The sequence below is a fragment of the Blautia sp. OF09-25XD genome, assembly GCF_003482095.1.
Classification (GTDB): Bacteria; Bacillota; Clostridia; order Lachnospirales; family Lachnospiraceae; genus Fusicatenibacter; species Fusicatenibacter saccharivorans.
Genome location: NZ_QUMG01000003.1, coordinates 173,015 through 270,130, shown reverse-complemented (window position 1 = coordinate 270,130; position 97,116 = coordinate 173,015). Strand labels below are relative to the sequence as shown.

The following is a 97,116-nucleotide window of genomic DNA, read 5'->3' as shown; positions in this document are numbered from 1 at the left end:
CCATGCAGCTCTGTGCGCTTATGCGGTATTAGCAGCCGTTTCCAGCTGTTATCCCCCGGTATGGGGCAGGTCACCCACGCGTTACTCACCCGTCCGCCGCTCAGTCAATTAAGAATCAATCCGAAGAAATCAACTTAACTGCTTCGCTCGACTTGCATGTGTTAAGCACGCCGCCAGCGTTCATCCTGAGCCAGGATCAAACTCTCTGATAAAATGTTTGTTCCAAGTTCAAAATCAACATACTAGCTAATTTATCCCTTTTACTGTTTTAAGGATCTTTCGATCGTTTTGAATTACTTATTCAGAACTTTCGAGGATGTGTTTCATTGTTTAATTATCAAGGATCTTTGCTGTTCTCTCGATCAGCAACTCGTTTATTTTATCAAACTCATTTGCATTTGTCAAGAACTTTTTTCAACTTTTTTCAAAGTCGAGCGGAGAAGGAGGGATTTGAACCCTCGCGCCGCTATTAACGACCTACTCCCTTTCCAGGGGAGCCCCTTCAGCCAGCTTGGGTACTTCTCCATAGTTTGCCTGATTCATAATCAGATATTCAATTAACTGAATTTTGAGCGGAGAGGGTGGGATTCGAACCCACGCGCCCTTTCGGACAAACGGTTTTCAAGACCGCCTCGTTATGACCGCTTCGATACCTCTCCGTGTGTGAATTCAAATCTCGGTAACTCCCGAAATCATCTCAGTTTTTGGCTTGTCAGCTTTGCGTTTTTTATCTCTCTCGCTCAGCGACATTCGTTATTATATCAGCAGTGTTTCAGAATGTCAACCACTTTTTTGAATTTTTTTACATTTTTTTCAATTTCTTTTTCGTTTTCGCTGTTTTTCCCCGTTTTGCAATTCACACATTTGTTTTTATCTATTTATAATTTGCTTTCTGTATTTTGCTTTTTTCTATTTTTCTGCCAGAAAGCTCTCTGCAACGAGCAGATCCTCCGGTGTTGTGATTTTTATATTTTCATAGCCGCCTTTTACCATCACTGATGCGATTCCCATCTCCTGCTCCACAACCATGGCATCGTCGGTGATTCCTTCTGTGGAATGCTGCATCAGTTTTTCGAATGCCGGAAACAGAAGCTCTGCTGCAAAGGCCTGCGGGGTCTGTGCCTGCCATACGAGATCCCTTCGCGGGCTTTCCCTTATTTTTCCGTTTTCATCGGTAAGCTTGATGGTATCCTTGACCGGCATGCCAAGGACACAGGCTTTTTCTTCTTTTACACATGCGCAGAGACGTTCCAGCATTTCCTGGTTTAAAAACGGGCGGGCGCCATCGTGAATCAGAACGTAATCGGTCTTCTGCTCCTGTTCGCTTTCCAGGCTTTTCAGCGTCTGCAATGCTTTCCAGACAGATTCATACCGTTCCCTTCCGCCTGCGCATACGGAAACAGTTTTCTTAATTCCATATTTTTCGATAATCTCTTTATGACAGTATTCTATTTTATCCGCACCTGTCACAAGAATGATCTGGTCAATCTCCGGCGAATGTTCAAAAACCTCCAGCGCGTAAACCACGACTGGTTTTCCTCCGATTTCCAGAAACTGTTTTGCTACGCTTCCGCCCATCCGGGTTCCCTTTCCGGCTGCCAGGACAACCGCAGTGTATTTTTCTTTCTTCTCGTTCATCTTTTCCTCCGTTTTCTACAAATACAAAAACTCCGCAGCAGATCTCTCTTCTCCGTTCTGCTGCGGAAGTTTCTTTTTCTTATCGTTCTCCAAGCTTCAGGTTCGGTACGGCATTCAGGTCCCAGCCGTGGCGGGTTCCCTTCTGATACTCGTAGTAAGCTGCCACACCGATCATGGCCGCATTGTCGGTACAGAAGATCGGGGACGGACGGTAAAAGCGGATGCCCTCTTTTTCACATGCTGCTTCCATCGCCGCGCGGAGTGCCCCGTTCGATGCAACGCCGCCGGCGATCGCCAGACGGTCCATATGGTAATCTTTGGCCGCACGGATGGCATTATCCACCAGAACGTCCACAACGGCCTGCTGGAAGGACGCAGCGATGTCTGCTTCGACAATTGGTTCGCCTGTCATCCGGCATTTGTTCAGATGGTTTAAAACGGCAGATTTTACGCCGCTGAAGCTGAAGTCATACGGCGCATCCTCCATGTGGGCACGCGGGAAGTCGATGGCGTGCGGGTTTCCTTCTTTTGCCAGCTTGTCGATCTTCGGTCCGCCCGGATAGCCGAGTCCGATGGCACGGGCTACCTTGTCGAAGGCTTCTCCGGCTGCGTCGTCTCTCGTTCTTCCGAGGATTTCGAAAGAACCGTAATCTTTTACAATGACAAGATGGGTATGGCCTCCGGAGATGATTTCACACAGGAATGGCGGCTCCAGATCCGGGTGTTCGATATAGTTCGCCGAGACGTGGCCTTCAATATGGTGAACGCCGACCAGCGGTTTCTTTTTTGCATAGGCGATCGCTTTTGCCTCTGCCACGCCGACGAGAAGTGCGCCGACAAGGCCAGGGCCGTACGTAACACCGATCGCATCGATATCATCCAGAGTGACATCGGCTTCTTTTAAGGCCGCTTCTACAACCTGGTTGATTTTTTCGATATGTTTTCTGGATGCAATTTCCGGCACAACGCCGCCATACAGGGTATGGATGGCGATCTGGGATGAAATAATGTTAGACAGCACACATCTTCCGTTTTTCACGACGGAGGCTGCGGTTTCATCGCAGGAGCTCTCAATTGCAAGAATCAGGGTATCTTTTTCACTCATTTTTCGTTTCCTCTTCAAATAACAGTTCTACTGATCTTCCGTCTTTTCCAAGCTCTGCGGCCGGGAAAATCTTCTGTACCTCATCCATGTACCGCTGCGGGCCGACGAGCGACGGGGAAAAGTGGGTCAGCCACATTTCGGCAGCCTCGGCATCTTTTGCCAGTTTTGCCGCCTCGTAGAAGGTCATATGCTTAAATTCTTTTGCTTTTGCCTGTTTTTCCGGCTCGCCGTACATTCCCTCGCAGATGAAAAGGTCGGAGCCTTTCGCATGTTCGGAGATCGACGGAATCGGGCGGGTATCGGTGCAGTAGGTCACCTTCAGTCCCTTTCTGGCAGGGCCGAGGACCATGTCCGGCGTATACGTCTTTCCATCCAGGGTGACAGTCTCGCCTTTCTGCAGCGGATTCCAGCATTTAATCGGAATTTCCTGTGCTTTAGCGCGCTCCACATCGAATTTTCCCTTGCGGGAGATCTCCAGTGAATAGCCGTAGCAGGTGATATTGTGCTGCACGCGGAAGGCTGTGATTTTGTAGCCGTTCATCTCGATCACTTCCTCCGGCGCTGTCACCTCGTGAAATACAATCGGGAACGGCAGCTCCGGGCAGATGACACGCAGTGAATTGACGACGCGCTCCAGGCCTTTTGGGCCGATCATGGTCAGCGGTTCTCTCCGGTCAGTGTTTCCCATCGTCAGGAGAAGTCCTGGAAGGCCGCTGATGTGGTCTGCGTGGTAATGGGTGAAGCAGATGGCATCAATCGGCTTAAAGGTCCAGCCTTTTTCCTTGATGGCAACCTGGGTTCCCTCGCCGCAGTCGATCAGAAGGCTGCTTCCGTTGTATCGGGTCATCAGGCGGTCAGGCGTCTGCCTGGCAGAGGCATCATACCGCCTGTTCCCAGTAAACATACATCTAACACGTTTTTCCTCCATATTCTATCCGGTTTTTTTGAAAGCCGGTCAGGTATTTTACGTTGAAAAAGCGTGTCCAAAACGGTTTGTTTCAGACACGCTCTCATCTTAACACAGTTTTTTCAAACACGCAATGACGCGGGTTTTATTTATTTGCTGTCATGACAGCTTCCTTCATCATGCGGACATACGTATAGATGTGCTGCTCCGCATGAGTGCCGTACTTCGCAATCATTTTGACGATAGCGCTTCCGACGATGACACCGTCCGCAATTTTTGCAATGTTGACCGCCTGATCTGTCGTGTTGATGCCGAAGCCTACGGCTACCGGAATATCGGTTACTTTGCGGATTGCGGCGATCATGGAATCGAGGTCTGTCTTGATCTCGCTTCTGACACCGGTAACGCCCAGAGACGATACGAGGTAGATAAAACCTTCGGCGTCTGCGGCAATTTTCTGGATGCGCTGCTCAGACGTCGGCGCAATCAGGGAAATGACATCTACCTGATGGCTGCGCGCAATATCGTTTAATTCGCCTTTTTCCTCATACGGCATATCCGGGATGATGATGCCATTGATGCCGACTTCCTCGCATTTTGTAAAGAACGGCTCGTATCCGTAATGGAACACCGGGTTTAAGTAGGTCATAAACACCAGCGGAATGTCTGTTTTTTTGCGCACGGAGGCTACCATATCGAAAATTTTATCGGTGGTGGTTCCGGCTTTTAAGGAACGGAGGTCTGCCTCCTGGATGACAACGCCCTCGGCGATCGGATCGGAAAACGGGATGCCGATCTCGATCAGGTCTGCGCCTGCTTTTTCGAGCTCCAGAATATAATTCTCTGTTTTTTCAATGTTCGGGTCTCCGGCTGTCAGAAACGGAATGAATGCTTTGCCGTTTGAAAATGCTTCTGTTACTTTACTCATGAAGGTCCCTCCCTCTGTATCTTGCAATGGCTGCTACGTCTTTGTCTCCGCGTCCGGACAGGCAGATGATGATGGAGTCTTCCGGATCAAATTCTTTTGCGATCTTCATCGCATGGGCTACTGCATGGGCACTCTCGATCGCACAGATGATACCCTCGGTTCTTGCGAGGTATTCAAAAGCTTCTACTGCCTCATCGTCCGTTACCGGAACGTATTCGGCGCGGCCGATGTCATGCAGATATGCATGCTCCGGTCCAATGCCCGGGTAGTCAAGGCCTGCGGAAATCGAGTAAACCGGTGCGATCTGACCGTATTTATCCTGGCAGAAGTAGGATTTCATACCGTGGAAGACGCCGAGTGTTCCGGTTGCAATGGTTGCTGCAGTCTCTGCGGTGTTGACGCCGCGTCCTGCTGCCTCGCATCCAATCAGGCGGACATTTTTGTCATTGATAAAGTTATAGAACATACCCATCGCATTGCTTCCGCCGCCGACGCATGCCATGACGGCTTTCGGGAGTTTTCCTTCTTTTTCGAGGATCTGCTCTCTTGCCTCTTTGCTGATGACAGCCTGGAAATCGCGGACGATGGTCGGGAACGGATGCGGGCCCATAACGGAACCGAGAACGTAGTGGGTGTCATCGACACGTGATACCCACTCGCGCATCGCCTCATTGACGGCATCTTTTAAGGTCATAGTTCCGGTAGTAACGGCATTTACTTTTGCACCGAGAAGCTCCATCCGGTATACATTGAGGGCCTGACGGTCGGTGTCTTCTTTTCCCATGAAGATCTCACACTCAAGTCCCATCAGCGCTGCTGCCGTTGCGGTTGCCACACCGTGCTGGCCGGCTCCGGTCTCTGCGATGACACGGGTTTTTCCCATTCTTTTTGCGAGGAGGCACTGTCCGAGCACGTTGTTGATTTTGTGGGCTCCGGTGTGGTTCAGATCCTCTCGTTTGAGGTAAATTTTTGCTCCGCCGAGATCCTTTGTCATTTTCTCTGCGTAGTAGAGAAGGGACGGGCGGCCCGCGTAATTTTTCAGCAGGTCATCGAGTTCCTGGCAGAACTCCGGATCGTTTTTATAATAATTGTACTGTTTTTCCAGATTGATAATTTCATTCATCAGAGTTTCCGGTATGTACTGGCCTCCGTGAATACCAAATCTTCCGTCAGACATGTCTTATCCTCCTTATGCATTCTGTGATTTTTTTCGGGTCCTTTACGCCGTCTGTCTCGACACCGCTGCTGATGTCGACGGCGAAGGGATGTGTCTGTAAAATCGCCTGTTCCACATTTTCGGCGTTCAGGCCTCCCGCAAGGAAATACGGGCGGTCCATGTTTCTGATCAGTGACCAGTCGAACGATTCGCCGGTACCGCCTTTTCCGTGGTCGAGAAGGATGTAATCGGCGCTGCTTTTTTTCGCCTTTTCGACGTCCTCCCTGGTTTTGATGGAAAATGCCTTGATCAGTTCCCCGCCGGTGCGGAACCGGAGCGAATGGATATATTCTTCACTCTCATTTCCGTGGAGCTGTGCCAGATCGATGACGCCCTCTTCGAGGTATCCTGCGACAATCGCCGGAAGCTCGTTCACAAAGACGCCGACCGCCTGGATTTCGGGATCCAGATAGCACCGCAGCGTCACGGCATGTTCTTTTGTAATCTGTCTGCGGCTTTTTGCAAAGACAAAGCCGACATATTCGGGCTTCAGCTCATTCACCGCATCGATGTCTTCCAGCCGTGTGAGCCCGCAGATTTTGATTCTGGTCTGTTCTTCCATAACGTTTGACTCCCCGTGCGCTCTGTTTTGTTTCGCGCACTTACGTTACCACTTTAACACATTGAAGAGAGTTTTTCAAGCTCTGCTTTTTTGTTGCTGCTCCGCATCAGCGTTTCGCCGATCAGAACGGCATCGGTTTTATTCTGATACAGTCTTCCGACATCCTCCGGCGTTTTGATGCCGCTCTCGGATACGAAAACAATGTTTTCCGGGACAAGCTCCCGCAGCCGCTCACTGTTGTGGATATCGACCGTGAAATCTTTTAAGTTGCGGTTGTTGACGCCGATGATCCTTGCTCCGGCGCGCATGGCCTGTGCAACCTCCGTCTCATTGTGGGCTTCCACAAGAGCGGAAAGGCCGAGGGAATGCGCTGTTTCCAGATATTCTTTTAAGGTTTCCTCCGGCAGCAGCGCACAGATCAGAAGGACAGCGGTGGCTCCGAGCACCTTTGCCTCGTAGATCATATAGGGATCCACGGTAAAATCTTTCCGCAGAACCGGGATGGATACGGTTTCTGCAATTTTTTTTAAGTAACGCTTGTCGCCTTTGAAGTATTCCGGCTCGGTCAGGCAGGAAATGGCGGAGGCACCGGCCGTTTCATATTCCTTTGCGATCTCCAGATAGGGGAAATCTTCTGCGATGATGCCCTTCGATGGGGAAGCTTTTTTTACCTCGCAGATAAAGGACATGCCCGGCTTTTTCAGCGCCTGTTCAAATGGGAATCCGGTGTCCGGGTTCATCGCCGTTGCTTTTTCTTTCATTTCTGCAAGAGAACACTTCTCTTTTTCTGCAGCGACACGTTTTCTTGTGGCTTCTGCAATCGTTTCCAGTATCATATGTTTATTCCTCTTCTGCCAATTTGTTGGTGAGTGACACAAACTCTTCGAGTTTTTTCTGTGCTTTTCCGCTGTCGATCAGCTCCTCTGCCAGTTTTACAGCATCCTGCATCGGGATTTCTTTTGCTGCATGAAGGGCTGCGGCGGCATTCAGGACAACAGCGTCTCTTGCCGGGCCTTTCTTTCCTGCAAGAATTTCTTTCGTAATTTCAGCATTCTCCTGCGGAGTTCCGCCGACCAGCTCTTCTTTGGTGCAGCGGGTCATGCCGAACTCTTCCGGTGTGATGACGTATTCCTCAAACGTTCCGTCCTTGATCTCGCAGACGCTTGTCGGTGCGCTTAAGGAAATTTCATCGAGGCAGTCCTGGCCGTAGACAACCATGCCGCGTTTGACACCAAGATTGAAGAGAACTTCTGCCATCGGGCGGACAAGTGCTTCCTCGTAGACACCCATCACCTGCATCGTGGCTGCTGCCGGGTTGGTCAGCGGTCCGAGGATGTTGAAAATGGTCCGGATGCCGAGCATCTTGCGGACCGGTGCCACGTATTTCATGGACATGTGGTATTTCTGTGCGAACAGGAAACAGATTCCAAGTTTTTCCAGAACTTCTTTGTTTTTCTCCGGCTCCAGGTCGATTTTGACGCCGAGCGCTTCGAGACAGTCGGCTGCGCCGGATTTGCTCGATGCGGCGCGGTTTCCGTGTTTTGCAACTGCGACGCCGCCTGCAGAGATCACAAGGGATGCTGTTGTGGAGATGTTGAAGGAATTGGATTTATCTCCGCCGGTTCCGACGATTTCCAAAACATCCTTGTCATGTTCCATGTGAACACCGTGCTTTCTCATGCCGTTGGCACATGCGGTGATCTCTTCGATTGTCTCGCCTTTCATCGTCATGGCAGTTAAAAATGCGCTGATCTGGATCGGATCGGCTTTTCCTCCCATGATTTCATCCATGGCGCCCTCTGCCATCTCGTAGGTTAAGTTCTCTTTATTTACCAGTTTTACAATCGCTTCCCGAATCATATTCTGTTCCTCTCTTTCTTTGCTGTCCTGTGATCTATCTTGTAATTTTTAAGAAGTTTTCTACCATCTGTCTGCCCTGCGGGGTCAGAATGGATTCCGGATGAAACTGGACTCCGTAGATCTTTTTCTCACTGTCCTCGACTGCCATGACCTCGCCGTCTGCAGTTCTTGCCGTTACCTTTAAGGTTTCCGGCAGTGTCGCTTCATCAGCTGCGAGGGAATGGTATCTTGCAACCGAAACGGTTTCCGGCAGCCCCTGGAATAATTCCGAGGTAAGATCCAGCGTTGTCTCGGACTGTTTGCCGTGCATCAGCTGTTTCGCATAGGTGACGGTCGCGCCGTACGCGGCACAGATTGCCTGATGGCCGAGGCAGACACCGAGGATCGGGATCTCGCCGCCTAATTTTTCTACAATCTCCATGCATCGGCCTGCCTGCTCCGGACGGCCCGGTCCGGGAGATAAAATGATGGATGCCGGTGCCAGTGCGCAGATTTCGTCGATCGTCATCTCATCGTTCCGGATGACCTTCATGTCCGGATTGATCGAACCGGCGAGCTGATACAGGTTATAGGAAAAACTGTCATAATTATCTACCAGCAGTATCATAAGTTGCTTCCTCCTTCTGCCTCTGCAAGTGCGATCATCACGGCCTTTGCTTTGTTGATGCATTCCTGATGCTCTTTTTCCGGTACGCTGTCGGCTACAATGCCGGCACCGGAGCGGACGAACACTTTTCCGTTTTTCTTAAACGCAAGCCGGATTGCAATGCAGGTGTCCATATTTCCGGTGAAATCCAGATAGCCGATCGCACCGCCGTAAATGCCGCGCTTGTTGTTTTCCAGCTCGTTGATGATCTGGCAGGCACGGAGCTTTGGTGCACCGGAGAGGGTTCCGGCCGGGAGAACGGAATCGATGGCATCGACTGCGGTCTTGTCTTTCCGAAGCTGTCCTTTTACAGTGGAACCGATGTGCATGACGTGGGAGTAACACTCGATTGACATGTATTTTTCTACTTCCACGGTTCCGAAATCACAGATCTTTCCGAGATCGTTTCTTCCCAGATCGACCAGCATATTGTGCTCGGCACGCTCTTTTTCATCGGCGAGGAGTTCTTTTTCCAGCCGCTGGTCTTCTTCATAGCTCTTTCCTCTCGGCCGCGTTCCGGCAAGCGGGAAGGTCCGGACCTCTCCGTCCTCGACTTTTACAAGAGTTTCCGGGGATGCACCGGCGATCTCGACATCATCACTCGAGAAGTAGAACATGTACGGCGACGGGTTCGTCGTGCGGAGGACGCGGTACGTATCGAGGAGGCTTCCCTCAAAATCAGCTTCGAGCCGGTTGGAGAGAACGAGCTGGAAGAGGTCTCCCTCGTGGATATAATGTTTGACCTGCTCGACTTTCTCACAGTACGCTTTCTCATCGAAGAGCGGGCGGAACTCGGATTTCAGGTGGCCGGCTTTCGTCTCGGCCGGTTTTCCGAAGCGGATCAGCTCTTCCATTTTTTCGAGTTCCTGTACGGCTTTTTCGTAATTTTCTTCGAGATTTTCGGTTTCGATATTAATCATCAGTACGATTTTCTGACGGTAATTATCATAGGCGATGACCTTATCGAACAGCATCAGGTCGACATCTTTGAAATGTTCTTGATCTTCTGCGTCCAGCTTTAAGGTCGGCTCGCTGTACTTGATGTAATCGTAAGAGAAGTATCCGACGAGGCCGCCGGTGAAGGTCGGCAGTGTCGCGATCTTCGGACTTTTATTTTTCTCAATCAGGGTTTTGATGACGGCTCCCGGATGGGCTGTCTTTGCGGTCAGCCGGATCTGTCCGGTCGGAAGCTGTTCTTTGCGGCTTTCCGGAATATCTTCTACTTTTTTCATCTCTGCCGCATCGGCGGTGATTGTCAGGTTTCCGTTGACACAGGTGAGTTCCAGCGACGGATCGTAGCCGAGAAAGGTGTATCTTCCCCACTGTTTTTTATCCTCCACGCTTTCGAGCATGTAGCAGTGGCTGCTGACGCCCTGCAGGACTTTCAGTGTTTCTACTGGTGTACGGATATCCGAATAAATTTCTCTGCTTACCGGGATTTTCCGAAAAGCTCCCGATGCGGCTGCTTTTGAAATTTCTTCTAACGTCATCTGTTTCATCTTGTTATCTCCTCTCCTTGTGTCTGCAAAGGCTGTCATCAACACTGGTCCTCAGAACCAATTTCTGATATACAAAAAACCGCCCCCGGCAAAGAATCACTTTGTTCTTTGCCAAGGGCGGGTATATTTTTATACTCGTGGTGCCACCTTGTTTTGCGATTGCTCACACGCTCTGCAGAATACGATCATATTCCTGGCAACTAACGTATGCCTGCACGTTACAGAATACTCAGACGGTTTCCCGCTTTTCCCTGTACCCTCCGTGGTCCATTTGCTGATCCGCTTTCTGTCCGGCTTCCACCTGCCCGGGCTCTCTGTGAGTGCGCTTCCAACGTTATCTCCACTTCATCGGTTTCGAAGTATTTATTTTTTTCTTATGGGCCGTATTATAGTCCCATTCTTTTTTGCTGTCAAGTAATTTTTTTGTTCCTTTTGTTCAAAGTCCGGTATTTTTATGATATTCCCGTGTCCACGCCGCAAGAGCTTCGTCCAGATCGCGCGGGAGCTCGACCTGCATTGCCTCGGTGATCTGGCGGTCCATCTCCCGTTTCGTCTCGGCATCCACTTTCCGCTCGGTGCACATCTGCTCATAGGCGTCCTGTCCTTTGCTCATGTAGACCGCAAACAGCCAGCTCTTTAATGATGCTTTCGTGTGCAGCTCTTCATTTGCTTTCTGAAAGCACATAAGTGCTTCATTCATCTGGAACAGACTTGCGTAGGCACAGCCCATGTTGTTGTAAATACTTCCGGTGAACTGGCTTCCCATGTTGGTTTCGTTTTCCTCGGTATCTTTCAGCGTTTCCTGGTAAACCTGGATCGCATTGATATATTTTTCGTGGTCGACAAGGTAATCTCCCTTGATTTTTTTCCGCACAATCTCCGGCTGCTCCTCGAACCGTTTCAGGCGCTCATTCATCTCACGGAACTGATCGTGGGAAAGATAATTGATCTCCTTGAAGATCGGCAGGATAAACTCACCGATGTTCTTTTTCTCCTCCAGAAGGACGTAGAGACGCTGGTACAGTCTTCTTAAGTGGAGTTCTTCTTTCATCCACACCAGCAGCTGCTCGTTAATGATGGTCTCGTCCAGCAGATAGATGTTGTGGTACAGATAATAGCACAGTTCCTCGATGGAATATATATTTGTGCTGATGTTGGAAATATAATACGGATTTTTCGCCCGTTTGACCTGACATAAAATATAACCGCTCATCGTTTACACCTCCCCCATCGTCTCGTGCCAGATTTTGTGACTTGCCGGGAACATATCGCCAAAACCTAAATCCTCTGCGGTGATCTGACACGTAACCGGAGAATCATACTCCAGACGCAGACGGATCCGTGTTGTCTTCGGCGGCCGTTTGGGCAGCCCGTCCAGCTTCATGGTATAGCGGTTTCGTTTTCCGCTTTCCATGGAACTTACAACAAATTCCAGCTCCTCCGTTCCGTCGAGGATCAGCTCACATTCTTTTTCTGCTTCATACCAGTTCACACCGGCTGCAATCAGCGCATAGTATGCCGGAGAACCATTAATCGTCATCTCCATGCCGATGTTGTAGCGCACGAGGTCATTTCCGAGGAAGAGATAGCCCTTTAAGCGGCGCTCCTCCACTTTTTCGCGCGCGGAAAAGCAGGCACCCTGTGCAAACAGGTTCGTTCCGCCGAAGATTCTTCTCTGGTTTTTCTTTAACTGACGCAGAGAGTTGTCGGCCCAGGCAAGGTCGAACTCCTCGCTCACCAGAAATACGCTGGAATAAATTTCATTCCCCATCGCTTCTCCCATCAGATGGCAGAAATCGCGGTCGCGCTCCATCGGCTCGATCGAAAGTGCGGCTTTTGGCCCCCGTTTTACGGTCACAGTTGCCGGCTTCGTTTTACGGCTGATGGAAAGTTCAGAAAACGATGCTTCCTCATCTTTCAGGAAAAACAGACCGACTTTACGGCTCCAGAGCTCCGGCTTCTGGTTCAGCACATGGCAGTAAAAGCTCTCGTCATGCTCCTGCAGGTAGGCTCTGCCGCGCGGCAGTCCGATTATCTTGTATGCTTCACGCACATTTTCCACAAATGGACGGGTCAGATGGCCCGTGGTGATCATCATCACCTGGATCTGCTGGTCCGGGCGCTCGATGCCGATCATCTTCAATGCTTCGCGAAGGAACGTGCCAAGGACTTCTCCCGGCGTATAATCCCGGTTTTCGATCTGGCAGATGCGGGATCCCATGCAGATCTCGTACAGATTGTCCAGCCAGATGCCGTTTTCCGCGTGAGCAGATTTTTCTGCATCCGGTCCTGTTTTCCACGTTTCCTCATTCCGTTTTTTGGCAATGGCGGTCGGAAATTCCACCGCCTCTTCTCCTTCTTTTACCGGGATGGAACGGCCGTATGGGTTCCCCTGTCATAGCAGCAGAACTGGGAATATTTCTCTCCAAAATCAAATCCTAAAATTAAATTTTTCTGTTCCATGTCGTATCCTCCTGCTGCTTCTTTTCATCCACAAGTGCAAAACAGTTCCGAACCAGAGCCTCCTGCTGCAGATACTTTTGGAATGCTTCTTCTGCTTTTTCCGAATCTCCTGCCGCGCGCGCTGCTTTCATCTGATTCAGAAGCTGGTACCGCGTCTTTCCTGCTTTTGGTTCGCCGGTCATGGAGACGGTTTTCACCTCTGTTTTTCCCTCACCCTGACGGTTCGTAAAGGTCAGGTAATACTCCATTTTCTCGCCGTAGAACAGCAGAAACTCTTTCACAAAAATGCCCTGATACATATTGCGCATCGGTTCGCTCTTCCATGTTTCTTCGGCGTTTGTCCGGTAATGAATCGTCACCTTTGCCTCCGCTCTCTGGCGCTCCTCGATGAACATGCGGTCGCCGATCTGGAAGCCTTCGGTCAGGTGCTCCGGCAGATCCTTGTAGAAGGCAAAGCGGAGTCCCTGTTTTGTAAACGCCAGAAGCAGGGTATGCGCCTCTTTTTCTTCCTCCTCAGAAAGCTGCGGCTTCGTGGAAAGATGTTTCAGCATCGCAAAACGGCAGATCTCGTCCAGCTCCCAGCCCTGTTTCCAGGCGCGGTCCAAGTAGTCAAACATCTGATCCGAAAGCGGTTTTCCGTCCATAAAATAGCCGATCGCAAGATACGTCAGGTATGCCAGAATGACATGCTCTTTTCCGCTCTGGCGGATGTAGCTCTCCAGCATTTCCTGCTCCCACTTCGGGTGGCTGCGCACAAAGACGGACCAGGTCAGAATGCGCTCCTCCAGCTTGTCGCTCTCCATCTGAAAGCCGCGGATTTTATCCCATAAACTGCACATATCCTCAATAGAACCGGTGAAATAATCTCTCAGATAGCACAATACAATTTCATCGTAAATGCCCTGTTTTACCACGTAGGATGCCAGATAGAGAAGCTCCTCGTCCTCTGTAAACTCTTTTTCCAGAATCATCGCATGCGCCAGACGGAAGAGACACGACACCGGGATCTTTTCGTAGCCGTACCGATCCGTCAGGGCAAAGGCGCGGCTGTAACAGCCGTAGCGTACCAGAAGCTCGATCGTAGAAATACGGTCCACCTTTGCGTAAGCGCTGTCCTCCAGCTCTGCAACAGCTGCCTCGGTCTCACGCTCATCCGGATGGGCAAGATAGTATTCCAGCAGTTTCTGACGCACTGTTTTCCGGTAAGCACTGGAAAATGCGCTCGTGCGCGCTGTCTGCTGATACCAGGCAAGATTTTCTGCGGTAAGCTGCATCTCCTCTTCCTGCTCCCCGCACAGGTGCAGCAGCAGACCCGGATTTTCAATGGCAAAACCGCCGCAGGCACGGGCAAGCTCTTCATCCGTAAACAATGGCTCTACGCGGCAGGTTTCTGTCACCGCATATCTTCTGCGCTGCTCATCTTCGAGAAGAATCCGCGCTTTTTTGCCGTACAGACGGATATAAGCACCCTGTTCCGTCATCGGATAAGACGTTTCGCCCGCCATCGCCGGATGGCAGACGATCACACGCGTGATTTTCGGATTTTCACACGTTACATGATGGGTAAACAGCACATTTGCGATCGCTTTTGCGCTGTCGGGATCTTCCGGTTTTTTCAGAAAAGTCCGGTACAGTGCGGCGTATTCGCGGTTCATGCGGCCTTTCTGGATCTGTCTTGCCGTGAAAACCTCCATCGCCGGGCGGTAGCTCTGGAATGTATGGCGGTCTTTTTCGCGGTTTTTGATCACGTTGGCGTAGATCAGCGCTTTCTTCTGGCCTGCCAGTGTGTTGCTGTAGGAGAAATACATCCGGATGACCTGCGGAAGGACCTCGTCGAACGACGCATCCATCGTTTCGATATAGTACTCGTACAGGCGCGTGATGCGGATGTTCCGCTCCACGGCTTTTGCATACCACGGGAAATATTCCTTCCGCACCGGGCGGCCCTTCATCACCAGTTTGCAGATGGCTTCGAGCACTTCATCGGATGGAAAACGCTCATAGCCCGCAGTCAGAATCTGATAGACATTCTCATCGAACGTTTTCATCGTCTCTGTAAGATAAGCGGCCCGTTTTAACAGTTCCCCGCTTAAAATGCCTTCTTTCTGCGCAAATTTCAGCACCTGAACGGTGAACGGCGAAATCCGGCGGAGCTGTCCCTCCTGGCGGAGATAGAGCTGTGCCGCATCCAGATACAGAAGCGGGCTCTTGCACCCGCACTCATAGCAAAGTTCCATCGCGTAGAGCTGACGGGTCAGCGACTGCTGCCAGGAATCGTCGGCATCAATGGCAAGCTTTAACAGAAAATAGCTTGCACTCTCCTGCCGCATCAGTGTTCCAAGGCGTGATACCAGCTCGGTATGGCCCACTTCCATTTTCAGCTTCCATGCCAGATACAGGTACGCTCCTTTTTTCTCCGCGGTGTCCAGCAGTTCCTGATGCTCTTTTACGTAAGAAAGCGTTTCTCTTGCTTTTCCGGTTTCCTCATGGCTCTCGTACAGCCATGCTTTTCCCAGCGTCACCCACGCCATGTCTCCGCCGGCTTTTTCGAACTGCTCGATGGCCTCCCAGGTGTCCTGATACCAGGTACGGTAGTCGCGTTTATGGACTGCCAGATCGAGATAGCCGCGCGCGATGGCAGTTATCTGACGGTCGCGCTCCGTATTTTTCCTGCTGGTCACATGCTTTTCGCTGTTTGTCACTTCCAGTTCAAAGCGAAGCTCCTGTTTTCCCTGACGCACCGTAATTCTGCCGTAATGGCGGCCGTTCCCGATTTTCTCCTGATGGATAATGTATTCCACACCGTAGACGCTTCCGATGAAATCTTCTGAAGTGACGACTTTCTTTTCCACTTCCAGAAAGTCTCCCTGCACCTCGATTTCCATGCGGACGTAGCCCAGGTATTTTTATACAGATACAGTGTTTCCTTGCGCGGCTGGTCCACGGTAAGCACAGTTTTCTCCGGCTGTTCCGCCGAAAGCATCACCGGCTCTTTCTGACCGAGGGCAACCAGAAATTCCTCCAGATGCTGAAATGTCACCGGCTTGTGGGACAGTCCCTGATAAAGTGCCATCTGCTCCGGTGCCTCTTTCTGAAGAAGACGTGCAAACTCTTTTTTTACAAAGAAGCGGTACGCTGCGCCGAAATCATGGCTTGCCAGATGCACAAAATCTGCCAGGGAATGAATCTCCTGCCCGGAAATGTTCATTGTCTTTCCCGCAATCGAGACGTGTACCCGCACGCAGCGTTCCTCCAGATTGCTGCTGACGGTGATGTTTCCACAGATTTCATCGCCTGCTTTTAATCCGCTGGTATCCACGCCGTACTCAATCGTACTCGCCGTTCCCTGGAACTGATTTTTCGCCAGAACGATTCTCTGATGATCTGTGGTCACAATTCCTTTTACTCTTCTCCCGTCTTCCGCTCCGATATTCAGCTCTCCGCGGAAATTCTGCCCCTCGTCCAGCGTCAGGGCCACCTCCGTCTCGGACAGCAGCAGATGGGGAACCTCATATTCAAATCTGCCGTTCAGCAGTTGTTCCAATCTTCTTCTCAATGTTTTTCACCTTATTTTATCTAAATCGTTTTCGTTCTTTTCCACAACGTCTGATTATACCCCAAGACGCACGGGATTGCAACGGAAAGGGGACGCTCCTTTTAATAGTCGAACAGCGAAAACTGGTTGCTTTCGGGCAGATCTCCGAAGACACCGAGGTCCGCCATAAAGTCGATAATCGTCTTGCTGACCTTGGTGCGGTCGCGGAAATCATCTTTCGAGAGGAATTTTCCGTTTCGTGCCGCAAGGACAACGGCGTCGGCCGCCTTGTCGCCCAGACCCTCGATCGAGTCGAGCGCCGGCATCAGATGTTTGTCATCGTAGACCTGGAAGCGGTGCGCCTGTGCCTTATAGAGGTCCACCGGCACGAAATCGAAGCCGCGGGCGTACATTTCCTGGACAATCTTCATATCCTTGACGGTTGCCTGCTCCTTCTGAGTCAGCGTGTCTTTCCGTTTTTCGTAATCTTTCATATAATATTCCAGCCGGTCGCGTCCCATGCACATGAGCTCGTAGGAAAATGCGGACGCACGAATGGAGAAGTACGCCGCATAGTACGCCAGCGGATAGAAAATTTTATAGTAAGCGATGCGGTACGCCATCATGACGTACGCCGCCGCGTGGGCTTTCGGGAACATGTACTTGATCTTTTTACATGACCAGATGTACCAGTCCGGCACGTCATGTGCCTTCATCTCCTCTTCCCACTCCGGTTTTAAGCCCTTTCCTTTTCGCACACTCTCCATGATCGTAAAGGAAAGCTCACTTTCGAGTCCCTTGTCGATCAGGTAGATCATGATATCGTCCCGGGTACAGATGGCGGTGGAAATCGTCGCCTTGCCCTCCTCGATCAATGTCTGCGCATTGCCGAGCCATACGTCGGTTCCGTGCGACAGACCAGAGATACGGATCAGGTCGGAGAACGACTGCGGCTTCGTGTCCAGAAGCATCTGGATAACGAAATCGGTACCGAACTCCGGCACGCCAAGACATCCAAGCGGGCAGCCGCCGATGTCCTCCGGCTTGATGCCGAGCGCCTCGGTGCTCTTGAACAGCGACATGACCTCCGGGTTATCGAGCGGAATCGTCTGCGCATCAAGGTGCGTGATATCCTCGAGCATACGGATCATGGTCGGATCATCGTGTCCGAGAATGTCGAGCTTTAAGAGGTTGGCATCAATGGAGTGGTAATCGAAATGGGTCGTAATGATGTCGGTTGTCATATCGTTCGCCGGATGCTGCACCGGGGTGAAGGAGTTGATATCCTCACCGAACGGCAGAACGATGATACCGCCCGGGTGCTGGCCGGTGGTACGGCGGATGCCGGTGCATCCTTCCACGATACGGTCGATCTCGCAGTTCCGTTTGTGCTGGCCGCGCTCTTCGTAATAGTTCTTCACGTAACCGAACGCTGTTTTATCCGCCAGCGTACCGATGGTTCCCGCACGGAACGTCTGACCGGCGCCGAAAATAACCTCTGTGTATTTGTGCGCCTTACTCTGGTAATCACCGGAGAAGTTCAGGTCGATATCCGGCTCTTTATTTCCCTTGAATCCAAGGAACGTCTCGAACGGGATATCAAATCCCGCTTTTTTCAGCGGCTTGCCGCAGTTCGGGCAGACGGCGTCCGGCATATCGCATCCGGCGCGGCCGACGTACTCTTTGACGCGCGGCGAATCGAACTCGCTGTAATGACACGACTCGCAGTAGTAATGCGGGCTCAACGGGTTTACCTCCGTGATTCCCGCCATCGTCGCAACGAACGAGGAACCGACGGAACCACGCGATCCTACAAGGTATCCGTCCTCGTTCGACTTCCACACCAGTTTCTGTGCGATGATGTACATAACGGCGTATCCGTTGGAAATAATGGAGTTCAGCTCTCGCTCGAGGCGCGCGGAAACGATCTCCGGCAGCTCCTCGCCGTAGATTTCATGCGCGCGGTCGTAGCAGATTCTACGCAGTGTCTTGTCGGAATCTTCGATGACCGGCGGGAATTTTCCGGCACGGATCGGGGAGATTTTCTCGACAAGGTCGGAGATTTTGCGCGGATTGGTGATGACGACCTCCTCCGCTTTCTCACTTCCGAGATATGAAAACTCTTCAAGCATCTCCTCGGTGGTGCGCAGGAACAGCGGTGCCTGCTCATCCGCGTCATCAAAACCTTTTCCGGTCATGATGATGCGGCGGTAGATCTCGTCCTGCGGATCCATGAAGTGGACGTCGCACGTTGCCACAACAGGCTTATGGAACTGCTCGCCGAGTTTAACAATGCGCCTGTTGATCTCCTTTAAATCCTCCTCGCTCTCTACGGCAGAAACGTCCTCTTTTTTGATCATGAACGCGTTGTTGCCGATCGGCTGGATTTCCAGATAATCGTAGAAGTCCACGAGACGCGCAATCGCCGCATCCGGTTCACCGCGCAGGATTGCCTGGTAAAGTTCGCCCGCCTCGCAGGCAGATCCGATCATCAGACCGTCCTGGTATTTCAGGTAGACGCTCTTTGGCAGCTTCGGCCGGCGGTTGTAGTATTTCAGGTGGGATTCCGACACGAGGCGGTACAGATTGACACGTCCCGTCTCGTTCTTTGCCAGAATGATCGCATGGTACGATGGAAGCTTGCGCACAGCCTCCTCCGATACTTTTCCCTGCGCATTCAGGTCATCCAGAGTCAGAATATTGCGCTCCTCCAGCATTTTTACGAATTTCACGAAAATTTCCGCCGTACAGCCGGCATCGTCCACCGCACGGTGATGGTTTTCCAACGATACGCCGACCGCCTTCGCAACGGTATCCAGCTTGAAACGGTTCAGGCCCGGCAGCAGGAAACGCGCCATGGCGACGGTGTCCGCCGTTGTAAATTCCCGCTCGATCCCCTGCAGGACGCAGTTGTGCTCGATAAAGCTCATATCAAACGAAGCATTGTGGGCAACCATAACGGCTCCCTCACTGAACTCCAGGAATTTCGGCAGCACCGTTTCGATGTCCGGCGCGTCAAGAACCATGTTGTCGTTGATGCCGGTCAGGTTCTCAATCCGGAACGGGATCGGGACTTTCGGGTTAACGAAAGTGGAAAACTTATCGACAATTGCTCCGTTTTCCACACGGACGGCGCCGATCTCGATGATTTTGTTGACAACCGGGGAAAATCCCGTCGTCTCGATATCAAACACAACGTAGCTTCCGTGGATGTCCTGTCCTTTGCTGTTGACAACGATATCTTTCAAGTCGTCGACGAGATAAGCCTCCATGCCGTAGATGACCTTGAACGGAGCCGAAACTTTTTTCAGCTCATCTTTTGTCGCATCCGGGTGCTCTGCCTGGTATTTTTTCCGGTAAGCGCCGTCGATCGCCTCGATTGCATGGTTTGCCTCCGGGAAGGACTGCACCACGCCGTGGTCAGTGATCGCGATCGCCGGATGGCCCCACTCGTAGGCACGCTGTACCAGACGGGCAGCATCGGTGACACCGTCCATATCGCTCATCTTTGTATGACAGTGCAGCTCCACACGCTTCACCGGACTCGTATCCTGACGGCCGGTACGGAAATCGGTGATCTTCTTGATGCCCCAGACAGACATAACCGTCAGATCGTGGTCAAATGCATCAACCGTCGTTTTTCCTTTTACTTTAATGAACGCGCCTTTTTTGATCGCATCCTTTAATTCCGGCACTTCCGCGTTCTGGACGAAAATCTTGACGCCGATGGTATCCGTAAAGTCGGTGATCGTGAACATGAAAATCGTACGCTCATTCCGGATCTCGCGCATATCCACACTCTGGACTCTTCCTCGGATGACAACATCACCGATCTCATCGCCGATTTTCAGAATCTCCACGCTCTCATCCTCGAAATCTCTTCCGTACAGCACATCCGGATTGGAGGATTTGCGCGGCTGATTGTCCGCATTCCGGCTGAAACTGCCCTTGCCTTTCTTGAAGGAACCGCGTCCGCCGCCGGAAAAACCTTTTCCCCTTCCGCCGTCTGCTGCTTTTTCTTTTTTCGCCTCGCCGCCCTTGGCTGCTGCGGCTGCTTTTGGCTGTTCGCCTGCTGCTTCCGCCTGCTCTTCCATCCGGTTCTGCTCTTTTTCGCCGAGCATCTCACCGTAATGGGTATGCGCCAGAACGTGGCGCACTTCCTCCCGGATGCGGAGCTCGGAATTTCTCATGGCGCGGCTCTCGCCCTCCGGCTTTCTCATCTCGGTTTCCACGATCAGGTCGAAGCCGCACCGCTCACAGAAGATTTTCTCGAGAATGTGGACCAGCTCCTCCTCGCGCTCCTTTGCCACAACGGAATCCACGAGCACCAGGTGCATTTTGTTCGTCTCCGGGAAGGTAATCTCGGCAGTCGAAAACAGATGATTCAGAAAGACACTGTGGTTTTTCAGCTCGAGCAGGATACTCGGACGGTACACCTCCAGAAAGTTTTCCGGCGTATACTGGCGCGACAGATAGAACCGCTCAATAATCTTCACGCGCAGCGGCACGTTGGAAAAGAGCTGCTCCTCGATCTGGCGCTCCAGCTGATAAATATATTTTTTGTGAATCCACTGATGGCTGACCACATAGATCCGCAGCAGATCTTTTTTCTTATTGATCGATACCCGCGAAACCTCCACGGTATCGAGAAGCTCTGCCATGCCCCCTTCGATTCTCAAATCCGGAAATACTTCCTGAAACTGTTTTTCCATTCCTATTCCTGCTTTCTTTTTTACTTGCCCCAGTGATCCAGCTCGTCCTTTAAGACGGACAGCAGCTCGCTCTCCGGTACTTTTTTCACGATTTCACCTTTTTTAATTAAAATGCCGACGCCTTTTCCGCCTGCAACACCAAGATCCGCCTCTTTTGCCTCGCCCGGTCCGTTGACCACGCAGCCCATGACGGCAACCTTGATATCAAGATCGTAGCCCTGCACCAGTGTTTCCACCTGGTTTGCCAGTCCGATCAGGTCAATCTGGGTTCGTCCGCAGGTCGGACACGATACGACCTCAATGCCGCCTTTTCGAAGTCCCAGGGTCTTTAAGATCCGTTTTGCGGATTTGATTTCCTCGAGCGGATCGCCGGTCAGGGAAACACGGATCGTATCTCCGATGCCCTGATATAAAATAATACCGAGCCCCACTGCCGATTTGATGTTGCCGGAATACAGCGTTCCTGCCTCCGTAATGCCGACATGAAGCGGATGATCCGTCTGGTTCGTGATCAGCTCATGCGCTTTTGCACACATCATCACATCAGACGATTTGATACTGATGACGAGATTGTCATAGCCCATCTCCTCAATGATCCGCACTTTGTCGAGCGCGCTCTCCACCAGGCCCTCTGCCGTTACGCCGTTGTATTTTTCCACCAGCTCTTTTTCGAGTGAACCGCTGTTGACGCCGACGCGGATCGGAATCTGGCGTTCTTTTGCTGCATCTACAACCGCCTGGATCCGGTCGCGGCTGCCGATGTTGCCCGGGTTGATGCGGATTTTATCGGCTCCGTTTTCGATCGCGGCGATCGCCAATCGATAGTCAAAATGAATATCTGCTACAAGCGGAATCGAGATCTGCTTTTTGATCTCGGACAGCGCCTTGGCTGCCTCCATGGTCGGGACGGCGCATCGGATAATGTCACATCCGGCTTCCGTGAGCGCCTGGATCTGCTTTACGGTTGCCTCCACATCTTCTGTTTTGGTATTCGTCATAGACTGGATCAGAATCGGATTTCCGCCTCCGATGACCCGGTCGCCGATTTTCACAACTCGTGTATTTGCTCTGCTCATTGTCTTTCCTCCATTTATTTTCTCCGTGATGGCATAAAAATCTTATTTTATTATAAGACAATTTTTTCTCCGGCACAACCGTCTTTTCTCTTGCAATTTTTTCCCAAATTTTCTATAATGCTAGGAGTGATTTTTTTTATTCAACTGGAAAGGACGACATACAAACGATGAAAAAGATGATCCTCGTAACCTCGCCGCCGGCGTGCGGAAAGACATACATTTCAAAACAGCTCGCCAAGGAGCTGAAACACGTTGTTTATCTCGACAAGGATACGGTCATTCCGCTGTCGAACCGCGTTTTCAAAGCGGGCGGACAGGAAATCAACCGCAGTTCTGATTTCTTCGAGGAGAATATCCGCGATTATGAATATGAAGTAACGGTCAATTTCGGACTGGAAGCACTCGAGTATGACGATATTGTGCTGATCAACGCACCATTCACACGCGAAGTGCATGATGAGAAGTTCCTGAAAGACTTCTCCAAAAAGCTCGCTGACCATGGGGCAAAGCTTGTTGTGATCTGGGTTGTCACAAAACCGGAGATCTGCCACCAGCGCATGATCGACCGCAACTCCGTGCGCGATACGTGGAAGCTGGAGCACTGGGATGAATATGTGAAAACGATCGACTACTCCATCCCGGAAGCACTGAAGAAAATGAGCAGCTGCCTCGATCTGATGCTGTTCTACAATTCTTCGGATGAAGAATATCAGAAATCCATGGAGATGGTTATCTCCCGTCTCGAAGACGAATAACGACTAAACGAAAAAAGAGAATTTTGCCGGACCTCATTTTTACAGTCTGCAAAATTCTCTTTTTATTTATAGAAACTATTTTCACATCCGATACAAAAGATAATCCGCCGCTGCCGCCCACAGCACCCAGGAAACGCAGAGAACTGCGAACACACTCTTATATCCGAGCACGGCAAAGTGGACGCGCCATTTTTCCTTCTGCGTGAATTTCTCCGGGTTTTTGCCTTTTACCATCAGCATTCCGGCGATCACGAACATGCCGAGGGCCGCGATCAGCAGCAGGCCGTCTTTCGCCGCCTCAAGGGCAGCGCGGAACGTGAATCCCCCAAAGAGGAATCCTCCCAGCAGCAGCACAGCTGCCGCAGCGCCGCCGGAGAGCAGGCCGATTGTAAATGCTTTGCCGAGATCACGGCAGATGTTCTTTATCTTTTCCATGTTTTATAATTCCTTATTTTCTTCTAACGCATCGCAGAAATGACATGCCACAAAGTGATTGTTGCCCACGTCTTTTAATTCCGGCATCTGCTGTCGGCAGATGTCTTTTGCGTACTTGCATCTTCCCTGGAATTTGCAGCCCGGCTTCGTGTTGATCGGGCTCGGCACCTCGCCTTCGAGGCGGATTTTTTTGCGGTCGCGCTCTGCCTCTACTTTCGGGTCCGGAATCGGAATCGCGGAGAGCAGTGCCTGTGTGTACGGGTGGCGCGGGTTGGCGTACAGCTCCTCGGATGTCGTCAGCTCGACGAGAGTTCCCAGATACAGAACCGCCACACGGTCGGAAATATGTTTGACCATCGACAGATCATGCGCAACGAAAAGATAGGTCAGACCCATCTTCTTCTGTAAGTCCACAAGCAGGTTGACGATCTGCGCCTGAATCGAAACGTCGAGTGCGGAGATCGGCTCATCAAGAACGATGAACTCCGGCTGCACGGCAAGCGCACGCGCGATACCGATTCGCTGGCGCTGTCCGCCGGAAAACTCGTGCACGAAACGGTTCGCATGCTCGCGGTTCAGTCCGACCAGCTCCAGATATTTGTAGATCATCTCCTGGCGCTCTTTCTTATTCTTTGCCAGATGGTGAATGTCGATGCCCTCGCCGATGATGTCGGCAACGGTCATACGTGGGTCGAGCGATCCATACGGATCCTGGAAGACCATCTGTACCTGTTTTTTGAAGGCAAACCGCTCTTTTCCGTTTAACGCATGGACATCGGTTCCCTTGTAGAGCACCTGTCCGTCTGTCTTGTCATACAGGCCGATGCACGTACGGCCGCACGTTGTCTTTCCGCATCCGGATTCGCCAACCATTCCAAGTGTCTCACCTTTGTAGATATCGAAGGAGACATCATCCACGGCCTTTAAGGTCGCATGGTTTCCGACCTGAAAATATTTTTTCAGATGGGAAACGGAAAAAAGCACTTCTTTTTCGTTATTTTCCATTACAGTTCTCCTCCTTCCAGATTTGGCATTTCTACTTTTGGTGCCATCGGGTGATGGAGCCAGCAGGCAGCCTTATGCTCGCCGCCGAATTCCGTTGCCTCCGGCATCTCTTCCTTACAGATCGGCATACAGTAGCTGCACCGCGTGCAGAACGGACATCCGACCGGCGGGTTTAAAAGATCCGGCGGAGTTCCCGGAATTGTCGCGAGTTCCTGCTTGTTCTTCAGATCCAGACGCGGTACGGAACGGATCAGCGCCCAGGTATACGGGTGACGCGGACGATAGAAAATATCCTCACACGTTCCGCTTTCCACGATAATACCGGAATACATGACAGCAATCTTCTGTGCGATATTCGCCACAACACCAAGATCATGTGTGATCATGATAACGGACGTCTGGTTTTTCTTCTGCAGATTCTTGATAATATCGAGAATCTGTCCCTGAATTGTCACATCGAGCGCGGTCGTCGGCTCGTCACAGATCAGAATTTTCGGATCACAGGCAAATGCAATCGCGATCATAACACGCTGACGCATACCGCCGGAAAATTCGTGCGGATACTGTCTGACACGTTTTTCCGGCTCCGGGATGCCGACCATGCGCAGCATCTCGACAGCCTCCTTTGCCGCTTCCTGTTTTGTCATGTTTTTGTGGCCCATCAGATTTTCCATAATCTGTTTTCCGACACGCATCGTCGGATTTAAGGAAGCCAGCGCATCCTGGAAAATGATTGCACACTCGCCGCCTTTGTAATGCTGCCACTGTTTTTTGTTGTATTTCAGAATATTCTCTCCATTGTAGAGAATTTCACTGTTCTCTTTAATCTCACCCTGCGGGGCCTTGATGATGCCCATGATGGATTTCGCCGTTACAGATTTTCCGCAGCCGGATTCGCCCACAATTGCGAGCGCCTGACCTTTCTCGAGAGAAAACTGTACACCGCGGACTGCCTTTACTTCACCGGCATAGGTGTGATAAGAGACTCTTAAGTTTTTTACTTCCAGAATCGGATTGTTTTGTTCGTTCATATCGTTATCTCCCACTTATTACTGGCGAAGTCTCGGATCCAGGGCATCGCGCAGGCCGTCTCCCAGAAGGTTGAATGCCATAACGATGATACAGAGCACGAGACATGGGAACAGAAGCTGTGACGGATAGAAATCCATGTTCTGCTGTCCCATCGAAATCAGGACACCAAGGCTGATCGATGGTGCCTTGAGGCCGATGCCGAGGAAGCTAAGACCTGCCTCCGTAAAAATAAACATCGGGATTGCCGTCGCCGTATCCAGAATCAGGATACCCAGCATATTCGGTACATAGTGTTTTAAGATGATGCGGAGCGGTTTTGCACCGAGCACCTCCGCCGCGTAAACGTATTCCGTCTCACGGAGCTGTTTGATCATACCGCGCACCTGACGTGCCGTGCTACACCATGCGGTGACACTAAGCGCGACCAGAAGTGCAAACAGGTTATTTCCAAGAATCATCATGATCAGAATCGTAAGAAGCAGAGACGGAATCGAGTTGATAACCTCGATGATCCGCATCAGAACCTCATCGACCCAGCCGCCGAAATGTGCCATCAGCGCGCCATATACCGTTCCAATGATGAGTTTGATTGCCGTTGCAACGATCGCGATGATCAGTGATGCCCGCGCGCCGACCCAGACTCTTGAGAAGAGGTCACGTCCCAGGTTGTCGGTTCCAAACCAGTATTTTGACGATACGCCCTGGTTTTTCTCGGCGATATTCATGGATACATAATCATATCCTTTGATATGCGGTCCGATGATGACCATGACAAGCAGAATGCCGAGCACAACAAGAGATCCCATTGCGATCGGATTTTTGCGGAGCCGTCTCCAGGCGTCCTGCCAGTAGGAAATGGTCGGGCGGTCAATCCGGTTCGCATCTTCCTCGGTGTATCCTATTACTTTAAATTTTTCCGGTGTTAATGCTGCCATAATATCCTCCTTATCTGCTCTTTCCTGTCAGACTGATTCTCGGGTCAACGACCACGTACAGCAGGTCCGTGATAAAGAGAACACCGATGTAAAGTGCTGCGATAATAACCGTCTCTCCCATGATAATGGAAAGATCCTGGTTATTGACCGCCGTCACATAATACTGTCCGATTCCCGGGATGGAAAAGATGCTCTCGATGAAGAAGGAGCCTGTGATACACATGGCAACCGACATCGGAAGCTGTGTGATAACCGGGATAAACGAGTTCCGAAGGATATGGCGGCGGATAATCTGTCCGCGGCTTAAGCCCTTCGATTCAGCAGTCAGCACGTAATCCTGATTGATCACATCGAGCATCGAGGTTTTCAGCAGACGCGCATACGTTGCGATATAAGAAAAGCATCCTGTCAGGGTCGGAAGAATCGTGTATTCCCATCCTCCGAACCACAGATCCTTTCCCGCAGGCCAGCCGATCGTCGGCAGAACCTTCAGGTTACCTGCGAAAATTTTCTGAAGCATCAGACCAAAGATCAGGTTCGGAATGGAAATCAAGAGGACCGACAGGGCGATCACCATATAGTCCCAGAAGCTTCCCCTCCTCATTGCCGCAAGAATTCCAAGCAGCAGACCGATCGTGATACCGACCAGCACCTGCTGGATACCAAGGCGGGCGGATACCGGAAGACGGTCATGAATCAGCTTCTGTACCGTCTGTCCCGCATAGACAACAGATTCCCCGAACTCTCCCTTGCAGATTCCCTTCATTGTGATCACATAGCGCTCCATCATTGGCTTGTCGAGGCCGTAGCGCTTATAGAGGTTTTCCTTTACGGTCGGCGAGAGCTTGCTCGCACGCTCCGTCAGCGGATCTCCCGGAACCGCTTCCAGAAGGAAAAACGTGGCCGTTGCAATCAGAAACAGTGTGATCAGCATTTCTGCAAAACGGCGCAGTAAATATTTTGGCATAAAAATCCTCTCCCTGTCCGGTCTTTTTCGACCGGAATTTTATTATGATAGCGAAAGAAGAGCCTATTGTTTCATAAGCCCTTCTTCCCTCATTTCTTCTGTTTTGCTGCTTTTTTATTTCTGTACAGATGCTCTGTAAAGCTCCTGGCTTGCGCCGAAGGAGGATGTGTAGAAATCTTTTACCCAGTTCTGATAATAGTAATGTTTATCAGAGTAGTACAGCGGTGCAACACCACAATCCTGTGCAACCAGCAGATCTTCCAGCTTCTGGTAAATCTCAAGGCGTTTTGCGTTGTCGTTCTCTCCGGTCAGAGAATCGATCAGGCTGTCGTACTCGCTGTTGCTATAGAGGCCGTAGGAATCATAAACGCCTGTCTTCATGACGTTCAGGAAATCCAGCGGATCGTTGTAATCGCTGAACCATCCGCCTACAAAGATATCGTAGTTCTTGTTATCGCGCTCGTTTGCAAACATCTGGTAATCGCCAACGGTATTCAGCTCTACCTTTACGCCCAGATTCTGGGAAATGGACTGCTGCAGGTACTCTCTCTCGAGCTGATTCTCGGTAGCAGAACCCTGGGACAGCAGTGTAATGGTGATGTCTTCCGGTTTGTCGGTGATACCAAGCTCATCAAGGCCTTTCTGGAACAGTGCTTTTAACTTGTCTGCATCGCCTGCATACTGCTCATATTCCTCTTTCATCGTCTCCGACGCCTGCTTGCGGTAGGAAGTTCCGTCGAGCGTGATCGCCGGGGAAACGAAGCCGTAAGCTGCGGTGTATCTTCCGTAAACAGCTGATACCATCTCCTCACGGTTGATGGAGTAGGAAATTGCCTTGCGGATGTTTACGTTTTTCATCAGACCGGATTTTCCGCCCTCAGACTGCTCGTAGCACAGAACCATAGTTCCCGGGTACTCGGTGGTCATGGTCTGCATATTGCCTGCTTCTACTTCTTTGTCATATTTTGCAATGTAATCGCCTGCTGCATCGAAAACGTCCAGCTGTCCGTTATCGAACATGGTTGCTGCTGTTGCGTTCTCTGCTACACAGTACCAGTTTACCTGATTCAGTTTTACGTTGTCCTTATCCCAGTACTGGTCATTTTTCACCCATGTCATGGAGTTATCTTCTACCAGGTTGGTCATGGCAAACGGTCCGTTGTAGACACATTTTGTCCAGTCTTTTCCCCACTGGTCTCCGGCTGCCTCTGCGACATCCTGACGGGTCGGGTAAAGCGGAGTTGCTACCAGCTTGGACTGGAAGGTCGGATCCGCTACCTTTAAGGTAACCTCGAAGGTGTAATCGTCAACTGCTTTGATTCCGATCTCATCGGCAGAACCCTGTCCGTTATAATACTCCTCTGCTCCTACTACGTTGAACAGGTAGAAAGAATAGGAATAGCCGTATTCCGGATTTAACAGACGTTTCCAGCCGTACTCATAATCTGCTGCGGTAACCGGCTGTCCGTCGGACCATTTGGCATCCTTTCTCAGATGGAAAGTGTAAACCAGTCCGTCATCGGATACGTCCATGGATTCTGCACCGGCATACTCGAAACGGTCTCCGTTTCATCTGCCACGTCACGCATCAGTCCTTCGTAACACTCTCCCATCATCCAGCGCCATCCCATATCCTGCACATCGAAATTGTTTCCAAAGGCTACTGCACGAAGATTGATCTGTCCGTCCACTTCGCCTGCAGTCTCCGGTGCTGCTGAATCCGTTGCTGCTGAATCTGCTGCTCCAGTACTGGTTGATGCCGCCGTGGCATTGTCAGCAGTTGCTACCTGTGTCTCTCCGCTGCTTCCGCATCCGGCCAGAAGACCGGCTGCCATGCATCCTGCCAGAAGCAGAGAAACGACTTTGTTTCTTTTTCTCATTGATGTTCCTCCTTTTTTCCGCAGACCTTCCCCGGCAGATCCGGCTGTGTCTGCACACGGGCCATTGTATTTCATATAATTATCCTGAATTTTTTCTCTTGTTCGGACAATAACACAAAATAATACCTTGTTTTTTCACTTTTTCCATGCGATTTTAGCCCAACTTTTATCAGAATATCGGGAAATATCTGTTTTGTCAATCCTTTTCCCGTAAATTTTGCGTTTTCTGTTTTTTGTGTCACGGTTACGCAAAAAAGAAAGAGACCTCCGTTACACACAGCAGTCTCTTTTCCTTTTTCCCTTGCTTTTCTCTTTTATTCCGCTTTTGCATCCATCTGCCGCAGGCTGTGGATCAGCTCCTCACAGATCTCCAGCTCGCTCTTTCCGTCCGTCTCGATGATAATATCGGCTGCGGCCTCATATTTCTCACGGCGCTTGCTCATCAGATCTGCAATAAACGGAACGGTTTTGTTGTTCTCAATCAGCGGTCTGTCGTGGCTGTCTTTGACACGGTCTAAAATCGTCTCCGGCTTTGCAGTCAGAAGAACAACGCGGCCGTTCTTTTTCATCTCTACAACGTTGCACTCACGCATCGGAGTTCCGCCGCCGCACGAAATGACAACGTTTGTTCTCGACTGCATTTCAATCAGAAGATTCGTCTCGCAGTCACGGAAATACTGTTCGCCGTAAGTCTCAAAAATATCGGAGATGCTCATACCGGCACGCTCTGCGATGATCTGATCCATCTCGATGATATCCATGGCAAACACGGTTTTGAGATAATCGGAAATGGTGCTCTTTCCGGCTCCCATGAAGCCAATCAGTACAATATTATAATTGAACAGCTTTCTTGCCTGAATCTTTTTACTGTTTCTTGTGATGCTCTCGAAAACATCCGCCACTTCGTTTTTATGGCGTTTTTCCTGCATCCGGCGTTCCAGCCATTCCTTCTGTTTTGCTTCCTGCTCCGGCTGGAGAATCGGCACGTTATTTGCTTCTTTATATACCATAATGTCCTCGACAATACGGTTTCTCATCAGCAGCGCATCCAGAATAATCTCATCGCACTGTCCGAGGCTCTCTCGTAATACTTCCAACTGATTCATGTTTTATCCTTTCCAGACTTGTGTGTACTTGTTCGCACAGCCCTCTTCCGGTATTTTTGTCGTATTTTTTGACATTTTCTGTTATTATAGCAGTTGTCCTCCGGAATCACAACAAAAATTTGCACAAAGGTGCGAAAAGCCCATGGAATCTTTTCAGAAATCCATGGGTTTTGGTATATTTTTATTTAAGATCGTCTTTCGAATCCGCATGATACCTGTTCTCCCAGGCATCTTCTGTGGATAACTTCTCCTCAGAGTTCAGAAAACTCAGCTCTGCCCCCCCCCCGATTTCAGATTCTTTTTCAGCTTTTCAATCTGAATCGAAGTCTGTTTTTCTTCGGATATGGTGTTCAGCTCCTCGCAGATGGCATCTTTGATATCGAGCAGACACTCGAGCATCAGCGGGCTGAAGGTACCGCACTCGCCGTTCAGGATCATCTCGATGGCTTTCTCGTGCGTGTATGCCGATTTGTAGACACGCTCGCTTGTCAGCGCATCGTAAACATCGGCAATCGATACAACCTGGGCTGCAATCGGGATCTCCTCACCTTTTAAGCCGTCCGGGTAACCCTTTCCGTCGTACCGCTCATGATGCCAGCGACAGATCTGGTACGCAATCTGTACCAGCTTCTCGTCCTGATACAGTTCCAGGCTCTTCAGCATGGACGCTCCGATCAGGGTATGTTTCTTCATCTCCTCGAACTCTTCTTTCGTCAGCCTTCCCGGCTTATTTAAAATGTTTTCGTCAATGCCCATCTTTCCGATATCGTGCAGCGCGGATGCCGTTGTGATCATCAGCTGATCGGACCAGCTTAAGTGGTAGCGGTCTGTCTTCTGTACCAGACGCTCGAGGAGCATACTGGTCAGAACGTTGATGTGGTGGACATGAAGTCCGCTCTCGCCATTCCGGAATTCCATGATATGGCTCAGGATACTGATCATCATCTGATTGTTTTTCTCTTTTTCGTAAATCTGCTCGGTGACGAGCGTCACGAGACGGCGCTGTTTTGCATATAATTTGATCGTGTTGAAGACACGCTGGTAAACAACTTTTGCATCAAACGGACGACTGATATAATCGGATACGCCCTGCTCATACGCACGGCGCACAAATGCGGTGGAATCCTCGCTCGATATCATGATGACCGGAACCTCTTCGATCCAGTGGTTGCGGTTCATGTAGTCAAGCACTCCGAAACCGTCCATGCCCGGCATGACGATATCCAGAAGGATCAGCGCAAGGCCTGTTCCGTATTCTTCCAGCAGACGCAGGCACTCTTCGCCGGTGGAAGCCTCGATGATATCGTATTCATCCTGCAGAATCTCCGAGAGGATGATACGGTTCATCTCGGAATCATCCACGATCAGGATGCGCTGTTTTTCTCTGCGGTTTTCCTGACGGACAACATCGTCCTGACAACCCAGGATCTGGTCTTTCTCGGTGACAACCATGTTTTTCCGTTGTTTTGCAAGATACATCAGCTGGTCGGCACGCATCGCAGCTTCGCCGATCGTCTCATCTCTTGTCAGAACACCTCCTACGCTGACGGAAAGACGCATCTTCGAGTAGCCCGGCACCTGTGCCTCATGGATCTGTGACTGAATCTGTTTTAATTTCTGTACAAAGTTTTCCTCATCCATCTCCGGCAGAACCAGCAGAAATTCGTCTCCTCCTAAGCGGATCAGACGGTCGGTACGTCGGGTGCAGCGGTTGACGGTCTTTACAATGGTGTCAAGCGCCATATCTCCGGCATTGTGGCCGTATGTATCGTTGTATAATTTGAAATCATCGAGATCGATCATGGCTACGCCGCAGCAAAAGCTGGCGTCCCGGATCTGGTCTTCGAAGTAGCGGCGGTTGAATACTCCGGTCAGCGCGTCACGATACAGCTCTTCGCTGTAGCTGTTCAGCTTGCTTACCAGATTCTGGCGTCCTTCGGAGTCCATCAGTGTTTCATCGTCGAGACGGTTGATCATCTCGATCACGCATGGTTCTCCTTCGATCTCCACGTATCTTGCAATGACCTGATACACATTCGACGCAATGCATTCCAGTTTTGATTTCTGCGATTTCTCCCGCAGGGCTTTTTCGGAAATACAGTTAAGGCACGGCATCGCTTTGTTCCATACTGCGTAGCATTCACACAGCTTGCCATTCTCTTCATCGATAATAAAATCTCCGATCTCATCCGGACGGAGAACCCGCACATACATGAAAATATTCTTCAGATGTTCCACCAGACGTTCTGCCTGTTTCTGTGTCATCTGAACATCCTTAGAAGGCTCTTTCTTATTTATTTTTTCACATTCCGGCAATTCGGTCTGATTCATCTGTTTCCCTCTCTTCTCCCCGGTACACACAAAACTTCATTACCCCTTTGTGTGCTTCCGCGTTTTGCTACATTTTCCCATTTTAATTACAGTTATACATAATAGTGTAACGATTGTTTCCCGTTTCGTCAAGAAAAAAGTGTACAAAAACCGTCCTGTAATGGAAATTTATTCAAAAAAACCGACCGTTTTTACGCGGTCGGTTTTTTCTTCTTATCATAGAAGACACGGCTGTATAACTGCGGATAGATGTTGCTGCAGGAGAGCGCCGGTCCTTCAATATAGCGGTAATGATCGAAATCGTAAACACCGTAATCCGGCTCGGAGTTATCCAGCCAGAAAGCATTGATGCCGTAATCGTAGTAGTTCTTCTTGCATACGTCCCAGACATATTTTCTTGTCTCCGGATTGAACACGTCGATCTCAACGCAGTCACCCTGGAAATCGTATGTCTGCTTTTTCGCGCAGACTGTCCCTGTATGTTTTTCATTTTATTAGATTTTTTGTCTGTTTCTTGAAGTTTTTATCCGATTTCTAACACTATTTTGATCTTTTTACCAAATTTGCGGAATGGGCTTTATTTTTAACTGCACAAATTCCATTTCTTATGATAGAATATTTACGAAAAAATAAAGTATCTGATTCACTATACTTTGATTCACAATAAAATGAGGGAGTAATCCATGATTCAAACGAAAGATTCGAACTTAACCTTCCGCCCGCTGACCATCGACGACGCAGAGCAGTACAATGCACTTCTGCGCTACGCCTTTCAGGTTACAGAGCAGGAGCTTTCCGAAAGCGGATGGAAAGACGATGAAATCAAGCAGTCCAAATTCCCGGTTCTCGTCCGTGCCGATGTGCTCGGCTGTTTCTGCGAGGAGGATCTGGTATCACAGTTTGCGGTTTATCCGCTGGACATGAATATCTACGGTGTCCGCTATCCCGTCGGTTTTGTCACCAGCGTCTGCACCTACCCGGAATACACCGGCCAGGGCATCATGAAAAAGCTGATGATCCGGAGTCTCACGCGCATGCGGGAAAACCACCGTTCCTTTGCGCTTCTCTATCCCTACTCTATTCCGCTCTACCGGAATCTCGGATGGGAAATCATTTCCAATAAGATGACGTACACCATCAAGGACACGCAGGTGCCGCGGAAACTCAAAGCCCCTGGCTATGTGCGCCGCGTGGCATGGGATGACAAGGATTTCAAGGAACTACATACCAAATTTGCTTCGAAGACGCACGGCTGCCTCTACCGCAACAATCTGGCGTGGGAAGAATATTTCCGCTGGGATGAGGATGATACCGTCGTTGCGATCTACTATTCCGCTGATGATGTGCCGTACGGCTACATGGTCTATCTGATCAGCTCCGATATCATGCATATCAAAGAGATGATCTATCTGAACCGCGAAGCGCAGCTGGGACTCTGGGAGTATATTCATGCGCACGATTCCATGATCGATGAGGTCAAAGGAAATAACTACTACAGTGAACCCATCGCGTTCGAGCTTGAGGACAGCGATATCAAAGAAACGATTCGCCCGTACTCGATGGGGCGTATCATCGATGTCGTGCAGTTTATGGAACATTACGCCTGCGACCCCGACGAGCCGGATGTGTGTATCCGTTTTGAGATCGAGGATGAGCTGCTTCCGTGGAACAATGACAGCTTCACATTCTTCTTTGAAAAAGGACACTGTGTGCCGACCGACCGCGAGCCGGACCATGTGATGAAAATGACGATCGCATCGCTCACGACACTGCTGCTCGGCTACAAGACGGCTTCCAAGCTGTATGAGATGGCGCGCATCGAAACGACGCCGCAGACTGTGGAATGCCTGGATGACCTGCTCTTCCACCATATTCCATATGTTTCGGACTATATTTAATTTATTTTACGCATTGCAAAAGAGGGACTCCCGTGAAAGGAATCCCTCTTTTTCTATGTAACATTTTTTAGTTTTCTTCCAGTTTGATTTTCTCCTGCAGCACAACGCAGCCTGCCATATCGCCGATGACGTTGACGCATGTGGCACCCATGTCACACAGTGTGTTGATGCTGATGTAAACGCCCATGACGCCGGCCGGAAGACCTGCCATCGTGGCGAGTGCTGCGAATGATGCGATCGCGCCGCCCGGGATACCCGGTGTTCCGACAGAAAGCAGGACGTTGGCAAGCAGAATGATCACCATCATCGAAATGCTGACGTTGATGCCGCAGGCATTTGCGAAGAACATGATCATAAACGACATCAGGATCGATACCGCATCCATATTGACGGTGGCACCGAGCGGGATTGCGATACTGCTGATCTGGTTCGAAACGCCGAGTTCTTTCTCGACACAGCGCTTGCTGATTGGGATCGTCGCGGAACTGGAACATGTTCCGAATGCATTCAGGGCTGCCGGCATGATCGCCTTAAAGAACTTGACCGGACTCGTCTTTCCGATGAGTTTTACAGCGCCGCCGTAGACGACGATCGCAAATCCATAGAATGCCACATACAGAATGATGAGCTGGGTTGCCAAGGAAACGATGGTTTTGGTTCCGTTTGCCTCGACAACCGGCACGATCGTACAGAAGACACCGATCGGGGTGAAGTACATAACGGTGCTGATGACTTTTAAACAGACCTCATTCAGGGAGTCGATCACGTTTAAGAGCGGCTGTCCCTTCTCTCCGACCGCAATCAGCGTAAAGCCGACAACGACAGCGAACACGAGTACCTGGAGCATGTTGCCCTCCGCAAACGCCTTCACCGGGTTGGACGGGATCAGGTTTTTGATCGTGTCGAGGATGCTGGTCATCTCGGTCGCCTGGATATCGGAAGTTGCCATCTCAAAATGGACTCCCTTTCCGAGGCGGATCAGTCTTGGAATGATAATGCCGACTGCACTTGCAATCGCGGTGGTGCACAGGAAGAAAATCATCGAGTAGCCGGTGATCTTACCTGTCGTTTTTGCATTTCCGATGCTGCAGATACCCATGACAATTGAGCAGAATACCATCGGGAAAATCATCATATTCAAGGCGTTCATGTAGATGCCGCCGATGACGCCGGTTACGGTCAGAATCGGCGTAAAGCGGTCCGCCAGAAGAAGTCCGGTTAAGATACCGAGAATCAGTCCGGTAAAGATCGCACCTGTAATATGCTTCTGATACCATGCATAAAACTTTTTCATATGTTCTCTCTTCTCTCCTTTTTCACAGAGTAAGAGGCAGGTGTCCCTGTATCTTCTACCTGCCTCTTCGCATACAGCCATCTTATCACACAACCGCGGATAATTCCACTTAAAAATGGATTTATCCGCGGTTTTTCTGGCTTTTGGTCTTTTTTTCTTTTTTATACGGCTGCTGCCCGGCTGTGGACTTTCTTCCGCACAATCAGATAGCAGATCACCTGCATGATAATCGTGATGATCCACGATCCCGGATACGAAATGAACAGCACATACAGCGAGCGGTGCTGCGGGAAAATGCCGAAGATCCACACGATTCGCGTTCCGACCGTTCCGATGACGGACAGAATCATCGGCACCGCCGAGCATCCCATACCGCGCAGGCTCCCGGGAAGAGGTCCATGATGCCGCAGAGGAAATACGGAACCGTCGTGATCGACAGAATTTCCATACCGCAGCGGATAACCTCCGGGTCCCCGGTGTAAATCTGCAGGATTTCCGTACCGAACAGATACGCGCCGCCACCCATCACCAGTGCCATGCCGCTGGAGAGAATCAGGCAGTCGATCAGCACCTTATCCATTCGTTTGTATTTTCCGACACCGTAGTTCTGGCTTGTGAAGCTCATGCACGCCTGGGTGACGGAGTTGACTGAGGTGTATAAAAATCCCAGCACATTGTTGGCCGCCGTGTAGCCTGCCATTGCAATCGAACCGAAGGAATTGACGGATGACTGCAGCAGCACGTTCGAGAAGTTGATGACGGTACTCTGAATACCCGCCGGGATGCCGACCTGGAAAATCGGGATGATGTAATCCTTTTTCAGGCACAGCTTCGAAAACCGGAGCTGATAACTTCCCTCGCTCTTATAGAGGCACCGCAGAACCAGCACGCAGGAGATCGCCTGCGAAACCACCGTTGCAATCGCCACACCTGCCACGTCGAGACTGAACACGATCACGAGGAACATATTCAGACCAGCGTTGATCACACCCGATACAATCAGGAAATACAGCGGCCGCTTCGTGTCGCCGACGGCACGCAGAATCGCCGCACCGTAGTTGTACAGCATGAAAAACGGCATTCCCATAAAGTAAATTCTCATATACAATGCCGACTGATCAATGACATCCGCCGGTGTATCCATCAGCTCCAGCGCGCCTTTTGCAAAAAATACGCCCACAAACGCCATCACAACGCCGCTGATCAGCGCCAGCATGATCGATGTATGTACCGTTTCCGACATCTCCCGGTCGCGCCCCGCTGCATAATACCGCGCCGCAAGCACATTCGCACCGAGCGAGATTCCCATAAACAGGTTGATGAACACGTTGATGAGTGCCGTTGTCGATCCGACAGCCGCAAGCGCCTGGCTTCCGCTGAACCGTCCGACGACGATGATATCCACCGCGTTGAACATCAGCTGCAGAATGCCGGACACCATCAGCGGCAGCGAAAAGGAAATCAGCTTGTCCATAATCGTGCCGTTGCACATGTCGATTTCATATTTGTTCTTTTTCAAAAATACTCCTCCTTCTTTTGTAGCAGATATGCAGTCTTACACCGCAGACATATACAGAAATGATACCACTTTTTTCCGGTTCTGCACAGAGACTTTCCATAATTTATTGACTTCTGTAAAGTCCACAGGTAAAATAAATACAATTACAGTTTTTCTGTATATAAATCAAGGACAGGAGAGAACCTATGAAAAAAATATGGATTACAGGTGCCGAAGGCCACATCGGTACTGCCCTTCTGGAACTGCTGGAGGGTGTGGAATATCAGCTTCTTCCAACGGATATTCACGAGGTTGATATTACCAAAATCGATGAAGTCACACAGTTCGTTTATGTCAACCGTCCCGACGTTATCATCAACTGCGCCGGTATGACCGACGTTGCCGAGTGTGAAAAAAACATCGACGAAGCCTATCGTGTCAATGCCATCGGTGTGCGCAACGTAGCGCTTGCCGCCAATGATATCGACGCAAAGGTTATTCAGATCTCAACGGATGACGTCTTCGACAAGGAATCCCGCATCCCGTACAACGAGTTTGATACCGTACATCCGCGTACGATCTACGGAAAATCAAAAGAGGCCGGAGAGAAAATCCTGACACAGCTTTTGAACCGCTTTGTCATCATCCGAAGCTCCTGGATTTACGGGATCGGCCGCGATTTTGTGGACGAAGTACTCCGTAATGCGGCAAAGGGCGGCACGATGGAGGTTCCAAACAACCAGTATGCGGCTCCGACCAGTGCTTTTGAGCTTGCGCGCGTGATCTGCCACTTTATCGACAACGAGGAGTATGGTCTGTACCACGTTGTCTGCCCCGGAAGCTGCAGCCGCTATGAGTTTGCAAGAACCATCCTCGAGTATACCGGAAAAACCGGTGACCTTGATCTCTACCCGGTTGTCGCACGCGATGATGTCCGCCCGACCTATTCTGTTCTGGACAACATGATGCTCCGCCTGACCGGTATTCCTGAGCCGCCCGACTGGAAAACGGCACTGAAAGAATATCTCGAAGAAACCGGAGGAATCGAATAATGGTCCGAAACAGAAAAGAAACAACGGAAAAGTCAAAAAAGAAGCCCGGGCTTTCCACCCAGATTTTTATTGCCCTGCTGGCCGGTGCGCTGCTCGGCGTGGTGATTCACTATTGGATCCCGTCCAGCTATATCAAGGACACCGTCATCGTAGAAGGTGTGCTGTATGTCATCGGACAGGGCTTTATCCGCCTGATGCAGATGCTTGTCGTACCGCTTGTCTTCTGCTCCCTCGTCTGCGGAAGTATGTCCATCGGAGACAGCAAAACCCTCGGAAAGGTCGGCGTAAAAACGATCGGCTTTTACCTTGTTACCACAGCACTTGCCGTCTGCATCGCACTTGGAACCGCCTTGCTCATTCACCCGGGGCTCGGACTTAACATGAGTGCGGTTCAGAAAGCCGACCTGTCCTCGACAGCAGCAGATTCCAGCGTCAGCCTGGTGGATACACTGCTCAACATCATCCCGAAGAACCCGATTGGTTCCATGGCAAACGGCGATATGCTTCCCATCATCGTATTCGCCCTGTTTGTCGGCGTAATGCTGGCAAAGCTCGGAAACCGCGCTTCGGTCGTTTCCAACTTTATCAGCCAGTTTAACGATGTCATGATGGAAATGACCATGACGGTCATGAAGGTGGCTCCGGTCGGCGTTTTCTGTCTGATTGCACGTACCTTTGCAACGGTCGGCTTTTCTGCGTTCGCACCGATGCTGAAATACATGGGAAATGTAACACTGGCGCTGGCACTGCAGTGCTTCGTCATTTATCAGGTTCTTCTGTTCGTATTCACACGGCTGAATCCGATTAAATTCGTGAAAAAATTCCTTCCGGTTATGGGATTTGCATTTTCCACCGCAACCTCCAACGCGACAATCCCGATGTCGATTGATACACTGAACAAAAAGATGGGTGTCTCGAAGCAGATTTCTTCGTTCACCATTCCGCTCGGCGCAACCATCAACATGGATGGTACCTCCATTATGCAGGGTGTCGCTGTCATCTTCATCGCAGAGGCGTACGGTATTCATCTGACCCCGGCAAACCTCGCAACGGTTGTTGTTACCGCAACACTGGCTTCCATCGGTACCGCCGGTATCCCAAGTGTCGGCCTTGTTACCCTGGCTATGGTACTGAATTCCGTCGGACTGCCAACGGAGGGTATCGCTCTTATCATGGGTATCGACCGTATTCTCGATATGCTGCGTACCGCCGTCAACATCACAGGCGATGCTGTCTGCACAACGATTGTCAGCCATCAGGAAAAGGCGCTCAACCGCGAAGTATTCAATCGCGATTAACTGCAATAAACTGCTTGCGAAAAGCCTTTTTCAGACACGCTCTAAGGCTAAGAAAACGCGTTCCCGTTTTCGGAAACCCCTGTGGTTTCCGGCGGGAACGCGTTTTTCTTATCTTATTTTTCTGTTACAGTTCAAATGCCTGGCGGATGCTGTCGTAATGCAGGAATTTACCTTCTGCGGCGTACCCTTTGATTTCGTCCAATGTAGCAAAACGGTAGCCGTCTGTTTCTTCCTCCTGAAGATGAAGATCTTCGTCTTTGATATCCATCACGAAGCGATAAACATCGACAAAGTAATTGTCTCCCTCATCCGGGTTGATGCGCCGGTAGGTAAAGAGATAACCGCCGTCAGCCTTGCTCACATCGAGTCCGGTTTCCTCTCTGACCTCACGGCGCACGGCCTCCCAGGAGCTCTCTCCTGCCTGTGCCGCGCCGCCGGAAACCTCCCACCAGCCCGGTGCCCAGGCTTTCGTCATGACACGTTTTGTGATAAGAAAGGTCCCATCCGGTCTTGCGATTACGCCGAGTACGGTCAGGTGAAACTCGCCCGGCTTCATATGCCAGTCATTCCGTCTCATCGTACGGCCGGTCGGCTGTTTATTTTCATCATAGATATCCCAGAGTTCCATATCGTGTTTTCTCCTGTCGAACTTCTTCCGAGCCCCATCGCGATTTTTCTTCCCTGTCGCATGGTTCTGAATCATTACAGATACTGTTTAATCTCTTCCATTACATTTTCCAGCGGAATTTGTGTTTTCAGAGTCTTATCGCGGGATGCAACCTCGACAACGCCCTGTTTCATGTTTTTCGGGCTTACGATGATGCGCAGCGGAATGCCGAGCAGGTCGGCATCGGCAAACATTACGCCGGCTCTGACGCTTCTGTCGTCGTAGATCACTTCGATGCCTGCGTTCTGCAGATCCTCGTACAACTTGTCCGCATATGCTCTGACTTCCTCGTCATCGACGCGGACTGCACAGAGGTGTACCTGCCACGGAGCGATAGCTTTCGGCCAGATCGGGCCGTACTCATCGTGATGTGCCTCGCAGACCGATGCTGCCAGACGGCCGACACCGATACCGTAGCATCCCATGATCGGGGTCTTGCTCTCGCCATTTGCATCGACATAGGTCATATTCATGGATTTTGTATATTTGGTTCCAAGCTGGAAGATATTTCCGACCTCGATACCTCTGGAGATCTTCACGGTCTTTTTGCCGCATTTCGGGCAGATGCCGCCCTCCTGGATTTTTGCAAAATCGTGATACTCGGCATTCGGAACGTCGCGCTCCATGTCGAGTCCTTTGTAATGATGCTCTGCCTCGTTGGCTCCGCAGGAAAGGTTGTTTCTTCCCTCGAGGGATTTATCATAGAGAACAACGGCATCTCCGTTCACCTTCAGGTTCACCGGTCCGATATAGCCTGCGTTCAGTCCGCATTCTTCGGTGATCACGGCTGCGTGAACCTGCTCGCCGAGGAAGTTGACCAGCTTCGTCTCGTTGACTTCGAGATCGCCGCGGATGAAAAGGACAACGTATTTATCATCGACATTCTGCTGATAAACAACGGCTTTGCAGGAGTTCTTTGTCTCGTCTCCGAAGAAATTGCAGACGTCTTCAATGGTGTGGACGTTCGGTGTATAAACCTTTTCGAGTGCAGCGGATTCTGCGTCTCTTGCGATGTCGGAAATATTCTCAGCTGCCTCCATGTTGGCTCTGTAATCGCAGGAATCACACAGAACGATGGAATCCTCTCCGACCGGAGTCAGAAGCATGAACTCATGGGAGATGTTGCCGCCCATCATACCGGAATCGGATTTGACAGATACCACCTCCGGCACGCCGACACGCTCGAAGATACGCTCGTATGCTGCGTGGCATTTCTCGTAATACTGCTCCAGATCTTCCTGGCTGGTATGGAAGGAGTAAGCATCCTTCATCGTAAACTCACGCACACGGATCAGGCCGGCTCTCGGACGGGCCTCATCACGGAATTTTGTCTGGATCTGATAGATCATAAACGGATATTTGGTGTAGCTCTGTGCATACTCGCGAACGAGATGTACGGCTGCCTCCTCGTGGGTCATGCCGAGTACCATTTTGGCATTGTTGCGGTCGGTGAAACGCAGCAGCTCATCGCCGATGCTATCGTAACGGCCGGACTCATCCCACAGAGAAGCCGGCATGACAACCGGGAACTGCACTTCCTGGCCGTCGATTTTGTCCATCTCCTCGCGCAGGATCTGCTCGATTTTGCGCACAATGCGGCGCAGCGGCAGATAGGAAGAATAGATTCCGTTTGCCATATATTTGATGTATCCGCCTTTTACCATAATAGCATGGCTGTCGATGACACAGTCAGCAGGTCTTTCTTTGAAGCGCTCTCCTACTAATTTTTCAAGTTTCATTTTCTGATTTCCTCCTTGTTTTTTTGGTTTTCAACATCTGAAATCTTCCAGACGCGAGAACATTCCAGCCTGTCCGATTTTAAGCTTTTAGTCAACATTTTACGCATCTAACTCATCACTGAAGTAACGAGTTAGATGCTTCGTTTTCAAACAGAAAAAAGCCCTAAACCGCAAGCTGCAGTTTAGGGCGAATTTTTTATCCGCGGTACCACCTAAATTCAGGAAAACTCCTGCACTCTGACACAAAGCATTTGTACCCCACGATTTTTGTATTTTGTAATACGCGTGATCTCTGCTCTCTGTACCTTCTCTGTAACGGGAGATCCCGGTGCAGCCTACGAAATAAATTTTCCCTGATGGATTTTCTTCTCTTCGGTGCACAGCTCCAAGACCGGTTCACGATAGATTCTGCAAAAAGCTTTCACCTGCCGCTTTCTCTCTGAATGCGCTCTGTCGCTACTGTTTCTTTTCGTCGCTTTTTCACTGCACTGATTGTAGCAGAAACCGGAAAAGAATGCAAGCCCGTTCCTTCTGCTTTTTCTGCATAAACGCCCGCCCAGGTTACAGGCCTTCCCGATACATTCTGCTGATTGCCGCCTGGGCTTCCTCAGACTGTTTTTTCTCAATCCATGCTTTGCGGTCACTCAGGATAGCCAGCATCTCATCGACAACGTCCTCGGCGCGCGGGCTTGTGACGCGGTAGAGATAGCCGAGCATCCGCGTGGCGGTAAAATCGGTGTTCATCTGGCGGTATGCAATTTCCCGGCAGAAGTCGTCCGGGTAACCGTTGTGTTTTAACGCACGGTACAATTCGTCATTTCTCGTTTCTGGCATTGCCTGTCTCCCTTTTTCCTTTAAACATTTACGTTTCCGCTGTTCAGACCTTCCGTCTTTTCCTCAAGTGGCAGCCAGTCCAGTGCCTTTTTGATCCACTCATCCCAGAAATCCCATTCATGGCCACCCTTGCTCTCATAGTAGACAATGTCCATGCCGCTCTCTTCCATCCGTTTATGGTAGAGACGGTTTACTTCCAGAAGTCCGTCCTCTGTTCCGCACGCCTGGAATACGGTCGGCACATTGACAGACGGATCTTTTTTCCGTGCTTCCTTTAACTGCTCGATAAGAACAGCCGGGTTTTTGTCACTCTTTGCTGCTTCGACCAGATTTCCGAAATAACCTTCTTCATGTGCAAAGCTGTCCGCTCTGCTCTCTTCCGGATTTTCCAGCACATGAAGTGCACCGGACAGGCAGATCACAGCCCCGAAGGTATCGTGATATTTCAGGCCATTTCTGAGTGCGCCAAAACCACCCATGGAAAGGCCTCCGATAAAGGTGTCTTCTCTTTTTCTGGACAGCGGAAACATTTTTCTTGTAATCTCAACCAGTTCTTCTCCGATAAACTGTCCGTGCATGGCACCGATGGACGGCTGATCCACATAAAACGCATTCTCGCCGGCCGGCATGACAACGGCAAGGTTTTTCTCCTCTGCCCATCTTTGGATTCTGGTTCCATGAACCCAGTCTGTCTCATTCCCAAAAATGCCATGCAGCAAATACAGCGTTTTAAACGGTTTTTCCTCGCGCTCCGGCTGCCCAAAGGTAAATTTGTCGACCGGCAGAATAACCTGCAGCGGTACGGTGCGCATTAAAGTTTTTGACATGAAGCTTACCTGAATAAATGCCATAATAAAAATCCCCCTGTGGATATATATTTTTCTTTATTTTACGCCTTATTTCTGCGTTTCGTCAACGTGGAGTTTTGCGTTCCTCCGGTTCCGGCTTGCACCCCGAAGCAATTCACGATATAATCATGTTTATAGCAATCCCAGAAAATAATGCAAAAAATTCAGCACTGCAGAACGTGAATTACTGCGTCACGGATTTTCGTCGTACCCCGGTACGCCTTCAAATCCGTTCCTTGTAATTCGCGCCCTGCAGCACTGCCTTTTTTGCGTTATTTTCTGGTCTTGCTATAGTTTGAATTTTTTCTGTGACAAGATAAGGAGATTTTCTATTATGATAAAGTTGATTGCAACCGATGTCGATGGAACGCTCGTCAAAGACGGCACACTTCTGATCGACCCGGAATATATGACTGTTGTTTCCAGGCTTGTCGACCAGGGCATCCATTTTGTTGTCTGTTCCGGCCGCCAGTTTTCCAGTGAACAGAAGCTTTTCGCTCCGATCAAGGACCGCCTGCTCTACATCTCCGATGGCGGAACTGTCGTGCGCACACCGGAAAAGATTCTGAAAACATATCCGATGGAAACGGCACTCTGGAAATCCATGTGCCGCATGGTACACGACGAACTTCCGTCCTGCGACTGCTTTGCCGCCACCCCGGACTACTGCCTCGCCGAAGATGCCGGAAGCCGCATGTTTCACTGGCTCCGCGACTCCTACGGCTTCGATGTCCGCGAAGTACCGGATCTATCGAAGGTAGAAAACGAGGACATTATCAAATTCACAATTTACCATCCAACCTCCTGTGAAGAGCTTTGCTCCCCAAATTTCATCCCGGCGTGGAATCATCAGGCAAAACTCGCTGTCGCCGGTAAGGAATGGTTGGACTGCAACGCCCGCGGCGTCAGCAAATGGACCGGTCTCTCATTTCTGATGAACTACTTTGGCCTTACCCCAGACGAAGTCTGCTGCTTCGGCGACAACCTGAACGACATCGAGATGCTTCAGAACGCTGGCGAAAGCTACGCCGTCTCCAACGCCCGAGCGGAAGTCATCGCCTCAGCAAAACACACCTGCCCGCCGTACTGGGAGAACGGGGTGCTGCAGGTTTTGAAAACGTTTTTGAAGGAAACGACAAACCCGTTTTGAATCAAAAAATCCAGGCATCCTATACGGATGCCTGGATTTTTAATTCTCTGTTTCTTTACAGTACCCCATGCGGCGCAATGCCGATCGCAAATTCGACTGCAATCGCTACCAGGACTACCAGCAGCGAAATGATGAATCCGTGCAGCATCGGCTTTGCGCCGGAGCGGCAGAGGGATTTGAAATCGGTGTTCAGGCCGATGGCCGCAAGGGCGGCCACCATCAGAAATTTGCTGATGGTTTTTAATGCGGCTGCTGTGCCTGCCGGGATAAGACCTAAGGAGGTCAGTGCTGACATGGCGAGAAAACCTAAGATAAACCATGGAAAAATGGATTTGATGCTTACCTTTACGGCGGTTCCTTCTGCTGCCTGCGCCTTCCGTTTCAGATGTACGTTGATGGCGGCGAATGCCAGAACAGCCGGAATGATGGCGAGGGTCCGTGTCAGTTTTACCATGGTTGCGAAATCACCGGCAGCCTCGCTGAATGCGTAACCGGTGGCAACGACGCTTGAGGTATCGTTGACCGCAGTTCCGGCCCAGAGGCCAAACGCGGCATCTGAAAGGCCCATCCAGTGACCGAGGATCGGGAATACGACAATCATGACCGTATCAAATAAAAACGTTGCGGAGAGGCCATAGGCAATGTCCATATCGGTTGCCTCGATGACCGGCGCGATTGCCGCGATCGCGGAACCGCCGCAGATACCCGTGCCGGCGTTGATGAGGCTGCTCGTCTTCCAGTTCAGTCCAAGTGCTTTTCCGATCAGTGCGCCGAGGCCAAAGCACGTTGCCAGGGTAAATACCATAACCGTCAGGGAAAATCTTCCGACCGTCAGCACCGTGCGGATATTCAGGCTCGCACCGAGCAGAATAATCGCAAATTTCAGGATCTTCTTCGATGTAAATTTAATTCCCGGCGCTGTCACGCTGTTCGGCTTGTAAAAGGCATTCACAATCATACCGATAAACATGGCGATGACCGATGCCCCGATAAAGTGCAGTCCGGCGCTCTCCTCCAGGCTTTCCAGGAATTTCGCCGCAGCGGCAATCACCAGCGCAATCGCCGCTCCGGGAATCAGTTTCTTTGCGTTTTTCATAATAATAACTTCCTCCAGATGTATCGTTTTTTCTTTCTCTCTCCCCAAAACATTCCGTATTTTTCATCACGTCTGATGCTGCCACTTCCCGCTTCGATAGCGAAGGACAAAGAAAATGGCACGAACAACCCAGTCCATCGTCATGGCGACCCAGACACCGAAGACGCCGAATCCCATACGCACACCGAGCACATAGCTCATGCCGATTCTGCAGATCCACATGGAAAGAATCGAGAGAATCATGCAAAATGCCACATCATTGGACGCGCGGAGTACATTCGGCAGATTGAAGGCAATTGGCCAGATTATCATACAGCAGATGCCGTGGTAAACGATGATATCTTCCGTCATGGCTGTTGCCTCCGCAGACAGACTGTAAACGTGAAGCACCGCCGGAAGTGCCGCGATGACACCGAGACAGCAGACGATCATCAGGCCATAAATGATGATGTGCAGCTTTTTCGCATAGTATTTTACCTGCTCATAGTCTCCCGCTCCCGCGCACTGTGCGCTTACGGTCAGCACTGCATTTCCGATCGCCATACCGGGCAGTGTCTGGAAGACAGCAATCGTGTTGGACACCGCATTTGCCGCGATCGACGCTGTTCCGAACTGTGTGATCATACTTAAGACCATAATTTTGCCGAGCTGGAACATACTGTTCTCGAGGCCGTTCGGAATGCCGATGCCAAGGATTTTTTTCAGCATATGGAAATCCGGTTTTACTTTCACCGGATAAGAGCACCGCACCAGATACCGCTTATTATGTACGAGAACAAATGCTGCCACAGCTGCATACATACGTGAAAGCAGCGTTGGAATCGCAACGCCGTCCACGCCGAATTTCAGCGCATAGACCAGAAGCGCATTTCCCGAAATATTGATCAGGTTCATGACGATGGATATTTTCATCGGCGTTTTCGAATCACCCTGCGCGCGGAAAATGGCCGCACAACCGTTGTAAACCGCCAGAAACGGAATGGAAGCCGCTACGATCATCAGATAAATATTGCAGTTTCTTTCTACCTCTGCCGTAATGTTTCCAAACACAACATGTAGAATAAACGGCTTTAAAAGATAGACCGCCGCCATGATCACAACTGACAGCGCCGTTGTCACCAGCAGAAGCTGGTCAGCTGCCTCACATGCTTTATGCGGCCGCTTCTTTCCGATATACTGGCCGCACACGACGGCTCCGCCGGTTGCAATCGCGGTGAACATGTTGATCAGCAGAATAAAGATCGTATCAATCAGCGACACACTCGACACCGCCGCCTCGCCGACACTGGATACCATAATTGAATCCGCCATGCCGACTGCGATGGCAAGAAGCTGTTCAATCAGAAGCGGCACAATCAGCTGTTTCAGATCCGCATTGGAGAACAGGTCACCATCCCGTTCCTTCAGATAATTCATCTTTTGTTTCCTCCATTTTCATACCTTCTCCGTTGATGAGTTTTTACGCATGTGTATTACACTTATGCTGTTTTTATCTTACCTGCATTTTTACGTAAAAGCAAGAAGAACCGGCATTATCTCTTTACCGGTTCTCCATTGATTGTCTGTACCAGACTTTGTCAAATCTTGCGTATTTTTTTACTTCTTTCATCAGCGTATCGAGGTCTTTCACAATCTGCTCGCGCTTTCCTGTCGGTCCTATGAAATATTCTCTGCCGCCCATTTCCAGCGGATTTCCTGTCGTTCTTGTGCGCACACCGAAAGTAAGTCTTCTGCTTCCTCTCCGGTAATAAATTGTATAGGTACGCGGCACATAGTTGAACAGGGAACTTTCTATTTCAGAAACCGTATAAAATTCACCACTCTCTTTCGCCGCCGCATACCGCCTGTCCTTCAGGCAGTCCATTTCGGCTACAGAAATAAAGCAGATCAGATAGTCCAGAAACGAAAACACAACCAGAATCAGCGCTTCCACGATTCGCCCCGTCTTTGTTTTATCCAAAATGTGAACATAGATATCTCCGTAAAATACCGCAAAGAAAAGAATAATACTCAAAATAATCTTAATCCACGGCCAGAGACGGGATTTAATTTTCCGGTTTACTTTAAAAACATTGATCCAGTCAAGCAACTGTTTTTCCTCCAAAGCTGTAATTATACATGTATTATACTACTCTCTTTCCCCCGTAAAAACAACAGAAATCCGATCACTTCCACTCTTCTCATGCTTTATTTTCCTTATACTTGACACCGTATGAAGTGAGGAGATCACAAAATTCGTCGGCACTGATTGGCATAGTACGGACACAACTAAATTGTGACTTATCAAATATCACAAAGCTAGTAAATGGATGATATGTTGAAAAAAACAGACCACTATCTTTTTGTTTTGATACGTTAAAGAAAAAATGATTTTTATATCTTTGTATAACGGAAAAATCCTCCCATACAATTTTTTTCTTATATCCCAAAAAGGCAAGTTCCATTCCCCACTTATGGATGTAAATACGTGTTAAAGCATCTACACTTCCCCATGACACTATCCCACAAATAAACGTTATTCCAAATATTACCCAAAGCTTTTGAGGCAAATTATATAATTCACATTGTTTTTTTGCATCTTCCCAAAATCTTGTCATAAGATACCCGATGCCTATTAATGTAGCAACTTGTGCAAACATAAAAAACTTACGATATCCTGCTCTCATATTTTCTCTTTAATTCCTTCGATCTTTATTTTCTTTCCGTGTACTGAACACCATATGAAGTGAGCAGTTCACAAAATTCGTCGGCGTTAAGCGGCATGGTATGAACAGAACGATTTCGCGAATTATCGAATATTACAAAACTGGTAAAGGGATGAAACATTGCCCAATACGGACCTGCATCTTTTTGTTTTGACATATTGAAGAAAAAATGATTATGATATCTTCGTATAACAGAAAATTCTTCCCATTCGATTTTTTTCTTATATTTCAAAAATGAGATCTGCATTCCCCATTCATAAATGTAAATACTGGTTAAAGTATTTATAATTCCAGCAGCCGTACCAAAAGTATAAATCATAAACCACAATATCATAAGTGCTTTATCTTGCATGTTATAAGAACTAATTTGACCTTTTCCCTCTTCCCAAAAATTCAGCATAAGGTATCCGCAGCCCATAAATACCAATATACTAAAATATTTATAAAATTTACGATATCCTGCCTTCATATTTGCCACCTACTAATTTAACTTTTTGAACATTTCCGCTTTTACAACATCAAAGTTGTCTGCGCAAAGGAATCTGCACAATTCCAGATCGTAATAGCGGCTGGCGGTGACATAGAGCTTGGTGTCGTCATCGTAGCAGTAAGCACGATAGCGGAATGGATTGAGCTTTCCGATATTTTCTCCGCTGGTATCGGTCAGACCGGTCTGTTTTCCCCATATTTAAAACGAGCATTACCTCTATTAGAAATATAATACTTGTTTTTAATGAATATGCATGGAACTCATCTTTTCCATTTACCCATATACTCACCACATAGTAATTAATAATAACACACAGAATCAAATCTACACCTGTACCAAATTTTCCCCATATTACTTTCATACAATTTTCTCCTCGTTATTTCTTTCGACTGTGCAATATTCGCACCACTTGTATCCATGGTATTTACCAGTTCTCCCCCTGCATCGTAAGAATAGTTTACTCCCTGCTTTCCATCGCTGTCAATCCGTCCGATGACATCGTTTTGCAAAGATGGGATTTTATACTCTTCCCCCGTAAAAACAATATGCTTTATGGCAGTTGATCCATCCCGCTCCCGACAGCAGTCTGCCCCAGCTTTTGTTTCTGATTTCTGTGATCGTATAGCTTCCCTGGTCTTTGATGACTCCCACCACCGGGTATTCTACTCCGGGACCTGTGCGGATGTTGAACGCCGGGTCTGTTACACGGTAGATGCCGGGATTGTATTCACTTTTCTCACTGCCGTCTTCTGTTTCCCGAATCAGACGCTGGAACCGCTCCCAGTCTCCCCGCTTCTGAATCTGGGACGGGCAGTTTTTGCTGCAGATGTCGTAATGCCGGTAAACTGCATCTGATGGAATCCCCGTCTCGTTCATCAGGTTTTTCACCAGCTCCACCGTATGTAAAAATGCGGTTTCGTAATCATATCCTTTCTGCACGCACATCTCAACCGCGATGCTGTTCCGGTTTCCATATCTGCCGAATAGATTTTTACTTCCATAATTTCTCCCGACATGCCAGCATCCTCTGCTGTGCGGCGCAGCCTGATAAGCGATCTCCCCGTCATCTACGTAATAATGCGCCGACATAATCTGAAAATTTCCCTGGTACTGCGCTCTTGCATGCGCGCGGGCATCGGCTCCGGCGGCAAAATTGTCTGTATTGTGTACCACAATACACTGCGGATGATTTTCCGACCATGTATTCTGGTTGCTACAATAGCTTCTGTCAACCCTCATTTACTCTGCTCCTCCTTTCTCAGCACATCAATCCTTGACCGCAGAACCTCAGGGATTTTCACACCCATCAGCCCTGCATTTTCCAAGATCGAAACCGCTTCATTTAAAATAAATCCAATGCAGACGGCATCCCGCAGGTAATTCGTCTGTGTGAGCTGATCCAGTTTTTCCGCGACCAGCACAAAGAACAGCATCATCCCTTTTCTGCAAAGCCCTTTCCATCCCGCACGGCTCTCCAACGTTCCGTTTTCAGATTTCGGACTCTTTTTAAAAACAACAGGAAGCAGAACACCTCCTGTGATCCAGTCAATTGCCATGAAGCAGACCAGCGTTTCCAGCGCAGCATCCCAGCCTCCAAACTGTGCCGCAAGGAAGCTGCCTGCTACGGCAAGGATCGTGCGATAAATTGATTTCATTGGCATTTCCTTCTTTCTTTTTCTAAATTTGCATATAAAAAGGGAAGTGGCTGGTAATTCGTGGATCTTACGGCCACTTCCACTCTTTTTGTATGTTATTTACTTTCCGTATACTTGACACCGTATGAAGTGAGGAGTTCACAAAATTCGTCGGCGCTGAGCGGTATGATTCCCCAGCCCGGTCCGCGGAACTTGTCGAATATCATGATACTGGTAAATGGGTGATAGGTACACCAGAACAAACTGTCATCTTTCTGTTTCGATATGTTGAAGAAAAAATGATCATTGTATCTTTGTATCACAGTAAAATCTTCCCATTCTATCTTTTTTTCATAGCCCCAAAAAGATAACATTATTCCCCATTCATAAATATAAATTCGTTTTAGTAGAAATGTCACAGTTCCATAAGCTGCTATGCTTAAAAAGAACATTATTCCTAGAAACACTATGATACTTGTTTTTAATGAATAGGCGTGGAACGCATCTTTTTCATTTACCCACAGGCTCACCCACCAATAACTACTAATAGCACACACAATCAGGTCTACGCCGGTACCAAATTTTCCCCATACTACTTTCATACAATCTTCTCCTCGTTATTTCTTACGCTTTGCCTTTGTACAAAACTATTTTTCTTCGCGCAAAGGCATCTTAAAACTTTTCTATCTAAGCGCTGGAAGTCCTATATTTTGCATTTTTCTGGAAATTGCAGGCTTATTACTCTGCCAGTTCTTCTTTTTCCCCCCAACTTTTTTTTGTACTAAAGTTGATGTTGCTGTTTTTCTTAAGTGTTGATCCATTTTTATTTGCCTGTTTCTTGGGTTTTCCAAACACTCCATCCAAAACACCGCTTTTGGGATAGCTCAGTAATGGAGACTGAAAAAAGTCTGTAAAAGCACCCAATGCATTCTCAATAGTTTCATTTTTTACATATGCGTTATACGTTTTAGGTTCTAACAAGGTCATTATAGCATCGTAAAATCCTGCCCCCATTGCTCTTGCCATATCTCCTGATTCCTGATACTCTAAATATCCTCCTTTCAAACCACTTACTACTACTGAAAAGATAATTCCTTGGCTATCTCCCAAAACACTACTGATTGCACTTTCTATGGCCACCTCTGCAATTCCTTCTAAGGTTACTTTCTCATTCGCCATTCCGCACTGTACCGCATATACAAATACATCTTTTAAGATATTCCATGCTACTTTTCTGGGATCGATTCCTGGGAATGCCAGCATTAAAATTCCAAAATCACCATCATCATCTACCGCATTCACCGGATTGTTGCAACAGTACACATAAAGGTTCTTTCCATTCATGCTAAACATTTTCGCTTTTACAGCATCAAAGTTGTCCGCACAAAGGAATCTGCACAATTCCGGATCATAATAACGGCTGGCGGTGACATAGAGTTTGGTATCGTCATCGTAGCAGTAAGCACGATAACGGAATGGGTTTAGTTTTCCGATATTTTCTCCGCTGATATCGGTCAGACCAGTCTGTTTTCCCCATGCATCGTAAGAATAGTTTACTACCTGTTTTCCATCGCTGTCAATCAGTCCTATGACATCATTCTGGCTGTTGTACAAGTAATAATACTCTTTTTCTCCCTTTTTCAGCATCAGCGGGGATTTATCCGCACCGTAAACAAACTGAACCAGTACATCTCCATATTTCGTTCCCATCAGTTTATTTCCGCACCAGTAGTTCTTATGGCTGACTCCGTTCAGGTCTTTCCACTGGACTCTGTGTCCTTCGCTGTCGTAATGGTAAACTGCTTTCTTTCCGTTTAAGGTCAGACTCTGCAGCAGGCTTCCTCTGTACCAGGTCAGTGTTCTTCCCTGATAAGCTGTAATGTTGCCGACCGCATCATAGGAAATGCTGCTGCCATTATAGGAAATAAGCTGATCTTTCCATCCTGAAGCACGGTAGGTAAACAGATCTGTCTTTACCGCATTGCCCAGTGTTCCCGTTGTATAGGAATACTCTTTTCTGGACGTCATATTCATTCCGGCATCGTAGGTATACGTAATACTCTTATTTTCCCATGCAGAATCCACACGGGTCAGTTCACTCAAAGCATTATACGTATATTTTACTTTCTGAACACCATTCTCGGAAATCGTAACAATATTTCCCACAGCATCATAAACAAAGGACAGTTTCTTTCCGTTATTGTTGATTTCTTTGAGAAGCAAGGTTGTAATTCCCGCTTTTCTTCCCGGCACAAAAGTGTACCTGTTCTTTCTGCAATGCAGATCGGCATGGAACTCGCAAAAAGACAGCCTGCTGCCTGATGGATTAACTCCATTCTTAAGGCAGTAGGCTGTCTTTTCCGCTATACCCGCTCCACTAATAACTGCTGCATCGGTGTGAGTGTTTCGGTTTTCAGTTCATTTAATTCCCTGATCTTATCCGTTGTCGTATAAAATTTCTTTGCGATATCCCACAGGGTATCCCCCGGCTTGACGAAGTAGCAGGTGATGCCCGGGAGGCTCTGCAGTTCTTCCGGATCTCGGTCTTTTTCTTCGACGTACTGCATTACCATCTCTTTTCTGCGGCGGAAGACGAGGGCGTTCAGGTTCAGTACGACTTTGGCTTCGATGTCGCTGCTGTCCGGCATGGTTGTGGAGAGCTGGTCAATGGAGGACTGGAGTTCGTAGCGGCAGTCCGGTCCGATTCCCGGGACTTCGATGGTGTGGCGGAAGGGTATGGCGGTTTCGGCGGCGTAGAACGGCATTTCATCGTCGCTCACGACATAGAGCGCCCTGAGTTCCACCACGCCGGTTACTTCGATGCCGTTTTCTACGATTCTTTCCTCGTCGATCTTGATTTTGCCGTCGCTGTGGCAGATCTGCAGAATTTTATTTTTCGGCACGCGCATCTGCAGTTTGTCGGTCAGGCGGCATTTGGAGGAATTGCGGATCAGAAGGCTCTCCAAAGTCTCCTCCTGCACTTTTGGAATGCATTCTCGGTGCGGATGGTAAACGTCCTGCAGAAGTGATACGGTTTCTTCCTGATACAGACAGATGTCAAGTTCGAGTACGGTCTCCGCCTGCAGGACCCGCTCCTCGCCGTCGGAATCGGGCTGGATTTCGAGTGTGGTCTGGCCGAGTGTGCTTTCGATCCGCGGGATCATCTCGGAGATGCAGCCCTGGCATTCCACTTCTGCCTGGAACGGGAGCGCCTGCTCCACCCACTGCAGCGGGTGATCCTCCTCGCCGTCGCTGTACAGACAGAAGACAAAGAGTTCTCCCTGCGCACTGACCCGCCCCTCCTCAGAGCGGAGATCGAGACCGCGCACTTCCAGATCCTGCCAGAGAATCTCGTGCAATTCCGGCTTGCCGGACGGAATCGTAAGCTCCTTTTTGACACGCAGCACATCTTTTTTCTGCACTGCAAGCTCAACCACGCGGTATTCCTGCCTTTTTACCGCGACGTCGCTCTCCCCGCGGATTTCCATCGGCACGGCAAGGTCGCACAGTTCCTCGATCCACGCGTGCAGCGTGACGATCGCGCGCACGCCCAGCTTCCGCGAGTTGATGAGATGCAGGTTCAGATCTTCCACTTCCCAGGTGATGCAGACCTTGTCGCCCCCTGTCAGACCATCGAGATGGATCGTCTCGTCGATCGGAAGCTCGCCGGAGAGCTGGCAGATCCGGCGCCGTTCGCCGTCGGAGACGTACAGCAGATGAAAGGTGAGGCCGCCGAATACACGCGCTTTTCCTTCCGAAATCTGCACATCCCCGATCGTCACCTCGCCTTTTTTCTGAATCATCCGCCCCACATCGGGCCGTGCGTCCGGCACATTGTAGTCCTCATCAAACGTAATCTGTGACACCGCTTCGCTTTTTCTGCTGATCTGATGCAGAATCTTTTTTACAAAATCCATAAGGCTCCTCCCACTCTAATCCTCAAATACGACTGAGATTCCCGCCGCCGCTTTCGTTTTCAGCACGACGTAAGGGCAGGAGGCGGCGCCTTTCTGCTCCTCCTTTGCGGCAGGTCCGACGAGTTTTGTCCGCACGAAAACGGCGTTTTCCGATTTCGATACTTCTTCGATCTGTATGGAAAAGCCTCCGCTTTTCTGCTTTCCGTAGCCGCGCAGTATGTAGAGATCGTCCCCGCTCTCGTACGCCATCTGGAACGCGGATTCTTTTTTCCTGCGCAAAATCTGATCGATTTCCGGCGGAAAATCGCCCGGCTTTACAATCGCATACGACAGTTCCTTCCGCTCGCCCTCGCTCACATCTGTGATCCGGCACGATGCCAGGAGCATCAGAATCACCGCCGCCAGAAGAACTCTTCCCCGTCTCTTTTTCTTCATCATTCCAAACGCCGCTTCCTGCTCTTTCTATCCATTGTATGACGGGCCACAGTCTTCTATGACGCAAAATCTTTTTCCGAAAAAGACGAAAGTTATTGCAACCCGCCCCATATATGACGTATACTGAAAAGTACGCAATAACTGAATATCACTATTTTTACCAAGAGGAGAAAAAGATTCATGATTCGTTTTATTCTGGTCATTCTGACCGCTTTTCTGTATCTGATTCTGTCGATCCCGGTGCTTCTTGTTCTGCTTCTGATCCGGAAGAAAAAGCCGGAGGTCTGTGACAAGGTAAGCCGTGCGCTGATCCGCTGGATTTTCCGCGTGATTCTGTTTTTCGCCGGCACGAAGATCACGGTGGAAGGACAGGAAAATATTCCGAAAGATCGTGCCGTTCTCTACATCGGCAATCACCGCAGCTATTTTGATATTCTCGTAACCTACACAACGGTTCCGGGTTCCTGCGGATTCGTAGCGAAAAAGGAGCTGGCGCGCATTCCGCTCTTAAAAAACTGGATGGATCTCATCCACTGCCTCTTCCTCGACCGCTCCGACATCAAACAGGGTCTGCAGATGATCCTTGCCGGATGTGAGGAGATCAAGAGCGGCACTTCCATCTGTATCTTCCCGGAGGGCACCCGCGGCAAAACACCAAGCGAGCTGGAGCTCGGCGAGTTCCACAACGGTTCATTCAAGATGGCAACGAAAACCGGCTGCCCGATCATTCCGCTTTCCATCTCCGGTTCCAGCGAGATTCTGGAAGCACACTTTCCGAAGATCCGCGGTACCCACGTTACCGTAACGTACGGCAAGCCGATCATTCCGGGCGAGCTTACGAAGGAAGAGAAAAAAGAGATTGGAAATTATACGAAAAACATTCTATTAGAACAATTGAAAGAAAATGCTTGAAAATGCCAGACCCCTGCGATATAATAAATATATAAAAAGAAAGCACCCACTCCAAAGTGGATGCTCTCGAGAAAAGGGTTAAATGTTCTTACGAACACCGCCTATCCCGTTTGCCGACGGGGTAGGCATTTTTATTTTCGCTTATTTCTCTTATCGAGAAAGGTAAGCAACGCAATGATGAAGCCTCCGAAGGAAATCAGTAAAGCTAAGATTCCCAGAAAAACCATAATAATTTCGTATGCTGTCATTTACGCCACCTCCCTTCCTATGTATTCATTAGCTCGGGAGGCTACCACCCTGTCATGGGTACTTTCCAGTTTAAAATTTTATCATAATTTCTGTGCTGTTTCAAGCATCTCCACAATCTTTCCATACTCCATAAAGTGCGATGCCTTTACCAGAATCTGATCCCCGTCCTGTAAGAGTTTCGGCAGTTCTGCCATCAGGCTCTCGCGGTCTGCGAAATGGCGGATTTCCAGTTTCGGGTCTGCCTCTTTTGCCGCTTTTGCAAGATGCTCGCAGAGCGGTCCCGCACAGTAGAGGGCGTCAATGCCGCAGGTTCCGGCGTGTGTGCCGACTTCGGCGTGGAGTGCTGCCTCATCGGTTCCAAGCTCGCCCATATCGCCGAGTACAGCCACTTTTCTTCCCTTCGCCTCTTTCAGAACATCGAGAGATGCCTTCATCGAAACCGGGTTTGCGTTGTAGCAGTCATCGACAACGGTGTATTTTCCTGTCTCGATGATGTGGAATCTTCCGCTCACCGACTGCAGTGTCTCGATTCCCTGTTTGATCTGCTCCAGCGTCAGCCCGTACGTGCATCCGACTGCAGTTCCGGCCAGCGCATTGTAAACCATATGGCGTCCCGGAATCGGAATCAGTGCAGAAAAGCTCCCCTGCGGGGTATGAATCCGGCAGGAAATGCCGCGGAAGCCTGGCTCTCGATCTCATCGGCATAATATTCGTTCTTTTCATCCAATCCGAAATGAACCGGCTTGATGCCGTGAACCGTTCCAACAGTAGACAGCTTATCATCGTCCCCATTGATGATAATGTGCCCGTTCTCACGCAGATGATCAAAGATCTCGGTTTTTGCCTGTAAAATACCATCTCGCGTCTTCAGATTTTCCAGATGGCACCAGCCGATATTCGTGATGACTGCAGTCTCCGGGCGCGCGATCTTCGCCAGACGGTGCATCTGGCCGAAATCGTCGATTCCCATCTCGAGAACCGCCATCTCATCCTCCTCGCGCAGGCGGAAAACAGTAAGTGACAGTCCCAGTTCATTGTTAAAGTTCGCATCCGTTTTCAGCACACGGTATTTCTGCGCCAGCACCGACGCGATCGTCTCCTTTGTACTGGTCTTTCCAACACTTCCCGTAATGCCGACAACCGGAATATTGAGCTGCTGCATATAGTATTCTGCCATTGCTTTAATGGCCTCCATGGAATCCTTCACGAGGATATACGGGCATGGCGGTGTTTCAAGTTTCTGCTCGGAAATGACAGCAAGTGCGCCCTGGGAAGCCACGTTCGGGATAAATTTATGGCCGTCCACACGCTCACCCGGAATTGCAACGAAGAGGCTTCCCTCTCCCGCTTTCCGGCTGTCCGTCACGATATCCGTGACTTCCGCTGTTTTCTTTTCTTCCGGTCCGAAGTAGATTCCGCCGCACACCTCTGTGATGTGCGCAAGTGTCATATTTTTCATGCGTTGTTACCTCTTTTTCTGAGAGAAAGCTGGATCAGCAGCTCGCAGAGTTCCGGATAGGAAATGCCGAGTACCTGTGCCTCCTGCGGCAGAAGGCTGGTCGGGGTCATGCCCGGAAGGGTGTTTGCCTCGAGGCAGTACATTCTTCCGTCCTTGCGCATCATAAAGTCGAGACGGCAGTAGTTTTCGATACCGAGAGCGGCAGCGCCGTCCTCTGCGTGCTTCTGCATTTCTTTCGTCTGCTCCTCCGTCAGTACGGCCGGGCAGGTATCAACAGTAGCTCCGGCTTTGTATTTGTTCGTGTAATCATAAAAGCCTTCGATCGGCGCGATCTCGATGATCGGATATGCTTTTCCGTCTACAACACCGACAGAGAACTCCCTTCCCTCAATATATTCCTCAACAACAACTTCCGGCTCATAGGAGAAAGCATCCTTCATGGCCTGCCAGTATTCCTCGTTCGTATGCGCGATATAAACACCGACGCTGGATCCGCCGCAGCACGGTTTTACAACAACCGGAAGCTCCAGTCCGAAGCTGGAAAGCGGCTCGCTCTCCTGGCCTTTTTTCAGGGTAACGCCGTTCGGGGTCGGCACGTTGTGTGCGCGGAAAAACTGTTTGGTGATGGATTTATCCATCGCAAGGGCACTGCTTAAATAGCCGGTTCCGGTGTACGGAATACCGAGCAGATCAAACGTTGCCTGTACCTTTCCGTCCTCTCCGTTTGCGCCGTGCAGGGCAAGGAAAACAACGTCTGCTGCCTCGCAGAGCTCCAGCACGTTTCTTCCAAAGAATCTGCGGCGGGATGCGATCATCTCATCTAATTTTTCATCAAAGCTGTGCATGTACTCTGCTGCTTTGTCTACATCATAGTTCTCTTCTGCAAATGCATCTTCCAGATTTCCGTTCACTTCGATCCCGCAGAAAATATCAACAAGAACTGCCTGATGATTTTTCTCGCGGAGTGCCTTACATACCATAGTTCCGGAAGTGATGGATACCGAACGTTCTGTGCTGGTTCCTCCAGCTAATACTACTATCTTCATCTATTTTAATCTCCTTTATCTTTATAGACCGGTCTGCTGTGTGGGCTGCGGCCCTGTTACATCGTCCAGGCTATAGTATACGATAACCGGGTCACCAATTTCAATAGCATTGAACACTTTTTCTGCTTCTGTGTATGGGGTATTCACACATCCGTGGGATCCGTTCGTCAGATAGATGTCCCCGCCGTACTCGGTACGCCAGCTCGCATCGTGGATTCCGACGTCGCCGTTAAACGGAAGCCAGAACATGACATGGCTCGGATAGAGCTTGAAATCACAGTCACTTTTTTTCGCATCCACCGCCCAGACACTGCCTGCCGGAGTGTCATAGCCCGTCGCATGATTGCCCGTTGTGACCGGTGTTTCCGTCACCAGAACGCCATCCTTGTAGCACCACATTTTCTGCTGGGAAATGCACACCTCGACGTATGTATTTCCGATATCATTTGCCGAACGGTCATTGGCCGTATAGAGGTAAACCGGGTCGAGATTTCCCTGTGTTTCGTCCTCGATCGCCTGCAGAAGTGCCTGCGTCGTCTCCTCCTTGTCGATGCACCAGCCGTAATCGCCGCCCGCATTCAGGTTAATGGTCGCGCCAAGACTCGTTTTGAAGGTATGCGCCAGCCCGAAGGTGTCCGTCTCATACGCCATATGGCGCACAAAAGCTGCCGCTTCGTCCTGCGAAATCGTGCAGGTTCCATCCTCCCCCTGTACGAGCCAGCTCTGTAAGGTCGCCCGGTCTATGGCATAGCTGTTTTCACCAATTGCATACGTGATCCGCGCCGCTGTCAGGTGGTTCAATTCCGCCATTTCCCTATTCAGTGCTTCATCATCCTGCGTAATGCCCGGTTTCCGGTAAACATCTTTCTCTTCCAGATCCACGCTCGCCGCTCCGGCATCCAGCGCCTCGATGACGGCCTGTTCTGCCTTCTCATAGTCCACCTGCGCGCCCTCTGTTTCCGGCACAATGACGTACGAGGTTCCGTCATCCGTCAGATAAGCATCCGTCGGCGCTTCCTGCTGTTCTTCCTGAAACCCTTCCATCGTCTGCAGTTTTTCCTGCACCATTTCTTTGTCATAGACAGAGTCCGCCGCCACCTGGTTTTCCTTGTCTTTCCAGTAAAACGCAGGCCAGGCAAGGGTATTCTGGGACTCCAGCAGTTTTTCCACCGCGTGGTCGTCCACATACGTGAGGCCGATCTCCGTGCCGCTTAATGTCTCTGTTTTTCCACCGCGCTCGGTAATGCTGAGTGTATAATCCACAATGTGCTTCTGAATTTCCTCTTTGACCTGCTCTGCGGTCAGCCCTGCGCAGTTCAGTCCGTTGATCGCGGTTTTCGGGAAAAAGTGGGATGCATAGTAATGCCCCACGCCCGCGTAACCGCCTGCGGCCGCAAGGAGTATGAGTCCTGCGGCAATTCCTATTACTTTCTTTTTCATGTTTTTCCTTTCTGTCCCATAGAAAATTTCTTTTTAATTTTCTGATAGAAAAAAGCCGGAACTCCCACACCAGAGTTCACAAAAACTGTGTCCCCCGGGAGAATCCGGCTTTTGTATTTTTACTTATCTGTTATTTGCTTTCCAGAATCTTATCCACGCTGACCAGTTTGACACTCAGCACGAATACCTGACCTGCGATTTCCAGCTCTTCCGGTGTCGGGAAGGACGGTGCGATACGGATATTGGAATCCTGCGGATCGTTGTGATATGGATACGTTGCGCCCGCGCCTGTCATGGTAAGACCGGCCTCTTTTGCTTTTGCAACGATCTTCTTTGCGCATCCCTCCATCGCATCGAAGGAGATGAAGTATCCGCCGTTCGGTTTTGTCCAGGAAGCGATGCCAAGGCCGCTCAGCTCCTGATCCATTACCTGCAGAATTGCCTCGAATTTCGGTCTTAAGATCTCAGCATGCTTTTCATCTGATTCATCACGCCGTCCAGGTTCTGGAAGAATTTTACATGGCGCAGCTGATTCAGTTTATCATGACCGATGATCTGGAAGTTCATGTACTCCTGTGCCTCTTTGAGGTTTGCCTCAGAAGAAATGAGAGCTGCAATTCCGGCTCCCGGATAGCTTACTTTCGAGGTGGATACGAACTCATAGACCATATCCGGATTTCCGGCTTTCTCGCACTCCTCGATGATGTTCAGCAGGTGATCCTGTCTGTCATCATACAGGTGATGGATGATATATGCATTATCCCAGAAAATACGGAAGTCTTTGGCTGCCGGTTTCAGGTTTGCAAATCTTCTGACGGTCTCATCGGAGTAGGTGTAGCCCTGCGGGTTGGAGTATTTCGGTACACACCAGATTCCCTTGATGGCGTCATCTTCTGCAACGAGTTTTTCTACCATGTCCATGTCCGGTCCTTCCGGCGTCATCGGAACATTGATCATCTCAACGCCGAAGTACTCGGTTACACCGAAGTGACGGTCATAGCCCGGTACCGGACAGAGGAATTTTACTTTGTCCAGCTTGTTCCACGGAGTGCAGCCTGCAACGCCCTTCAGGAACGAACGTGCTACGGTATCAAACATAATGGTAAGGCTGGCGTTTCCGTAAACGATGACGTTTTTCGCCGGAACCTCACAAATATCTCCGATCAGTTTTCTTGCTTCCGGAATACCGGTCAGTACACCGTAGTTCCGGCAGTCGGTTCCATCTTCTGCGAAGGTGTCTTCATTTTTCGAGAGAACGGTAAGCATTCCTTCCGTGAGATCTAACTGGGCTGCTGCAGGTTTTCCTCTGGAAATATTCAGATTAAGGCCTTTTGCTTTTACCTCTGCAAATTCCTGCTCCAGTCTGGCTTTCTCGGCAACTAATTCTTCTTTGGTCCATTCGATATACGGTTTCATGAAACGTCCTCCCTTGTACTTTCCTTACCCGTTTTTCAGGTTTCTTGCTCAACTAAAGACCATTTTACCAGATCATGAGTTTCTGTCAAGGAGAACTTGCATGTTTTATACACTTTTCAGCATTTTATCCCACTTTTTGCAGTTTTATACTTCATTTCCTGCAATTTCAGCCAAATGTTTTTCGTATGACGGACATACGTCCGCTGCCAAAAGATGTTTTAAACGTTGTCAGACTGCCATCTTCCCGATGCACCGCACGGCAGAACAAGGCCGGTCGACTTGACCGGAAGGCCGATTTCCTGTGCTTCTACGTGGCCTTTGTACTGTTTTAATTCCAGGGAAATCATGTACGTCAGGACAGCCGGTGCAAGTCCTGTCGTGTAAGAATTCACAAGGAAGAACAGCGGGTCATCGCTTAAGAGCTGCGTGCAGAGCCTGATGAACGGATGAATCGACTCCTCGATTTTCCAGATCTCGCCCTTTGGTCCTCTTCCGTAGGACGGCGGGTCCATGATGATCGCGTCGTAGTGGTTGCCTCTGCGGATCTCGCGCTCGACAAATTTGGTGCAGTCATCCACAAGCCAGCGGATCGGCTTGTCCGAAAGGCCGGACACGGCAGCGTTCTCTTTTGCCCAGTTGACCATGCCTTTGGATGCATCGACATGTGTGACGCTTGCGCCTGCTGCGGCCGCTGCGAGCGTTGCGCCTCCCGTGTAGGCGAACAGGTTCAGCACTTTAATCGGGCGGTTGGCACGGCGGATCAGATCGCCGAACCAGTCCCAGTTCGTTGCCTGCTCCGGGAAAAGGCCGGTGTGTTTGAAGCTGAACGGTTTCAGGCGGAAGGTCAGGTCTTTATAGTTGATCTCCCACTGCTCCGGCAGATGGAAAAACTCCCATTCTCCGCCGCCCTTGCTGCTTCTGTGATAATGGCCGTTTTTCTTTTTCCAGCCCGGATTTTCTTTTTTCGTGTTCCAGATGACCTGCGGGTCTGGTCTTACCAGAAGGTAATCTCCCCACCGCTCCAGTTTTTCTCCGCCGGACGTATCCAGCACTTCATAATCTTTCCATCCATCTGCTATCCACATTTTATTGGTTTCCTTTCTCTTTTATCTCAAAATTTATCGTGTTCTGAATTGTACGTTCCTATGATACCATAAAAGTATTGTTTTTCCAAAACATTTCTTATATCATAGTTCTGGGCATCCGCGCATTTGATCCGGAAATCTGCCCGTGGAAAGGATTTTTCTCATGGAAACCGTACTCTTATATCAGATCAAAGGAACGAAAACAGCTGTGCTTTTAAAGCCGGTTCTCTTAAAGCTCGGTATCCGCGTGCGCATTGTGGAACCGGAACAGTATCTCCAGTCGATCGGATTTCTTGCCGGAAATAAAGCATTTGCAGAATCCCCCGAAGCCTATGACGGCGCCGGATTTGATGAACCAATGATGGTCATGGCCGGCTTTTCCGAGCGGAAACTCGATCTTTTTCTCACCGAAATGCGCCGGAAAAAAGTGCCGCCGATCGCCCTCAAAGCCATCGTCACAACGCAGAACCAGGCGTGGAATTCGCTGCAGCTCTACAGAGAATTAAAAGAAGAACACGAAAAAATGAAATCGTACCGGAAATAACTGGTCTGGTCAAAAAATCCGGAATTGGAACTTTTTCTTCATGCCACCACTCCCTATAATAGGGTGCAATCAAGGAACGAAAGTTCCAGATACCAAAGGAGTGCGTTGTTATGAAAAATGAAAAAGTCTGGAAAATCGCAATGACAGGTGTCTTTGCAGCCCTTTCCTACGTTGTCTTCACCTTCCTGCAGTTCAAAATCTGGCTGCCAGGCGGAGATGCCACCTCAATCCATTTCGGAAACGCTGTCTGTGTGCTCGGTGCACTGATTCTCGGCGGTGTTTACGGCGGAATCGGCGGTGCGATCGGCATGACCATCGGAGATCTTCTCGATCCGGTCTATGTGGTATACGCACCAAAGACCTTCATCTTAAAATTCTGCATCGGCCTCATCGCAGGACTGATCGCACACAAAATCGGTAAAATCAACGAGCAGACCGATCAGAAACAGATCTTCAAATGGGCACTGCTTGCAGCCATCGGCGGACTTCTGTTCAATGTGATCTTCGATCCGCTCATCGGTTACTTCTACAAACTGGTTCTTCTTGGAAAACCGGCAGCAGAGGTTACCTTAAGCTGGAACGTAGCGGCAACTTCCATCAACGCCGTACTTTCCACCATCGCTTCCGTTGTCATCTACATGGCACTGCGTCCGGCTCTTCAGAAATCCGGACTGTTTAGCCAGGTAAAGGCAGCAGCGAAATAAAAAAACAAATTTCATTTACGCGATATCAAAAAAAGTCACCATGTTCTATTTCGAACCGGTGACTTTTTTCATGCATTTCTTTTTATTTTTCAGCGGTGGCTGCTTCCTCTTCTTCCTCGTGCTTCGGGGTCAGCTTCTCGTTGATGAATCCATTTTCTTTCATCTTCTCTTACTCCTCATCTTTTGTTTTTTCTCCGGCGAACCACGCTTTTTCAATCATTTCCAGTTCCCGGATATCAATACAGTTGGGAATGCTTCCTTCTCTTACCGCCTTCTGGCACTCTTTGAGATCCATCCAGCGGACTGCTTCTACTTCCGACTCCTGTAGATGCAGTTTTTCCGCCTCGACCGGCTTCGTGTAAAGATACACGGCGCTGACCTCATGATCGTGGAACGGTTTTCCGTAAAAAACACCGTGTGATACTTTTTCCAGCAGGCCAAGATCCCTCAGCTCCTCTGCCTCTGCGTGGATGCCGAGCTCCTCGCCGATTTCCCGCAGAGCCCCTTCCAAATACATATCGCCCGCCGAAAGATGGCCGGCGCTTGAAATATCGTAGCAGCCCGGATTCGAATCTTTCCAGGCACTCCTTTTCTGCAGCAGTACCTCACAGCCGCTCTTCTCATTCGCCCGTGCAATCCAGATATGTGCCGTTCCGTGACACCGTCCCTCACTGTGCGCCACGCCGCGCTCTACGATGGTTCCGGTCGGCGTGCCGTCGCCTGAGCGCTCCTCAAAAAGTTCCATCTGTTTTCCGTTCAGCACCGCTTCTGCGAGCGTGTCGCCCACATACCGCAGCTTCAGGGAGAAAAACGGCTCGTCTTCATTCAGAAGGCGGAAAAAGATTTTGTCTCCCTCCCACAGATTCAGGTGCAGGACGTCCTCTTTTTTCACCCAGGCGAGTTCGCCCTCATCACATGCAGTCGGTTCTCCCGTGAATCCGTCTGCCGTGTAGAGACACATATACTCCATGTACTCCACCGTTTTGCTGTTTTCTGCCTCTGTCACAAAGGTAACGAGACCGCGGAAACGCCAGCTCGTCAGCGTGTAGCCGGTTTCCTCTTTTACCTCACGCAGCAGGCATTCCTCCGGGCTTTCGCCAAGTTCCGCATGGCCGCCGACGCCGATCCACTTGTCCTTGTTGACATCGTTCTTTTTCACCGTGCGGTGCATCATCAGATAGCTGTCATCCTTTTCGATGTAGCACAGCGTTGTCATGCAGCCTCTGCCTCTTTCTTCTGTTTTTTCCTCCATCTTTGACTCCCTCCGTCGTGTGCCGGACTTCTTTCCGCTTCTTTTGTTTTTCAGGAAAAATGTATTTCTGCACACACCTTTTTCTCGTTTTCTATTCTACCATACTTTTTCAGAATTCCAGCAACAAATTTCTATCTTTTTGCAGATCTTTCACGAAAAATGTAACGACCATTCCGCATCTTCTTGACTCTCACACAGTACTGTGTTAAAGTGTCTGTAATTGATGTTTTGTCACCCGTAAACAACGTTTCTTATCATTTCTTACATTTGAGGTTTTCATGATGGAAAAACAGACGATAGTTGTGAAAGTCGGCACCAGCTCCCTGACACTCTCAGACGGAACCATGGATGCTGAAAAAATACGGAACATTACGACCCAGCTTGCCGCGCTGCAGACGGCAGGCCACCATGTGATTCTCGTTTCCTCCGGTGCGATCGCCGCAGGCTTTTCCCGTCTCGGCTTTAAAAAACGGCCGACGAAAATTGCCGATAAACAGGCTGCCGCTGCTGTCGGCCAGGGCCTTCTGATGGAGGAATACACGAAAAATCTGATGGCGTACCAGATTCCGTGTGCGCAGATTCTTTTGAACCGCAGTGACTTTGAGGACCGCCGCCGCTATAAAAACATCTTCGGCTCCCTCTCCGTCCTGCTCGGGCGCGGTGCGATTCCGATCATCAATGAGAACGATACGATCGCGATTGAGGAGCTGAAGGTCGGCGACAACGATACGCTCTCCGCCCAGGTGGCTGCGATGCTGCATGCATCGCTTCTGATTCTGCTGACCGATATCGACGGGCTCTACACTGCCAATCCAAAGAGTGACCCGAATGCGCGCCATATCGACGTGGTAAATGAGATCACGCCGGAGCTCACTGCTGCGGCAGGCGGTGCGGGATCGGGCAACGGAACGGGAGGCATGACAACGAAGCTCTCCGCCGCTTCGCTTGCCACAAGAGCCGGTGTGCCGGTTCTGATCTGCTCCTCGGCGGAGGAAAACAACATTGTGCGTGCGGTGAAAGGAACCGCAAAAGGAACGTACTTTACCGCCAGCGGCCACAACATGAAAACGCGTCTGCAGTGGATGGCATTCTATGCGCCGAGTGCGGGCAACCTCTACGTCGATGAGGGTGCCGCAGAAGCACTTGCTGTTCAGGCAAAGAGCCTGCTTCCCAAAGGCATCGTGGCAGTCGAAGGCGATTTTAAGAAAGGCGATGTCGTCAGCGTCTTCCGGCGCGGCAGCCATGAATATCTCGGAAAGGGCATTGTCAACTATGACCGGCCGGATCTGCAGAAAATCATGAACGAAAGCACCAGCCACACGGAAGCAATCAACCGCGATAACTGGATCGGCGCGGAATAAATGGTGCCGAATAAAGCATTCTTTTGTTTACGAAAATTCCCCTCCGTGTTATAATATTTGTATTCAGCCGGCTGCAGGTTTTTCTTTCAGCGAGGAAAGGAAGCTGCATCCGGTTTTCCATGTGCTTTTGGTTTTACTTCGAGAGCACAGCAAACACAAAGGAGGGTTTTTACCAATGAAATACGATTTTACATCTCTGATGAACCGCAGCGGCCACGATTCGATCGCTGTCGATCAGATCCCGATTCCGGGTGCGGAAGTCAAAGAGGGCTTCTCCCGCATCCCGATGTGGGTGGCCGACATGAACTTCCCGTCTCTTCCGACCATTCAGGAAGCAATTCACGCGAGAGTCAACGAACCGCATTTTGGCTACTTTAATCTGCCGGATGCATATTTTGACAGCATCATCCGCTGGCAGAAAGAGCGCAACGGTGTGGAAGATCTGCCGCGTGAGGCGATCGGCTATGAGAACGGCGTGCTCGGCTGTGTTGCTTCGGCTGCTGCCGCTTTTACATCCCCGGGCGAATCCATTCTTCTGCATTCCCCGACATACATCGGTTTTACCGGTGTTCTTGAGAACTGCGGACGCAATATCGTTCTCTCCGATCTTGTTCAGGATGAGAACGGCGTATGGCGTATGGACTACGCCGATATGGACCGCAAGTTAAAAGAACACAACATTCATTTCGCGATTTTCTGCTCTCCGCACAACCCGACAGGCCGTGTCTGGGAGCGCGAGGAAATTGAAAAGGCGATGGAAATTTACAAAGCAAATGAATGCGTTGTCATCTCCGATGAGATCTGGTCTGACCTGACACTGCCGGGCTTCAAACATATCCCAACGCAGTCCGTTTCGAAGGATGCACGCGAGCGCACCATCGCACTTTATGCACCGTCCAAGACCTTTAACCTGGCTGGCCTTGTAGGCTCCTACCACATCATCTACAACCGCATGCTGCGCGACCGTGTGGAGAAGGCTTCGTCCCTTTCTCACTACAATTCTCCGAACGTACTCTCTGTTCATGCGCTGATCGGCGCTTACCGTCCGGAGGGATACCAGTGGGTGGATGAACTGCGCGAAGTGCTGAAATCGAATGCGGATTATGCGTACAACTACATTCTCGAGCATTTCAAGGGCGTGAAGCTTTCCAAACCAGAAGGAACGTACATGCTGTACCTCGACTGCGAGGAGTGGTGCAAGGAGCATGATACCGATATGGATACACTGCTGAAAGCCGGTGTTGCTGTCGGCGTGATCTGGCAGGACGGACGGCCGTTCCACAGACCGTATGCGATCCGCCTGAATCTGGCACTGCCGCATGTGCTTGTGAAAGAGGCATTTGACCGTATGGATAAGTATGTATTCAATGCGAAATAATTGTATTTTCTAATTTTATAAGCCAAACATAATGAAAGACCGAAACGGACATTTTCCTCTGCCGTTCCGGTCTTTCGCTGTTTTGTGCATCCTGTTTTTTCAGTTGTGCTCCAGCTCCCGCTGTGCCAGCATCTCTTCCACGTTGATGCCGTACTTCTTTAAATTGACGCGGCCGTTTTCCAGCACAATGCCGTCTGCCTCCAGCATATCCGCCTGTTTCCCGGCGCCGCCGAAGACAAATTCCGCGGCCAGTTCGCCTTTGGAGTTTACCACACGGTAGCATGGAATGTGCTCCGGATCTGTGTTTTTATGTAAGGCGTTTCCCACGGCACGCGCCATCTTCGGCTCGCCTGCAAGCGCTGCTATCTGGCCGTATGTCGCCACTTTTCCGCGCGAATCTGCTTTACCGCCTCATAGATTCTTTTGGTCGGGCTGTCCGTGATGATGTCGTAGCTCTCGGCGATCATGGTACGCACAGCGTCATCGGGTACGGTTCCGTCGAGGAGAATCGTGTTCCAATGTTCTTTGTTCTGATGATATCCCGGGATAACTGACGCGAATGCATCGCGCCAGTAGTCCCGCCATTCCGGGTTTGCTTTTACATTCAGCTGAATGATTCCGTCCTTTTCATAGACCCACAGAAATGCCTTTTTGCTTCCTTTCACGCGGATGAGCTGCCAGTTGTCATCGTGGAACGGCGCTTCCTGATATGTGTCCTGGAAAGAAAGACCGTAGGCTAATGCTTCTCCTCTTGTCTTCATTGCAGACTTCCTTTCTTCCTGTCACGGGTGTTTTGATATTTTTTCCGCAAAACACCCGCTTTTTCTGTATTCGTCCTGCCGCTGCGATTCTGCTTTTTTCTGCGGCATTTTTCTTTATTATATCATTCCGCCTGCTTCTGCGCAATTTTTCACCTGCTATTTTTTCATCTTCGGCTGGAAAATCCAGCTTGCAAGATACGCGAAAATCAACGCCGCTGATGTTCCGACAGCCCCCGCCTTTAATCCGCCCTGGAACAATCCTAAAAATCCGCTTTCTTTTACGGCATCTTTTACTCCCTGAAACAAAAGATGCCCGAATCCGAGCAGCGGCACCGACGCGCCTGCCCCGGCGTATTCTGCAAATGGATCGTAGAGTCCCAGAAAGCTCAACACCGCGCCCATGCACACAAGCGTTACCATAATTCTTCCCGGCAGCATTTTCGTGCGGTCGAGCAGAATCTGGCACAGGGCACAAATGAGGCCGCCGACCCAGAAGGCATTGAAATATTCCATGAACGTTCCCATTTTACACATCCTCCTCCCGCTCGATTACAACCGCCTGTGCAATACCAGGCACGCTGCTGCCCTCCTGAAAGCTGACCTTCGACATCAGCGCACCAGTCGGTACAAACAGAATCCTCTTCCACTCTCCGTTTTCCAGCTTCGGCAGCAGATACTCCGCCAGCACCGATGCCGCACAGCCGCAGCCGCTTCCGCCCGCGCCGGTGTCCTGTTTTGCCGGATCGAAGATCAGCATGCCGCAGTCACTGTGCTGTTCCGAGATATCGTATCCTTTTTTCTTCAGCAGCTCCAGCAGAATTTCCCGCCCCACAACGCCGAGATCTCCCGTCACAATGCGGTCGTAATCGGCCGGTTCCCGGTTGAAATCGACGAGGTTCTGTGCAATCGTATCGCACGCAGCGGGGGCCATGCAGGCGCCCATGTTCTGGTTGTCTTTCAGCCCGTAATCAATGATTTTTCCCGTCGTAGCGCCCGTGATTTTCACTCTGCTCTTCGTTTTTCCAAGCACACACGCGCCGCTTCCCGTCACCGTCCAGCTCGCGGACGGCGGGCGCTGGTTTCCGTAGGCGAGCGGAAAACGGAACTCCTTCTCCGCTGTTCCAAAATGGCTCGATGTCACCGTCAGCACCCGGTCACCGTATCCTCCTGCGACTGCCATCGCGCCAAGCGAAAGCGCCTCTCCCATCGTCGAGCAGGCACCGAACAGGCCGTAGAGCGGGCAGTTCAGATCCACCAGGCCGAACGATGATGCGATTGACTGTGCCAGAAGATCGCCCGCAAAAATCATGCGGATCTGCTCCGGCCTCACATTGGCTTTCTGCATTGCCAGCTTCGCGGTGGCAAGCTGCAGTTCACTCTCGCCCTCCTCCCAGCTCTCCTGCCCGCACATCGGGTCCGAAAGCGTGTGCGAAAAGTATTCGCCCAGCGGTCCATCCTTTTCCTTTTCTCCTACAATCGCCGCGCTGCCCTCGATATAGACGGCTTTGGCAAACGAGATGCTCTGCTTTCCTGTCATCTGTCTCATCGGCAAATTCCTCCGTTTTCTTATTTTGCGTCTTACCATTTCTGACCTTCAGTATTTCCGTTTTTTCCATTCTTACGCATGATTTTCCTGTTTTAGGGAACTCTGTACGCTGTAGCACAAAAATCCTGTTTCAGAAACTTTTAGAGGAATGTTTTTCATGAGTGAAATGCTGTATCTTCAGACGGAGCGGAATATCAAAATCACCAGTCCCGTCGTGACGCTCGGCGATGTGGCGCAGCTTTCCTGTTCAGACGGCGCTGTCCTCGCCCGCAATCAGGTCCGCCGCGTGGCGCATCTTCCCGATGACGGATACGGGCGCTACGTCTGCTCCGCCTCCACCCTCGTCCGCCTCGTCACGGAGGCCGAGGAGCACGTCGATGTCACCCACATCGGCGAGCCGAATTTTATTTTAACGTACGAGGATCCGCGTCAGAAAAACACCTGGATCAGCTGGTGCAAAACGATTCTGGTCGGCATCCTTACGTTTATCGGAACTGCGTTTTCCATTATGACCTTCCACACCGACATCGGCGTCCGCGAGCTGTTTTTGGATGTTTACACCCGTTTTCTCCCGCAGATGACGCCCGGATTTTCGGTGCTGGAAATTTCATATTCCATCGGCATCGGCCTTGGCGTCGTGCTCTATTTCAACCATTTCGGACGGCGGAAATTCACGCAGGACCCGACGCCGCTCGAGGTGGAAATGCGGGTCTACGAGGATGATATCGATACGACCATTATCGAACAGAACGACCGCTCCGGTAAAGGAAAGGAGGCTTTTCATGCGAATCCTGCCAGAGATCCTGCTGATCACAGCCGGTCTTAGCCTTGGCTTTTTCATCGCGAGCGGCCTTGTCGCGCTTGTGATCGGCCTTGGCATCGTGACACGGTACGCCGGCATCACAAAGACAGCAGAGAGCCTGCGTTTTTACGAATGCTGCTGTATGGCCGGGGCGCTGTTCGGCGATCTTTTCTCGCTTGGCACCTTCTCGTTTTCCCTGCCCTCCTGGACGGCCGGTGTGTTCTGGCTTTTTGCGGGCATTTATCTGGGAAGCTGGATCATCGCGCTCGGCGAAGTCGTCAACCTGTTTTCGATCCTCTGCCGCCGGATCGGACTGACGCGCGGACTGCCGTTTGTAATTCTCTGCATGGCGGCAGGGAAAATCGCGGGCTCTCTCTATTATTTTGCAAGTGGATTTCAATAAGAACTGGAGGTAAGATGTGATGCAGAGTTTAAAAAGTGAACGGGCAAAAAAAGAATACGAACAGTTTGTCAAAGAGGTGACGCCAAAGCAGAATCTCTTCTGCAATATGGCAAAAGCCTTTATCGTCGGCGGTCTGATCTGTGTTGTGGGGCAGATTCTGCTCCATATCGGCAAAACGCAGTTCTCGCTCAGCAAAGATGACGCCGGCTCCTGGTGCTCGCTGATTCTGATCCTTAGCAGTGTGATTTTAACCGGCCTCAACATCTATCAGAAAATCGTCACCTTTGCCGGCTGCGGTGCGCTCGTCCCGATCACCGGCTTTGCCAACTCGGTTGCAGCTCCTGCGATTGAATATAAAAAAGAAGGACAGGTCTTCGGCATCGGTGCGAAAATTTTCACCATCGCCGGACCTGTCATTCTGTACGGTGTCTTTGCAAGCTGGCTGCTCGGCTTTCTCTATTGGCTGTGGACCGCTGCCGGGAACTGGTTTTAAATCAGTTCCGCAGCGCTTCCGCCTCTTCTTTTGTGCAGCCCTCGCGGCTGTAACGGGCTTTTTCATAGCCGTCGTGCAGCCGTCTCATGCTGTCGCCGGAAAGCTCGTTTCTCTCTTCCAGCTCCGCCGGGGTTTCGGCTCCGGTCGGCTGGTATTTTCCGGCTTTTTTGATCGTTTTTTTATACTTCCGGCGGATACGCATATTCGGGGAGAGATAGCCCTCTTTCTTTTCCCGCCGCCACGGCAGATTTTCCCGTTCGTCGTTTCCCTGATGCAGGAAGAGAACTTCGTCCTCCTCATCCTCTGAGAAGGCTTTTCCCGCATTTTTTACGCTCTGGTAAATCGCCCGCAGAACCGCGATTCCGACGGCAACCATCACAAGATACATGACCGCCGTAAAAAGATTCTGGATCCACTGCGGCATCGGTTTGTACTCTTTGTCCCCCAACATATCGGACAGATCGGCCTGCTCCATGCCCTGCGGCGCCTCGGCCTCCGGTGTTTCGATCGTAAGATCGCTTTCCAGCTCTTTCGGCTCATATCCTGCGATCGCTCCGCAATCGGATCCTTTCCGTAGAGCGCCGATGGGAGCACGAACAGTACCAGAAGGAGTACTGCAATTTTCAGGATCAGTTTTCCCGTCCGCTGCATCGTCTCCACCGGGAGATTGGCGATTTTCTGATGGTCACGGATGAACCCGTGCATGCCGTCGAGGTACTGGCAGAAGAAGCACAGGAATACATCTGCAAAGAAAAACCAGTAGATCAGATGCCAGTAGAACGGCATTTTCATCAGCACACCGATCACATACTGTATCATAAACCAGAGAAAATGAAGGGGCTTTGGCTCATCGAGGAGCGTCGGGATCTCCCACGCTTCCATATCCGCCAGCGGCATTGAGCCGGCCGGCAGTTCCTGCGCTGCTTTCTTTAACTGGCCTTTGCGGATTCTGACATAGCCGCGGATCAGGAAAATCACAGCGGCCATAAGACCCGTCATCACGCCGGAAAGGCTCTCCAAAAATGCAGGAGAAATACCGTTCTCAAACTTGTTTTTTCCATCGTTTGCCGCCACAGCCGCTTCAATTACCGCTGCCGCCTGCACGCTGAACAGGGAACAGAAAAATTTCGCTGCCAGATACGTCACCGCGCAGACCGCAATTCCGCCAAGCAGAAACTGCCAGAGTGCTTTCGTTTTCCGGATCAGAATCCAGCTTGCGGCGGCCGGAATCAGCATCAATAAGGATATGGCGCAGAAATACATCGCCTCCCTTCCCGTCAGCTCCAGAAAACCGGCGGCAAAGCCATAGATGCCAGCGAATAAAAGCCAGACATGAAGCCAGGTCAGCGGGATCTGTACCGGTGTCTTTTTTATTTCCATGGTTTCACCTCCCAGCCGATTGCGGTGTACGCACGGTTCTGCTCCGACGGAACTTCTTCGCCCGGCAGATACGGAATCACCCACAGCACCTGGTTCTGCGCACCGGAGAGCAGATGAAGCGCCTCACGGACCTCATCGGTTCTGTTTTTGGATACGACAACGTAGGTGTGGCCGGTGAGCTCTTTTTCCGCCTCTTTGTGCAGAAACTCCGCGCTGCCTGTGAGATTGCCCCCAAGCTGCACGCACGCCAGTTTCCGGTTCAGCTCCGCTGTTTTTCCGGCGCCCGCTGCCAGATGGATACGCAGCTTCTCGCCGGTCTCCTCATCTTTCGCATTACTCTTCACCCACAGATTCATCTTATTTTTCACCATCCGCGCCGCAAGCGAAGACGTGATGCGGATGCTTTCCTCGACCTGCGCTTCCTCACGCAGAATGTTGGCGTCCTCGATATCGAGAAGCACCGTAACTTCCACGCTCGTCGTCGCGTCAAACTGGTTGACCATCAGATCTCCCATCCGTGCCGACGATTTCCAGTTGATGCGGTTCATCGGATCTTCTTTCCGGTAATCGCGGATACCGGAAAATTCAAACGGGTCCTCGTACAGGCGATTCCGTGACAGAACCATGCCCGACACGGCACGGCAGATCATCTGAATCCGTGCAGTATCGACCTGGCGCGGGTAAACGTACATCTGTGTCTGCTGCGGGTAATCGCTGTAAAGACCCTCCCGGAAAAAAAGATCGTACGCTACGGCATGCGCACCGGTGATCTCGTAGAATCCTCGTTTTTTCGCCTGAAACGGCAGTGTTCTCGTGATCTGCTGATGAAACAGGAACGAAAAGACATCGCGTTTGTAGCTCTGGTCGGTGATGCTCGCGTTTGCTTTTGCCTCGCGGTCGAATTCCAGATTGCGGCTCATCGAAATGCCAAGCTCGAGTGCCGGAATCGGCAGCAGTTTGTCGTTTACGACGACCTCTTTTAACGTACTCTCCTCGCCCTCATAGATCGCAGAATCCTGGAAGCTGACCTGGATTTTCAGATTTTTCTGCCAGTTTTTCTGGTACAGCTTTTTCTGCAGAAACCAGGCAAGCGCCATTCCAAATAGTAATAAAAGAAGCATAGTCCGTTACCTTCCTGACCAGTTTTCGGTCGGCAGATCGATGCGGTTTAAAATTTCCTCGATCACCGATTCTGCGGCTCTTCCGTCGTCTGCGCCGATCTGCATGGTGAGACGGTGTGCGAGTACCGGAACAGCCACGGTCTTGAAGTCCTCCGGCACAACGTAGTTTCGTCCCTGCACCAGCGCGTGGCCCTGTACGGCACGTAAAAATGCGAGTGTTCCACGCGGGCTCACACCGCTTGCAATTTTGCTGTTGACTCTCGTCTCCTGTACGATGCGGACGAGATACTGTACCAGTTCCGGATGCAGGTAGACTTCTTTACACGCCTCCTGCAGGGTACGGATTTCTTCTTTTTGGCAGACAGACGACAGCTCGGCGAGCGGCTCCTCGGTCAGGAAACGGGCGATCATCTGTGTCTCTTCCGCCGGGCTTAATGCTTCCATCGAAAGTTTCATTAAAAAACGGTCCATCTGCGCCTCCGGCAGCGGGAAGGTTCCGAGCGTCTCGAGCGGGTTCTGCGTGGCGATGACGAGGAACGGCTCCTCGAGCGGCCGTGTCACACCGTCCACGGTGATCTGGCGCTCAGCCATGCACTCGAGAAGGCTGCTCTGCGTCTTCGGCGTTGCACGGTTGATCTCATCGGCAAGCAGAATGTTGCAGAAGGCAGGGCCTTTCGAGAAGACAAACTCTCCGCTTTTGGCATCAAAATAATTGAGACCGGTGACATCGGACGGCAGTAAGTCCGGTGTGAACTGGATGCGGCCGAACTCTGCCTCGACGGATTTCGCAAGGGATTTCGCCATGACCGTTTTTCCTGTCCCCGGGACATCCTCGAGCAGGATATGACCTTTGGCAACAAGGCAGGTCAGGACAAGCTCGATCGTGCGCTCGTTTCCGATCATGACCTTTGCGATATTTTCTTTTAATTGCTGCAATACATTATTTTCCATGTTTTGCTTCCTCCAATAGTAAGATTTAATAAAAAAAATCCACCCCTCGCTGCTCTGTTTTGTGAGAACAGCACGATAAATTTATTTTACAGCACATATTTTCGGAATACAAGCAGAAAAAGGACGATGCTGTACATACTTTTCACAGCATCGCCCTTTACGGTTTCTTCTATAAATTAGCTTGTCTCTTACAGTGCTTTCCGGTACAGCGCCTCGATGTCCTGCTGACAGGACGCTCTCGGGTTGACGGCGATGTTTCCGCTCTTCATCGCATCTACCGTCATCGGCACGATTTTGCTCTCGATCTCCTCTGCTGTCACTTCTTTTCCCTTTGCCGCCTGGCGGATCGCATCGGTCAGGCTGGCCGGGATTCCGATGGCTGCGGTCAGCTCGCGGATCGCGCCGACCAGCATCATCGGCTCAAATTCATCGGCGTATGCCGGGATTTCGCTGATGTAGTTGTAGATCTTCAAATATCTTCCATGGTCTGCCAGTGCATTGTACTCTGCGATGACCGGAAGCAGAACGGCATTTGCCACGCCGTGCGGCACATCGAAGAAGGCGCTCACAGGATGACTCATTGCATGGACATTTCCAAGTCTTGCGTAGGAAAATGCAATACCCGCGAACAGCGAACCGGTCAGCATCGCCTCTGCGGCTTCGAGATCGGTTCTGCGCGCCACGAAACGGCGGATATTTTTACCGATCAATTCCATCGCTTTTTCTGCCATGGCATCGGAGAACGGAGATGCGGCTGTGGAAATATAAGCCTCCTCCGCATGGATAAAAGCATCAATACCGCAGGCTGCCGCAACGGATGCCGGAGCGGAAGTTAAAAGTTCCGGATCGAGAATCGCGTACTCTGGAAGAAGTTCATAGCTGAATACGGTCAGCTTGTAATCTCTGCTGTGGTCGGTGATCACGGAAAATGCGGTCACCTCGGAGCCGGTTCCCGCAGTCGTCGGAATGGCAATCAGCGGGACAATTTTTCCCGGCACTTTGTGTGCGCCTTCGTATTCCGTGATGCTTCCGCCGTATTTTGCCGTCACACCGACGGCCTTTGCTACATCCATCGGAGAACCGCCGCCGAGTGCTACGAGAAAGTCTGCGCCGGAAGCAAGATAGCTCTCGGTTGCTTTTTCTACTGTCGTCACAGACGGATTCGCCTCAATATCTGTGAAAATATCGGCTGCGATGCCTGCCGCTTTCAGGCTGTCCGCTGCTTTGTCCACAACGCCCATTTTTTTCAGGGTAGGACCGGAAAGAATCATCGCATGGGTTCCGCCCATCTTCTTGGCACACTCCGGCAGTTTGGCAAGCGTTCCTGCTCCGACAATAATATTCTGTGGAATCGAAAATTCGAATGGATTCATCTTATTTTTCCCCTTTCTTTCAGAAAGCGTGCCGAAAATTTTTCTTTCCGACACGCTTTGTTTTATCCTATCTCAGCTTCAGCCAGCCATTTTGGCAAGAACACGGTCGATCGCTGCATCGATAACAACGTCGAGTTCCGCATCGTCTGCCTCCGGCATCAGGGACGCTGCGTCCTCGTCGGAGATCAGCTCGATCAGGCTGCCGAACTTCTCTTTATATTTGAACTTGCAGACTGCAAAGAATACAACACCGAGGAGGCTCCAGCCGCCTACCATCAGCCACTCCTGCCATACCAGCGTTCCGCCGGAACCAGGAATGCAGTAAACAAGTACCATACATCCGGACATCAGAACCGCCATGGTTCCAACAAATTTGTATGCCGGAACACGGTACGGACGCGGCATATCCGGCTCTTTCTTCCGCAGGATCAGGAAGGAAAGAGATACCATACAGTAGGCAAGACAGCATCCAAAGTTACCTGCATCACAGATCCACACCATCATGCCTCGTCCTGCAAACGGAGCCAGCATAGTCAGCGCGCCGATCAGGAACAGGGCGTTGATCGGAGTTTTGTGCTGCGGATGAAGCTTTGCGAACATCGGCGGAATCATGTAGGATTCAGCCATAGAGTACAGGGCACGGGAACCGCCGATCATAAAGGAGTTCCAGGATGTGATGATACCGCACATACCGCCGACGATGATGACTTTTGCCATAACCGCTGTACCGAACGCTTTCGCCATCGCATCTGCTGTGACAAGTCCGGTTCCTGCTTCCGAGCTCAGGATTTCGGACGGGTTCAGCACATAGCCGACAGCCAGGATAACACAGGAATAGAAAACAACAGCGAGTACAACGGAGAGAATCATCATTTTACCGATTTTCTTTAACGGAACGTTGATTTCCTCTGCTGCCTGCGGGATAACGTCAAAGCCGATGAAGAAGAACGGGGTAACAACAGCAACTTTGATGATGTTCTGGAACATCGTTCCGGTGCTCTCGCCGACGAACATCTGTCCCTGCAGATTGCTGGAATCTCCGTTGATCACGGATGCCACAATCAGAAGGATACCAGCGCCGCCGATGATACAGGTAAGGACCGTCTGCAGAACGGCTGCTGTTTTTGCGCCCAGCACATTGATCAGTGTGATGAGAAACGCTACAATAACGGCTACGGCTACCCAGGAAGCATAGATATCAAATCCTGCCACGCTGTACATATAGCCTTTCAGGAATCCCGGCCACAGATATGTGATGATGGTTGGGAAGGCGCACGCCTCGAAACACGTAACACTGACGTATCCTAAAATAATCGCCCAGGTACAGATGAACGAACCGTTCGGGCCCATCGCCTTGTAGCTGAAGACGTGCTCGCCGCCGCACTGCGGCATCGCTGCAGTCAGTTCTGCGTAAGTCAGTCCGATGAAGAAGATCATGACACCGCCGATCGCAAACGCAATTGAAGCTCCGACAACGCCGCCTTTCTGAATCCAGCTTCCTGAGGATACGACCCAGCCCCAGCCGATCATGGCTCCGAAAGCGATGACGAGAATATCCCATGCACCTAATACTTTGTCAAATTCTGATTTTTTCTGTTCCATGGCTTATTCCTCCCCGCTTCCGTATTTCTTCTGAATCAGTTCCTCGAGATACTCCGCTGTGCCCTCCACACCAAGGAATGCACTGTTGATCAGAATGTCTCGGTTGTGCCGGTCTCCGCGGTTGCTGCCGGTCAGCGCCAGATGACGCTTGTGATACCGTTTGTCCTTCTCGAGCAGCAGAATTTTTGCATCGCTCTCGGAAAGGCTGTGGCTCTTCATGATATTCTGAATGCGGATCTCATCCGGTGCATAGATAAAAGCCCGGAGGAGCTTGATATCTTTGCTGTCCTTTAAGATGTAATCCGCGGATCGTCCGATGATGACGCAGGCCTCTTTTTCTGCCAGTTTCCGGATGATCTGCTTCTGTACATGAATCGCACGCTCGGTCAGGTCCGCATATTTTGAGAAGGATCCACGGACATCGCCCTCGGCTCCTTTTCCGGCAATCGTACCGCCCTCTTCTACACGGTTCATGATGTCTTTCGGAATTCCGACTTCTTCAATAATCTGATCCACCAGCTCGCGGTCGTAGAACTTAATTCCGAGATCCTCCGCAATTTTCCTGCCGATGGCATTTCCTTTGGCTCCGTACTCGCAGCCGATTGTGATAACCAGATGTCCCATACCGTTTTCCTCTCACATTTAATTTCTCTGTTTTACCTGTTGTTTCCGATTCACAGAATGAAAAGAAAAACAGGACAGGGGCGAAGCATGGTTCTTTGCTTTTTGACGTCCTTGTCCTGTTCTTTTCACGCTATGAGATTTTCTTTGTTTCTATAAGAATTCTTTATTTTTCCAGAGCTTTTACGGTTTCTTCGATGATAGCAACTGCCTTGTCGCAGTCCTCCTCGGTTACGATAAGCGGAGGGATCAGACGAATGATGTGCGCTCCGATGGCGGTGATCAGCAGATGGCGGTCAAGGCAGCCATGTTTGACTTCTACGCCGCTGATGGTATCATCAAACTCTACGCCGACCAGCAGTCCCTGATGTCTGACTTCTTTGACATGCGGCAGTTTTACTAATTTTTCTGCGAAGTAATCACCGACTTTCTTTGCATTTCCGGCAAGGTCGCGGTCGATCAGTTCGTTGACTTCTGCCAGTGCTGCTGCACAGCTGACTGGATGGCCGCCGAAGGTAGTTCCGTGAGATCCCGGGGTAAAGGCTTTTGCTACTTCAGCTGTTGCGCAGATTGCGCCAATCGGCATTCCGCCGCCAAGACCTTTTGCCATGGATACGATATCCGGTTTGATGCCGTAGTTCATGTAAGACATTACCGCACCGGTTCTGCACCAGCCGGTCTGTACTTCATCAATCAGAAGCAGCATGTCGTTCTCATCACAGAACTTCCGGAGTCCCTGCATGAACTCTTTCGTTGCCGGATGAACACCGCCTTCGCCCTGTACCGGCTCAACCATGATGGCGATGGTGTTTTCGGTACATGCATCTTTGAAGGCCTGCAGATCATTATACGGTGCGTAGGAGAATCCGTAGGTCATCGGTCCGAATCCAACCTGGCATCCGTTGCCCGGCTGACCGGTTGCAGACATGGCACCGAAGGTTCTTCCATGGAAGCCCATCTTTGCGGTTACGATGTGGTAACGGTTCGGGCCGTATTTCTCGATGCCGTACTTTCTTGCCATTTTGATCATGGCCTCGTTCGCCTCGGTACCGGAGTTCTGATAGAAGATCTTGTCCATGCCGATGGTCTCGCAGACTTTCTCAGCAAGCAGTGCCTGCGGGATGGTGTATGGATAGTTGAAGGTATGCATGATATCGTCGAGCTGCTCTTTTGCTGCTGCAACAACTTTCGGGTTTCTGTTTCCGGCGTTGTTTACGGCGATTCCTGCGTAAAAGTCAAGATACGGCGTTCCGTTTTCGTCGTACATGTACATCCCCTCTGCGGTTTCTGCAAGGAAATCGAAACGCTCGTAGGTCTCGATCATGTACTTGTTTACTTTGTCTTTGATGTCCTGAACCGTTAATCCTGTGTCTTTTAATCTCATAGTGTTATCCTCCCATAGCGTTGAAAAGATTTTTTAAATAAAAAACAAAAAAGCAAAGACTACTCGTTGGTAAGCGTCTTTGCTTTGTTTTTCGTTTATTATTTTGTACAACCATACAATAGCACCACTCCCTATATTTGTCAATTACTTTTTTAAAAAAGTTTTTTATTTTTGCTTTTTCTTTAACACCCGCTTTTCCTATTCTTTTTTGATGTTTTTTCGTCTTCCACCGTATTTTTTTCATATCCGTTGTTTTTTATTCTGATGTTCCAGTGGACTTCTGTCCATTATATTGAACAGTTCATTCAAAAAAAGAAAGCCTGTTATTCTGCGGCTTTTAGTGATAGTCGAGAAAGAAACACATGCAGCTCGTCTTCTCCGTCCCTCTGTTGCGGTAGATGTGGGTCTGGTCTGTCTCGAAACGGAATGCCTGCTTCAAGTGGATCTCATGCTCTTTTCCATTGCACTCCACGGTCATCACGCCGTCTGTCACCACCAGGTACTCTCTTGTTTTCTCTCCGTGGCCGCCGCTCACATACGTTCCGCCCGGTTCGATGTCGATGCGGTAGATTTCCACAAGCCGCGTGTCCTCATACGGAAAGCACGTCCACACAGTGTACTGCCCCTCCAGCTCTTTCGTCGGAACCAGATTCTCCGGTGTCACAAGATAACTATCCACCAGCGGCGTTGCAATCAGCTCCTGAAATTCAATCCGCAGGCCGCTCGTAATCTTCCCGAGCACGCCAAGCGACGGGTTCGCCGTTCCCTTTTCGATCTGCGAGAGCATACTCTTGCTGACCCCGGTCTGCTCTGAGACCTGGTCGAGACTCATCCCTTTCGACTGCCGGATCCGTTTCAGATTGACCGCCACATTTTCTGTCAGATAATCCATGTTCTTCCACCTGCCTTTCTTCGTATTTCGCTCATTGTAGCACACCTTCCTCCGATATTCCAGTGAATATTTTTAAACTTTCTGCCACCTTTCCCCGCTTCGCCTTTCTTTTCTTCCTTTATCCGCCCGGGTTTCAGGCACTTTTCTCTGCCTTTCCCAGGAAAAGCGCCCTTCCGCCGGATTTGTATTTTTGTCAGACCTTTTCCATCCGCATCTGCCGCAGAATCTTCTTTTCCATCCGCGACACCTGCACCTGCGAAATCCCCAGTTTTCCGGCGATCTGCGCCTGCGTCATGTCCTGAAAATAGCGCATGTAGATGAGCTGCCGCTCCTTCGCGGGCAGTCGTCCCAACAGCTCTTCCAAGAAAATCCGGTTCAGCAGCTTTTCCTGCCCGTTCTCTTTTTCCGGAATGCGGTCCATCAGAGAAATATCGTGGTTTTCCCCCTGATAGATGGTCTTCTGCAGCGATTCCACCTCCGCGCCGGACTCCATCGCCTCCACGATTTCCTCCACGGTAACATCAAGCTCCCCCGCTATCTCCGCCAGCGTCGGATCGCGCCCGTTCTCCCGCTCCAGCCGCTCCCGCACCGCATACGCTTTCCACGCCAGTTCCCGGATCGGGCGGCTCACCTTCACCATCCCCTCCGACCGCAGAAACCGCCGGATCTCCCCCGCAATCATCGGAACCGCATACGTCGAAAAACAGACTTCAAACGAAGGATCAAATTTATCAATCGCCTTCAACAGCCCAATGCTCCCGATCTGGCACAGATCCTCCATCTCCACCCCGCGGTTTGCAACCGCCTCACCATGCTCCAGACCAGTCCCATATTTTCCTCTGCCAGTGTATCCCTTGCCGCTTTATCCCCTTCGTGTGCCTTTTCGATCAGGGCAAGCGTATGTTCCATGCATTCTGACTCCTATGACTTCCGATCCGGCCCTTACATTTCCGGATGCACACCGATTTTCCGTTTCATCACCACTTCCGTCCCCCATCCCGGATGCGACCTTACTTCCAGCTCATCCATAAACGCCTCCATAAACGAAAACCCCATCCCCGACCGCTCCAGCTCCGGGCAGGTCGTAAACATCGGCTCCATCGCCTTCTCCACATTTTCAATCCCGACGCCGGTATCTTTTACCGTCACCTGAAACACCTTCTCCTCCAGATCCAGCACACACTTCATCTGAATTTTACCTTTTTCCTGCCGGTATCCGTGAATCATCGCATTCGTAACCGCCTCCGAAATCGCCGTCTTGACATCCGCCACTTCCTCCACCGTCGGATTCAGCTGCGCCAGAAACGCCGCCGCAGACACCCGCGCAAAACTCTCATTGCAGGGACGGCTCTCAAATTCCAGCGTCATCGTATTCCACCGCATCTTCTCTTCTGTTTTCATCCTTTCTCGCATCATCCCATTCCCCTTTCTGCCCACTCCCCGTCCAAAACCTACTTCCACGTCTTCTCCTCTTCCACCTCAATCACCCGCGTCACCCCCGACATCACCAGAATCCTCCGCATCCGCTCTCCCACATGCACCGCTCTCACCTTCCCGCCAATCAGCTCCATCTCCCGAAACCTTCCCATCACCAGTCCAATCCCCGAACTGTCCATAAACACCGTCTTCCGAAAATCAAACACCACCTCCCTCACATTCCTCTCCACCAAAATCTCCCCCGCCTCCTCCCGAAGCCGGTCAGCCACAAAATGATCCACCTCTTCCGGAAGCCGAATCGTCATCACCGCATCCTTCACCCAAACACGATTATCCATTTCCCATCCTCCCTCTTTCCTGTCATAAAATAAAAAACACAAAAGATTTTTCGCCGTAAAGCGAATTTCATCTTTTGTGTTTTATCTTCTCACTTTTATACTTTTTTGCCCTTCGTCCCACGCACCCTCCGCGTAGTCAGTGGTATCAGCCCGACGAAACAGCGCCGCATCTCCTGCGGCATTCTGCCCCGTGGGCGTCCGTCCTCACTATTCCTCCGTCTTCACAGTCCCCCCCAGCGCCTCAATCTGCTGCTCGGCCTTAGTAGCCTTCTGGGTTCCCGGGAACTTATCGATGATCTCCTGGAACACCGAAATCGCATTATCGGTATCCCCACTCAGCCGATACGCATGCGCCAGATAGTTAAGCACCGTATAGTCACTGTCGTTGATATTCTTAGCCTTCGAAAGCTTATCAATCGCCTCAGTGTAATTCGCATCGTCAAATGCATTCACACCCGACTGCGAAAGCTCCTGGAACATAGACGACTGCATGCTCTTGTAAATAGTGTCATACACAGCCTTTGCGTCCACAGAAAGCACCTCCGGGTTGACCTCGGTCAGTGCGTTTGTTGCGTTGCTCGTGTTGCCCTGCTGCTGCGCTTCCACAGCCTTTAAAAGGTTCTCGTAGGAAGCCGCCGTATCCTGTGCCGTCTGGATCTGCTGCTGCGCAGAAGCCGTCGTTTCGTTCAGAGAATCCACCTGGCTCTGGAGCTGGTTCAGCTGGGCCTCCTGGCTCGCCATCTTGCCGCTGTATTCCACAACCTTCTCGTCCGCCTGCCGGTTAATTCGCTGCGTATTCGCAGGCCCGATCAGGAACCACACAACCAGTGCGCCAAGCACCAGCCCAATACCGATATTCAGCATCGTTGCCGCTGTAGACGTCTCGCGGAACGTCGGCGGAATAATCACCGTATCCCCGCTTACCACACGCTCACGCTCGTCCTCGCGCTGCTCCTCCGTACGCTCCCTGCGGCCGAACCGCCGCGGCTCCAGCGACGTCTGCGTACCCGTCTGGAAATCAACCTCCTTCAGGAAACGAAGCGTCGTCGAGTTCGTCTTGTCAATTTTCGCCGCCTTTTTCAGAATCTTCCGCGCTTTCTCATACTCACCCTTGTGAATATAAATCAGCGCCAGCAGATGATATCCCTTGATCAGCTTCGGATTCTGGTTCAGAATCTTGCGCAGCTGGATCGCAGCCACATCCTCATTGTTCTCGCGGCAGCATTTCAGCGCACTGTTGTATTTCTTGATCGTCTGATTGATCATATCCAGCTTCGCCTGCTCCGCCTGCAGCGTCGCAATATACTCCGTCGCCACATTATTCTCCGGCATAATATTCTTGCTGATGATCCACTCACTTAACGCCGCAACCGCTTCACCCGTCTCAAAATAGACAAGGCCTAACAAGTTCCGCGCATGGATATTGTATTTGTTAAACTTCAGACTCCGCCGCAGCATATCGATCGCTCCGGAAAGATCCCGGATCTCTGCCTTGTCGAGGCCCAGATTGTAGTACATATTCGAAAGAGAAAAACATTTTCTCTGTACTCTCAGGTTAAAACCACAGTTAGGACAGATCTCCATTCCGACGTCCACAACCGATTTACAATTCATACAGTTCATTCCGGCACCTTACTCTTCCTTTTCCGCTTCTGTCTCGTTTTCCTGTTCCGGCTTGTCGTTTTTCATCATTTCTTTCAAAATGTCGATCACATCCGTCAGATCACGGCTGTAAATCGCATCCTCCACCTCGTCCACATCGAGACATGGTTTAAACTTCTTCAGTTCTTCTTCGTAATTTAACATAAACAAAAAATTCCTTCCTGTATTCGCTAACCATTCCGCTTTGCAAGATATGCTTTCAGTTCGCCCGCCAGATACAGAGAACCCACGCAGAACAGCATGCCGCTGCCCTTTTTGCCCAGTGCCTTCTCATACGCTGCCCCGATCTCCGGTTCCGCGCAGACATCCGTGCATCCTGCTTTTCTGAAGTCCTCTGCAAGCACTTCCGCCGGTACGACGCGGCTTCCGTCGATCTGCGTTGCAACAACATGGGACGGATGGATTCCCTCGCAGATTTCACCGATCATCTCATGATAGTGCTTGTCTGCAACTGCCGTGAACAGAATCGTGATCTCGTTTTCTTTCGCAAAATAGCCTGCCGTGCTGACAAACTGTGCAATGCCGTCCTCGTTGTGCGCGCCGTCGATGATGACGCCCGGCGCAGCCATTTCCATACGGCACGGCCATTTGATCTTCGAAAGGCCTTCCGCAAGCACGTTCTTAGGAATGTCGTGCACGTCCTGCAGAATATGCATCATGTAGAACGCAAGGCTTGCATTCATCATCTGGTATTTTGCCACATACGGAATCGCAAGCTCTGCTTTTTCGCCGCCCGGATATGCAAAGGTAAAGGTGATACCCTCGCGGCTCTGTGTTTTCATCTCATAGAACGACGGCTCCATCGGCCATGCCGGGCTTCCCATCTCTTTCGCCTTTGCGGCAATGACAGAAGCCGGACCTGGCTGGCTGGCGTCGTAGATTACCGGGACACCGGCTTTGATGATGCCGGCTTTCTCTCCCGCAATCGCCTCGAGGGTGTCGCCGAGATACTCGGTGTGGTCGCGGCTGATGGACGTGATGATGCATGCCAGCGGCTTTTCGACCACATTTGTCGCATCCAGCCGTCCGCCAAGGCCGGTCTCCATGACCAGGTATTCCACGCCGGCTTCTTTGAAAATCAGCATTCCCATCAGGAACAGCGTCTCAAAATAGCTCGGATGGCCTTCGCCCTCCGCCTCGTATTCTTTGGCTGCTTTTTCCACTTTGAGAAATGCGTCGAGAAACTGCTCATCCGACACATCTTCCCCGTTGATCTGGAACCGCTCGTTGATGCGTACAAGGTGCGGGGAGGTAAAAAGTCCTGTCTTTTTGCCGCCTGCAAGCAGCATCGCATTCAAGTACGCGCAGACGCTTCCCTTTCCGTTCGTGCCCGCCACATGGATAATTTTGATCCCTTCCTGCGGATTCCCAAGGCGCGAAAGAAGCTCCCTCGTATGTTCCGGCGGATGCTTCACCGTAAATTTCGGTATTGTTTCGATATAATCAACTGCTTCTGTATAATTCACTTTATTTCACCATTCTTCAGTATTTTAGGGCTGCTTTCAGACCCTAGTATCATTATAATCGAGTGACCGGATATGTCCATAGCAATTTTCAAAATTTTGTCCCGACTTTTCGACTTTCCCCGTAAAAAGATACAGTGGGACGTCAAAATCCGCCCCACTGTATGATCTTTCGGACACTCTTTTTAATTCTGCAGACCGCCGTCTTCGGCCGGTTTATCGCTGTTTTCTGTTTTTGACGGCTCAATCTTGTCGCCTTCGCCCTCCGGCGCACCGGACGGCGCTGCCGTCAGTTCATCCTGCGGCGCAGTGCTCGTATTGGCATTTTCCTGCGTCACATCTGTTTTCGTGCTGTCCGGGTTCGGCGTCGGCGTCGGTGTAGATACCGTTTTGGGCTCTTCATACATCATCGGCTCTGTCCTTGTCAGCACCTTCTTCGTCGAGCTGTTGCTCTGCTGCGCGATTGTAATCTGATCACCGTCTTCCAGGGTCAGACTATGCACCATCAGAATCGACGGGCTGACATAAACGGTATCCTGTATCTCCTCGTTGACTTCCACACGGCTCGATGCCGTAAAGTTTTCTCCGTAAAAATACCAGGTATCTTCTCCGGATTTTTCGATTCGTTCCAGTGTTACCGGCAGAGCACCCATCTGCAGCTTCACACGCTCATACGGTGTCTCTCCGTCTTCTCCGTAAACGTACCGTTTTCCATACAGCATATCATACTGCAGCACCTCGAGATCCACCTGATAATTCTTCGTATTCCGTCTCGTCTGATGATACCGGAAAATGGTTCCGTCATGAATTCCCACACGGTTCATAACCTCTGCTGCAATCTGGTAGGAAGCAATGTTTTCCTGTTTTCTTTTCAGTCCCATATTATCCCAGATTACGTATTCGGTCTGATACAGATAGCGGTTCTCCAGATCTTCTACTTTCAGTCCCATCGTTGGCAGATGGTCCCCGTACATCACAAGTACCACCGGCTCCGGATAATCCGCAAGCTTTGTCGTCAGCTCTTTGACAAATTTGTCCATCTCATGGATCTGATTTACATAATATTCCCAGGAGTAATTATTTTTTTCCCGGTCTTCCGCGCCTGTCACTGTAATCTCCGGATCGTCAAGCACCGGCTCTGTCGGATAATCACCGTGGCCCTGTACCGAAATCGTATAGATATAATCCGGTTCGTCTGTCGCATCGAGCGTTTTTATGATCTCTTTTGTCAGAATATGGTCTTTTACCCATCCTGTCGCCGTCACATCCGAGATATCCGGCATATATTCCTCCGAGGTAAAGGTATCAAAACCAAGACGTGAGAATACACTTCTTCTGGAATAGAAGTTTGCTTCATTGTTGTGGATCGCATGGGTCGCATAGCCAAGATTCTTTAAAACATACGGCGCACTCTCACACGTCTCCTCTGAAAGCACCGATTTGTACGGATACTCACCCGCTCCGAAATACCGGAGGCTCATGCCGGAAATAGTTTCAAACTCTGTGTTTGCTGTTCCGGCTCCCACCACCGGCACGCGGAGATAACCGGAAGAATAATCCTTCATCAGCTGCCGGTAATACGGGATCGGATCCTCGGAAATGTTGAGGAAATTAACCAGCTCCGGATCGAAAAAGGACTCCAGCTGCAAAAAGATAATATTCGGTTTTACCGTATCATCCTCTTTTTGTTCGCCTTCACTCGTCTCAATCTGTTTCACGAGCTGTTCGGAATAGCCGTTCGGCTCTGAAATTCCCGTATCAAACAGGGTGACTGCCAGACAGTACGGATAGCCGTAATCCTGGTAGGCAAATGCGATGTTGACGAAATAGCTGGAAAGCACACGCTTTGCAAGCGCCAGATTCGTTGCTCCCGTAAAGAGTACAATTACCAGAGCAATTAACGGCACATTCAGATACCAGCGGATTTTCCCCTGAAATTTCGGTCCTTTGATCCAGACCCATACAAAAAATGCCAATAATGCCACAAGGGCTGCTACGACGAGGATCATGGTACCTTTCGACAGATACTTCGTCACGACCTTTGCGCCGTCACTTAAATTCCGCAAGTCCGGTCCGGTAAACGGCGTGACGCGGTTTGCCAGAATCACACCGTTAATGATGCCGAGCAGCAGCCAGAAACAGCTCATCACCAGCCGTACCAGCACACGTCTGCGGAACAGATAAACTACCATAAAAGTAGTGAAGATCAAAAATGCATTGTACAAAAAGACCCATGGGCTTTCCACCATGTAGCTCCATGCAGATGCCAGCGTATGGCGGGAAAATGCTTCAATCACCAGATACAGAATACAGCATCCCAGGGCCTGCAGCGGCAAAGAGAGCCAGTTGCAGACTTTCACTACGGTTTCCTTGTTTCCATGCAGTTTTTTTCCTTTTTTCATTTATTTTTTCAGCTGCTCCAATCTTGTCTGAACCTGCTCCATCATCTGCTGATAGTTCGCCAGTTTTTCTTTCTCTGCCTGACTTTTGCTTCCGGAGCTTTGTTGATAAAGTTCGGGTTGCCAAGCATGCCGTTGGAACGTGCGATCTCTTTTGTCAGACGCTCTTCCTCTTTCGTAAGGCGGGCGATCTCTTTTTCCAGGTCAACCAGCTCGGCAAACGGAATGTAGATCGTTGCCTGCGGGATCACTGCGGATACCGCATCGTCTGCGATGCCGGCTTTGTCTGCCTGTACGTGAACTTCGCTTGCTCCTGCCAGAGTTCCGAAGAATACAGCACCGTTTTTGAAGGTTTCCTGTACAGCAGCATCTTCCGTTACAACGAATACGCTTGCTTTCTTTGACGGCGGTACGTTCATACTGGTGCGGACACCACGGATGCTTCTTACCGCCTCTTTCATCATCTCAACGGCTGCCTCATCCTCTGCGTATGCAAAGTCTTCGGTCTCTTTCGGCCATGCGGCGATCATGATGGAATCCTCGTCCGGATTCAGTGTGCAGTAGATTTCCTCTGTGATGAACGGCATAAACGGATGCAACAGCTTTAATGCATTGCCGAGAACGGTTTTTAAGGTCCACAGTGCAGCGCCCTTCGTCTCGTCGGTCTCGCTGTACAGACGCGGTTTTACCATCTCGATGTACCAGTCGCAGAACTCCTCCCAGATAAAGTCGTAAACCTTCTGTACGGCGATACCGAGCTCGTAGCGGTCCATGTTGTCCGTTACTTCCGTTGCCAGCGTGTTTACCTTAGAAAGAATCCATTTATCTGCCAGTGTCAGTTTGTCTTTTGGCATTTCAGACGGAACTTCTGCTTTTTCCAGGTTCATCATGATGAAACGGGAAGCGTTCCATACTTTGTTTGCGAAGTTACGGCTGGCTTCTACACGCTCCCAGTAGAAACGCATATCGTTTCCAGGTGCATTACCGGTCATCAAAGTCAGACGGAGAGCATCTGCACCGTATTTGTCAATGACTTCGAGCGGATCGATACCGTTTCCGAGGGATTTACTCATCTTGCGTCCCTGGGAATCACGAACGAGTCCGTGGATCAGTACGTGGTGGAACGGAACCTGTTTAGTCTGCTCCAGTGCGGAGAATACCATACGGATAACCCAGAAGAAGATGATGTCGTATCCGGTTACGAGTACGTCGGTCGGATAAAAATAATCAAATTCCGGTGTTTTCTCCGGCCATCCTAACGTGGAGAACGGCCACAGCGCTGAGCTGAACCAGGTGTCCAGGGTATCCGGGTCCTGGGTGAGATGGGTGCTGCCGCATTTCGGGCATTTTTCCGGCATTCCGCCTCTTACAACCGTGATCTCGCCACAGTCATCACAGGTATAGGCCGGGATACGATGACCCCACCAGAGCTGACGGGAAATACACCAGTCGTGGATATTGTTCAGCCAGTTCTGATAAATCTTGCTGAAACGATCCGGGATGAAGTTTACTTCCCCGTTCTTCTCCGCTTCGCTGGCAGCGGCAGCCATATCCGCCATTTTTACAAACCACTGCGGTTTGATCATCGGCTCTACGGTTGTCTTACATCTGTCGTGGGTTCCTACGTTGTGAACGTGATCCACTACTTTTACAAGAAGGCCAAGCTTCTCGAGATCCTCTACCATGGCTTTTCTTGCCTCGTAGCGGTCCATGCCGGCGTATTTGCCGCACTTGTTGTTCATGGTTCCGTCATCGTTTAAGATGTTGATCTCTTCGAGGTTGTGGCGTTTTCCTACCTCAAAATCGTTCGGGTCGTGTGCCGGTGTAATTTTAACGCATCCGGTTCCGAACTCTTTGTCTACGTAAGCATCTGCGATAACCGGGATTTCACGGTCGGTCAGCGGCAGTTTCAGCATTTTTCCTACAATATCGGTGTATCTTTCATCCTCCGGATTGACAGCTACGGCAGTATCGCCGAGCAGAGTCTCCGGACGGGTGGTTGCGATTTCTACGAAGCGGCCTTCCTCGCCAACTACCGGGTAGTTGATGTGCCAGAAGTGGCCTGCCTGCTCCTGATATTCAACCTCTGCATCGGAGATGGAAGTCTGGCATACCGGGCACCAGTTGATGATGCGGCTTCCTTTGTAGATCCATCCTTTTTCATACAGACGGCAGAATACTTCTTCTACGGCTTTGGAGCATCCCTCGTCCATGGTGAAGCGTTCTCTCTCCCAGTCTGCGGAGGAGCCGATCTTTCTTAACTGGCTGTTGATGCGTCCGCCGTACTCTTTCTTCCACTCCCAGCAGTGCTCCAGGAATTTTTCGCGTCCGATTTCATCTTTGTCGATGCCCTGCTCTTTGAGCATATTGGTAACCTTTACCTCGGTTGCGATCGCCGCATGGTCGGTTCCCGGCTGCCAGAGTACTTCATATCCCTCCATCCGTTTAAAACGGCAGAGAATATCCTGCATGGTATTGTCGAGTGCGTGGCCCATGTGAAGCTGTCCGGTTACGTTCGGCGGCGGCATCATAATGGTAAACGGTTTTTTGTTCGGGTTTACAGTGGCGTGGAAATATCCTTTATCCAGCCATTTCTGATACAGTCTGTCCTCGAGTCCTTTCGGATCGTAGGTCTTTGCGAGTTCTTTGCTCATGAGATCCTCCTTTTATGTTTGGTGTATTGTGGTATTTATTCCCGCAGAGGCTTGTCTTAAATCAAAAACGCCCTTCACATACACATAACATGCATGCAAAGGGCGAAAATTCCGCGGTACCACCTTAATTTGTATCTCGTTTCGGAGTCTGTAACGTGACTCATGCGTGAAAACCTAATCATCACATCTTCTGTGCTTTTCAGCTCTCCGGTTCAGAAGCTACCTTCCATGACCACCTTCCCGGACAGCCTTTCAGCCGGTGAACCGTCCTCTCTTTTGGGGCCTGCCATGTACTCCTCTTCCTCATAACCTTTTCTTTTTCTGTTGGAATAGAAACTGCATTTATCATAATCGCGTTTTTTTATTTTGTCAAGCCGCCGCGGGCAAAAACCTTTCTTCTTATGGAAGTTTTAAGATTTCACGCGCTTATTTTCGGTGAATCCGCGATGCACAGTACTGCATTTCTGCGCGGCCGTACGACGCGTAGCGGACCTGTTCTTTCGAAAACGGCTTCGCATTGCTTGGCCGTCCTAGGTTTTCGCCGTGGATCACCTGATCCACAAGGTCGATGAGATCTGCGAGAACACCGAGGCTGAGCGGATTGTAAACCGGATGCGCCGTCGATTCAAACACCTGCGTGTGATGACCGCCGAAGAATTTCATGCGGCCGCCCTTTTTCACCAGCCACGCCATCAGACCAACCAGACCATCGTAATACTCTTCCAGGCTCGTTCCGCCCGGCACCTGCATCCAGACACCGCAGCCGCTTCCGATCGCATCTCCGGTGAACAGGTAATTCTGTTTCGTCTCAAGCACAACGACGCTGCCCGGCGTATGGCCCGGTGTCTGACAGACGGCCAGCTCTGTGCCGCCGAGCGGAATCACGGAATCGGTACGGATGTCATGAATCTCCTCCCACGGTTTTAATTTTCCCGCTGTCAGCATCACAAGCGTCTCTGGATCCATCTTCTTTTCATCGTGGCACATGTACACCTCATCAAACTCATCCATGTGATACATGTGATCCGGATGCGCATGCGTGATGACCAGCAGAAGCGGCTTGTCCGTCAGCTCACGGATCACCGGCAGAATCTTTGTGCCTGCCGTAATGCCGGTATCAATGACAGCCGCTTTTTCTTCACCTTCTACTACATAGAACGATGAATTTCCTGCGTCCAAAATACAGTAAATTTTTTCCCCGATTTCTGTTACCTGAAAACCCTCCATGATGTAAAACCTCCTTAAAATAATAATGTACCCTCGGAGTCTTTCTGTGCTTGCTTTTTTCCTTTCGGCAATTCAGTGCCCCGCATTCTCTTCCCCGATGATAATCGAAAGCAGCGTATGATCCAGCATGATCGTGCGGTTCCACGGATTGAAAATCACACCGCTGATCTCCTTTGTTTCGGATGCCATGTGGATCAGCTGTTCCAGACTCACGAGAAACGTAGATTTCACGCTGCTGCTCCCCTTTAATTCCTCATCAAAGCTCGTAAACGCGGCCCACCAGACTTTTCCGTCTGCGCTCTTTACCGTTCCGATCCGGATCTGATCGTCGCCGGATGGCGGTTCCACGGAAAGAATCGCCTGTCCGCCCTCTTTCATTCTGCGGCGGATCACCGTCAGCACGTGTGCCAGCAGTTCCGGCGTCGGCTCCTTTTGCAGTCCCAGAATTGCTTCCTCTATCGTTTCATTCCCCTGCAGCCCTTCGTCCTTTGGAGTTTCCATTTCTTTTGCCATTGCTCTTGTCCTTTCTTTTTCACTTTTCCCACACAGAATCTGTGTACCATCATCCCCGGCAGCTTCGGCACTTCCGATGACATTTACTCTGCGCCTACCCAGATGCCGTCCTTCCCACAGAATCTGCGCTCTTTTGATAAATCCAAAACGTTTTCCATCCGCTTTAAGATCTGATCGTACTTCCCTTCCCGCATCAATGCAATCGTCACCTGATCCGTTCCGATCTGCAGATGGCGGAAGCCGCGTTTTCCTTCCTCCGTCCACGGCAGAGTCAGCTCCAGTTCAAAGCCGCCGCTGCTTCCGTACAGCTCACCCGGCTGTTCGTCCGCAAACAGCTCGAAAAGCGGCTGATAATATGCTTTGAAATAATTCTCCTCTGGAAACCAAAGTGTCCCGTCCCCGGTCCGCTCCGGCTCTTTTACAACGGCATTCAGATAGCCTCTCTCGTAATACGTCATGCACGCCGCGCTCTTCGCCAGCGGATTTTCATTGATCTTCTCGATCTCCGACGCCGCCCGGCATCCGTTTCCAAAGGCCGCCTGGCTGTTCTCGCTCCTGCCGACCGGCTCCCAGACGCTCCATGCGTTCTGCTTTCCGTATCCGATCAGATCCTGGCGGTATGCACCGTTGTATTTTACAAATTTTTTCTCCCCCGGCTGCTCGATCAGGTTCAGCGGTACCATACAGTCAATTCCGTACAGCTTCTGCGCAATCAGCCGCGTGTAGATGATGCCGAGATAATGACAGATTGCACTGCGCTCCGCCGTGTCGAGATACATAATCTGCTCCGCTTTTACCAGCTGGTCGCCGCGTGTTTCGAGCACACTCTCCACCATCGCAATCCGTGACTGCAGCTCCGCCTTCCGTTTTCCGCGGTAGCGCGCCGACAGACGGCCGTACGGCATCGTGCTTGCAAGAACCGCGTGCAGCAGCTCCAGATTCGTGTATTTGATCATAATATCTTTCTTATTTAAACCGAGCTCTGCGTCGGTATCGACTTCCGTCACATTGATGATATATGTTTTTTCTTCGGTCAGTATCATTTGTTTTGCCTCTCTTTTTCAGTACTCTCTTCCATGCTCCTTCAGCCAGCTCTGCCACACTTTGTAATCGGGCATCTGCTGTGCCACCACCGCGTAAAACCGCGCGGAATGGTTCATCTCTTTCTGGTGCGCCAGCTCGTGGATAACGACGTAATCCATCACGCGCTCCGGCATCAGCACCAGTTTCCAGTTGTAGTTCAGGTTTCCGGCGCTGCTGCAGCTGCCCCAGCGGGTTTTCTGCTCACGAATTGTGATTCTGCCATACGTTACGCCCATCTCTTTTGCAAAATGTGCCGTCTTTTCCGCCAGCATCTGCGCCGCACGTTTAACCGCCGCTTTTCGTTCTGCTTCCGTCAGACGGTTCGCTGCTTTCTGCTCTGCGGCCGCCAACGCTTTTTCCCGGTGTGTGTGAATCCAATCCTGTTTTTCTTTTAAGAATGCTTCGATTTTGTATTTTGCCATCCGTTTCGGTGCGCGCACCACCACGCTTCCATCCGCTTTGACCTGGACGGCGAGCGTTTTGCGGGCGGAATACACGATCTCATAGGGAATCTGTTTTAAAATCCGTTCTGCGCTGTCTTTCTGTTCCATTTATTTTTCCTCAAAAGCTGTCTGTTTTACCATTTTTTTACCTGTTTTTCATTATACCTTTTTCCCGGCGGAAACGCAATCGGATTGCTCACAGAAAAAAACGCGAGCAGAATCACCGTTTTTCTTCCGGCAATTCTGCTCACATTTTTCTTTCTCTTATTTCAGCTCAATTTTTTTCTGCTTTCTTCGGATGCACAGCCTCACAAATAAAATCGCCGCCTGCACACAGAGAATCATCACCAAAATTCCAATCATGGACAGCGCTGTTGCCCCCAGTCTGATCAGTTTTCCCATTCTTTTTTCCTCACTTTTCTTTCTATCGTGCCAGAACCGGATCGGCTGCCGCATCCCACAGCAGGCTGTCCGTCTCACTTTGTTCCAGGTATCCATATTTTACCATTGCCGCCAGCACCTGCTTTTCCCGCTGCAGCGCCAGATCCGCGTGGCGCGACGGCGCGTAGGCGGACGGTGCATTCGGGATTCCGGCGAGGAGAACGGCTTCGCTGTCGGTCAGCTCCTGCGGTTCTTTCCCGAAGTAGCCAAGCGATGCTTCTTTCAGTCCATAGTAGCCATCCCCGAAATAGATGGTATTGATGTACAATTCCAGAATTTCTTCTTTCGAGAGCTGCCGTTCCACATAGAGTGCCGTCCACGCCTCTGCCGCTTTCCTGGCAAATGTCTTATTCTGATCGTAATACATGTTTTTTACCAGCTGTTGTGTGATGGTACTGCCTCCCTGCTCCGGTTTCATCACGCGGATATCATGTACAACGGCCCGCGCCATGCTGATCCAGTCTATCCCGTGATGTGTGTAATACCGATGATCCTCAACAGCAAGCACCGCTTTTTTGTACAGATCCGGCACCTGTTCAAGAGAAGCCCACTGTGCTCCGCTTCTGGCTTCCTCTACTGCCTGCGCGAGCGGCTTTTCCTTCACTGCCTTCTGATAGGAAACATATCCCTGGATTGCCCAGAACATTCCGGCCGTCAGCAGGATCAGGCAGAAAAATGCCAGAAAACCTCCAACCATTTTTCCCGCTGTTCCCCGGTGTTTTCGTGTTCTTTTTCTCATGGTTTCAAACCCCTTTGTTGTTCTTTCCTGCTTTCTATCCTACCATATCTCCCTTAACGCCTTCTTGCCTCTTTCTTAGGAATTCATTAAAATTTTGAAACTGTATGAAATGCATTTTGCACGTTTTTTCAAATAACCGCTGCTGCTGCGGAATACTTTAACCGAATCAGGCAAGCAGCGAAGCGGATTGCGAATATCCGCTTGACAAAGAAAAAGACAGACACCTGGCAGATTGTCAGGATGCCTGTCTCTTGTTTTTATCTTTTGGTTTTTCAGAAACGCTCTGTGATTATGCTGCGGTTCCGTAGTTCATTACATGAGCTGCTGACAGTGCTTTTCGAACGGCTGCACCGAGAATTTCAGCTACTACAACGGAAATCACATCTTTTACGATGTACGGAACGGAAACTGCCAGGAAGGAAGCCGGGATCGTGTTTCCTGTTACAATGGAAAACTGTACCACACCGGCTGCGTGACATACCGCAAGACCTGCAATTCCAAGAACGAATGGTTTGCCCGGGAAGCCTTTTTTAATTCCGGCACCGCAGAGCATTGCCATCGGAATAAATCCGAAAATAAAGCCGCCGGCCGGTCCGAGAAGAGCGCCGAATCCACCGCTCATGCCGGCATAAACCGGAACGCCGATCGCGCCGAGGATCAGATAAAGAGCGGACGATGCACCTCCCAATTTCCAGCCAAGCACGTAGCCGCAAAATGCCATTGCAAAGGTCTGCAGCGTCACCGGAACGCCGGTCGGAAGCGGAATCGTCACAATGGACAGTACCGCAAGCACTGCCGTCATCATGCCGGTCAGTACAATCTGTTTTGTGGTAAGTTTTGATTTTTTCATGAATGTAAGTCCTCCTCGCAGGTTCTTGTATGCAATTCTTTCTGTCTTTGAATTGTTAACCTTGTTACAATATAGGTTAATATTTCATTTTTGTCAATCCCTTTTTTAAAAACACAGAGTGTTACTGAAAATAGCGGTCACCCTCTTGTTTTCTGTTTTCTTTCTATGGTATACTATATAGTCCCGGATTTTTTCCGGGAATTTTCACCCGATACAAACGATGAACTTTTACCTCATTTGAAAGGAGATACCCTCTATGAAACCTTCCGAAAATCCTCTCGGCTCGGAACCGGTCAGCACTCTTTTGCGGCGTTTTGCGGTTCCGAGCGTCATCGCGATGCTCGTCAGCGCCCTCTATAACATGGTAGACCAGCTCTTTATCGGTCACAGCATCGGCGTACTCGGAAACGCAGCGACCAACGTAGCGTTTCCGCTCAGTATGGTCTGCACATCCATCGGTCTGCTCTGCGGCATCGGCGGTGCTGCAAACTTCAATCTCTGCATGGGCAGACGAGAGCCGGAGCACGCAAAATCTTATGTTGGA

Annotated in this window: 82 protein-coding genes, 2 tRNA genes, 1 rRNA gene, 10 pseudogenes and 2 other annotated features (1 of these 97 running past the window's edge); of the genes and pseudogenes, 14 read left to right on the top strand and 81 right to left on the bottom strand. The window is 50.3% G+C overall.

The features are described 5' to 3' along the window. The 19 genes and pseudogenes from DXA93_RS04480 to ispG form a co-directional block, all read right to left on the bottom strand. Nucleotides 1-212, bottom strand: a 16S ribosomal RNA gene (locus tag DXA93_RS04480); the annotation flags it as partial. A 223-nt stretch (nt 213-435) separates the two neighbouring features. Then, nucleotides 436-525, bottom strand: a tRNA-Ser gene (locus tag DXA93_RS04475). 48 nt (nt 526-573) lie between these two features. Further along, nucleotides 574-659 (bottom strand) — tRNA-Ser (locus tag DXA93_RS04470). A 250-nt stretch (nt 660-909) separates the two neighbouring features. After that, nucleotides 910-1,638, bottom strand: coding sequence for a 2-C-methyl-D-erythritol 4-phosphate cytidylyltransferase (gene ispD / locus DXA93_RS04465; protein ID WP_119207784.1), 729 nt, complete (start codon nt 1,636-1,638; stop codon nt 910-912). Nucleotides 1,639-1,717: 79 nt separating this feature from the next. Then, on the bottom strand, nt 1,718-2,743 hold the full coding sequence (gene tsaD, locus DXA93_RS04460) for a tRNA (adenosine(37)-N6)-threonylcarbamoyltransferase complex transferase subunit TsaD (RefSeq protein WP_022462650.1): 1,026 nt from the start codon (nt 2,741-2,743) through the stop codon (nt 1,718-1,720). Continuing rightward, nucleotides 2,736-3,658: pseudogene (locus DXA93_RS04455) on the bottom strand (ribonuclease Z). Before DXA93_RS04455 ends, tsaD begins: the two are co-directional and overlap by 8 nt. Before the next feature lie 137 nt (nt 3,659-3,795). Beyond that, a complete protein-coding gene (gene trpA, locus DXA93_RS04450) occupies nt 3,796-4,578 on the bottom strand; it encodes a tryptophan synthase subunit alpha (RefSeq protein WP_119207783.1) in 783 nt (260 codons plus the stop codon). Continuing rightward, nucleotides 4,571-5,755 carry a tryptophan synthase subunit beta gene (gene trpB, locus DXA93_RS04445; RefSeq protein WP_022462653.1) on the bottom strand — a complete coding sequence of 395 codons (1,185 nt, stop codon included), beginning with the start codon at nt 5,753-5,755 and terminating at the stop codon, nt 4,571-4,573. Before trpB ends, trpA begins: the two co-directional genes overlap by 8 nt. Further along, entirely contained in the window at nt 5,748-6,356 is a 609-nt protein-coding gene (locus DXA93_RS04440; protein ID WP_118640487.1) for a phosphoribosylanthranilate isomerase, read from the bottom strand. Before DXA93_RS04440 ends, trpB begins: the two co-directional genes overlap by 8 nt. A gap of 53 nt (nt 6,357-6,409) precedes the next feature. Next, the gene (gene trpC, locus DXA93_RS04435; protein ID WP_119207782.1) at nt 6,410-7,192 is read right to left on the bottom strand and encodes an indole-3-glycerol phosphate synthase TrpC; all 783 of its coding nucleotides are present in this window, start codon (nt 7,190-7,192) and stop codon (nt 6,410-6,412) included. Between the two features lie 4 nt (nt 7,193-7,196). Further along, nucleotides 7,197-8,216 (bottom strand): anthranilate phosphoribosyltransferase, encoded by a 1,020-nt coding sequence (gene trpD / locus DXA93_RS04430; protein WP_117804939.1) that lies wholly within the window; start codon nt 8,214-8,216, stop codon nt 7,197-7,199. Between the two features lie 34 nt (nt 8,217-8,250). Next, complete coding sequence (locus DXA93_RS04425) at nt 8,251-8,823, bottom strand: anthranilate synthase component II (protein WP_119207781.1); 573 nt, start codon at nt 8,821-8,823, stop codon at nt 8,251-8,253. Beyond that, nucleotides 8,820-10,361 (bottom strand): anthranilate synthase component I, encoded by a 1,542-nt coding sequence (gene trpE / locus DXA93_RS04420; protein ID WP_119207780.1) that lies wholly within the window; start codon nt 10,359-10,361, stop codon nt 8,820-8,822. Before trpE ends, DXA93_RS04425 begins: the two co-directional genes overlap by 4 nt. Before the next feature lie 436 nt (nt 10,362-10,797). Next, nucleotides 10,798-11,574, bottom strand: coding sequence for a hypothetical protein (locus DXA93_RS04415; protein WP_117804937.1), 777 nt, complete (start codon nt 11,572-11,574; stop codon nt 10,798-10,800). A 3-nt stretch (nt 11,575-11,577) separates the two neighbouring features. After that, a complete protein-coding gene (locus DXA93_RS04410; RefSeq protein WP_119207779.1) occupies nt 11,578-12,705 on the bottom strand; it encodes a DUF5716 family protein in 1,128 nt (375 codons plus the stop codon). Between the two features lie 100 nt (nt 12,706-12,805). Continuing rightward, nucleotides 12,806-13,795 (bottom strand): DUF5717 family protein, encoded by a 990-nt coding sequence (locus DXA93_RS18305; RefSeq protein ID WP_243109146.1) that lies wholly within the window; start codon nt 13,793-13,795, stop codon nt 12,806-12,808. A 39-nt stretch (nt 13,796-13,834) separates the two neighbouring features. Then, nucleotides 13,835-16,368 (bottom strand): annotated as a pseudogene (locus tag DXA93_RS18300) (DUF5717 family protein); the annotation flags it as partial. Between the two features lie 113 nt (nt 16,369-16,481). Then, on the bottom strand, nt 16,482-21,071 hold the full coding sequence (locus DXA93_RS04395) for a PolC-type DNA polymerase III (protein ID WP_022462662.1): 4,590 nt from the start codon (nt 21,069-21,071) through the stop codon (nt 16,482-16,484). A gap of 20 nt (nt 21,072-21,091) precedes the next feature. Then, complete coding sequence (ispG, locus tag DXA93_RS04390; RefSeq protein ID WP_022462663.1) at nt 21,092-22,147, bottom strand: flavodoxin-dependent (E)-4-hydroxy-3-methylbut-2-enyl-diphosphate synthase; 1,056 nt, start codon at nt 22,145-22,147, stop codon at nt 21,092-21,094. A gap of 167 nt (nt 22,148-22,314) precedes the next feature. On the opposite strand from ispG, the gene DXA93_RS04385 reads away from it, so the two are divergent. Continuing rightward, the gene (locus tag DXA93_RS04385) at nt 22,315-22,902 is read left to right on the top strand and encodes an AAA family ATPase (RefSeq protein WP_117509871.1); all 588 of its coding nucleotides are present in this window, start codon (nt 22,315-22,317) and stop codon (nt 22,900-22,902) included. Nucleotides 22,903-22,983: 81 nt separating this feature from the next. Here DXA93_RS04385 and DXA93_RS04380 read toward each other — a convergent pair whose 3' ends face one another. From DXA93_RS04380 to DXA93_RS04330, 10 genes and pseudogenes are all read right to left on the bottom strand, one after another. After that, the gene (locus DXA93_RS04380) at nt 22,984-23,337 is read right to left on the bottom strand and encodes a hypothetical protein (RefSeq protein ID WP_055219923.1); all 354 of its coding nucleotides are present in this window, start codon (nt 23,335-23,337) and stop codon (nt 22,984-22,986) included. Nucleotides 23,338-23,340: 3 nt separating this feature from the next. Then, nucleotides 23,341-24,342, bottom strand: a complete 1,002-nt coding sequence (locus tag DXA93_RS04375; RefSeq protein WP_055219925.1) for an ABC transporter ATP-binding protein — start codon at nt 24,340-24,342, stop codon at nt 23,341-23,343. Then, nucleotides 24,342-25,373 carry an ABC transporter ATP-binding protein gene (locus DXA93_RS04370; protein ID WP_119207776.1) on the bottom strand — a complete coding sequence of 344 codons (1,032 nt, stop codon included), beginning with the start codon at nt 25,371-25,373 and terminating at the stop codon, nt 24,342-24,344. Before DXA93_RS04370 ends, DXA93_RS04375 begins: the two co-directional genes overlap by 1 nt. A gap of 18 nt (nt 25,374-25,391) precedes the next feature. Next, nucleotides 25,392-26,309: an ABC transporter permease gene (locus DXA93_RS04365; RefSeq protein ID WP_119207775.1), complete on the bottom strand. Its 918-nt coding sequence runs from the start codon at nt 26,307-26,309 to the stop codon at nt 25,392-25,394. Between the two features lie 10 nt (nt 26,310-26,319). Further along, nucleotides 26,320-27,276, bottom strand: a complete 957-nt coding sequence (locus DXA93_RS04360; RefSeq protein WP_022462669.1) for an ABC transporter permease — start codon at nt 27,274-27,276, stop codon at nt 26,320-26,322. A 114-nt stretch (nt 27,277-27,390) separates the two neighbouring features. After that, nucleotides 27,391-28,809 (bottom strand): peptide ABC transporter substrate-binding protein, encoded by a 1,419-nt coding sequence (locus tag DXA93_RS04355; RefSeq protein ID WP_119207774.1) that lies wholly within the window; start codon nt 28,807-28,809, stop codon nt 27,391-27,393. Continuing rightward, nucleotides 28,767-29,156, bottom strand: coding sequence for a hypothetical protein (locus tag DXA93_RS04350; protein WP_147399513.1), 390 nt, complete (start codon nt 29,154-29,156; stop codon nt 28,767-28,769). Before DXA93_RS04350 ends, DXA93_RS04355 begins: the two co-directional genes overlap by 43 nt. Nucleotides 29,157-29,470: 314 nt before the next feature. Beyond that, the gene (locus DXA93_RS04340; RefSeq protein ID WP_022462671.1) at nt 29,471-30,262 is read right to left on the bottom strand and encodes a shikimate kinase; all 792 of its coding nucleotides are present in this window, start codon (nt 30,260-30,262) and stop codon (nt 29,471-29,473) included. A 267-nt stretch (nt 30,263-30,529) separates the two neighbouring features. Continuing rightward, complete coding sequence (locus tag DXA93_RS04335) at nt 30,530-32,593, bottom strand: diguanylate cyclase (RefSeq protein WP_330427248.1); 2,064 nt, start codon at nt 32,591-32,593, stop codon at nt 30,530-30,532. Between the two features lie 191 nt (nt 32,594-32,784). Continuing rightward, nucleotides 32,785-33,036, bottom strand: a pseudogene (locus DXA93_RS04330) (TIM-barrel domain-containing protein); the annotation flags it as partial. A gap of 240 nt (nt 33,037-33,276) precedes the next feature. Between DXA93_RS04330 and DXA93_RS04325 the strand changes: the two are divergent. Continuing rightward, a complete protein-coding gene (locus DXA93_RS04325) occupies nt 33,277-34,491 on the top strand; it encodes a GNAT family N-acetyltransferase (RefSeq protein WP_022462381.1) in 1,215 nt (404 codons plus the stop codon). Nucleotides 34,492-34,558: 67 nt separating this feature from the next. On the opposite strand, the gene DXA93_RS04320 is transcribed toward DXA93_RS04325, so the two are convergent. Both DXA93_RS04320 and DXA93_RS04315 read right to left on the bottom strand, forming a co-directional pair. Next, nucleotides 34,559-35,785, bottom strand: a complete 1,227-nt coding sequence (locus DXA93_RS04320) for a dicarboxylate/amino acid:cation symporter (protein ID WP_055219933.1) — start codon at nt 35,783-35,785, stop codon at nt 34,559-34,561. 161 nt (nt 35,786-35,946) lie between these two features. Continuing rightward, nucleotides 35,947-37,277 (bottom strand): annotated as a pseudogene (locus DXA93_RS04315) (MATE family efflux transporter). A gap of 212 nt (nt 37,278-37,489) precedes the next feature. Between DXA93_RS04315 and rfbD the strand changes: the two are divergent. After that, complete coding sequence (rfbD, locus tag DXA93_RS04310; RefSeq protein ID WP_022462384.1) at nt 37,490-38,335, top strand: dTDP-4-dehydrorhamnose reductase; 846 nt, start codon at nt 37,490-37,492, stop codon at nt 38,333-38,335. After that, entirely contained in the window at nt 38,335-39,633 is a 1,299-nt protein-coding gene (locus DXA93_RS04305; protein ID WP_022462385.1) for a dicarboxylate/amino acid:cation symporter, read from the top strand. Before rfbD ends, DXA93_RS04305 begins: the two co-directional genes overlap by 1 nt. Nucleotides 39,634-39,757: 124 nt before the next feature. On the opposite strand, the gene DXA93_RS04300 is transcribed toward DXA93_RS04305, so the two are convergent. The 4 genes from DXA93_RS04300 to DXA93_RS04285 form a co-directional block, all read right to left on the bottom strand. Next, the gene (locus tag DXA93_RS04300) at nt 39,758-40,261 is read right to left on the bottom strand and encodes an NUDIX hydrolase (protein ID WP_022462386.1); all 504 of its coding nucleotides are present in this window, start codon (nt 40,259-40,261) and stop codon (nt 39,758-39,760) included. Between the two features lie 74 nt (nt 40,262-40,335). Continuing rightward, the gene (locus DXA93_RS04295) at nt 40,336-42,039 is read right to left on the bottom strand and encodes a proline--tRNA ligase (protein WP_022462387.1); all 1,704 of its coding nucleotides are present in this window, start codon (nt 42,037-42,039) and stop codon (nt 40,336-40,338) included. Nucleotides 42,040-42,219: 180 nt separating this feature from the next. After that, nucleotides 42,220-42,521 (bottom strand) — a binding site (T-box leader). Nucleotides 42,522-42,600: 79 nt separating this feature from the next. Beyond that, nucleotides 42,601-42,873 (bottom strand): hypothetical protein, encoded by a 273-nt coding sequence (locus DXA93_RS04290; protein ID WP_022461797.1) that lies wholly within the window; start codon nt 42,871-42,873, stop codon nt 42,601-42,603. A gap of 20 nt (nt 42,874-42,893) precedes the next feature. Beyond that, nucleotides 42,894-43,724 carry an alpha/beta hydrolase gene (locus DXA93_RS04285; RefSeq protein ID WP_055219937.1) on the bottom strand — a complete coding sequence of 277 codons (831 nt, stop codon included), beginning with the start codon at nt 43,722-43,724 and terminating at the stop codon, nt 42,894-42,896. A 331-nt stretch (nt 43,725-44,055) separates the two neighbouring features. On the opposite strand from DXA93_RS04285, the gene DXA93_RS04280 reads away from it, so the two are divergent. Beyond that, entirely contained in the window at nt 44,056-44,871 is an 816-nt protein-coding gene (locus DXA93_RS04280) for a Cof-type HAD-IIB family hydrolase (RefSeq protein WP_117509860.1), read from the top strand. A 55-nt stretch (nt 44,872-44,926) separates the two neighbouring features. On the opposite strand, the gene DXA93_RS04275 is transcribed toward DXA93_RS04280, so the two are convergent. From DXA93_RS04275 to DXA93_RS04220, 11 genes are all read right to left on the bottom strand, one after another. After that, entirely contained in the window at nt 44,927-45,967 is a 1,041-nt protein-coding gene (locus DXA93_RS04275) for a YeiH family protein (RefSeq protein WP_117802372.1), read from the bottom strand. Nucleotides 45,968-46,033: 66 nt separating this feature from the next. Continuing rightward, entirely contained in the window at nt 46,034-47,383 is a 1,350-nt protein-coding gene (locus DXA93_RS04270) for an MATE family efflux transporter (RefSeq protein ID WP_118719752.1), read from the bottom strand. Nucleotides 47,384-47,507: 124 nt separating this feature from the next. Next, complete coding sequence (locus DXA93_RS04265) at nt 47,508-48,056, bottom strand: hypothetical protein (protein WP_119188601.1); 549 nt, start codon at nt 48,054-48,056, stop codon at nt 47,508-47,510. A 91-nt stretch (nt 48,057-48,147) separates the two neighbouring features. Continuing rightward, the gene (locus tag DXA93_RS04260; RefSeq protein ID WP_119207772.1) at nt 48,148-48,633 is read right to left on the bottom strand and encodes a hypothetical protein; all 486 of its coding nucleotides are present in this window, start codon (nt 48,631-48,633) and stop codon (nt 48,148-48,150) included. A gap of 25 nt (nt 48,634-48,658) precedes the next feature. Further along, nucleotides 48,659-49,141: a hypothetical protein gene (locus tag DXA93_RS04255; RefSeq protein WP_117761627.1), complete on the bottom strand. Its 483-nt coding sequence runs from the start codon at nt 49,139-49,141 to the stop codon at nt 48,659-48,661. Between the two features lie 540 nt (nt 49,142-49,681). After that, entirely contained in the window at nt 49,682-50,401 is a 720-nt protein-coding gene (locus tag DXA93_RS04245) for an N-acetylmuramoyl-L-alanine amidase (protein WP_119207771.1), read from the bottom strand. After that, the gene (locus DXA93_RS04240; protein WP_118640481.1) at nt 50,398-50,817 is read right to left on the bottom strand and encodes a phage holin family protein; all 420 of its coding nucleotides are present in this window, start codon (nt 50,815-50,817) and stop codon (nt 50,398-50,400) included. Before DXA93_RS04240 ends, DXA93_RS04245 begins: the two co-directional genes overlap by 4 nt. 95 nt (nt 50,818-50,912) lie before the next feature. Continuing rightward, on the bottom strand, nt 50,913-51,398 hold the full coding sequence (locus DXA93_RS04235) for a hypothetical protein (RefSeq protein ID WP_055219954.1): 486 nt from the start codon (nt 51,396-51,398) through the stop codon (nt 50,913-50,915). Between the two features lie 136 nt (nt 51,399-51,534). Beyond that, nucleotides 51,535-53,049, bottom strand: coding sequence for an RHS repeat domain-containing protein (locus DXA93_RS04230; RefSeq protein ID WP_119207770.1), 1,515 nt, complete (start codon nt 53,047-53,049; stop codon nt 51,535-51,537). Between the two features lie 110 nt (nt 53,050-53,159). After that, a complete protein-coding gene (locus DXA93_RS04225) occupies nt 53,160-54,713 on the bottom strand; it encodes a DUF3794 and LysM peptidoglycan-binding domain-containing protein (RefSeq protein ID WP_119207769.1) in 1,554 nt (517 codons plus the stop codon). A 15-nt stretch (nt 54,714-54,728) separates the two neighbouring features. Next, entirely contained in the window at nt 54,729-55,151 is a 423-nt protein-coding gene (locus DXA93_RS04220) for a protease complex subunit PrcB family protein (RefSeq protein WP_022461788.1), read from the bottom strand. A 177-nt stretch (nt 55,152-55,328) separates the two neighbouring features. Between DXA93_RS04220 and DXA93_RS04215 the strand changes: the two genes are divergently transcribed. Beyond that, nucleotides 55,329-56,060 (top strand): lysophospholipid acyltransferase family protein, encoded by a 732-nt coding sequence (locus DXA93_RS04215; protein ID WP_055219964.1) that lies wholly within the window; start codon nt 55,329-55,331, stop codon nt 56,058-56,060. Nucleotides 56,061-56,191: 131 nt separating this feature from the next. Here the strand turns inward: DXA93_RS04215 and DXA93_RS18295 are convergent, their stop codons facing one another. The 6 genes and pseudogenes from DXA93_RS18295 to DXA93_RS04190 form a co-directional block, all read right to left on the bottom strand. Then, the gene (locus DXA93_RS18295; RefSeq protein ID WP_226906323.1) at nt 56,192-56,308 is read right to left on the bottom strand and encodes a putative holin-like toxin; all 117 of its coding nucleotides are present in this window, start codon (nt 56,306-56,308) and stop codon (nt 56,192-56,194) included. A gap of 81 nt (nt 56,309-56,389) precedes the next feature. Beyond that, nucleotides 56,390-57,768: pseudogene (locus DXA93_RS20480) on the bottom strand (UDP-N-acetylmuramoyl-tripeptide--D-alanyl-D-alanine ligase). Continuing rightward, on the bottom strand, nt 57,765-58,814 hold the full coding sequence (locus DXA93_RS04205) for a D-alanine--D-alanine ligase family protein (protein ID WP_119207768.1): 1,050 nt from the start codon (nt 58,812-58,814) through the stop codon (nt 57,765-57,767). The pseudogene DXA93_RS20480 and the gene DXA93_RS04205 overlap by 4 nt, the downstream one beginning before the upstream one ends. Nucleotides 58,815-58,835: 21 nt before the next feature. Continuing rightward, nucleotides 58,836-60,254, bottom strand: a complete 1,419-nt coding sequence (locus DXA93_RS04200) for a L,D-transpeptidase family protein (RefSeq protein WP_119207767.1) — start codon at nt 60,252-60,254, stop codon at nt 58,836-58,838. Nucleotides 60,255-60,384: 130 nt separating this feature from the next. Beyond that, a pseudogene (locus DXA93_RS04195) lies at nt 60,385-61,670 on the bottom strand (aminotransferase). Between the two features lie 218 nt (nt 61,671-61,888). Beyond that, nucleotides 61,889-62,755, bottom strand: coding sequence for a class I SAM-dependent methyltransferase (locus DXA93_RS04190; RefSeq protein WP_118594863.1), 867 nt, complete (start codon nt 62,753-62,755; stop codon nt 61,889-61,891). Between the two features lie 145 nt (nt 62,756-62,900). Here DXA93_RS04190 and DXA93_RS04185 point away from each other — a divergent pair, with 145 nt between their 5' ends. Continuing rightward, the gene (locus DXA93_RS04185) at nt 62,901-63,299 is read left to right on the top strand and encodes a DUF3783 domain-containing protein (RefSeq protein WP_226911627.1); all 399 of its coding nucleotides are present in this window, start codon (nt 62,901-62,903) and stop codon (nt 63,297-63,299) included. A gap of 110 nt (nt 63,300-63,409) precedes the next feature. Continuing rightward, entirely contained in the window at nt 63,410-64,003 is a 594-nt protein-coding gene (locus DXA93_RS04180) for an ECF transporter S component (protein WP_022461779.1), read from the top strand. A gap of 169 nt (nt 64,004-64,172) precedes the next feature. Here the strand turns inward: DXA93_RS04180 and DXA93_RS04175 are convergent, their stop codons facing one another. After that, the gene (locus tag DXA93_RS04175; RefSeq protein ID WP_119207766.1) at nt 64,173-65,255 is read right to left on the bottom strand and encodes an NUDIX domain-containing protein; all 1,083 of its coding nucleotides are present in this window, start codon (nt 65,253-65,255) and stop codon (nt 64,173-64,175) included. 278 nt (nt 65,256-65,533) lie between these two features. Here DXA93_RS04175 and proB point away from each other — a divergent pair, with 278 nt between their 5' ends. Together proB and DXA93_RS04165 are read left to right on the top strand one after the other, a co-directional pair. Next, nucleotides 65,534-66,616, top strand: a complete 1,083-nt coding sequence (proB, locus tag DXA93_RS04170) for a glutamate 5-kinase (protein WP_226906324.1) — start codon at nt 65,534-65,536, stop codon at nt 66,614-66,616. A gap of 175 nt (nt 66,617-66,791) precedes the next feature. Then, entirely contained in the window at nt 66,792-67,994 is a 1,203-nt protein-coding gene (locus DXA93_RS04165) for a MalY/PatB family protein (protein ID WP_055219980.1), read from the top strand. Between the two features lie 99 nt (nt 67,995-68,093). Here the strand turns inward: DXA93_RS04165 and DXA93_RS20475 are convergent. From DXA93_RS20475 to spoVAD, 3 genes and pseudogenes are all read right to left on the bottom strand, one after another. Then, nucleotides 68,094-68,755: pseudogene (locus DXA93_RS20475) on the bottom strand (methylated-DNA--[protein]-cysteine S-methyltransferase). A gap of 156 nt (nt 68,756-68,911) precedes the next feature. Beyond that, on the bottom strand, nt 68,912-69,268 hold the full coding sequence (locus DXA93_RS04155) for a SpoVA/SpoVAEb family sporulation membrane protein (protein ID WP_118742015.1): 357 nt from the start codon (nt 69,266-69,268) through the stop codon (nt 68,912-68,914). Between the two features lie 13 nt (nt 69,269-69,281). Continuing rightward, nucleotides 69,282-70,301 carry a stage V sporulation protein AD gene (gene spoVAD / locus DXA93_RS04150; RefSeq protein ID WP_119207765.1) on the bottom strand — a complete coding sequence of 340 codons (1,020 nt, stop codon included), beginning with the start codon at nt 70,299-70,301 and terminating at the stop codon, nt 69,282-69,284. A gap of 157 nt (nt 70,302-70,458) precedes the next feature. Between spoVAD and DXA93_RS04145 the strand changes: the two genes are divergently transcribed. Genes DXA93_RS04145 through spoVAC form a run of 3 tightly spaced genes read left to right on the top strand, consistent with a single transcriptional unit; the run spans nt 70,459 to nt 71,999 of the window. Continuing rightward, a complete protein-coding gene (locus DXA93_RS04145; protein WP_055219984.1) occupies nt 70,459-71,127 on the top strand; it encodes a stage V sporulation protein AA in 669 nt (222 codons plus the stop codon). After that, a complete protein-coding gene (locus DXA93_RS04140) occupies nt 71,084-71,506 on the top strand; it encodes a stage V sporulation protein AB (protein WP_055219986.1) in 423 nt (140 codons plus the stop codon). Before DXA93_RS04145 ends, DXA93_RS04140 begins: the two co-directional genes overlap by 44 nt. Nucleotides 71,507-71,525: 19 nt before the next feature. Continuing rightward, a complete protein-coding gene (gene spoVAC, locus DXA93_RS04135; protein WP_022461770.1) occupies nt 71,526-71,999 on the top strand; it encodes a stage V sporulation protein AC in 474 nt (157 codons plus the stop codon). A gap of 1 nt (nt 72,000) precedes the next feature. Here the strand turns inward: spoVAC and DXA93_RS04130 are convergent, their stop codons facing one another. The 25 genes and pseudogenes from DXA93_RS04130 to DXA93_RS04020 all read right to left on the bottom strand — a co-directional run bounded on the left by DXA93_RS04130 (nt 72,001) and on the right by DXA93_RS04020 (nt 96,572). Beyond that, nucleotides 72,001-72,423, bottom strand: coding sequence for a DUF4129 domain-containing protein (locus DXA93_RS04130; protein ID WP_119207764.1), 423 nt, complete (start codon nt 72,421-72,423; stop codon nt 72,001-72,003). Beyond that, nucleotides 72,375-73,379 carry a hypothetical protein gene (locus tag DXA93_RS04125; protein WP_119207763.1) on the bottom strand — a complete coding sequence of 335 codons (1,005 nt, stop codon included), beginning with the start codon at nt 73,377-73,379 and terminating at the stop codon, nt 72,375-72,377. Before DXA93_RS04125 ends, DXA93_RS04130 begins: the two co-directional genes overlap by 49 nt. Continuing rightward, on the bottom strand, nt 73,370-74,500 hold the full coding sequence (locus tag DXA93_RS04120; protein WP_082424612.1) for a DUF58 domain-containing protein: 1,131 nt from the start codon (nt 74,498-74,500) through the stop codon (nt 73,370-73,372). The genes DXA93_RS04125 and DXA93_RS04120 overlap by 10 nt, the downstream gene beginning before the upstream one ends. Nucleotides 74,501-74,506: 6 nt before the next feature. Beyond that, nucleotides 74,507-75,451: an AAA family ATPase gene (locus DXA93_RS04115; protein ID WP_055219993.1), complete on the bottom strand. Its 945-nt coding sequence runs from the start codon at nt 75,449-75,451 to the stop codon at nt 74,507-74,509. 188 nt (nt 75,452-75,639) lie between these two features. Continuing rightward, the gene (locus tag DXA93_RS04110; protein WP_055220163.1) at nt 75,640-76,824 is read right to left on the bottom strand and encodes an iron-containing alcohol dehydrogenase family protein; all 1,185 of its coding nucleotides are present in this window, start codon (nt 76,822-76,824) and stop codon (nt 75,640-75,642) included. A gap of 78 nt (nt 76,825-76,902) precedes the next feature. Further along, the gene (locus DXA93_RS04105) at nt 76,903-78,426 is read right to left on the bottom strand and encodes an APC family permease (protein WP_055219995.1); all 1,524 of its coding nucleotides are present in this window, start codon (nt 78,424-78,426) and stop codon (nt 76,903-76,905) included. 3 nt (nt 78,427-78,429) lie between these two features. Further along, entirely contained in the window at nt 78,430-79,050 is a 621-nt protein-coding gene (locus DXA93_RS04100) for a cytidylate kinase-like family protein (protein ID WP_055219997.1), read from the bottom strand. 163 nt (nt 79,051-79,213) lie between these two features. After that, nucleotides 79,214-80,431: an aspartate aminotransferase family protein gene (locus tag DXA93_RS04095; protein ID WP_055219999.1), complete on the bottom strand. Its 1,218-nt coding sequence runs from the start codon at nt 80,429-80,431 to the stop codon at nt 79,214-79,216. A 4-nt stretch (nt 80,432-80,435) separates the two neighbouring features. Next, a complete protein-coding gene (locus DXA93_RS04090) occupies nt 80,436-80,675 on the bottom strand; it encodes a hypothetical protein (RefSeq protein ID WP_118594858.1) in 240 nt (79 codons plus the stop codon). A 93-nt stretch (nt 80,676-80,768) separates the two neighbouring features. After that, the gene (locus DXA93_RS04085; RefSeq protein WP_118659393.1) at nt 80,769-81,323 is read right to left on the bottom strand and encodes a helix-turn-helix domain-containing protein; all 555 of its coding nucleotides are present in this window, start codon (nt 81,321-81,323) and stop codon (nt 80,769-80,771) included. 193 nt (nt 81,324-81,516) lie between these two features. Further along, nucleotides 81,517-82,232, bottom strand: a pseudogene (locus DXA93_RS04080) (SigB/SigF/SigG family RNA polymerase sigma factor). A gap of 33 nt (nt 82,233-82,265) precedes the next feature. Further along, nucleotides 82,266-82,736, bottom strand: coding sequence for an anti-sigma F factor (spoIIAB, locus tag DXA93_RS04075; RefSeq protein WP_270423031.1), 471 nt, complete (start codon nt 82,734-82,736; stop codon nt 82,266-82,268). Nucleotides 82,737-82,774: 38 nt separating this feature from the next. Then, complete coding sequence (locus tag DXA93_RS04070; protein WP_022461763.1) at nt 82,775-83,098, bottom strand: anti-sigma factor antagonist; 324 nt, start codon at nt 83,096-83,098, stop codon at nt 82,775-82,777. A gap of 207 nt (nt 83,099-83,305) precedes the next feature. Next, entirely contained in the window at nt 83,306-84,712 is a 1,407-nt protein-coding gene (locus tag DXA93_RS04065; RefSeq protein ID WP_207667068.1) for a tetratricopeptide repeat protein, read from the bottom strand. 18 nt (nt 84,713-84,730) lie between these two features. Beyond that, the gene (locus DXA93_RS17935) at nt 84,731-84,904 is read right to left on the bottom strand and encodes a hypothetical protein (RefSeq protein WP_022461761.1); all 174 of its coding nucleotides are present in this window, start codon (nt 84,902-84,904) and stop codon (nt 84,731-84,733) included. Between the two features lie 26 nt (nt 84,905-84,930). Then, on the bottom strand, nt 84,931-86,226 hold the full coding sequence (locus DXA93_RS04060; RefSeq protein ID WP_055220006.1) for a bifunctional folylpolyglutamate synthase/dihydrofolate synthase: 1,296 nt from the start codon (nt 86,224-86,226) through the stop codon (nt 84,931-84,933). A 182-nt stretch (nt 86,227-86,408) separates the two neighbouring features. Further along, the gene (locus tag DXA93_RS04055; RefSeq protein ID WP_119207762.1) at nt 86,409-88,625 is read right to left on the bottom strand and encodes an LTA synthase family protein; all 2,217 of its coding nucleotides are present in this window, start codon (nt 88,623-88,625) and stop codon (nt 86,409-86,411) included. Beyond that, a pseudogene (locus tag DXA93_RS04050) lies at nt 88,626-91,276 on the bottom strand (valine--tRNA ligase). It lies immediately after the preceding gene. 95 nt (nt 91,277-91,371) lie between these two features. Next, nucleotides 91,372-91,592, bottom strand: a binding site (T-box leader). 110 nt (nt 91,593-91,702) lie between these two features. After that, a complete protein-coding gene (locus DXA93_RS04045; RefSeq protein ID WP_055266294.1) occupies nt 91,703-92,503 on the bottom strand; it encodes an MBL fold metallo-hydrolase in 801 nt (266 codons plus the stop codon). A gap of 72 nt (nt 92,504-92,575) precedes the next feature. Further along, the gene (locus DXA93_RS04040) at nt 92,576-93,016 is read right to left on the bottom strand and encodes an SseB family protein (protein ID WP_242991156.1); all 441 of its coding nucleotides are present in this window, start codon (nt 93,014-93,016) and stop codon (nt 92,576-92,578) included. 83 nt (nt 93,017-93,099) lie between these two features. Further along, nucleotides 93,100-94,059, bottom strand: coding sequence for a hypothetical protein (locus tag DXA93_RS04035; protein WP_118697581.1), 960 nt, complete (start codon nt 94,057-94,059; stop codon nt 93,100-93,102). Between the two features lie 18 nt (nt 94,060-94,077). Further along, nucleotides 94,078-94,650, bottom strand: coding sequence for a M48 family metallopeptidase (locus DXA93_RS04030; protein ID WP_119207761.1), 573 nt, complete (start codon nt 94,648-94,650; stop codon nt 94,078-94,080). Nucleotides 94,651-94,806: 156 nt separating this feature from the next. Next, complete coding sequence (locus DXA93_RS17750) at nt 94,807-94,944, bottom strand: hypothetical protein (RefSeq protein ID WP_156327580.1); 138 nt, start codon at nt 94,942-94,944, stop codon at nt 94,807-94,809. Nucleotides 94,945-94,966: 22 nt separating this feature from the next. Continuing rightward, nucleotides 94,967-95,722 (bottom strand): transglycosylase domain-containing protein, encoded by a 756-nt coding sequence (locus DXA93_RS04025; protein ID WP_070103231.1) that lies wholly within the window; start codon nt 95,720-95,722, stop codon nt 94,967-94,969. 289 nt (nt 95,723-96,011) lie between these two features. Next, complete coding sequence (locus DXA93_RS04020) at nt 96,012-96,572, bottom strand: biotin transporter BioY (protein WP_119207760.1); 561 nt, start codon at nt 96,570-96,572, stop codon at nt 96,012-96,014. 256 nt (nt 96,573-96,828) lie between these two features. Here DXA93_RS04020 and DXA93_RS20470 point away from each other — a divergent pair. Next, nucleotides 96,829-97,116, top strand: a pseudogene (locus DXA93_RS20470) (MATE family efflux transporter); it runs 1,085 nt beyond the window's last position.

What these genes read in the sequence shown, in the direction of transcription:
- DXA93_RS04025 (WP_070103231.1), bottom strand. Translation starts at nt 95,722, where the DNA reads ATGAGAAAAAGAACACGAAAACACCGGGGAACAGCGGGAAAAATGGTT.
- DXA93_RS04340 (WP_022462671.1), bottom strand. Translation starts at nt 30,262, where the DNA reads ATGAATCAGTTGGAAGTATTACGAGAGAGCCTCGGACAGTGCGATGAG.
- DXA93_RS04240 (WP_118640481.1), bottom strand. Translation starts at nt 50,817, where the DNA reads ATGAAATCAATTTATCGCACGATCCTTGCCGTAGCAGGCAGCTTCCTT.
- DXA93_RS04235 (WP_055219954.1), bottom strand. Translation starts at nt 51,398, where the DNA reads ATGAAAGTAGTATGGGGAAAATTTGGTACCGGCGTAGACCTGATTGTG.
- proB (WP_226906324.1), top strand. Translation starts at nt 65,534, where the DNA reads ATGATGGAAAAACAGACGATAGTTGTGAAAGTCGGCACCAGCTCCCTG.
- trpD (WP_117804939.1), bottom strand. Translation starts at nt 8,216, where the DNA reads ATGATTCGGGAAGCGATTGTAAAACTGGTAAATAAAGAGAACTTAACC.
- DXA93_RS04220 (WP_022461788.1), bottom strand. Translation starts at nt 55,151, where the DNA reads ATGATGAAGAAAAAGAGACGGGGAAGAGTTCTTCTGGCGGCGGTGATT.
- DXA93_RS04300 (WP_022462386.1), bottom strand. Translation starts at nt 40,261, where the DNA reads ATGGAACTCTGGGATATCTATGATGAAAATAAACAGCCGACCGGCCGT.
- DXA93_RS04415 (WP_117804937.1), bottom strand. Translation starts at nt 11,574, where the DNA reads ATGAGCGGTTATATTTTATGTCAGGTCAAACGGGCGAAAAATCCGTAT.
- DXA93_RS04260 (WP_119207772.1), bottom strand. Translation starts at nt 48,633, where the DNA reads ATGAGAGCAGGATATCGTAAGTTTTTTATGTTTGCACAAGTTGCTACA.
- DXA93_RS04425 (WP_119207781.1), bottom strand. Translation starts at nt 8,823, where the DNA reads ATGATACTGCTGGTAGATAATTATGACAGTTTTTCCTATAACCTGTAT.
- DXA93_RS04020 (WP_119207760.1), bottom strand. Translation starts at nt 96,572, where the DNA reads ATGAAAAAATCAAAACTTACCACAAAACAGATTGTACTGACCGGCATG.
- DXA93_RS04125 (WP_119207763.1), bottom strand. Translation starts at nt 73,379, where the DNA reads ATGGAAATAAAAAAGACACCGGTACAGATCCCGCTGACCTGGCTTCAT.
- trpB (WP_022462653.1), bottom strand. Translation starts at nt 5,755, where the DNA reads ATGTCTGACGGAAGATTTGGTATTCACGGAGGCCAGTACATACCGGAA.
- trpA (WP_119207783.1), bottom strand. Translation starts at nt 4,578, where the DNA reads ATGAGTAAAGTAACAGAAGCATTTTCAAACGGCAAAGCATTCATTCCG.
- DXA93_RS04040 (WP_242991156.1), bottom strand. Translation starts at nt 93,016, where the DNA reads ATGGCAAAAGAAATGGAAACTCCAAAGGACGAAGGGCTGCAGGGGAAT.
- DXA93_RS04055 (WP_119207762.1), bottom strand. Translation starts at nt 88,625, where the DNA reads ATGAAAAAAGGAAAAAAACTGCATGGAAACAAGGAAACCGTAGTGAAA.
- DXA93_RS04295 (WP_022462387.1), bottom strand. Translation starts at nt 42,039, where the DNA reads ATGAAACTTGAAAAATTAGTAGGAGAGCGCTTCAAAGAAAGACCTGCT.
- spoIIAB (WP_270423031.1), bottom strand. Translation starts at nt 82,736, where the DNA reads ATGCGAGAAAGGATGAAAACAGAAGAGAAGATGCGGTGGAATACGATG.
- DXA93_RS04155 (WP_118742015.1), bottom strand. Translation starts at nt 69,268, where the DNA reads ATGGAATATTTCAATGCCTTCTGGGTCGGCGGCCTCATTTGTGCCCTG.
- DXA93_RS04320 (WP_055219933.1), bottom strand. Translation starts at nt 35,785, where the DNA reads ATGAAAAAGTTTTATGCATGGTATCAGAAGCATATTACAGGTGCGATC.
- DXA93_RS04035 (WP_118697581.1), bottom strand. Translation starts at nt 94,059, where the DNA reads ATGATACTGACCGAAGAAAAAACATATATCATCAATGTGACGGAAGTC.
- DXA93_RS04095 (WP_055219999.1), bottom strand. Translation starts at nt 80,431, where the DNA reads ATGAGATTAAAAGACACAGGATTAACGGTTCAGGACATCAAAGACAAA.
- DXA93_RS04100 (WP_055219997.1), bottom strand. Translation starts at nt 79,050, where the DNA reads ATGGGACATCTGGTTATCACAATCGGCTGCGAGTACGGAGCCAAAGGA.
- DXA93_RS04335 (WP_330427248.1), bottom strand. Translation starts at nt 32,593, where the DNA reads ATGAATCAGACCGAATTGCCGGAATGTGAAAAAATAAATAAGAAAGAG.
- trpC (WP_119207782.1), bottom strand. Translation starts at nt 7,192, where the DNA reads ATGATACTGGAAACGATTGCAGAAGCCACAAGAAAACGTGTCGCTGCA.
- DXA93_RS04190 (WP_118594863.1), bottom strand. Translation starts at nt 62,755, where the DNA reads ATGTGGATAGCAGATGGATGGAAAGATTATGAAGTGCTGGATACGTCC.
- DXA93_RS04275 (WP_117802372.1), bottom strand. Translation starts at nt 45,967, where the DNA reads ATGAAAAACGCAAAGAAACTGATTCCCGGAGCGGCGATTGCGCTGGTG.
- DXA93_RS04370 (WP_119207776.1), bottom strand. Translation starts at nt 25,373, where the DNA reads ATGAACGAACAAAACAATCCGATTCTGGAAGTAAAAAACTTAAGAGTC.
- DXA93_RS04305 (WP_022462385.1), top strand. Translation starts at nt 38,335, where the DNA reads ATGGTCCGAAACAGAAAAGAAACAACGGAAAAGTCAAAAAAGAAGCCC.
- DXA93_RS04090 (WP_118594858.1), bottom strand. Translation starts at nt 80,675, where the DNA reads ATGAAAAAAATACGGTGGAAGACGAAAAAACATCAAAAAAGAATAGGA.
- DXA93_RS04245 (WP_119207771.1), bottom strand. Translation starts at nt 50,401, where the DNA reads ATGAGGGTTGACAGAAGCTATTGTAGCAACCAGAATACATGGTCGGAA.
- DXA93_RS04200 (WP_119207767.1), bottom strand. Translation starts at nt 60,254, where the DNA reads ATGAAAAAGAAAGTAATAGGAATTGCCGCAGGACTCATACTCCTTGCG.
- DXA93_RS04215 (WP_055219964.1), top strand. Translation starts at nt 55,329, where the DNA reads ATGATTCGTTTTATTCTGGTCATTCTGACCGCTTTTCTGTATCTGATT.
- DXA93_RS04145 (WP_055219984.1), top strand. Translation starts at nt 70,459, where the DNA reads ATGAGTGAAATGCTGTATCTTCAGACGGAGCGGAATATCAAAATCACC.
- DXA93_RS04375 (WP_055219925.1), bottom strand. Translation starts at nt 24,342, where the DNA reads ATGGAAAATAACGAAAAAGAAGTGCTTTTTTCCGTTTCCCATCTGAAA.
- DXA93_RS04440 (WP_118640487.1), bottom strand. Translation starts at nt 6,356, where the DNA reads ATGGAAGAACAGACCAGAATCAAAATCTGCGGGCTCACACGGCTGGAA.
- DXA93_RS04205 (WP_119207768.1), bottom strand. Translation starts at nt 58,814, where the DNA reads ATGAAGATAGTAGTATTAGCTGGAGGAACCAGCACAGAACGTTCGGTA.
- DXA93_RS04120 (WP_082424612.1), bottom strand. Translation starts at nt 74,500, where the DNA reads ATGCTTCTTTTATTACTATTTGGAATGGCGCTTGCCTGGTTTCTGCAG.
- DXA93_RS04130 (WP_119207764.1), bottom strand. Translation starts at nt 72,423, where the DNA reads ATGCCGCAGTGGATCCAGAATCTTTTTACGGCGGTCATGTATCTTGTG.
- DXA93_RS04365 (WP_119207775.1), bottom strand. Translation starts at nt 26,309, where the DNA reads ATGGCAGCATTAACACCGGAAAAATTTAAAGTAATAGGATACACCGAG.
- DXA93_RS04110 (WP_055220163.1), bottom strand. Translation starts at nt 76,824, where the DNA reads ATGAATCCATTCGAATTTTCGATTCCACAGAATATTATTGTCGGAGCA.
- rfbD (WP_022462384.1), top strand. Translation starts at nt 37,490, where the DNA reads ATGAAAAAAATATGGATTACAGGTGCCGAAGGCCACATCGGTACTGCC.
- DXA93_RS04290 (WP_022461797.1), bottom strand. Translation starts at nt 42,873, where the DNA reads ATGCCAGAAACGAGAAATGACGAATTGTACCGTGCGTTAAAACACAAC.
- spoVAD (WP_119207765.1), bottom strand. Translation starts at nt 70,301, where the DNA reads ATGAGACAGATGACAGGAAAGCAGAGCATCTCGTTTGCCAAAGCCGTC.
- DXA93_RS04285 (WP_055219937.1), bottom strand. Translation starts at nt 43,724, where the DNA reads ATGGCATTTATTCAGGTAAGCTTCATGTCAAAAACTTTAATGCGCACC.
- DXA93_RS04030 (WP_119207761.1), bottom strand. Translation starts at nt 94,650, where the DNA reads ATGGAACAGAAAGACAGCGCAGAACGGATTTTAAAACAGATTCCCTAT.
- DXA93_RS04255 (WP_117761627.1), bottom strand. Translation starts at nt 49,141, where the DNA reads ATGAAGGCAGGATATCGTAAATTTTATAAATATTTTAGTATATTGGTA.
- DXA93_RS04175 (WP_119207766.1), bottom strand. Translation starts at nt 65,255, where the DNA reads ATGGAGGAAAAAACAGAAGAAAGAGGCAGAGGCTGCATGACAACGCTG.
- DXA93_RS04225 (WP_119207769.1), bottom strand. Translation starts at nt 54,713, where the DNA reads ATGGATTTTGTAAAAAAGATTCTGCATCAGATCAGCAGAAAAAGCGAA.
- trpE (WP_119207780.1), bottom strand. Translation starts at nt 10,361, where the DNA reads ATGAAACAGATGACGTTAGAAGAAATTTCAAAAGCAGCCGCATCGGGA.
- DXA93_RS04355 (WP_119207774.1), bottom strand. Translation starts at nt 28,809, where the DNA reads ATGGACGTATCCGATGACGGACTGGTTTACACTTTCCATCTGAGAAAG.
- DXA93_RS18295 (WP_226906323.1), bottom strand. Translation starts at nt 56,308, where the DNA reads ATGACAGCATACGAAATTATTATGGTTTTTCTGGGAATCTTAGCTTTA.
- DXA93_RS04085 (WP_118659393.1), bottom strand. Translation starts at nt 81,323, where the DNA reads ATGGATTATCTGACAGAAAATGTGGCGGTCAATCTGAAACGGATCCGG.
- DXA93_RS04105 (WP_055219995.1), bottom strand. Translation starts at nt 78,426, where the DNA reads ATGGAACAGAAAAAATCAGAATTTGACAAAGTATTAGGTGCATGGGAT.
- DXA93_RS04395 (WP_022462662.1), bottom strand. Translation starts at nt 21,071, where the DNA reads ATGGAAAAACAGTTTCAGGAAGTATTTCCGGATTTGAGAATCGAAGGG.
- DXA93_RS04270 (WP_118719752.1), bottom strand. Translation starts at nt 47,383, where the DNA reads ATGAATTATCTGAAGGAACGGGATGGTGACCTGTTCTCCAATGCGGAT.
- DXA93_RS17935 (WP_022461761.1), bottom strand. Translation starts at nt 84,904, where the DNA reads ATGTTAAATTACGAAGAAGAACTGAAGAAGTTTAAACCATGTCTCGAT.
- DXA93_RS04380 (WP_055219923.1), bottom strand. Translation starts at nt 23,337, where the DNA reads ATGGAAAAGATAAAGAACATCTGCCGTGATCTCGGCAAAGCATTTACA.
- DXA93_RS04325 (WP_022462381.1), top strand. Translation starts at nt 33,277, where the DNA reads ATGATTCAAACGAAAGATTCGAACTTAACCTTCCGCCCGCTGACCATC.
- DXA93_RS04360 (WP_022462669.1), bottom strand. Translation starts at nt 27,276, where the DNA reads ATGCCAAAATATTTACTGCGCCGTTTTGCAGAAATGCTGATCACACTG.
- DXA93_RS04180 (WP_022461779.1), top strand. Translation starts at nt 63,410, where the DNA reads ATGAAAAATGAAAAAGTCTGGAAAATCGCAATGACAGGTGTCTTTGCA.
- DXA93_RS04115 (WP_055219993.1), bottom strand. Translation starts at nt 75,451, where the DNA reads ATGGAAAATAATGTATTGCAGCAATTAAAAGAAAATATCGCAAAGGTC.
- ispD (WP_119207784.1), bottom strand. Translation starts at nt 1,638, where the DNA reads ATGAACGAGAAGAAAGAAAAATACACTGCGGTTGTCCTGGCAGCCGGA.
- DXA93_RS04070 (WP_022461763.1), bottom strand. Translation starts at nt 83,098, where the DNA reads ATGGATAATCGTGTTTGGGTGAAGGATGCGGTGATGACGATTCGGCTT.
- DXA93_RS04350 (WP_147399513.1), bottom strand. Translation starts at nt 29,156, where the DNA reads ATGAGAAAAAGAAACAAAGTCGTTTCTCTGCTTCTGGCAGGATGCATG.
- DXA93_RS18305 (WP_243109146.1), bottom strand. Translation starts at nt 13,795, where the DNA reads ATGATTCTGGAAAAAGAGTTTACAGAGGACGAGGAGCTTCTCTATCTG.
- DXA93_RS04385 (WP_117509871.1), top strand. Translation starts at nt 22,315, where the DNA reads ATGAAAAAGATGATCCTCGTAACCTCGCCGCCGGCGTGCGGAAAGACA.
- DXA93_RS04065 (WP_207667068.1), bottom strand. Translation starts at nt 84,712, where the DNA reads ATGAATTGTAAATCGGTTGTGGACGTCGGAATGGAGATCTGTCCTAAC.
- tsaD (WP_022462650.1), bottom strand. Translation starts at nt 2,743, where the DNA reads ATGAGTGAAAAAGATACCCTGATTCTTGCAATTGAGAGCTCCTGCGAT.
- DXA93_RS04140 (WP_055219986.1), top strand. Translation starts at nt 71,084, where the DNA reads ATGCGAATCCTGCCAGAGATCCTGCTGATCACAGCCGGTCTTAGCCTT.
- DXA93_RS04165 (WP_055219980.1), top strand. Translation starts at nt 66,792, where the DNA reads ATGAAATACGATTTTACATCTCTGATGAACCGCAGCGGCCACGATTCG.
- DXA93_RS04280 (WP_117509860.1), top strand. Translation starts at nt 44,056, where the DNA reads ATGATAAAGTTGATTGCAACCGATGTCGATGGAACGCTCGTCAAAGAC.
- spoVAC (WP_022461770.1), top strand. Translation starts at nt 71,526, where the DNA reads ATGCAGAGTTTAAAAAGTGAACGGGCAAAAAAAGAATACGAACAGTTT.
- DXA93_RS17750 (WP_156327580.1), bottom strand. Translation starts at nt 94,944, where the DNA reads ATGGGAAAACTGATCAGACTGGGGGCAACAGCGCTGTCCATGATTGGA.
- ispG (WP_022462663.1), bottom strand. Translation starts at nt 22,147, where the DNA reads ATGAGCAGAGCAAATACACGAGTTGTGAAAATCGGCGACCGGGTCATC.
- DXA93_RS04045 (WP_055266294.1), bottom strand. Translation starts at nt 92,503, where the DNA reads ATGGAGGGTTTTCAGGTAACAGAAATCGGGGAAAAAATTTACTGTATT.